We start from the raw sequence: 115,343 nt of genomic DNA on the forward strand, positions 1-115,343 counted from the left end.
ACCACCGTGTACTTTAGTTAATACTGCAGAGATAGCAGCTGTTAAAGTAGTTTTACCGTGATCAACGTGTCCGATAGTACCAACGTTTACATGCGGTTTTAAACGTTCAAATTTTGCTTTAGCCATTTTTCAATTACCTTAAAGTTTATTAAAAGCGCAGCCAAGATGACCGAGCTAGACTTTCACTAACTATAAGTGAGTGTCTTACGAGATTCCAAGAGATTCTGTTATTGCCGCAACTACATTCTTAGGAGCTTCACTGTATTGTAAAAACTCCATAGAATAAGAGGCGCGGCCCTGTGTTGCACTGCGTAATGCAGTAGCATAACCAAACATTTCAGACAGTGGTACTATTGCATTCACTATCTTAGAGCCAGCAGGACCTTCGTCCATGCCATCGATCATACCGCGACGACGATTTAAATCGCCAACGACATCACCCATGTTTTCTTCTGGCGTAGTTACTTCTACTTTCATCATAGGTTCTAGAAGTGTCGGCGTAGCTTTTAACGCCCCTTCTCTAAAGCCCATTGAAGCAGCAACTTTAAACGCCATTTCATTAGAGTCAACGTCATGAAAAGAGCCGTCATAAAGTGTTACTTTAACATCAAGCATAGGATAACCGGCTAATACGCCACTATCCATTTGCTCAAAACAGCCTTTTTCAATGGCGGGTATATATTCTTTAGGAACAGTACCGCCAACAATTTCGTTAACAAATTCGAAACCACCACCTTCTGGTAAGGGTTCCATTTTCAACCAGACGTGACCAAATTGGCCTTTACCACCTGATTGTCGAATAAATTTGCCTTCCACTTCCACCGTCGAACGAATGGTTTCGCGATAAGCGACTTGTGGTTTACCGACATTACATTCGACGCCAAACTCACGTTTCATGCGCTCAACAATAATGTCTAAGTGTAGCTCACCCATACCAGAAATGATCGTTTGACCGGTTTCATCATCTGTAGCCACTTTAAAAGAAGGGTCTTCAGCAGATAATTTACTTAAGGCTAGGGTTAACTTGTCTTGAGAAGCGATGGTTTTCGGCTCAACAGCTATTGAAATAACCGGATCAGGAAATTCCATTTTCTCAAGTGTTATCACGTGATTTGCATCGCACAAGGTTTCACCGGTAGTGACATCTTTTAAACCGATGGCTGCAGCGATATCGCCAGCACGGACTTCTTTAATTTCTTTGCGGTCATTGGCATGCATTTGCACCAAACGACCGAGACGTTCTTTCTTGCCTTTAATCGGATTAAAGACACTATCGCCAGTTTTTACGACCCCTGAATAAACACGGAAGAAGGTTAATGTTCCGACAAAAGGGTCTGTGGCAATTTTAAACGCTAACGCAGCAAATGGTGCGCTGTCATCAGCGGCACGCGTTGCGGGTGTTTCATTTTTGTCATCACTAATACCCGTGATAGCAGCAACTTCAGTTGGCGAAGGTAAATAGTCAATCACCGCGTCTAAAACCGCTTGTACACCTTTATTTTTAAAAGCTGAGCCACAAGTACAAAGAATGATTTCATTATTAAGGGTACGCTGTCGAAGTGCAGATTTGATTTCGTCTTCAGTCAAGTCACCATCTTCAAGGTATTTGTCCATGAGGTCGTCTGATACTTCAGCCGCTTCCGATATCATATTCTCACGCCATTCATCGGCAAGCTCTTGCATGTCGGCGGGTATTGCTGAATAGGTAAAGGTCATGCCGTGATCGTCTTCGCTCCAGTTGATCACTTTCATTTTAACAAGGTCGATAACACCTTTAAAGTCTTCTTCTGCACCAATAGGTAACTGGATAGGAACAGCGTTAGCACTTAACCGCGTTTTTAGTTGGCCAACAACGGATAGGAAATCTGCACCGGTACGGTCCATTTTGTTGACAAAAACTATCCGTGGAACGGCATACTTTTCCATTTGACGCCAAACAGTTTCTGTTTGTGGCTGAACACCAGAAGAGGCGCATAAAACTAATACAGCACCATCGAGGACACGCAAAGAGCGTTCTACTTCAATAGTAAAGTCAACGTGACCGGGAGTATCGATAATATTAATGCGGTGATCAACAAATTGACCATCCATGCCCTTCCAGAAACAAGTCGTCGCTGCTGAGGTAATGGTTATACCACGCTCTTGCTCTTGTTCCATCCAATCCATGGTCGCGGCGCCATCGTGCACTTCACCAATTCTGTGAGAAAGACCCGTGTAAAACAAAACACGTTCTGTGGTTGTCGTTTTGCCAGCATCTACGTGTGCACAGATACCAATGTTACGGTAGTGCTCAATAGGGGTGATACGTGCCAAAATGAAATCCTCTAATTCTTAGTCACTAATAATTAGTACTATTAAATAAATATTCGCCTAAGCGGTGAGTACTTGTTTAATACTACTGTTTAATAACTTTCTGAACTTGCACAAAGCATCAGTCCGTAAAAGTTAGTATGGCTAGCAAGAGAAACTCTTGCTAGCCATGTACTTACCTTTGGCATATACCAAAGGTAAGTCATACATTCATTCAAAACAGCTAGCTTACCAGCGGTAGTGAGCGAACGCTTTGTTAGCATCAGCCATACGGTGAACGTCTTCACGTTTCTTAACCGCTGAACCTTTGCTGTCAGACGCATCTAACATTTCGTTAGCTAGGCGCTGAGCCATTGATTTTTCACCACGTTTACGAGCTGCTTCAACTAACCAACGCATGGCTAGAGCATTACGACGAACTGGACGAACTTCAACTGGAACTTGATAAGTAGAACCACCAACACGACGAGATTTAACTTCGACAGATGGGCGGATATTATCTAAAGCAGTTTCGAAAAGCTCTAAGTGAGTTTTCTCGCTGTTTTTTTCAGTTAAAATGTCTAATGCACCGTAAACAATTTTTTCTGCAGTAGATTTTTTACCATCAACCATAAGGATGTTGATGAATTTTGCTAAAAGTTCGTTATGGAACTTAGGATCTGGCAATATTTTACGTTGCCCTACGACGCGTCTTCTTGGCATCTTAATTCTCCGTAGTATTCAGGATTAATCCAAAATATATAAATTTAAAAATTTCTTATTTGGCCTTACTTAACGTTTTTTTCTCTTCCTATCGAGTAGGAGTTAGAGAGGAAAACTTAAGATTTAGGTCGTTTAGCACCGTATTTAGAACGGCCTTGTCTTCTGTCGCTTACACCTGAACAATCAAGCGCGCCACGAACGGTGTGATAACGCACACCTGGTAAATCTTTTACACGGCCACCGCGTATTAAAATAACGCTATGCTCTTGTAAATTATGTCCTTCACCACCGATGTATGAAGTTACTTCGAAGCCGTTAGTTAAACGAACACGAGCAACTTTACGAAGTGCTGAGTTAGGTTTTTTCGGTGTAGTTGTATACACACGAGTACATACGCCACGACGTTGTGGACAAGCTTGTAACGCTGGAACGTTACTTTTAGTTACTTGTCTTACACGTGGTTTACGTACTAATTGGTTAATAGTTGCCATTAAATAGCTCCCGATTAGTTAAACTTGTGCAAATTCCAATCAATGAGAAATTTACACCCTTATAAACGTGAAAATCCGCGACCTTAAATGCTATACATAAACAGTACAGGATATAGGGTCGCGGAATTCTATAGGTCAAGCTATGGCCTGTCAAGTAGGACAGGCCATTAACGCTATATTTTTTACTTAATCACTAGCATTTAGTGCGTCAGTTAATGCTTGTGCTGCATCGTCAGCTGAAACAGCGACTTCTTCAACAGCAGGCATTTTTGCTTGTAGCTTACGTTTAGCACGTTCTTGATGGTACGAATAACCTGTACCCGCTGGTATTAAACGACCAACGATAACGTTTTCTTTCAAGCCACGTAACTTATCTTTCTTACCTGCAACAGCAGCTTCAGTAAGTACACGTGTTGTTTCTTGGAAAGATGCCGCTGAAATAAACGATTCAGTTGCTAATGATGCTTTAGTAATACCCATCATTTGCATTTCGTATTCAGCAGGTTGCTTACCAGCAGATTCAAGCTCACGGTTTGAAATATTAACGCGTGCTACTTCTACTTGTTCGCCTTTCAAGAAATCACTATCACCCGCGTCTAAGATTTCACACTTGCGAATCATTTGACGAACGATAACTTCGATGTGCTTGTCGTTAATTTTTACACCTTGTAAACGATATACTTCTTGTACTTCGTTAACAATGTAATTAGCAACTGGCGCAACACCACGTAAACGCAAGATATCATGTGGAGATTCAGGACCATCGGCAATAACTTCACCTTTGATTACTGGCTCACCCTCATAGATATTCAAGAGACGCGTTTTAGGGATCATTTCTTCGTATACTTCACCGCTAGGCTGAGTGATCAATAAGCGTACTTTGCCCTTGGTTTCTTTACCGAAAGCAACAACACCTGTTTTCTCAGCAAGAATTGCAGGAAGTTTCGGCTTACGTGCTTCAAATAAATCAGCAACACGTGGTAAACCACCGGTTATATCACGAGTTTTTGAACTTGCTTGTGGTATACGAGCAAGTGCATCACCAATGTTTACATCCGCGCCATCTTCTAAGTTGACAATCGCATTACCCGGTAAGTAGTAAAGTGCTGGGATTTCAGTCCCGGCAATCATCACTTCTTCGCCGTTAGCATCAACAAGTTTCAATGCTGGGCGCATTTCTTTACCCGTTGCATTACGTTGACCTGCGTCAGTAACAATAATACTTGAAAGACCAGTAAGATCATCTGTTTGGCGAACCATAGTTACGCCGTCAGAAAGATCAACAAACTGAACTTTACCTGCCACTTCCGTAATAATAGGGTGAGTATGCGGGTCCCAGTTGGCGATAATTTCACCAGCAACAATTGAACCACCATCTTTCTTAGAAAGAACAGTACCGTAAGGCACTTTATAACGTTCTTTCTCACGACCTAGCTCATCAATTACCGTCATTTCAGAAGAACGTGAGGTAATAACAAGATGATCTTCAGAGTTAGTTACAAACTTAGCATTTTGAAGTTTCAAGGTACCGGTATTTTTAACTTGTACGTTGTTTTCAGCAGAGGCACGCGATGCAGCGCCACCAATGTGGAACGTACGCATGGTAAGCTGTGTACCAGGTTCACCGATTGATTGTGCTGCAACAACACCAATAGCTTCACCTTGGTTGATCATATGTCCACGGGCCAAATCACGGCCGTAACAATGAGCACAAATACCAAAATCTGTTTTACAGGTAATAATTGAACGTACTTTCATTTGATCAATTGAATTTTCTTCAATGAAATCACATAAAGCTTCGTCAATTAGGGTGTTACGAGGTAATAAAACTTCGTCAGTACCCGGCTTGATAACATCTTCAGCAACAACACGACCAAGCACACGTTCTCTTAATGGTTCAACAACATCACCACCTTCGATTAATGGTGTCATTTGTAGACCGTCGAAAGTACCACAATCATGTTCAGTCACAACCAAATCTTGTGCAACATCAACTAAACGACGAGTTAAGTAACCCGAGTTAGCTGTTTTAAGTGCAGTATCAGCAAGACCTTTACGCGCACCGTGAGTTGAGATGAAGTATTCAGATACGTTCAAACCTTCACGGAAGTTAGCTTTGATTGGCGTTTCGATGATAGAACCATCTGGTTTTGCCATCAAGCCACGCATACCCGCTAACTGACGGATCTGAGCAGCACTACCACGAGCACCCGAGTCAGCCATCATATAGATAGAGTTGAATGAATCTTGTTCTTCTGGCACGCCATCACGGTTAATAACAGTTTCTTTTGATAAATTGTCCATCATCGCTTTCGAGATTTTCTCGTTGGCAGATGACCAAATATCAATAACTTTGTTATATTTTTCGCCCTGTGTCACTAAACCTTGTTCGAATTGAGTTTGGATTTCAGCAACTTCTTCTTCCGACTCTTCGATAATAGTGTATTTAGCCGCAGGAATAACCATATCATCAATACCAACAGAACAACCCGCGATCATCGCGTAATGGAAACCTGTGTACATGATTTGGTCAGCAAAAATAACCGTTTCTTTCAAACCTAAATTACGGTAAGCGTGGTTAATTAATTTCGAAATTGGTTTTTTACCAAGCGGCTGATCGATTAGATCGTAAGGCATACCTTTTGGACAAACCTGCCACATAATGGCGCGACCTACCGTAGTATCACGTAAAGTCGTTTTAGGTACAGTAAAGTTACCTTCTTCGTCTTTAAAGTATTCAGTGATACGAATTTTTACACGGGCGTGAAGTTCTGCAACACCAGTGCGGTAAGCTTTTTCAGCTTCTTTGATGTCAGCAAAAGCCATGCCTTCGCCTAAACCGTTAACACGATCACGTGTTAAGTAGTACAAGCCTAAAACAACATCTTGTGATGGTACAATAATCGGCTCACCGTTTGCTGGTGATAACACGTTATTGGTAGACATCATTAAGGTACGAGCTTCCATTTGTGCTTCAATAGTTAACGGTACGTGTACCGCCATTTGGTCACCATCGAAATCGGCGTTGTATGCCGCACAAACTAGTGGATGCAAGTGAATTGCTTTACCTTCAATTAGTACAGGTTCAAACGCTTGGATACCCAATCTATGAAGTGTTGGTGCACGGTTAAGCATTACTGGATGTTCACGAATAACTTCGTCAAGTACATCCCAAACTTCAGCGCCTTCACGTTCAACTAATTTCTTAGCTGCTTTGATCGTAGTCGCTAAACCACGAGCTTCTAATTTTCCGTAAATAAATGGTTTGAATAATTCAAGTGCCATTTTTTTCGGTAAACCACACTGGTGTAAACGCAGTGTAGGACCAACAGTAATTACAGAACGACCAGAATAATCAACACGTTTACCCAATAGATTCTGACGGAAACGACCTTGCTTACCTTTAATCATATCGGCAAGAGATTTAAGAGGACGTTTGTTAGAACCAGTAATTGCGCGACCACGACGACCGTTATCAAGAAGTGCATCAACAGATTCTTGTAACATACGTTTTTCGTTACGAACAATAATGTCTGGTGCTACTAAGTCAAGAAGACGTTTTAAACGGTTGTTACGGTTAATAACACGACGATATAAATCGTTCAAATCAGATGTAGCGAAACGGCCACCATCCAAAGGTACTAACGGACGTAAATCCGGTGGTAAAATGGGTAGTACGTTCATGATCATCCACTCAGGCTTATTACCTGAAGCGGCGAATGCTTCCATTAATTTTAAACGCTTAGTGACTTTTTTGCGTTTAGTTTCACTACCAATTTCAGGAAGCTCTTCACGCATTTGCGCAACTTCGCCTTCTAAATCGATTTGTTGTAGTAAAGCTAAAACAGCTTCAGCACCCATAAGGGCGTCAAATTCATCACCATGCTCTTCTAAAGCATCAAGGTATTCTTCTTCGGTAAGAATTTGGCTTTTTTCTAATGTTGTCATACCAGGTTCGGTAACAACATAAGATTCAAAATATAGCACACGTTCGATATCACGAAGTGTCATATCAAGTAATAAACCAATACGCGATGGTAATGATTTTAAGAACCAGATATGGGCAACGGGGCTTGCTAATTCGATATGACCCATACGGTCACGACGAACTTTGGTTAATGTAACTTCAACGCCACATTTTTCACAAATAACACCACGATGCTTTAAACGCTTGTATTTGCCACAAAGACATTCGTAATCTTTTACTGGACCAAAAATACGCGCACAAAATAGTCCGTCACGTTCTGGTTTGAACGTACGGTAATTAATCGTTTCAGGTTTTTTTACTTCACCAAATGACCAAGAACGAATCTGATCTGGTGAGGCTAGTCCGATACGTATACCATCGAACTCTTCTGTTTGATTTTGTTGCTTAAGAAACTTAAGTAAATCTTTCACACTTCTTCTCCTGTCGGAGTTAAACCTTAAAGAGAAAGCAGTTGCCTGCTTTCTCCGTGTACTGACTCATCAATTTGATAGTCAGCATGCAGCTTTGGAAGCTAGTCCTGATCTAATTCGATGTTAATACCTAACGAACGAATTTCTTTCAACAATACGTTGAATGATTCAGGAATGCCTGGTTCCATTCTGTGATCACCGTCTACTAAGTTTTTATACATCTTAGTACGACCGTTAACATCATCAGATTTAACCGTTAACATTTCTTGTAGCGTATAAGCAGCACCATATGCTTCTAGTGCCCATACTTCCATCTCACCGAAACGTTGACCACCAAATTGCGCTTTACCGCCAAGAGGTTGTTGCGTTACTAATGAGTAGGAGCCAGTAGAACGTGCATGCATTTTGTCATCAACTAAATGGTTAAGTTTTAACATATACATGTAGCCAACCGTTACAGGACGTTCAAATTCACGACCAGTACGACCATCAGTTAAGATAAACTGACCACTTTCAGGCATATCTGCAAGTCTAAACATCTCTTTGATTTCTTTCTCTGCTGCACCATCAAATGCTGGTGTAGCAATAGGAAGACCGGCACGCAAGTTATTAGCTAAACGCATCACTTCATCATCAGAGAAGCTTGCGATGTCGACAACTTGACGAGATTCACCAACGTTATAAACTTCTTGAATGAAGTTACGTAGTTTATGAATTTCTTGTTGCGCTTCCAACATACGATTGATTTTTTCGCCAATACCACGACACGCCATACCTAGATGAGTTTCTAAGATCTGACCAATGTTCATTCGTGATGGTACACCTAACGGATTAAGTACCACATCAACCGGAACACCATATTGATCGTAAGGCATATCTTCTACTGGAACGACGTTTGAAATAACACCTTTGTTACCATGACGACCGGCCATTTTATCACCCGGTTGGATGTGGCGTTTTATCGCTAAGTAAACTTTGATGATTTTAAGAACACCAGGAGCTAAATCAGCACCTTGGGTGATCTTACGACGTTTAATTTCAAACTTCTTATCAAAGTCAGCTTTAATATTGTCGTATTGCTCTGCAATTTGTTCAAGTTCAGATTGTTGACCTTCGTCAGACAAGTTTTGAACTAACCAATTTGCACGAGACATACTATTAATGTCTGATTCGTTTAAGCCAGCAGATAAAAGAAGGTTTTTAGCACGAGCATAAATACCATCTTCTAAGATGCTAAATTCATCGCCTAAATCTTTCTTAACTTCTTTAAGTTGTAATTCTTCAATTTCAACAGCGCGCTTATCTTTTTCTACACCGTCACGGGTGAAGATTTGCACATCGATGATAGTACCTTTAACTGAGTTAGGTACACGTAAAGAGCTGTCTTTAACGTCAGCAGCTTTTTCACCGAAAATAGCACGTAATAATTTTTCTTCTGGTGTTAATTGTGTTTCACCTTTAGGAGTAACTTTACCCACTAAGATGTCGCCACCATTAACTTCAGCACCGATGTAAACAACACCCGCTTCATCTAGTTTAGATAAAGCTGATTCACCTACATTAGGAATATCAGAAGTAATTTCTTCACTGCCTAATTTAGTGTCTCGTGCTATACAGGTTAATTCTTGAATATGAACGGTAGTGAAACGATCTTCTGTAGCAACACGTTCAGATAACAACATTGAATCTTCGAAGTTGTAACCATTCCAAGGCATAAACGCTATACGCATGTTTTGACCTAGGGCTAATTCACCCATGTCCGTTGACGGACCATCAGCTAAAACATCACCACGTGTAACTGGTTCACCCATACGACACTGTGGACGTTGGTTGATACAAGTATTTTGGTTTGAACGCGTATATTTAGTTAAGTTGTAAATATCAATACCGGCTTCACCAGCATGCATTTCATCTTCATTAACTTTAACAACAATACGTGAAGCGTCAACATAGCTGACTACACCACCACGTTTAGCAACAGCAGTTACACCTGAATCAACAGCGACAACTTTTTCCATACCAGTACCAACTAACGGCTTATCAACGATAAGAGTTGGTACAGCTTGACGTTGCATATTTGAACCCATCAAGGCTCTGTTAGCATCATCGTGCTCAAGGAACGGAATTAAACTTGCTGCAACTGAAATAATCTGTTGTGGCGAAACGTCCATATATTGAACTTGTTCTGCCGAGATTAAAGTAAATTCATTTTTGTGACGACATTGTACTAAGCCGTCAACTAACTTACCTTCACTATCAACCGGAGCTGTAGTTTGGGCAATAACGAAGTTACCTTCTTCAATTGCTGATAAATAATCTATGTCATCAGTGACTAAGCCATCAACTACTTTACGATATGGAGTTTCTAAGAAACCGTAATCGTTAGTACGTGCATAACACGACAGTGAGTTGATCAAACCAATGTTTGGACCTTCCGGCGTTTCGATAGGACATACACGACCGTAATGGGTCGGGTGTACATCTCGAACTTCAAAACCAGCACGTTCACGCGTTAAACCACCTGGGCCTAATGCGGAGATACGACGTTTATGCGTCACTTCTGATAACGGGTTGTTTTGATCCATAAACTGTGACAATTGTGAAGAACCGAAAAATTCTTTCACCGCCGCAGAGATAGGTTTAGCGTTGATTAAATCTTGTGGCATGATCGCATCTAAGTCACCAAGACTTAAACGTTCACGTACCGCACGTTCAACACGTACTAGACCAACACGGAATTGGTTTTCAGCCATTTCGCCAACAGAGCGAATACGACGGTTACCTAAGTGATCGATATCATCAGTCTCGCCTTTACCGTCACGAATGGCGATTAAGGTTCTCATTACTGAGATAATGTCATCGTTAGATAAAATACCACTGCCAACATCGTCTGAATTGCCAACACGACGGTTGAATTTCATTCGACCTACGGTAGATAAGTCATAGCGTTCTGGAGCAAAAAACAAGTTAGTAAATAACGTTTCTGCTGCATCTTTTGTTGGTGGCTCGCCTGGGCGCATCATGCGGTAAATTTCAACTAAAGCTTCTAGCTTGTTTGAAGTACCATCGACACGAATGGTGTCAGACATGTATGAACCAACATCGAATTCATTCATGTATAAAGTAGAAAGAACTTTATGACCAGCTTGGCTAAGCTCTGCTAATAACTCTAACGTTATTTCAGCATTGGCTTCAGCAATAACTTCACCAGTAGACTCATCGATGTAAGCTTTAGATAACACTTTACCGACGATGTACTCAGCTGGGACTTCAAGCTTTTCAAGGTTTTCTTTCGACAATGAACGAATATGACGTGCAGTAATGCGACGACCTTGTTCTACTAATACATCACCATTTTTCAAGCAAATGTCAAACGTTGCCGTTTCACCGCGTAAGCGCTCAGGGATTAAATCCATGATCAGCTTATCGCCTTTGATTGAAAAGTCAGTGGTGTCATAGAACATGTCTAGAATTTCTTCAGTAGAATACTCTAAGGCACGTAAAATGATTGACGCCGGTAATTTACGACGACGGTCAATACGTACAAATAAATTATCTTTTGGATCAAATTCAAAATCTAACCAAGAACCACGGTAAGGAATAACGCGTGCGTTATATAATACTTTACCAGATGAGTGTGTTTTACCTTTATCATGATCGAAAAACACACCTGGAGAACGATGTAATTGCGAAACAATAACACGCTCAGTACCATTAATAACAAACGTACCGTTGTCTGTCATTAATGGGATTTCACCCATGTATACTTCTTGTTCTTTGATATCTTTAACTGTGCCTGCTGGCGCTTCTTTATCGTAAACTACTAAACGTAATTTTACGCGAAGCGGCGCAGAATAGGTTACACCGCGGATTTGACATTCTTTGACGTCAAATAACGGTTCGCCAAGTCTGTAGCTCACATATTGTAACTCTGAGCTACCAGAGTAAGCTTTAATTGGGAAAATAGAATGAAACGCAGCCTCTAGGCCTGTTTCACCTGTTGGATCAATATCAATAAACTTACGGAAAGATTCGAGTTGGATTGATAACAAGAATGGATAGTCCATTACTTGTATGCTTTTACCAAAGTCCTTGCGAATACGTTTCTTTTCGGAGTAAGAGTAAACCATGGGGTTCCTCAGCTTGCTGGTTATGGCCGATCTGCCTTTAAAATACCAATTGGACTAGACAACTTCAGTATAACTTCATACGTTGTGTTAGCTAATCCAATTGGTATCAGACAGGATATTGCAATGATACTTAATACATTTAGTATCAAATTATGCACTTTTTGGTTTAAAAAAAACCACTTTCTTTAGCGCAAAAAGGCCGGTGACTTTAAAGTCACCAGCCATTGCCTTTTCAGGCAAATAATCTGTTTAAAAACAGATTATTTGATCTCAACAGAAGCGCCAGCTTCTTCAAGAAGTGTCTTAAGCGCTTCAGCTTCAGCTTTGTCAACGCCTTCTTTAACAACACCAAGAGCTTCAACTAAGTCTTTAGCTTCTTTAAGGCCTAAACCTGTAGCGCCACGAACTGCTTTGATTACTGCAACTTTCTTCTCACCGAAGCTAGTCATAACAACGTTGAATTCGCTTTGCTCTTCAACAGCTTCAGCTGGTCCAGCAGCGGCAACAGCAGCTGATGCAGATACGCCAAATTTTTCTTCCATTGCTTCGATTAAAGCAACAACGTCCATTACTGACATGTCAGCAACTGCGTTTAGGATATCGTCTTTAGAAATAGACATTTTAAATTTCCTGTTTTTTAATAAACAGCCTTTGGCTGTTTGAAATAACTATAAATACAAAAAGTGCGAATTGTGCTCTGCATATGTTTAAGTAAGTGCAGAGGTAAACAATTCTTAAGCAGCTTCTTGTTCTTTCTGATCGCGTACTGCAGCAATCGTGCGGACTAATTTGCCTGCAGATGCTTCTTTCATTGCGCTCATTAAACGTGCAATCGCTTCGTCGTAAGTAGGTAGCTTAGCTAACACATTTACGTCTACTGAATTACCTTCAAATGCAGCTGCTTTTAAATCAAAGGCTTCGTTAGCTTTAGCGAAGGCTGTGAATAAACGTGCAGCAGCACCTGGGTGATCAGATGAAAAAGCAATTAATGAAGGTCCTTTGAATACGTCAGAAACACATTCAAATTGAGTACCTTTTACTGCACGACGTGCTAATGTGTTACGGACAACTTTCATCCATACACCACTTTCACGTGCTTGCTTACGCAATGCAGTAATTGCTTCCACTCCAACACCACGGGCATCCGCGATTACAACTGAGTGAGCGCCACTAGCAGCTTCTTGAACTTCAGCAACAATTGCCTTTTTGTCATCAAGATTGATAGCCATTGGCTTTAACTCCTGGTTCACCGGTCAAATAAACCGGTATTTACTATCCCTAAGCGATGCCCTTTTTCAAGGAAATTACTTAGGCCGTTTACGGCGAGGACCAGAATTAGGAAATACTGGGTAATCACCATCTACGTAGGAAAAATTAAGTTAAATCGGTAAATAATTACCAGCAAAAACACCTACGGTCTTTGACGGGGTTGTTCAAACTTTTAAAAGAATAAAACAACACCTACCAAAATTTTTAAGGGCGAAATTATAGTCTATAATTTAACCCTTGTAAAGCACCATAAATGGAGCTTTATTTAGAAACTGCTGTCAAACTAGCTTGGTTTACCGATACACCGGCGCCCATAGTAGTTGAGATAGAAAGTTTCTTAATGTACTGACCTTTAGCATTTGCTGGTTTAGCTTTCTTTAAAGCTTCCAATAAAAACTCTAGGTTTTCTTGTAATTTAGCATCGTCGAAATCAGCCTTACCAATAGTAGTATGGATGATACCGTTTTTATCATTGCGGTAACGGATTTGGCCCGATTTTGCATTGTTAATAGCGGTTACAACGTCTGGTGTTACAGTACCAACTTTAGGGTTAGGCATTAAACCACGTGGGCCTAAAATCTGACCTAGTTGACCAACAACACGCATAGCGTCTGGAGAAGCGATTACAACATCAAAGTTCATCTCGCCTTTTTTAACTAATTCAGCTAAATCTTCCATACCTACGATGTCAGCACCAGCTTCTTTCGCTTTCTCAGCGTTTGCGCCCTGTGTAAATACAGCAACACGAACATCACGGCCGGTACCATTTGGTAATACAGCTGCGCCACGTACGTTTTGGTCTGATTTACGAGCATCGATGCCAAGGTTTACAGCAACATCTACACTTTCACGAAAGTTAGCAGTAGCAAGTTCTTTTAATAAAGAAAGGGCTTCTGAAATATCATAATCTTTTAATACGTCTACTTTTTCACGGATTAGACGAGCGCGTTTCGTTAATTTAGTCATTGATTAATCCTCTACCACTAAACCCATTGAACGGGCAGAACCCGCAATGGTGCGCAATGCAGCTTCCATAGAACCAGCAGTTAAGTCAGCTTCTTTTGTCTTAACAATTTCTTCAAGTTGAGCTGTAGTAACAGTACCCACTTTTTCAGTGTTAGGACGGCCAGAACCGCTTTTGATGCCAGCTGCTTTTTTCAATAAGTAAGAAGCAGGTGGTGTTTTTGTTTCAAACGTAAAAGAACGATCGCTGTATACAGTAATAACTACTGGAACTGGCGCGCCTTTTTCTAAAGATTCTGTTTTTGCGTTGAACGCTTTACAAAATTCCATGATGTTCACGCCGTGTTGACCTAATGCAGGACCAACTGGCGGTGACGGGTTTGCTGCACCAGCAGCAACTTGTAGCTTGATTAGAGCTTGGACTTTCTTAGCCATTTTTCAATACCTTTAGTTTGGGTGTTAACGCTAAAATTTAATTCAGCTCCCCGGGGTTCAATTTAGCCTAATATTCTTTTAATTGACTAACGTCGCTCAAAAAAAATAGGCGGTGGATTATATATTAAAAAGGCTCTTTTACACAAGACTTTAATGAAATACTTATTTGACAGAATAAAATGAAAAGGTTGGCTTTTTATTCATATAAGAAAAAAGGCTAGAGATTTTCATCTTTAGCCTTTTTAGTATTCATATGTATTGCAGAGTTACTAGCCTTTTTCGACTTGTCCAAACTCTAAATCTACTGGCGTTGAACGACCAAAGATTAACACTGATACTTTAATACGGTTCTTATCGTAATCTAATTCTTCAACAACACCGTTAAAGTCAGCAAATGGGCCGTCAATAACACGAACCACTTCGCCGGGCTCGAACAATGTTTTAGGACGTGGCTTATCGGTATCTTCAAGTCTTTGTAAAATACGATCCGCTTCTTTTTGAGAGATAGGTGCTGGGCGATCACTGGTACCACCAATAAAACCTAGTACACGTGGCACACTTTTAACTAAATGCCATGCTTCAACGTCCATTTCCATCTGTACTAATACATAGCCTGGAAAGAATTTACGTGAACTCTTACGCTTTTGACCAGCACGCATTTCAACAACTTCTTCAGTAGGCACAAGAATTTGACCAAACTTTTCATGCAACCCTTGAATTTCGATATGCTCAACTAATGTTTTTTGCACACGGCCTTCATAGCCAGAAAAAGCTTGCACTACATACCAACGCAATTTTGGATTGGTGTTTACTACTTTTTCTTCGTTTTGTTCGTTCTCTTCAGGAGATAAAATTTCTTCAGTCATGATTACACCTTCAAACCTGTAATAAAGCCAACTACCCAGAATAGCGTAGAATCAAGTCCCCACATCACTAAAGACATAATAAAAGTAGCGAACAGTACGATACCGGTAGTTTGTATTGCTTCTTGGCGAGTTGGCCAAACAACTTTACGAATTTCAGTACGTGATTCTTTCGCAAATGCAACGGCATTGTAGCCTTTAACAGTTTGCATGGCGATTACACCAGCAATAACGATGCCGGCAACGGCTCCTATCGCACGGTATAACACGGATTCATCACCGTAAAAGTAATTGGCGAAAACGACTCCGGCTAAAATTAGGATGACTATCATCCATTTTAGCGAATCAAGAGATCCGTTTGGCTGGCTTTCTGTACTTGCATTCATAATATTGACCTGTAAATATTTGCCTATGGCATGTTAACTTCATCACTGAAGTTACTTCAAAAGTATTAAAAATACTTTATAAAATATGGCAGGGGTAGAGAGATTCGAACTCCCAACCGTCGGTTTTGGAGACCGCTGTTCTACCAATTGGAACTATACCCCTAGTTTACTTTTCATCTAAGATGAAGAGTTACACTTTTCTCTGGTGAATCTTAGTTTTTTTGGGAATTTAAAGAGACTCAAGAAGTGAGGCGCCATTATACTAATGATATTACTTTTCTCAAGTGATATTTTCTTTTGTCTGCTGTTTGTTGGCTTGAAGGTTCTTTTTCTTATTATCTAAGCGAATGACTAGTAAAATTCTGCCGATGCACGTTAATATATTACTAAATAATAAGTAGATATAAGGTTTAACAATGAAAGCAAGTGTAAAATGGATGGGTGAAGAATTATTTATGGGTACTTCGCAAAGTGGTCATACGATTATTTTAGACGCTAATGCCGGTGCGTCTGCGCCTAGCCCGCTTGAAAATGTACTGATTTCTTTAGGGGCTTGTTCTTCAGTAGATGTAGTCAGTATCCTTGATAAGTCTCGCCAAAACGTTAGTGGTTGCAAAGTTGACATTGAAGCCAAACGTGTTGATTCGGTGCCTAAGCTCTTCTCTGCGATACATTTACATTTTGTTATAACAGGTCAGGAAGTTTCAGCAAAACATGTTGAACGCGCCGTTAAACTTTCTGCCGACAAATACTGCTCAGTGGCATTGATGTTGAATAAAACAGTGCAGATCAGCCATGACTATGAAATTGTCGAAGACTAAATTTTGTATGTGCTGTAATGTATTTTACAGCACAATTTACTATAAATCGGTCATCCAATCTAATTGCTTATTAGCCCTATGCTTTTTTTCCATTAAATCCCTGATCAGTGGCGTTAAAAGCAATTCCATGGCAAGTCCCATTTTTCCACCCGGTACAACTAGGGTATTAATCCGTGACATGAAAGCACCATCAATCATCGATAAGTAGTAAGGAAAATCGACACCGGTTGCTTCTCGAAAACGTATCACGACAAAACTCTCGTCTAGACTTGGTATCGCTTTCGCGCTAAACGGGTTCGATGTATCTACCGTGGGTACACGTTGGAAGTTAATATGTGTCTTTGAAAATTGTGGCGTTATATAAGAGATATAATCCTCCATACTGCGCACAATACTAGCGGTCACCGCTTCTCTACTGTGGCCACGTTGATTCGTATCACGTATTATTTTTTGAATCCATTCTAGATTAACTATTGGTACCATACCAATTAGCAAGTCGACGTGTTTTGCAACGTCATTTTTTTCGGTGACAACGCCACCATGTAGCCCTTCATAAAAGAGTAAGTCAGTGCCCTCACCTAGTTTTTCCCATGGCGTAAACGTACCCGGCATTTGATTATAGGGAACGGCTTCATCAAAAGTGTGCAAGTAGCGACGCATTTGACCTTTACCAGTTTCGGAGTAAGTGCTGAAGAGTTTTTCCAAGGCATCAAAGTCATTAGCTTGATCACCAAAATAGCTGATGTTTCTTCTGTCTTCTCTAGCTTTACGCTTTTCAAGATCCATTTCTTGACGAGAGTAACGATGAAAACTGTCACCCTCAACGGTAGCAGGTGTTATGCCCAGTGAACGAAATATATGTGCAAACGACTCTATCGTTGTCGATGTACCTGCTCCTGACGATCCGGTGACAGCAATGATAGGGTTACGTGATGACATAATTAATTCTCTTAAGAGTGGGGTTAAATGTTATACGGAGAATTTAAAGGTTGGTCAAGTTTACTCAAGGGATCATTTTCATTTTTTTTAAAAACAAAAACGGAGCCGAAGCTCCGTTTTTAATATTAAAGCAAATTTAGCTAGGCTAAATTAAGCTTCAGCTGATTCTTCAACTTCTTCTACAGCAACATCTGATGCAGGACGGTCTACTAATTCAACATAAGCCATAGGCGCTTTATCACCAGTACGGAAACCACATTTTAAAATGCGAGTATATCCACCTGGACGTTCTTGGTAACGTGCACCAAGTTCGTTAAATAAAATACCTACTACTTCTTTATCTTGTGTACGAGCAAACGCTAAACGGCGATTTGCAACACTGTCGGTCTTGGCCAATGTAATCAGTGGCTCAACAACGCGACGTAGTTCTTTAGCTTTAGCTACAGTCGTTTTAATAACGCCGTGCTTAACTAGTGAACTTGCCATATTACGGAACATCGCTTGGCGATGACTGCTATTACGGTTTAACTGGCGACCGCTTTGACGATGGCGCATAAGTTAATCCTTCTCTCAAACTATTAAAAAACGATAAACGAATTAGTCGTTATCAGCGATGCTTTCAGGCGGCCAATTTTCAAGGCGCATACCTAAAGATAAACCACGAGACGCCAAAACGTCCTTGATTTCTGTTAAAGACTTCTTACCTAAATTAGGTGTTTTAAGAAGCTCAACTTCTGCACGCTGGACCAAATCGCCAATGTATTGAATTGCTTCTGCTTTTAAGCAGTTTGCTGAACGAACTGTTAATTCAAGATCATCAACTGGACGAAGCAAAATAGGGTCAAATAAAGGTTTCTCTTCTTTTGGCTCTACTTCTTTAATATCACGCAATTCTACAAACGCATCTAGCTGTTCAGCTAAAATTGTTGAAGCACGACGAATAGCTTCTTCTGGATCCAATGTACCATTGGTTTCCATATCAAGTACAAGTTTGTCTAAATCAGTACGCTGTTCTACTCGGGCAGAGTCAACATCGTAGGCAATTCTTACAACTGGACTGAACGAAGCATCAACTAACAAACGTCCGATTGCACGATCTTCATCCTCGGCATCGCGTCTCACTGAAGCAGGAACATAACCACGTCCCATTTCAATTTTGATGCGCATGCTGATAGAACCTTCACCTGTTAAATTACAGATTACATGATTAGGATTTGCGATTGTTACATCTCCGTCATGTTGGATATCAGCTGCCGTTACAGGGCCTTCACCGGATTTAGTTAAAGTAATAACAGCTTCGTTTTTACCTTCTAAACTTATAGCTAATCCCTTAAGGTTCAACAATATTTCGATGATGTCTTCTTGCACACCCTCTTTACTACTGTATTCGTGTAGAACGCCGTCAATCTCAACTTCAGTTACAGCACAACCTGGCATTGAAGATAGAAGAATGCGACGTAAAGCATTACCTAAAGTATGACCAAAACCACGCTCTAATGGCTCTAAAGTTACCTTAGCACGAGTCGCGCTAATGGTTTCAATACCAACCAATCGCGGTCTAAGGAATTCGGTTACAGAACCCTGCATATATTTCCTCTCTTAAGTGCTACTTTACTTAGAGTAAAGTTCAACAATTAACTGTTCATTAATTTCGGCAGACAAGTCAGAACGATCAGGAACACGTTTAAAAACGCCTTCAAGTTTCTTGTTATCTACTTCAACCCAGACTGGCTTCTCACGTTGCTCAGCTAATTCTAAAGCAGCGATGATACGCGCTTGAGTTTTAGATTTCTCACGAATAGAAACTGCATCTTCAGCTTTAACATTGAAAGATGGAATATTAACAACTACGCCGTTTACTACGATAGCTTTATGGCTAACTAGTTGACGAGCTTCAGCACGAGTGCTTGCATAGCCCATACGGTATACTACGTTATCAAGACGAATCTCTAAAAGTTGTAACAAGTTTTCACCTGTATTACCTTTCAAACGAGCCGCTTCTTTGTAGTAATTACGGAATTGCTTTTCTAGTACGCCATAAATACGACGAACTTTTTGTTTTTCACGAAGTTGAATACCGTAATCAGACAAACGACCGCGACGTGCGCCGTGCTGACCTGGTATTGTTTCGATTTTACATTTAGTGTCAATTGCTCTAACACCGCTTTTAAGGAACAAATCTGTTCCTTCGCGACGACTAAGCTTTAACTTAGGACCTAAATATCTAGCCATTTTCTTTCTCCAACTATCCTAAAAAAAGTACGATTAAACGCGACGTTTCTTAGGAGGACGACAACCATTATGAGGAATAGGCGTAACGTCAGTAATGTTGGTGATTTTAAAACCAGCAGCATTTAGGGCACGGATTGCAGACTCACGTCCTGGTCCAGGTCCTTTAACGAAAACTTCAATATTCTTCAAACCAAACTCTTTTGCAGCGGCGCCAGCGCGGTCTGCAGCTACCTGAGCAGCAAATGGGGTAGATTTACGTGAACCACGAAAACCTGAACCACCTGCAGTTGCCCAAGATAAAGCATTACCTTGACGATCTGTAAGAGTTACGATTGTGTTGTTGAAAGAGGCGTGGATATGAGCCATGCCATCAGCAACTTGTTTTTTAACGCGTTTACGCGTACGTACAGGTGTTTTAGCCATTGTCTAGTTCCTCTTACTTCTTAATTGGCTTACGAGGACCTTTACGGGTGCGCGCATTAGTTTTAGTGCGTTGACCACGTAATGGAAGACTGCGACGATGGCGTATGCCACGGTAACAACCTAAATCCATAAGACGTTTAATATTCATTGAAACTTCACGGCGTAAATCACCTTCTACGGTGTATTTATCCACTTCAGCACGTAGCAAATCTATTTTTGCTTCGTCTAATTCACTGATCTTCGTTGATTCTGCGATACCTGCTGCTGCACAAATTGCTTTTGCGCGAGTCGCTCCGATACCGAAAATCGCAGTAATGGCGATTACTGCATGCTTACGATCAGGGATGTTAATGCCAGCGATACGGGCCACTAACACATCTCCTATTTAAGGTTAAAATTATCAGGTTGGAAAGCCCGTTAGGATACCCAACCCGTCTTCTTTTCTGCAAATCGAAGCGGCATTATACAGAAATCTCTGCACAATGCTACTTCTAAAAGATATTGCTGTCAGCTTAGATGAATCTAAGCTTAACCTTGTCTTTGTTTGTGCTTTGGTTCTACACAAAGAATGCGTACTACGCCTTTGCGTTTAACCACTTTACAATTACGACAAATCTTTTTTACGGATGCACGTACTTTCATTTTATACTCCGTTTACCTATTGAGTTAAGTCTAACGACCTAACCTTTTAAGTTAGCTTTCTTAAGCACATTGTCATATTGATGAGACATCATATGCGTTTGTACTTGTGCCATAAAGTCCATAATAACCACTACTATAATAAGTAATGATGTACCACCGAAATAGAACTGAACGTCCCATGCGATGATCATGAACTGAGGTACCAAACAGATAAAGGTAATATACAACGCGCCCGCTAAGGTTAAGCGTGTCATCACTTTATCTATATATTTAGACGTTTGCTCGCCAGGACGAATCCCAGGAATAAACGCACCTGATTTTTTTAGGTTATCTGCTGTTTCACGCGGATTGAAAACAAGTGCCGTGTAAAAGAAACAGAAAAATATTATCGCTGCGGCAAGTAACATAACGTACAACGGCTGACCTGGAGAAATAGCAATAGATACTTCTTGTAAAAAGTCAGCAACTGCACCTTCACCTTGTCCAAACCAACTCGCTAGAGTGCCGGGGAACAAGATAATACTTGATGCGAAGATAGGTGGTATAACACCAGCCATATTAACTTTAAGCGGTAAATGCGTGCTTTGCGCTGCGAAAACCTTACGGCCTTGCTGGCGCTTCGCATAGTTAACAACAATTCGTCGTTGACCACGTTCAACAAATACTACAAAAAAGGTTACAGCGAATACTATGACACACATCAACAATAATACTAAAGGGTGCAATTCACCTTGACGCGCCATCTCTGCTGTTTGTGCAACAGCTGAAGGCATGCCAGCAACAATACCTGCAAAAATTAAGATAGATATACCGTTACCAATACCACGTTCTGTAATTTGTTCACCTAACCACATTAAAAACATGGTACCGGTTACTAAACTTACTACCGCAGCAAAGTAGAAACCAAAACCTGCGTCCATTACTAGACCCGGCATCATTCCTGGTAAACTTCTTGCAATTGCAATTGATTGTACTGTCGCTAGAACTAACGTGCCGTAGCGGGTGTATTGGCTAATTTTACGTCGTCCAGCTTCACCTTCTTTTTTCAGCTCTGCCATTGCGGGATGAACCACAGTAAGCAATTGCATGATAATAGAAGCTGAGATGTACGGCATAATACCAAGTGCCAATACAGAGGCTCGCTCAAGTGCACCACCAGAGAACATGTTAAACATTTCTACAATGGTGCCCTTTTGTTGTTCAAACAACTGAGCTAATACAGCGGCGTCAATACCAGGGATTGGCACAAATGATCCTAAACGGAACACAATAAGTGCGCCGAGTACAAACCATAATCTTTGCTTGAGCTCAGACATTCCGCCTGAGCCTTTACTACTTTGTGAAGTAGCCATTCCTGGTGTAGCCATGCTGTACTATTCCTCGATTTTTCCGCCAGCAGCTTCAATAGCTGCACGTGCGCCTTTAGTAACACCTAAACCACGAACCGTAATTGGACGGTTAATATCACCAGACAACATAATTTTCGCTGTTTTGATGTTACGTGTAATTAGGTTTGCATCTTTAAGAGCAAAGATATCGACAACATCACCTGTGATGTTGTTTAGTTCATGTAAACGTACTTCAGCGCGAACTAAAGATTTACGTGACGTGAAACCAAACTTAGGTAAACGTTGTTTCAATGGCATTTGACCACCTTCGAAACCTGGACGTACACTACCGCCAGAACGAGACTTCTGACCTTTGTGGCCACGTCCGCCTGTTTTACCAATGCCAGAACCAATACCACGCCCACAGCGTTTCTTAGCTTTGTTTGCACCTGGTGCAGGAGATAAAGTATTTAAATGCATAATTAATCCTCCACCTTAACCATATAAGATACTGTGTTAATCATACCGCGTACAGATGGAGTGTCTTCTAACTCTACTGTATGACGGATACGACGTAATCCAAGACCTCTTAATGTAGCTCTATGCTTCGGTAAACGACCGATAGAACTTTTCATTTGAGTTACTTTTACTGTTTTAGCCATGCTCAATTACCCCAGTATGTCTGCAACGGTTTTGCCACGCTTAGCTGCAACACCTGCCGGCGACTTCATATTCGCAAGAGCTGAAACAGTAGCACGAACTACGTTGATCGGGTTAGTAGAACCGTATGCTTTTGACAATACGTTCTGAACACCTGCAACTTCTAGTACTGCACGCATCGCGCCACCGGCGATGATACCTGTACCTTCAGAAGCTGGTTGCATGTAAACTTTAGAACCAGAGTGCTTGCCAATAATGACATGCTGAAGAGTTGTACCCTTCAAATCTACGGTTACTATGTTACGGCGTGCTTTTTCCATTGCTTTCTGGATTGCAGCAGGCACTTCACGTGCTTTACCGTATCCGAAACCAACGCGACCAGCACCATCACCAACTACTGTAAGTGCAGTGAAACTGAATATGCGACCACCTTTAACCACTTTTGAAACGCGGTTAACGGCGATTAGCTTTTCAGCCATATCACTTTGTTGTGAGTTTTCTTGATTATGATTAGCCATTATCAACTCCTAGAACTGCAGACCAGCTTCACGAGCTGCTTCTGCTAACGCTTTTACGCGACCATGATAACGGAAACCAGAGCGATCAAAAGCTATGCTAGTGATCCCTTTAGCTACTGCACGTTCAGCAATTGCTGTACCAACTGCAGTTGCTGCGGCAACGTTACCTGTTTTTTCTAACTGAGCACTGATTTCTTTGTCTAAAGTAGACGCAGATGCGATTACTTCAGAACCCGTTGGAGCGATCAATTGCGCGTAAATGTGGCGAGGAGTACGAAATACAACTAAACGATTCGCACCCAACTCGCTAATTTTTGCACGAGCGCGTTTAGCGCGGCGCAAACGAGATGTTTTCTTATCCATAGTATTATCCTACTTCTTCTTAGCTTCTTTACGGCGAACATGCTCGTCACTATAACGTATACCTTTACCTTTATAAGGCTCTGGCTTACGGTAAGAACGAATGTCTGCAGCAACTTGACCAACCAACTGTTTATCAGCACCTTTCAGTATGACTTCAGTTTGACTAGGAGTTTCAACAGTAATCCCATCAGGGATTGCGTGGTTAACTGGATGTGATAAACCTAAAGATAAGTTTAAAGACTTACCATTAGCTTTTGCACGATAACCAACACCGTTTAATAACAATGTTTTTACATAACCTGTACTTACACCTTCAACCATATTCTGGATTAAAGCACGTGTAGTACCGGCTTGAGCCCAAGCGCCTTTAACATCGGCAACGATATTAGTAATGATGCTATTTTCTTCTTGAGAAATAACAACGTCACTATGGATCGTGCGAGATAATTCGCCCATTGGACCTTTAACTATAATGTCTTGACCTGATAACGTAACAGTAACGCCAGCAGGAACAACGACAGGTGCTTTTGCAACACGAGACATATATTTCTCCTTACGCTACGAAACCGATGATTTCACCGCCGATACCCGCAGAGCGAGCAGCGCGATCAGTCATCAGACCTTTAGAAGTAGATACGATCGCAATACCCATACCTGCAAGAACTTTAGGAAGTTCATCACAGCTTTTGTATATGCGAAGACCAGGACGTGAAACACGCTTGATCGTTTCAATTACTTCTTTACCTTCAAAATATTTCAAAGTTACAGATAACTCAGGCTTAACTTCACCTGATACTGAAAACTCTGATACATAACCTTCTTCTTTAAGCAAGTTTGCAATAGCAACTTTAACTTTAGAAGATGGCATTGTAACTGCAACTTTTGCTGCAGATTGACCGTTGCGAATGCGTGTAAACATATCCGCGATAGGATCAGTCATCATAACAATTTACTCCCGTGAATTACCAACTAGCTTTCTTAAGACCTGGAACTTCACCACGCATCATTGCTTCACGCAATTTGATTCGGCTTAAACCGAATTTACGTAAGAAACCATGAGGACGACCAGTAATGTTACAACGGTTACGTTGACGACTACTTGATGAATCACGAGGTAAACTTTGAAGTTTCAATACAGCATCCCAACGATCTTCTTCAGAAGAATTATCGTTAGAGATGATTGCTTTTAATGCACTACGCTTTTCAGCGTACTGTGCTACTAATTTGGTTCTTTTAGCTTCACGAGCTTTCATTGACGTTTTAGCCATAACTCTACACCTTGTTCTTAAACGGGAAGCTAAAGGCAGACAACAATGCGTGTCCTTCTTCATTATTCTTCGCGCTAGTAGTGATAGTAATATCCATCCCACGAATTTTATCGATTTTATCGTAATCGATTTCAGGGAAGATTATTTGCTCACGTACGCCCATGCTGTAGTTACCACGGCCATCGAATGACTTAGGGTTTAAGCCACGGAAATCGCGGATACGAGGAATAGAGATCGAAATTAAACGCTCTAAAAATTCCCACATACGTTCGCCACGTAGAGTTACTTTTGTACCAATAGGATAACCTTCACGAATCTTAAAGCCCGCAACAGATTTGCGTGCTAAAGTCGTAACTGGTTTTTGTCCTGAGATTGCAGTAAGATCATTTGTGGCATGGTCTAATACTTTTTTATCAGCAATAGCTTCACCAACACCCATGTTAAGGGTGATCTTTTCAATCCGAGGGACTTGCATGACACTTTTGTATTCGAACTTCTTTTGAAGGTCGTCTACAACAGTATCTTTGTAAAAATCATGCAGTTTCGCCATCGTTTACTCCAATAATTAAACTAGTTCGTTGTTAGATTTGAAGAAACGAACTTTTTTGCCGTCTTCAATTCTAAAGCCTACACGATCTGCTTTACCCGTTTTAGGGTTAACAATCGCTACATTTGAAACTTGTAAAGACGCTTCTTTTTCAACAATCCCACCAGGCTGCTGTAACTGAGGTACAGGCTTAGTGTGTTTCTTGATCAAGTTTATGCCTTCTACAAATACTTTGCCGTTATCAACAAGAACTTTAGTGACTTTACCAGTCTTACCCTTGTCTTTGCCAGCTAGTACAATAACTTCATCATCACGACGAATCTTAGATGCCATTATCGTGACTCCTTATAGTACTTCAGGTGCAAGTGAAACGATTTTCATGAACTTTTCATTACGAAGTTCACGCGTCACTGGACCGAAAATACGAGTACCAATTGGTTGTAAGTTAGCATTTAACATTACAGCCGCGTTTTCATCAAAACGGATGGTTGAACCATCTGAACGACGAACACCTTTCTTAGTGCGCACAACTACCGCAGTCAGAACATCACCTTTTTTAACTTTGCCGCGAGGATTTGATTCCTTCACTGCAATTTTAATGATATCACCGATACGCGCGTAGCGACGGTGCGAACCACCAAGAACCTTTATACACTGTACACGTCGAGCGCCGCTGTTATCAGCTACGTTCAGTTGTGATTGCATTTGGATCATTGAGTTTTACTCCGCTATTTATCTAAATTAACTTAGATATAATTTAAGGCCAGAAATTTGACCCGTCACTGCCTTCTACTGCCCCCATAAAAACGTCAGACGAATTCGGAGGGCGCGAGATTATAACACCGCATAAATCAAAGTGATACCTTATTTAGCTAAAAAATAAACAATCGCTATTCATTCTACCTAGACAAATTGCCGGTAACACCCTTTTTATCTCGTCATTAAGCGATCAGTGGTAGTCAATATTTTAAGCAAAAAAAACCCTATCACAGTGTGATAGGGTTTTTATTTAACACGTTCGTTAAAACAAATTTACTAAAAGTAAATTATGCTTTAGTAATTACGTCAACTAAAGTCCAGTTTTTAGACTTTGAAATTGGTGCAACTTCACGAATTGTTACTACATCACCTTCGTTACATTGGTTTGTCTCATCATGCGCTTTCAACTTAGTTGAACGCGTAAGGTACTTACCATACATAGGGTGCTTAACACGACGTTCTATTAATACAGTGATAGACTTATTCATTTTATCACTGACAACACGACCTTGTAGTGTGCGGATTTTAGCTTCGCTCATTACTTACCTGCCTTTTCAGTTATGATAGTCTTTACACGTGCAATATTGCGACGTACCGTTCTTAGCAAATGAGTTTGTGCTAATTGTCCTGTGCTTGCTTGCATGCGATAGTTAAACTGTTCGCGCAATAATGCAAGCATTTCAGTATTTAGCTCTTCAATGCTTTTATCTTTTAATTCACTAGCTTTCATTACATCACCGTTCTAGTTACGAAAGATGTTTTGAACGGAAGTTTAGCCGCTGCTAAAGCAAATGCTTCGCGTGCGATTTCTTCCGATACACCTTCCATTTCATAAAGAACACGGCCAGGTAGAATTTGGCATACCCAATATTCCACTGAACCTTTACCTTTACCCATACGAACCTCAAGAGGCTTTTTAGTAATTGGCTTATCAGGGAATACACGTATCCAGATTTTACCTTGACGCTTTACGTGACGAGTCATTGCTCGACGTGCCGCTTCAATCTGACGCGCAGTCATACGACCACGTTCCATTGATTTTAAACCGAAAGTACCGAAGCTAACTGAGCTACCGACGTGTGCAAGACCACGGTTGCGCATTTTAAATTGCTTACGGAATTTAGTACGTTTTGGTTGTAACATTACTTAGCTCCTACTTAGGCTTGCGGTTGTTTTTTCTTTTAGGTTTAGCCGCTGGTACTTCTGCCTGTAGAGGCATGTTACCAATGATTTCACCTTTAAAGATCCACACTTTGATACCAATAACACCATAAGTTGTGTTACCGCGTGCAATAGCGTAATCGATGTCAGCACGTAAAGTGTGTAGTGGTACACGACCTTCACGATACCATTCAGCACGTGCAATATCTGCACCGCCTAAACGACCACTTACTTGTACTTTAATACCCTTTGCGCCTAGACGCATAGCATTTTGTACAGCACGTTTCATAGCGCGACGAAACATCACACGACGTTCTAATTGACTAGCAATGCTGTCGGCAACAAGCTGCGCATCCATTTCTGGCTTACGTACTTCAGCGATGTTGATTTGAGCAGGAACACCAGCAATTTTAGAAACAGCTAAGCGTAGTTTCTCAACATCTTCGCCTTTCTTACCGATAACAACACCCGGACGAGCCGTATGAATTGTTACGCGGATAGATTTAGCTGGACGCTCAATAACTACTTTTGATAATGATGCACGAACAAGCTTCTCTTTCAAATATTCGCGAACCAAATGGTCACCGCGTAAATTTTCAGCGAAGTCTTTGTTACTTGCAAACCACGTAGACGCGAAAGGTTTCGTGATACCTAAGCGAATACCGTTAGGATGAACTTTTTGACCCATACTAATATACTCCTAAGAATCAGACACGATCACAGTAATGTGACTTGTGCGCTTAATTATACGATCCGCGCGGCCTTTTGCACGAGGTCGAATACGTTTCATTGTCGGACCATCGTCAACTGTAATAGTTTTTACGATAAGTTCATCAATGTCTGCACCTTCGTTATGTTCAGCGTTAGCAATTGCAGAGTTAAGTACTTTTTTAACTAATTCAGCAGCTGACTTGTTGCTGAAAGTTAAAATTTCAAGTGCTTTCTCTACATGTAAGCCGCGGATTTGATCCACAACTAAACGTGCTTTCTGAGCAGAACCACGGGCAAATTTATGTATAGCGATAGCTTCCATTCAATTTCCCCTATTTCTTCGCTTTCTTATCAGCGATATGACCGCGATAAGTACGAGTTGGTGCAAATTCTCCTAATTTGTGACCGATCATTTCATCAGTTACAAATACAGGTACGTGTTGACGGCCATTATGGACAGCTATGGTCAATCCGATCATCGTTGGGATGATCATTGAACGACGGGACCAAGTCTTAATTGGCTTTTTATTCCCGCTTTCCAGAGCTTTCTCTACCTTCGTCAGCAAGTGTAGGTCTATAAATGGACCTTTCTTGAGAGAACGTGGCATGGTGAATCCTCTTTATTTACCCTTCATGTTGAACTTAACTTTACCGAAGTAAACCAAGTTCAAACAATCAGAGTATTAATTAAATGTACTATTTAGTACGACGACGCACGATAAATTTATCAGTACGTTTGTTTGAACGAGTCTTGTAACCCTTAGTTGGTACGCCCCAAGGGGATACCGGGTGACGACCGCCAGACGTTTTGCCTTCACCACCACCGTGTGGGTGATCAACTGGGTTCATGGCAACACCACGAACAGTTGGGCGAACACCGCGCCATCTTGAAGCACCAGCTTTACCCAAAGAGCGAAGCATGTGTTCAGAATTGCCGATTTCACCTAAAGTAGCACGACAGTCAGACTCAATTTTACGCATTTCGCCAGAGCGAAGACGTAAAGTGACATATGCACCGTCTTTAGCAACTAGTTGAGCGTAAGTACCAGCAGCACGTGCAATTTGAGCACCTTTACCTGGTTTAAGTTCGATTGCATGCACAACACTACCTAATGGTGTGTTGCGTAATGCCATTGTATTACCCGCTTTGATTGGAGCGTCAACACCTGACTGGATTGTATCTCCAGCGCTTAAGCCTTTAGGGGCTAAGATGTAACGACGTTCACCATCGGCATATAATACAAGTGCAATATTAGCAGAACGGTTTGGATCATATTCCAAACGTTCAACTTTTGCAGGGATGCCATCTTTATTACGTTTAAAATCGACCATGCGGTAATGTTGTTTGTGACCACCACCAATATGACGAACCGTAATACGACCGTTATTATTACGACCACCAGACTTAGACTTAGTGTCTAGTAATGGTGCGTAAGGCTTACCTTTATGCAACTCCGTGTTTACCACTTTAACTAAGTGGCGACGACCCGGAGAAGTAGGTTTACATTTAACTATAGCCATTTTCGTAAACTCCTATGATTCCGCGCCGACGAAGTCGATGTCGCTGCCTTCAGCAAGAGTAACGTATGCTTTTTTCCAGTCGCTTCTGCGACCAAAACGAGCACCAGTACGTTTCACTTTACCTTTAACATTTAATGTGCGAACACCGTCTACTGAAACTTCAAAAAGTTTCTCAACAGCAGCTTTGATTTCAGCTTTAGTAGCAGTAGTAACAACTTTGAAAACAACAGTGTTGTTTGCTTCAGAAGCCATAGTGCTTTTCTCAGAAATGTTCGGTGCTAAAAGCACTTTTAACAAACGTTCTTCGCTTATCATCCTAACATCTCCTCAAGTTGTTTAACTGCAGTAGCAGTCATCAAAACTTTTTCGAAACCAACCAAGCTAACTGGGTCAATACCGTCTACGTCACGAACGTCAACTTTGTACAAGTTGCGTGCTGATAAGAACAAGTTCTCATCAACTTCTGGAGTGATGATTAATACATCTTTTAACTCCAAGCCGTTTAGTTTAGCTACTAATTCTTTAGTTTTTGGTGTTTCAACAGTAAAGTTTTCTACCACTACTAAGCGATCTTGACGGATCAACTCAGATAAGATGCTTTTGATCGCACCACGGTACATTTTACGGTTTACTTTTTGGCTGTGGTCTTGAGGTTTAGCAGCGAATGTTACACCACCAGAACGCCAAATTGGACCACGGCTAGTACCAGCACGAGCACGGCCAGTACCTTTTTGACGCCAAGGTTTTGCACCACCGCCACTTACTTCTGAACGAGTCTTTTGAGCACGAGTACCTTGACGAGCGCCAGCTGCATATGCAACTACTACCTGATGTACTAATGCTTCGTTAAACTCAAGTCCAAAAGTTGCTTCAGAAACTTCAAGAGCACCTGCAGCGTCTTTTAATGATAATTCCATCACGAATCTCCTGGACTAAGCTTTAACAGCTGGTTTGATGATTACGTTACCGTTGATAGCACCCGGAACCGCACCTTTAATAAGGAGCAAGTTACGTTCTGCGTCAACGCGAACCAATTCAAGGTTTTGTGTAGTACAGCGCACAGAACCCATGTGACCAGACATTTTTTTGCCTTTGAAAACGCGACCTGGTGTTTGACACTGACCTAACGAACCGTTTGAACGGTGAGAGACAGAGTTACCATGAGTAGCATCTTGCATTGTAAAGTTCCAGCGTTTAATACCGCCTTGGAAGCCTTTACCTTTAGATGTACCGGTTACGTCTACTAATTTAGTGTCATTAAAAATTGAAACAGTGATATCACCGCCCAATTCAAAACCTTCGCCTTCATTTTCATTTAAGCGGAATTCCCACAGGCCACGGCCTGCTTGAACGCCAGCTTTAGCGAAATGCCCAGCTGCTGGTTTTGTAACACGGCTAGCCCTGCGGCTACCTGTTGTAACTTGAAGCGCCGAGTAACCGTCAGTTTCTAAAGTTTTCACTTGAGAAATACGGTTGGCTTCAACTTCTAGAACGGTTACAGGTGTTGAAACGCCATCTTCAGTGAAGATACGAGTCATGCCTACTTTACGTCCAACTAGACCAATAGTCATTGTTAAAACCCCTTAACCCAAGCTGATTTGAACGTCAACGCCAGCTGCAAGATCTAAACGCATTAATGCGTCTACAGTCTTCTCAGTTGGCTCTACGATATCAATCATACGTTTGTGAGTACGAATTTCGTACTGATCTCGCGCATCTTTGTTAACGTGTGGTGAAGTCAAGATAGTGAAACGTTCCTTGCGAGTAGGAAGTGGAATTGGACCACGAACCTGAGCGCCAGTACGTTTAGCAGTATCTACGATTTCAGCTGTTGATTGATCAATCAAACGATGATCGAACGCTTTCAAACGAATGCGAATTCTTTGATTTGACATTAAGACAAATCCCCATTTTAAAGAACAACAAAATACATCCCATCACCTTTTATATGTAAAAGGGGGGTGTATCGCTAATAACATTCAACTCCATATCGGAGCTGCTGTAAGCCTTAACCGTAAAGGCTAAGGTAAAAATCCGCACAAAGCGTGAGCGATGTGCGGATGCGTATTATACATAAGTGGTAATATTTATCAAGCTTAAATGTTTTTTATCATTAAAGCACCGTCATACTGGACATCAGCCTAAATTGTACCTGTCTCGCATTGCTGGGTTCTCAATGACTTTTCAACAAACAAAGGTTTGATTAGTTCAGTAGTGATAATTTCTGAAACAATATTTTTTGATTTTTCCTCTTCGATCCAAATTGAAATTTTATTATCCTCAAAGGAGCGATTCAATTTATAACTCAAGCCTGCATCTAAGCTGATATCAAATTTAACGAAGGCATTCTTTTCACTATTTCTCATGCCATTTTGATAAATTTGCGCTTTTACCCATAATTGATGATTGCCTGCTTGATACTGTCTGGGCAAATTCCATTCAATCGGCCTTTTATACAGACACATAAGATGGATATACTCAAATTGCTTACCCCTTTCTTTTTCAAAGTTAACAAAGCGAAATTTACCTTCATCAACATCGGCTTTGATTTGATAAGCGCTACATCCAGCAAGTATTAATGATAATGCGGTTATAATTGTAAATTTATTCATCAGTTGTCTCCGTTATTGACTGTTAATTGCTTATCTTTTTTTTAGTACACACTGCTAAGCCTATTTTCAGTTTAGTTTGAACTGTGTATACGGTCCAAAGCCTGTTGGGCTTGTCCAACAGAGCTCATATCTACTGATAAGTAGAAAGCAGGAAAATCTTTTTCCTGATATGCCGCAACAAGCTCACGTTGTTTGTTTTCTCTTAAAATAAGTAATGTATACACTTCGTCTGCTTTGAGCTTTGCTATGCCCGCTAAAAACTCTCTTGGCTTGTCATCAATAAAAGTGCTGTTGTTCAAAGCCAATATCTTATCGCCTACCAACAAACCTGCCCGACTTGCCATGCTATTACTACTAACTTGTTTAACTAACAAGGCATAACCTGCTTGATAGTCAGTCATTTTACCAATAAGACCATACTTGTTATCCAGTTTTTTCTCACGGTAAATATCAACAATACCTTCATTAATACCCCTGCCCTGATAATAAGATGTCACGGCTAACAACAATTGATCTAACTCAAACTGAAGTGTTCGAGTTAATGACCGATGATTAATTAAGGATTGTGCTGTTAATAACGGTGGTAAAATTGCGGGTAATACGACTTCGTCACAATCAAGATCAGTTGACTTGCCTGTTGACGTAATCTGATAGAATGACCTATTAGGCTCAGTAAACTGCTGTACTACCATTAATTTATATTGCTTAGCCTGTTCAATATTAAGGGTAACATTCAGTAATGGCCTTCCCGTGCTTGGCTCTAAAACAAAATCGCCTGTTGTTGTGCGGTTATTTCTGGAAGAACTGCTTTCAGTTGAGTCATTAAACCAACCGTTAATTGATCCTGTCCTGGCAAGCATTAAGCCTTTAATACCCGCTTCACCCACTCGGCTGCCGCCCGATATTCTTGGGGCAATATCATTGGTGCGACTATAGCGACTATTAATAGCACTAGACGGCCGAGGAGAAAATACCGCTTGAAAACGATGAACGCCTGGCGACAGGCTTAACCTTGCTGGAGCTGAATTTCCATAAAGTTCACTGAGTGACTGACCATTGTGGCTAATTATCTTATAGCCTTTTATCCCGGTAAAGTATCGATTTAACGATGCACAACGCTTATCATCGAATGAGTCGACACTGGCAATACCATTTATTTGATAGTGGCTTTCAGGCAATATTTTTGGCTGATAGTTGCCTTTTAATAGCAGTTCTTCATTATCTCGTCGAACGGTAATTTCTATAACCTCACCAATAGCTAAACGATTAACGTAGTGTTGAAACTTTTGATTGGGTGAAGCTTTTACCGTTAACTCGCTTTTATTATTTACTTTAACAATGACATCGCCACTGGCTAACTTTAAGGTATGGGCGACGGAGAATGGATGTACCGTTAATACTTTCATCGTATTATTGTTGCTATCATTACCTTGGTCAAATATCAGGCCAAACCCCCCCATTAATCTAAGCGGCACTATATTACTTGTTGCGACTGAACCCTTGATACTTGATGAATTTTCAAGCGCTAATTTTCCCATTAAATCATATAAACGTAACGTAAGATCACCGGGTAAAGACACCGAATTTATCATTTGGGTTGTTAATGGCTGATGCTTAGCAACTAACATGCTGCTATTGTCGAGTTGACATTTTTGCAGATTTTTTTCTAAGACGAATACCGTTGCATCCTGCTCATTTATCGGTAACAGTTGATAGTGAGTATCGGCAACCACTGTTATCAATAGCTGATGTTCAATAGCTTTTTTAATCAATGCCTGCTGTTTATTTACATCCTGGTCCTTTTGATAATTAAGATAATCGGCTGCGCGCCAAATCCTGACTTTTAAGCTATGTTGTCCTGGCGCGATAAATACTGCTTGGTAGCTATTATCTAGATAGGCGTTGTTATCAATCGCACTATTGTTATGTGACAACAGCTGATAGGTTATCGCCTGATTTTGTTGATTATTAGCGGTCAGCGCTAACGTTGCACATTCATTAGTGTGTGGCGTTGCGGCTAATAAGGGCTTTGATAAAAGCAGCACTAATAACACACCGCTATACTTATTAGTGAATAAGGTCTTAAATACTAAACTCATCATTACCTCCTTGTTGATACTCGAGCACTTGTTGCATTAATGCACTCCTGTGTTTTAATATCGCTACTTTAACTTTTAAAGATGGTTCGTTAAGCAGCTTAGCTTCGACTGCAGTGATTTCTTGCAATAGATAGTATGGGTTTACTTTTAGTTGGCTATATTCAGCGAGTTGTAATTCCATGCTTTGGTTTGTTTTTAATGCCATAACTAACTGTTGTTGTAATTGATAGTTATACCAACTCAAGCCTCCTATAAATAAAAATGACAGCGACGCAACCATAGCGAGTAACGGTTTTGTCTCTATAAAGATATTGGTGAATTTACCCTGCCGCCTTGTTCGATGAGTTGAAGCGGCTAAACGATGATTAATTTTCTGCCAATTGAGTACATCGGGTGTTTCTCGCGCTATTTCATCTGCCGACTGTTGCAGTGCAGTTATATCTTTACGGACCGAATCAAGGGTTAAATATAAATCAAGCTCACGCGTTTGCTCAGTTAAGTCATCACCATTTAGTTTACGAATCAACATATTTTTTTACCTCTGCATTGGCTCTTAACTTTTGTAAACAACGCGCAACGACAGATTTAGAATAATTTGACGTTTTACCGAGCACTTCCGCTATTTCACTATGTTTATATTGCTCTGCTATATATAGCCACATAATTAAGCACTCCATTTCGGACAAACGCTCGAACAAGTAAAGTAATAAATTGCGGTTCTCATAGTCGCTCTCAATACTATTTTTCATAGATACCGCTTCGGGTAAATGGTCAGTACCAATCGTTAAGCGTTTACTTTTTTTTAAAAAATTAAAGGTATTATTAAAGGCTATTCTTTTTAGCCAAGCAATAAATGGCACCTGTTGATGAAAAGCAGCTAAATTGTCAAAGGCATCTACAAAGGTATCTTGTAATAGATCGTTAGCATCATGGCGGTTTTTACAAATACTTAAGATGGCCGTAAAAATAATCGGCGATAACTGAAGGTAGCATTGCTTTAATGCGGCTTGCTCTCCGCGCTTCATGCTATCAACCAATGTGTCATTCCATTTCGTCAAAACTGATGCCTTTTTAGCTGTCTTAATAAGTATAACAATTGAGTCATATAAAAGGTCGCAATTATCTTTGCTAAGCTATCATTAAAAACAGCTATCACACCTTATCAAACAACCTAGTTAAGTATATGAGTGTCGACAACTCGCGATAATTCGTTAATTGATGCCATAAATTAACGCTAAAATACTATCAGAACACCCCAATTTTTTATCACTGTTATTAATTAATTTTCATTTTTTATTTTTGTTTGAACTTACTAATGGTATACTCGCGCGCAAATTTTCAACAATTCCGCTTTTTTAGTAGCGACTTAAATAGAGTAAAGTAATGGCAGATTTATCTAAATATAGAAATATTGGTATCTTCGCTCACGTTGATGCTGGTAAAACCACAACAACTGAACGTATCCTTAAATTAACCGGTCAGATCCATAAAACTGGTGAAGTACATGATGGTGAATCTACCACTGACTTCATGGAACAAGAAGCTGAGCGCGGTATTACCATCCAGTCTGCTGCGGTAAGCTGTTTTTGGAACGATCACCGTTTTAATGTCATCGATACTCCTGGTCACGTTGATTTCACCGTTGAAGTTTACCGTTCACTTAAAGTACTTGATGGTGGTATCGGTGTTTTCTGTGGTTCTGGTGGTGTTGAACCACAATCAGAAACTAACTGGCGTTACGCGAACGACTCAAAAGTTGCTCGTATTATCATGATTAACAAACTTGACCGTTTAGGCGCTGATTTCTACCGCGTTTGTACGCAAGTTAAAAACGTTCTAGGTGCTACGCCACTTATTATGACTTTACCTATTGGTGAAGAAGATGATTTTGTTGGTGTTGTTGATCTTCTTAGCGAAAAAGCTTACATCTGGGATGACACTGGTCTTCCAGAAAACTATGAAATTACTGATATTCCAGCTGACATGGTAGAAAAAGCTGCTGAATACCGTGTTAAGTTAATTGAAACAGCTTTAGAAGTTGACGAAGATATGTTGATGGAGTTCTTAGAAGGGGAAATGGTTCCTACTACAGAACAAATCAAAGCGTGTATCCGTACTGGTACTCGTGATATGACTTTCTTCCCAACTTACGGCGCATCTGCATTTAAAAACAAAGGTATTCAATTAATTCTTGATGCTGTTGTTGATTACTTGCCTTCACCTACTGATGTTAACCCTCAGCCACTTACTGATGAAGAAGGTGTGCCTAATGGTGAGTTTGCAATCGTTTCTGCAGATGAAACATTCAAAGCGTTAGCATTCAAAATCACTGATGACCGTTTTGGTACATTAACTTTCGTACGTATCTACTCAGGTACATTGAAGAAAGGCGATACGATTCTTAATGCTGCTACAGGAAAAACTGAGCGTGTTGGACGTATGTGTGAAATGCAAGCTGATGACCGTAACGAACTTAACTCAGCACAAGCTGGTGATATCATCGCGATTGTTGGTATGAAAGGTAATGTTCAGACAGGTCACACATTATGTGATCCTAAACACCCTATCGTCCTAGAAGCTATGGTCTTCCCTAAGCCGGTAATTTCAATCTCTGTAACACCAAAAGATAAAGGTTCAACTGAGAAAATGGGTCTTGCTATCGGTAAAATGGTTGCAGAAGATCCTACTTTTAAAGTTGAAACTGATATCGATTCAGGTGAAACAATTTTATCTGGTATGGGTGAGCTTCACTTAGATATCAAAGTAGATATTCTAAAGCGTACCTACGGTGTTGAATTAGAAGTTGGTAAGCCACAAGTTGCCTACCGTGAAACAATCACCACGGCAATTGAAGATTCTTACACACATAAGAAACAATCTGGTGGTTCTGGTCAGTTCGGTAAAATTGATTACCGTATCAAGCCCGGCGAACCTGGTTCTGGTTTCGTATTCAGCTCTGTTGTTGTTGGTGGTAATGTTCCTAAAGAATTCTTCCCGGCTATCGAGAAAGGCTTCAAAGGCATGATGGATACTGGTGTTCTTGCTGGTTTCCCTGTACTTGACGTTGAAATTGAATTATACGATGGTGGTTTCCATGCGGTCGATTCATCTGCTGTTGCATTTGAACTCGCTGCTCGTGGTGCTTTCCGTCAGTCAATTCCAAAAGCTGGTGCTCAGTTAATCGAACCTATCATGAAAGTTGATGTGTTTACGCCTGATGATCACGTTGGTGATGTTATTGGTGATTTAAACCGTCGTCGTGGCATGATCGGTGGTCAAGACGCGGGTGTTTCTGGTGTTCGTATTAAAGCTGACGTACCACTTTCAGAAATGTTCGGTTACATCGGAACGTTACGTACAATGACATCAGGTCGTGGTCAATTCTCAATGGAATTCTCTCACTACATGCCTTGTCCTAACAACGTAGCAGAAGTTGTTATCGCTGAAGTTAAAGCCGCTAAAGTAGCTAAAGATGCCGCTAGAAAATAGTAAGCATTAAAGTACAAAAATAAAAAAAGGACGCTTCGGCGTCCTTTTTTATTGTCTTAAAATCAAGCGTCATTCGTGGGTAACATTATCGAGCTTTATTTTTTAACATCATTTTCTATATCAGTTACTGCAATGACCGTTGCCCATGGGTCACCTATTTCCTCGGCTTCTTTTGGTAAAGCTGTTTTCGTTGACGTGGCGACCGCGGCATTTATTTCAACCATTTCCGCTACCGATAAGTCTCGCCATTGTCCGGGTCGTAAATCACCAAGCTCGACACTCATAATACGCGAACGTTTAAGTTGTAAAACTTCGTAATCTAAATATTCACACATCCGACGAATTTGACGATTTAAGCCTTGGGTGAGGATAATACGAAAAACAAATTTCCCCTCTACTTTCACAAGACAAGGTTTCGTTATCGTACCCAGTATAGGCACTCCTTTTGACATTCGTTGGATAAAGCGCTCGCTGATAGGTTTATCAACGGTAACAATATATTCTTTGTCGTGGGCATTTTCAGCGCGCAAAATTTTATTGACGATATCACCATCGCTGGTCAGGAAGATTAAACCTTCTGAAGGCTTGTCTAAGCGCCCTATCGGAAAGATTCTCTGTTGATGACCAATAGCATCAATAATATTACCTCTGACATGTAACTCGGTCGTACAGGTAATGCCCACTGGCTTGTTATAGGCAATATAAACCCGGTCTGATTTATTCGCAGGCATAGCACCAATTTGCTTTCCATCAACAAAAACCACATCACCCGCTTGTACTTTAGTACCTAACTCAGGGGTTTTACCATTGATGGTAACTCGACTTTCTTCAATCAACTTATCAGCAGCTCGACGCGAGCAATAACCTGATTCACTGATAAATTTATTGAGTCTTTTTTCTTGATCGCTCACGAGATATTCCAAAGTTATGCAAAGTAGTGAACCGTTATTTTACCTGAACTTAACAGACAGTGAAAAAGCTTTATGGTTATTTAGCTTTATTCGACAGTTTTTGATTAATATTTACTGAAAAGAGCGCTTCTGGCTTTTAATAACAGGGTAATATTTAGGGTGGCGTTTTTATGGCTAATAAAGAAAGCGCTAGCAACCTAATTAAATTTAGCAGGCTTTAACGTTATTTCCCCTTGTTCCATAACTTTTGGTTGATATTGATGGTGAAAAATTCTCCTGGCTGCCAACAGCGAGGAAGTAGGTCTAGTTGTTTTCGTTCATGAGAGTTTGACACTAACAGCTCTAATATTTCATGAAGGCGCTCTTTTGTGATAGTAGAAAAACTTTTAGCTGTTTTAGTAAAATATAAATTAGCGGATTTTTTAATCGCGATCACTTGTCCATAACTTATAAAAGCTAAGTTTCTTGTCGCTGTTCGGCAAATAGGCTGATCAGCATGATCAGGGTAAAGCTGGCTAACGATGGCATATTCATAGCGATCGTTAATATCTTGATCATACGGGATATAGGTTACACCATAACCCTGAGGAAAATGCCCGGTGATCTTTGTCAGTGCATTAACAACCCTTTGACTACAAGCGCCACGCTCTGCGTTTTGATTCAAGACCTGATAAACTTTTGGTAACAATTTGTAGTTATAGCTGTCTTTTGTCGACAAGATAATAGAACTATAAATTTGTGGTACTTTTAGTAGGTTACCAATGCCTTCCTTTGGATTAACCGCACTTTTTAATAAATGCTTAATAAATAATAATTTTTTATGCTCAAGATCATTGTGCTTATCGCGGTCTTTTTTTGAGTTGCCGATATACATAGCAGCACCAATACCATCAATAAGGTATTTCACTGTTTCTCGGTAATTAATTTGTAAGAGTGCCTTTCGTTCTTCAATAGGTAAAGTTCGGTGGGGGTTTTGTTGATAATCTACACCATACAAAATAGCTAAAGATGCTGGGTGGTTATTGCCGATATCTTGCAATAGCGCCGCCATAACCAGTGGCACTTTGATATTCTCAACAAAGGCTTGATAGACCTCGGGGTTATCTTCAGCCAAACTTTGATATTGTTCTGCGTTAGTATCCGCCAAAGCATCCTTAATATAAGGCTCAACAATATGTTTATCCATGCATAGTCGGTCGAGTAAACGTAAGCACAACACGCTTTTATAAAGCGGTTTATGCTGCTCGTTGGTTAAAGCAATTTTACGTCCTTGGGTAGGACTCACTAATTGTATAGTGCCTAAAAGCTGAGCAGATTTGCGATTACTTTCTTCAAAGCAATCGCCCTCAGACAATTTGATGATCTCTTCACAAATGTTATATAAATGGTGATGGCGGTCATTGCGTTCAAAGCGTAGCTCATTGTGATAATTACGTTGTTCACGCTGTAGTCTTAGGAGTAACTTTTTAGCTTTATCTGTGGCTGTTTGTGCACTTATTTTTTCAATATTTTTCTTTAGTTCATCTAGCTTGTGCTGAATAAAAGGTTGTTTTTCGTAGTATTCAACCGCACGTTCAAGTACGGAATCGTTTAATTGGCTGCGACCATAAATTCTTGTTAGCAGGCTTTTGACTTGGCTGGTAAAATAGGTATCAGTATAGGTTTTAATTTCCATTTAAATACAACATGGTGTGTGCTCTAAGTAGCTAAATTTTTTATTATCTAAATGCTAGTTAATATTGCGATAACAGACAAGTATTTATTGCTCTCGTTTTAGAAAAAACACAAGCTACAGGTTTAGTTATCGTCACTTAGCCCACGCCAAATCCTTGTTGAGTGGGGATCATTTTAGCTAAGTTATATTAATTTAAGCCTTTGATTTTAACTTGATGTTTTTTACCGGCAAGTTGCTGACAAATAGTCACCAAATCTGCGTGTAAGCCACCTGCTGTCACATCACGGCCAGCGCCTGGACCGCGAATAATAAGGGGGTTATCTTGATACCAATGGCTCTTTATTAGAAAGATATTATCGCCCGGCGTCAAAGATGCAAAGGGATCATTCTTGGCAAGCGCGGCAAGGTAAACCTTCGCGCTCAATTGACCTTTTTCGTTAACCACGAATTTTGCAATATAACGAATACACGCTTGCTTTGCCGATGCTACAGCGAGTTGTTCAGCAAAGTAATTATCTAAGTCTGCTGACTTTGCTAAAAATTCTGTGGTTGATAATGCTTGTAAGGATTCTGGTACTAAATTTTCGCACTCAATATCATCAAGTGACAATTCAAAGCCCGCCATGCGCGCTAATATCAGTAATTTTCGTTGTACGTCTCGTCCTGATAGATCTTCTCGAGGATCGGGTTCAGTAATACCTTGTGACAACGCATTCAATAACAAGGTTGAAAACGGGACACTACCGTCGTAGGTTTCAAATAACCAAGAAAGCGTACCTGAAAAAATTCCTGATATTTCCGTTATTTTGTCACCACTTTTAAGTAAATCGTTAATGGCAAAATTAATAGGCAAACCAGCGCCAACGGTGGTACTTCCTAGCCATACGCTTTTATTTTCAGCCGCGGTTAACACTAATTCATTATAACGATGGGTACTCGCAGAAGCCGCCCATTTATTAGCACCAATAACATGAATGCCTTCTTTAAAGAACTCATTGTATAAATCACTAAAATGTTCGCTAGGAGTAATATCAACAACAATTAATTCATCATAAGGGTGATTCGTTAACCACGACATTAATAAGGTATTATCACAAGGCTTAGCATCTCGCTCGTAGAGCGACATCGCTTGGTTAACATCGATACCATCGGTATTAAGCAGTGCTTTTTTAGAGGTCACTAACCCAACTAAATGAACATTCTCGAGCACAGAGATTCGATTAAGTTGTGCCGGTAGCAAGGCTAAAAATCGTTGACCTATATTGCCAAGCCCTGAAACAACAACACCTATGTGTCGAGCATCTTTGGTCATATCATAGTGAATATTATTAAGTAACTCTCCGGTACAACTCTGCTGAAGAACCGCAATAATACTATGCTCACTTAATGAGTTCACCACATGCAGTACATGAGTATGTTTAAGCGCCCGTTTAAAACGCGCTTGAATATTACCTTGATTAACCACACTATGGCCAACAATCGCTATAATCGACACCGGTGTGAATGACACTTGCGTATCATGACTTGCCAGCCATTGACTGACCAACTTTTGTTGGGCTTGGTGAATGACAATAAAGCCCTGTTGAATATCACTGCATATCGCCGAAAACTCATTGCTGGCTTGTTCGCCAAATGAACCGGCTAAACTGGTCGATTTTACCAGTAACAAATCATTGAGCGAGGTAACCGACAACTCCTGTTTGGCAATTTGACCAAATTTGCCTATCTCTGTACCTGATATTTCAGGGTCAAAGCTACTTGCTACATGGAGATGTGTGCTGTGATTAGTGAGCGGTTGTAATGTTTTCGCATGCAGAACCGGGTTACCTAAGCGCCCCAACTCTTTCGCGACACCATTAGGTAAACGGTGTAATTTACGGGCAAGGGGCACAATGCGAGGGTCGGCACTATAAATACCATCGACATCAGTCCACAACGTAACATTCAACGCGCCCGACAGCGATGCAATAATGGTTGCTGAATAATCACTGCCATTACGCCCTAAAGTACAGGTTTCACCTTGAGCGTTTTTAGTGATATAGCCAGTAATAACCGCCAACTTTCCTTTTTGTAAATTTTGCTGAAATTTTTGACTACTTTGCTGGTTGTCGACCGCACAGTCTTTATCATTATTAATAACCAAAAAATCACGCGCATCAATAGCATAGCTTGGACAAACTTTTTCACTCAACACCGCTGATAATAAGCGCGCCGACCACAGTTCACCAAAGGCCAGCATATCAGCATGGTATTGGCTTGGCTGCTCAGTTAACCAAGCCGTTAATTGCCTTATATCCTCAGCCAAAACGTCAATGAGGCGTGCTGCACTGCTAGGGTTCAATAACTCACCAATTAATGCACTTTGTGACTTTTCTAAGGTCTCGATAGCCAATAAGAGACCATCACTTTTTTCAATCGCGAGATTATAAACAGTAAATAAGTCATCCGTAGTATTTCCATTGGCCGAAACAACAACTAAATCATTTAACTGGCAATTTTGACGAATAATATCTACAACCCGTTCAATACACTGAGTGGTTGCTAGGCTGCTACCACCAAATTTATGTACATGAATGGCATGTTTTGCTAGTTGATTCTTCCCTGATGATAATTGTTCTACTGAATTTGACTGTGTCATGATTAACTCATTAATGCTTCTACTAAAAATAGTCTACAACTTTAAATTTGGCTTGCCAACAAAGCTTGCTCTAAGTCATTGATAATATCACTAACATCCTCAATGCCAACAGAAATTCTGATTAAAGATTGAGTGATACCTGCTGCTATTTGTGCTTCGATTTCCATGCCAGCATGGGTCATCGTTGATGGGTGACTAATTAAACTTTCGACGCCACCTAATGATTGTGCCAAGGTAAAAAGTGATAAGTTGTCAAACAACACTTTAACCGCTTCAACCCCCCCTTTTATTTCAAAACTCATCATAGCGCCAAAATCTTTTTGCTGGCGCTTAGCAATTTCGTGACCTGGGTGGTCGATTAAACCTGGAAAATATACCGCGTTTATTGCCGCATGATTTTGTAAATATTTTGCGACAGCATTAGCATTTTCTTGATGCTGCTTCATCCGCAATGGTAAGGTTTTTAAACCGCGTAAAGCCAGATAGCTGTCGAAAGGTGAACCTGTAATACCAATACAGTTCGCCCACCACGCTAGCTCTTCACCCAGCTCTTTTTCTTTGGTCACTAACACCCCGCCGACAACATCACTATGACCATTAATATATTTAGTTGTCGAGTGAAAAACAATATCAGCGCCTAATAATAGCGGTTGCTGTAAAAGCGGTGAAAGAAAAGTATTATCGACCGCCACTAAAGCCCCAACAGCATGACTTGCTTGAGTGACCTTTTTTATATCAACTAACCGTAATAATGGGTTACTGGGTGATTCAACCAGTACTAATTTTGGCTTTTGCTGAAGCGCTTGCGCTAAAGCTTGCTCATCATTTTGATCAACAACAAGCACAGTAAATAGGCCACGTTTTGCTAAGTGGGTAAATAAACGATAACTTCCCCCATAACAATCATGTGGAATAATAACAGTATCTTTGCTCGTTAATAATTGACAGATTAAATGCACTGCTGCCATGCCCGTGCTGGTAACAATGCCAACAGCACCCTGTTCTAGATCAGCGATAGCTTGGGCAAAGGTGCTGCGAGTAGGATTGCCTGTTCTTGAATAATCGAATTGGCGCTTATTCTTGAAGCCTTTTAAAGCATAAGTACTCGATAAATGAATGGCAGGAACAACTGCACCGTGATGTTCATCACTATTAATGCCGGCTCTAACAGCTAAGGTTGCTGGTTTTTTGCTTGTCATTTTTTGCTCCAATCGGGCAGTAAAATCAAATGGATGTTTGGACGTCTATAACTCTAAACGCTTTACTTTTGTCGGTCAAGAACTTTAGACTTCTAAACTTCTACACATTCGTTATTGACTCAACGCCAACAACCAGTAAAATCTAACTTATAAAATGTAATTTAGCTAAACAAAGGTAATTAGATGGCAAAATGGAATGGCGATTATATAAAACCATACGCCGAACATGGTAAAAAAAGTGAGCAAGTTAAAAAAATCACGGTATCAATCCCGTTGCGGGTACTAAAAGTATTAACTGATGAACGCACTCGTCGACAAGTTAATAACCTTCGCCATGCAACAAACAGTGAATTGTTATGTGAAGCTTTTCTGCATGCTTTTACCGGACAGCCTCTTCCTGATGATGGCGATTTAACAAAAGACAATACAGAGGTGCTACCTAAGAGTGTGCGTGACGCATTAATAGCAAAAGGTATTACCGACTTCAGTCAGTTTGAAATTGAAGACGAGTAGTTATTCTTGGTTATATTCTTACTTAAAAAGACGCTCTGGCGTCTTTTTTTATGCCAATACGATAAGCATCTACAATAGCCAGTAGCCAGCAAATGAGGAGCGTATAGGTAAGTGTGTTCACTAATACGGGGTCAAGAATTATGGGGTTTTTTGACATTTCAGCGCTCAGTGCTTGGCTGTTAAGCGCAACTTCACCTGATTTTACTTTATCAATAAGTGGCTGATATTGAGTCATCACTTCTTTAAGATACCAATATACCGTCACAGAAAAAATTAAAATAAACAACATAGCACGTCGGTAGGCGTGATAAACCAGTTGGCCAATGCCCGGGTAAACAAGTGCTGAGAGTAAAACGGCTTTTGTTGATGTTTTCATTGTTATTCGTCCTACTCAATATTGTCACTCCTTGTCATCGGTGACAGGGCCTACAAGGATGTAGGTAATAATGGTTTGTCTAAAACATAAGGCGTACAAGACGAACTAATTCAGCGAAGGTATTGATGCCTTGGAGCTGACATCACCATTCGTCCTGAATATCGTCACTCTTTGCCATCCATGGCACCGTGACATACCATTCGTCCTGAATATCGTCACTCTTTGCCATCCATGGCACCGTGACATACCATTCGTCCTGAATATAAAAAGGAGAGTCGCGCTCTCCTTTTACAACATTGTTAATCAGTGCTACTGATTATGCCATATAGTTTTCAGGTAATGCTAAGGCCGCCACTCCAGACTCAACCGCCGCTTTAGCAACGGCAAGTGCTACTCGGCCACACAAGCGAGGATCCATCGGCTTAGGAATAATATATTCTTTACCGAAGGTCAAACTTTCCTCACCACTAGCGTCTAGTACTTCTTGTAAAACAGGTTCCTTAGCTAATTCACGAATGGCATGAACAGCGGCAATTTTCATCTCATCGTTAATAGTTCTAGCGCGAACATCTAAAGCGCCACGAAAAATAAAAGGAAAACATAAGACATTATTGACTTGGTTAGGGTAATCAGAGCGACCTGTAGCAATAATAAGATCATCACGAACAGCAAGTGCTAATGAAGGCTTAATTTCCGGATCAGGGTTTGAACAAGCAAAGATAATTGGATTCGGCGCCATCAATTTTACATGCTCAGCAGAAAGCAAATTGGGACCAGAAACACCAACAAATACATCTGCGCCATCGATAACATCTTCAAGGGTACGTTTATCGGTATTATTAGCAAACATACGCTTATATTCATTAAGATCATCACGTCGGGTATGAATCACACCTTTAGTATCAAGCATGTAGATTCTTTCGCGCTGAGCGCCACATTTGATTAATAGTTCCATACATGCAATCGCTGCTGCGCCTGCGCCAAGACAAATAATGTTGGCGTCTTTAATATTCTTACCTTGGATTTCCAAGGCATTGATCATCCCGGCAGCGGTAACAATAGCTGTACCGTGTTGGTCATCGTGAAATACCGGTATTTTACAACGTTCAATAAGTGCTTTTTCGATAGCAAAACACTCTGGGGCTTTAATATCTTCTAAGTTAATTCCACCAAAACTGTCAGCAATATTTGCTACCGTATTAACGAATTCTTCAACTGTTTTATGTTTTACTTCGATATCGAATGAATTGATACCCGCAAAGCGCTTAAATAATAATGCTTTACCTTCCATTACCGGCTTAGCCGCCATACCACCTAGATTGCCTAAACCTAAAATAGCGGTACCATTGGTAATAACAGCAACAGTGTTACCTTTGCCAGTATATTTGTAAACGTCATCTGGATTTGCTGCAATGGCGCGAACTGGTTCAGCAACACCTGGGCTATAGGCGAGTGCTAAGTCAAGGCTAGTTTCAGCGGCCGTGGTTAATTCAACACTTATTTTTCCAGGTGTTGGGAATTGATGGTAATCAAGTGCTTGTTGGCGAAAATCAGTCATGATGAATCCTATGCGTTAGGTAAATTAATTGTATTTTATATGCCATTTTTCGCGTTTTATTTTTTTTATATACAGCATCGTTATGTATAGTCGTTATCAATCAAGGTGCAGCCCGCAGAGTGCACTATCAGTGTAACGGCTATATACTATTGTAATCTTACATTTTGTTCCAACGTTATTCTTATATAAAAAAGTGCTAGAAGCTATAACAAACATACCCTTAGCCCTTTTGTATTGCACATCATAAAACTAAATATTCGCTATATAGCTTAATCTATTCATCTCATTTGTCAGTGCCTTTTATAAACTTCACTGACTTGGTAAGTTTAGTTGGCCACTTTTCTTTTTTTCAATGCACAGTAAGGAACTTACCGGTAAATTTATGCTGTTAATGCTAAATTTTCATCGATGTCACCACTAGGACTTTTTGAATTAATTAATTTGCTTTGCATTTATATTCAATAACAGTCATTTAAATCATTTATTTTTGATAAAAAAAACCACCTAAGAGGTGGTTTAATCAGTGTTATTTTAGAAAAAAGTATTCGCTATAATTACTCAGCAAACGGATTTACTAAAATAATGGTTTCATTACGATCTGGACCTGTTGAAATAATATCAACCGGTACACCTGTTAATTCTTCAATACGCTTAATATAAGCGATCGCATTAGCAGGTAAAGCGTCACGAGAAGTTGCGCCAACAGTAACTTCAGACCAACCAGGCATTTCTTCATAAACAGGGGTAATTCTGTCATAACCTTCAGCAGCTGTAGGCGGTACAGTAATAATATCGCCAGCTTCAGTGCGGTAACCTGTACATATTTTAAGGGTTTTTAAACCATCTAAAACATCAAGTTTAGTTAAACAAAAGCCTGTTACGCTGTTAACTTGAATGGCACGGTGCATAGCAACCGCGTCAAACCAACCACAGCGACGTTCACGTCCAGTAGTCGCGCCAAATTCATGGCCTACAGTACCTAAATGTTCACCGACTTCGTCATCTAATTCTGTCGGGAAAGGACCAGAGCCAACACGTGTCGTGTATGCTTTAGTAATACCTAAAATATAATCTAAATGGCGAGGTCCAAAACCACAACCGGTAGCAACGCCACCTGCAGTAGTGTTTGAAGAAGTTACATAAGGGTAAGTACCGTGATCAATATCAAGTAAAGTACCTTGTGCACCTTCAAACATAATTGACTCACCGTTTTTACGGGCTTGATCAAGAATTTCAGCTACATCAGCAACCATTTTAAGGATAACGTCACGAACTGATAAAGCATCAGCAAGCACAGTTTCATAACAAACCGGTGCAACTTTGTAGTAATGCTCTAAAGAGAAATTATGGTAATCAACAATTTCTTTTAATTTAATCGCAAATGACTCTGCACAAACTAAATCGCCAACACGTAAACCACGACGAGCAACTTTGTCTTCGTAAGCTGGACCAATACCACGTCCTGTCGTACCAATAGGCTTATTACCACGAGCGATTTCGCGCGCAGCATCTAGAGCATTATGATAAGGAAGAATTAACGGACAAGCGTCACTAATAAGTAAACGTTCACGTACAGGAACGCCTTTGGCTTCTAACATTGCGATTTCTGTCATCAAGGCTTTCGGGCATAAAACTACACCGTTACCGATTAAACATTTCACATTGTCACGTAATACGCCCGATGGAATTAAATGAAGTACGGTTTTTTCACCGTCTATTACCAAAGTATGACCTGCATTATGGCCTCCTTGATAACGTACTACGTACTTAGCTTTATCTGTGAGTAAATCAACAATCTTACCCTTACCTTCGTCACCCCATTGGGTGCCTAGAACTACGACGTTTTTGCCCATGTTTTCAATTTCGATAAAAAATTAGGCGGGGATTTTATCAAAAATCAAATAGTAGTCCAAGTAATAAATGATGATTTTTAATGCAATTTTAAAATATTCAATTAACTAAAGGGGTTATGAAAAACTTTTATCACATTCTTTAGTCTAATAACTGAGTAACCATAAAATAAATGTGCCTACTACGAGTAAGCTAATGCCAATATTACGAATGGATAAGCTTGATTGTTGCGCTAATTTTTTGACAGTATCACGCCACTTGTTGGGAAAAAGTGCAGGCATTAGCCCCTCAATAATCAGTACCAAAGCGAATGCCGTTATCAGTGTTTCTATCATGTTATATCTCCTCAATCACATCTATATTTAACTAGCAGATACGAAAAAGCCATGACAAGTCATGGCTTTTTTATCAAAAAATTGTTGCGCTAACGTTTCCATAGTGTCGCGCCACTTATTTGGGAAAAGTGCAGGAATGAGTCCATCAGTAATCAGTACCAAAGCGAATGCCGTTATCAGTGTTTCTATCATGTTGTATCTCCTCAATCACATCTATATTTAACTAGCAGATACGAAAAAGCCATGACAAGTCATGGCTTTTTTATCAAAAAGTAGTTTACTTTTTAATTTTAGCGCCTTCTTTTAAGTAGTTAAAGAAATCACTGTCGGGTTTAACCACCAAGATATCACTTTTACTACTAAAACTTTTTTCATACGCTTCAAGACTACGGTAAAAACTGAAAAACTCAGGATCTTGTCCGTATGAATCAGCATAAACTTTAGCGGCTAATGCATCGCCTTCACCACGCATTTCTTGTGCTTCTTTTTGTGCCGTCGCTAACATGACGGTTACCTTAGCATCTATCGTAGCACGGATAATTTCCGCTTGCTCTTGACCTTTAGAACGATGCTCTTTTGCTACGGCTGTACGCTCTGCTCGCATACGGTCGTAGATAGATGCACTGACTTCAGCGGGTAAATTAATCGCTTTAATACGTACATCAATAACTTCGATACCTAAGTCTTCACGACTACTTGAGGCACTTGCTAGCGCCTTAGCCATAATGCCGTCACGGTCACCAGAAACAATTTCTTTAATGGTTCGCGTACCAAACTCAGTACGTAAGCCATTATTTACTTTTTGCTTCAATAACGCGCGAGCATTCTCTACTGAACCAGAGGTACGTAAGTAGAATGTTGAAAAGTCAACAATACGCCACTTAACAAATGAGTCGACCATTAAATCTTTTTTCTCAGATGTTACAAAACGATCAGGTGCTTCATCAAGTGTTTGAATACGAGCATCAAGTCTGCGAACGTTGTTAATAAATGGTATTTTAAAGTGCAAGCCAGGTTCATAAACAATCATTTCACCTGAATTAGCATCACGTTTAATTTTTGTAAACTGAAAAACGATACCACGTTGTCCTTCAAAAACAATGAAAACAGAAGAGACGGTTAATACTGAGAATAATACAATTAGGGCAATAATAAAGTTTTTCATTGCTTAATTTCTCCCTTCGTTAAATCTGTCTGCGCGACCTGATAAATCAGGCGCAGTACTTTGGGTATTAATCGATTGATTGGCTCGAGATTGACTCTCAGGCAAAGTACGTTGACCCGAAGACTGATTTTGCATCATTTTATCTAATGGTAAATACATCATGTTATTACCACCTTCAACGTCAACCATAACCTTACTGGTATTCGCGTAAACACTTTCCATTGTTGATAAATACATACGCTGGCGAGTAACCTCTGGAGCAGCAAGGTATTCTGGAAGTAATTTGTTGAATTTAGCAACTTCACCTTCGGCATCTAATACCGTTTGTTGTTTATAGGCGATGGCTTCTTGTTCCATACGTTTCACTCGGCCACGTGCTCTTGGTTCAATACCACGGGCATAGGCTTCTGCTTCACGTAAAAAACGTACTTCATCTTCTTGTGCTGAAATAGCATCATCAAAAGCATCTTTGACTTCTTCAGGAGGACGAGCATCTTTAAAGTTGACATCGACAACAATTAAACCAAGATTATACGGGGCAATAATGTCATCTAACTCTTTCCAGACATCTTGACGCACTTTCTCACGGCCACTTGTTAAAATATCATCCATTCTAGAGTCACCAATAACGAAGCGTAAAGCACTGTCTAGTGACTGGCTTAAACTGTCGTCGGCATTAGTAACACTGAAAATATAATCACGGGCATCAACAACACGATACTGTATCTGCATTTCAACACGTACTACGTTCTCATCTTTGGTTAACATAAAACCAGAGGCAGGTAAGTCGCGGGTTGTTTGCATATCTACTGGAATAATACGTTCGGCAAATGTCCATTTCCAGCGTAAACCTGGTTCAACTGTGCCATCATATTGCCCAAAGCGTAATACGATGCCTTTCTCAGCTTCTTTAATGGTATAGAAACCACTAAATGCATAGACAAGAATACCCACAATTAGCGCAATAGCGATACCAACATTCGATGCGCCTTTCTTGCTACCACCTTTTGATGATTTTCCGCCAAAAATACCGCCAAACTTATTACCAATATCTTTTAGTAAATCGTCTAAATCTGGTGGGCCTTGATTCTTATCATCTTTCTTTTTCCAGGGGTCTTTATCATTGTTCCCCGGTTCATTCCACGCCATGGTCTTCTCCACTAACTATAAATTTAAATAAGTGCTAAAACTACTATTTACCCATTACGGTAATATATCAGTCTGTTTACGTTCAATAAAGCCTTCAATATCAGCTTCACTCAGTTTAATTAACCTATCCCACTCTCTTGCAGGCAATTTAATTTTTAATAAACAATTTCCATCTTCGTCATACCGTTCATCAACAATAGAATTTAATTGATAAAACACACCACGCAACTTACCTTCACTAGGAGGTAAGCATAAGTTATGCTTGACTATTTTCTTGCCGAGTCGTTCAGCTAGCGCTTGAAAAAGTAATTCAATCCCTATGCCTTTTTGTGCAGATAACCATACTCGTATAGGTAAACCTGTATCGTCTCTATCGATGCGTGGCTGAATATCTTCCAAAGCATCTATTTTGTTACAAATTAATAATTGCGGTACATCGCCCGCTTCGATCTCTTTTAAAACTGTTTCAACTTGTTCAATATTTTCAGTTCGTCTATCATCTGAGATATCAATGACATGCAGTAATAACTCAGCTTCACGAGTTTCAGTCAATGTTGCTTTAAAAGCGGCAACTAAATCATGAGGTAAATGGCGAATAAAGCCAACGGTGTCGGCTAAAATTGCCCGACCAACATCCTCAATTTCAATTTTTCGTAATGTAGGATCTAAGGTTGCAAATAATTGATCGGCTGCGTAAACATCTGCCTGGGTAATAATGTTAAACAGCGTCGATTTACCGGCATTGGTATAACCCACTAAAGAAATAGTCGGTATTTCCGCACGTGTTCTTGCTCTTCTGCCTTGTTGGCGTTGTTTTTCAACACGCTCTAAGCGTTTACGAATATTTACCATACGGTCACGAAGTAAGCGACGATCAGTTTCTAACTGAGTTTCACCGGGACCCCGAAGGCCGATGCCACCTTTTTGTCTTTCAAGATGCGTCCACCCGCGGATAAGACGGGTACTCATATGTCGTAATTGGGCAAGTTCTACTTGCATCTTACCTTCATGAGTTCGTGCGCGCTGGGCAAAAATATCTAAGATCAGTGTCGTTCGGTCAACAACGCGACACTCACATAAAGCTTCAATATTTTTTTCTTGCGAAGGAGAAAGGGCATGGTTGAAAAGTACCACATTGGCTTGGTGTAACTTTACCGCCTCGGCAACTTCTTCAGCTTTACCAGTACCAACAAAGAATTTAGTATGGGGTGTTGTACGTTTACCTGTGATAATAGCAAGCGCGTTAACGCCCGCAGAGCTGACAAGCATTTCAAATTCTTGTAAGTCTTCGCGCGCATTTTCATCAGGGAAATCAAGGTGAACAAGAATAGCTTGTTCACCTGCTTCATAACGATCAAACAATTGAGTATTACCTATAAACTAAATAGTTAAACCAAAAAAAAATTTGGACATTTATATTTGGCCTACAACCAAACTCAACGAAATCATTAATCTTGCTGTTCCTGACTGTAATCACCGGTTTGTGGTGCTGGCATCGTAGAAACTGCCCGTGAAGGAACAACAGTAGAAATGGCGTGTTTATAAACCATTTGGCTTACTGTATTTTTAAGTAAGATAACAAATTGATCAAATGACTCTACTTGTCCTTGTAGTTTAATGCCATTAACTAAATATATTGCTACCGGAATGCGATCACGTCGTAAAGCATTCAAAAATGGGTCTTGTAAAGATTGCCCCTTTGCCATTATTTGGCCCCTTTTTTGTTATTTTTGATAAATGTATGTAAGAGTTTTTTCTCTAGAAAACTAGTTACTTACTATGCAACTGTTTTTATTATACATCAAGGTTTAAAGTTTGCTTACAGAAGACATAATTAGTTTCAAATTATTTTCATCTTCCATATGCAACCATTGTAAATCTGGCCAATTTCTCAACCAAGTTAACTGTCTTTTAGCTAGCTGTCGCGTCGCACAAATGCCTTTGAAGACCATTTCATCATGGTCGACTTCATCATTTAAATATTCCCACATCTGTCGATAACCAACACAACGGATCGCGGGTAAGTTTTCATGCAAATCGTCACGTTGCTTTAACTTAACAACTTCTGCTTCAAAATTTTGTTCAATCATCTGTTCAAACCTAAGCGCAATACGAGCATGTAAATCTTTGCGTTCTTTGGGTGAGATAGCAAATTGTAAAACATCACCGCTAAGTCGTTCACCTTTAACTTTCGTTAAATCGGTCATGCTTTTGCCTGTTAGACGATAAACCTCTAATGCCCGCATCAATCGTTGCGGATCATTTTTGTGAATACGCTCGGCAGAAACAGGGTCTACACTAGCAAGTTGCTGATGAATATTTTCCCAGCCAAATTCTTTAGCTTCAGCTTCAATACCTTGACGAATTTTAACATCGGCCGCCGGCAGAGGTGAAATACCATCAATCAGGCTTTTAAAATACATCATAGTACCGCCAACCAATAAAGGTATGCGGTTATTTGCCCGAATTTTCTCAATTTCTAATAATGCATCACGACAAAAATCAGCAGCTGAGTAACTTTCACTAGCATCAATCAAATTAATTAATCGATGTGGATATTTGACTAATTCGTCTGCTGTTGGTTTTGCAGTGCCAATATCCATATCCCGATAAACAAGCGCAGAATCAACGCTGATAATATCGCATGGCAAGGCATCATGTAATGCCATTGCTAACGCTGTTTTACCCGATGCAGTAGGCCCCATCAAACAAATGACTGGCGGTAATTTACGGGTTTTACTGTCAATATTGTTTATTGGTAAAGCGTCGGGCATCAATTTAAGTAGCATTCGTTAACGTTGTTATTGATGATGTGAGGTCTATCAATACCGAATTCAAGCGTAGTTGCTGTTCAAAGGTTGAATTTAATTGTTGTTGACTCAAGCGGAGTAGGTTTTTAGCCTGTTGGTTATCATAAGAATCAGCAGATAATAAACTTGCAAAGGCTTGTTGCCAATCACTATTTGTTAATTCCTGCCCATCTTTTAAACACAAAAGCGTTAAGAGGTTATTGACACTCAAATTTACATCTTTATTTCTTAACAAGGCGGGGAACTCGCGCACTTGTATACTGTTCTTTGTTAAGACCGTGGCGACAATACCCATTTTTTTCAATGCATCAGTCTGCGCTTCAACAAAAGCAACTTGTGCTTGCGTTAACGAGATCTTAATCGGCAATAGTAACGGCTGACTAACAAAGTTATGTTGCCATCTATTTTTTACTTCGAGGAATTTAACCGCTTGTTCTATTTTATTTAATGCTAATAAACGCAGTTCATTGTGCAAGGTTATTACCGCATATTTTTCATCTATAACGTTGGCCAGCACCAAACTCTCGTTCTCATCAGCCTGATGTATTGAGACAGCGGCACTTTCTACATGCAAAGTTTCGCCAGACAAAGGCGTCATCAAGGTTTGATAAGCTTGCGCAGCATTTCTGCTCACTTGATTATTACTGTGCGTATAAGATGAATGATTGTTTTGACTACTTTGTTTGCTACCTTGATAGGGTTCGCTTTGCACATCGCTAACTTTAGTCAATGGTTTAATATAATCACGCGTTGCTTGATGCGGATTTTCAGGCGATTCAAGCTGATTGTCTTGTTTATAATTTACCGCACTGCTTTCAGGTTGAAGTGGTAAAGTAGCCGATGGCTGATTTTCTAATTCAGGTAACAAGCCAAGGTTAGCATTTTCACTTAACGCGTTATGACAAACCGAATAAATGAAATCATGAATATAGCGCCCTTGATGAAAACGCACTTCATGTTTTGCCGGGTGAACATTAACATCAACTTCACGGACATCAAGCACCAGAAACAGTACAAAAGCCGGGTAAGTATCTGCTGGCAACAAATTACTATAAGCTTGACGAATAGCATGATTAATTAACTTATCTCGCATCATACGACCATTAACGTAACTGAAAGATAAGTCATTTTGATTACGGGCAAAGCTCGGTAGCCCAACCCAACCTGATAATTGTAAGTCGCCATGCTGGCAGTCAATTTCCAGTGAATGTTCAATAAACTTTTGACCACAAATTTGCGCTACCCGTTTTGCATATAAGCTTTTATTATTGACTGATTTAAAATGCTTAATCACTTTCTGGTTATGCGACAAAATAAAACTAACATCAAAGCGCGCCAAAGCGATACGCTTAATGACCTCTTCAATATGAGTGAACTCTGTTTTCTCGGTGCGCAGGAATTTTCGTCTCGCGGGGGTATTAAAAAACAAGTCAACAACATCAATGGTTGTGCCATTAGGATGTGCAGCAGGTTGTAATGCTACCGCCATATCTCGCCCTTCGGCAATAGCTTGCCAGGCTGATTCTTGCTCAGCAGGTTTTGACGTTAATGTTAAGCGAGCAACCGAACTGATACTTGCCAGTGCTTCACCACGAAATCCTAGACTACAAATACCTTCTAAGTCATTGAGGTCTTTAATTTTACTGGTCGCATGACGACTTAACGCTAACGTTAGTTCATCTTTAACAATACCCGAGCCATTATCACTAATACGGATACGTTTAGCGCCACCTTTTTCAATATCTATTTTAATAGTGGTTGCGCCAGCATCTAAGCTATTTTCAACTAACTCTTTCACTACTGATGATGGGCGTTCTACTACTTCACCGGCAGCGATTTGGTTGGCAAGGCGGGCCGGAAGGATTTCTATGGTCATAAATTTTGATCTATTAACTATTTATAATAAATTAATCGGCGCGAGGTATGGTTAATGTTTGACCTATACGAACGATATTTGAGGTTAAATTGTTTGCCATTTTTAATTGTCGTATTGAAACACTATAGCGCTGTGCGACCACAGACAAAGATTCACCACGAGTAATTTTATGCTGTCGTGTTTCAATAGAGGCATAATAACTGCCCATCGGCGGTTGAATCATAAAATGATCTTTAATACCTTTAAAAATACCTTTAGCGAGCTTGCGCTGATGAGCACTAGAGTTTAAATTCTGCTCTTCTCTATGGTTAGAAATAAACCCTGTTTCTACCAAAATAGAGGGAATATCTGAAGACTTTAACACACCAAAATTACCATGTTGTGGCACTTTTTTGTGCATTTTAGTAATTTTTTTCAGTTGTTTAAGTACACTACTCGCCATACTAATGCTAACACCCTGCGAATGCTCTTTATTCATGTCTGCTAAGGTTTTTGCCAAATTGTCATCGCGGGTATTTTTGATAACACCGCCGCCACCGCCTAAGAGCTCGGAGTTGTTCGAGCGGTTACGTAGCCATTTCGCCATTTCTGATTCAACCCGTTTATGCGAGACAATCCAAACTGAGGCACCGTTAGGTTGTGGTGTTCTAAAGGCATCAGCATGAATTGACACTAAAAAATCAACTTGGTTTTTTCTAGCTATTTCGCTACGTCGACCGACCGAGACATAATAGTCCCCATCGCGCACCATGACCGCTTTCATGCCTTTTTCATTATTAATATAAGTAGCAAGTTTTTTAGCAATCGCTAACGTGACACGTTTTTCATAGCTGCCTTTACCGCCTATAGAACCAGGGTCCTCACCACCGTGACCAGCGTCAATGGCAATAAGAATATCTCGATGATCATTTTTTGGGGTATGGTCACCTTGGCTGATTTTTTCTTCATCGAATAAGTCTATCACTAAACGATCACCATATTGCCCTGCTGGTGCAAGCGGAAAAACAGCCAAAGAATAATTATCTGCTAATTCTAATACTAAGCGTGTTGTTCCTTTCACACGGGACTTACTGGTGCGGATCAGTTTTATGCGTTTATCCTTTTTAAGGATATTCTTAAAGGAGACATGATTCTTACTGTTATTAAAATCAATCACTAAACGCTGAGGATTCTTTAAACTGAAATACTTATAATCAGGCTGTTCACTGAGGTCAAAAACAATACGGGTATTTTCCGGGGCTGGCCAGACACGAACACCATCGATGCTATTACCCTGCGCTTCAAAGAAAACACTAGCGATTAATAACACCGCTAATAATAACCATCGAATATTCATTTACTGCTGCCCCTTCCTTTCGCGTCTATTAAAGCACATTAACTAAGCGCATTTATTACGAGCTCACCCAAAGCGGTTTTTGCTTGTATATTGATGGTTCTTTGTTCGTCACTATACGCTAAGTCGATACGCAAATCAGGTGCCTTGATCATACCTAGTCCCTTTTCTGGCCACTCGATAAAGCAACAACAGTTATCTGCAAAATAATCTCGAATGCCCATATACTCCAATTCTTCAGGATCTGACAAACGATATAAATCAAAATGATAGACTAACCAGTCATGCAATTCGTAAGGTTCAACTAAGGTATAGGTTGGACTTTTTACATGGCCAATATGCCCCATACCTTGCACAAAACCTCGAGTTAAGGTGGTTTTTCCCGCACCTAAGTCACCGTATAAATAAACAACAATGCCCTGTTTAAGTTGTGTTTTTACTATATCAGCCAGTTTTTTACCCATGGCGATAGTGGCAGATTCATCGGCTAATAAGCCCTGTTTGTTGCTCAGTATTTCTTTCATTGATTTTATTCTAAAGTTTCTTATTAATAAATTGGCGGTAACGGACAATAAGTCATTTGCTAGCATAGCAATTTTACCGGGCTTTTGTGCAACAAAATTATCCGTAATTAACAGTGTCCATTAAACACTAGCGGCTGTTTACTTTTAACGTGATAAACTTTACTCATCAAGTAACTTTCAATAACAGAATTTAAGCGACTTACTTCGCGCAAAAAGCGCTTTGTGATAAACTGATGAACAACCGTTTTTCTTTACTATTTTTATCTGGCCTGTGCCTGATCTGCCTGCGACAACGATGTAACTATGACAACTTCACCAATCGATTATCAAGCATTAGCCGAAAACATTAAGCGTTGGGGTCTAGCATTAGGCTTTTCTCAAGTTGGCTTTAGCGATATTGATTTATCGAGTCATGAAGACGCGTTAACGCAGTGGTTAGAAAATAATTATCACGGCGAAATGGATTACATGCACAAGCATGGTTTAATGCGAGCACGTGCCCAAGAGCTTGTTGAAGGAACAACGCGAGTGATCAGCGTACGCATGGATTATTTACCCCCCGAAGCAAAATTTGCCCGTACCCTCAAAAAGAAAGATCATGCCTATATCAGCCGCTATGCCTTGGGCCGTGACTATCATAAATTAATGCGTAAACGTCTTAAACAATTGGGTGATAAAATTAGCGAGTACTGTGAAAGCTTTAACTTTCGCCCATTTGTTGACTCCGCGCCTATTTTAGAACGCCCTTTGGCCGAAAAGGCTGGTTTAGGTTGGGTCGGTAAACATTCGCTATTAATTAACAAAAGTGCCGGTTCATGGTTTTTTCTGGGTGAGCTATTGGTTGATATTCCGTTACCGACCTCGGAGAAAACAGCCAATGAATGCGGCAGTTGTGTCTCTTGTATTAAAATTTGCCCAACCCAAGCGATAGTAGCACCCTATGTCGTAGATGCTCGTCGTTGCATATCCTATTTAACCATTGAATTACGTGACGCCATTCCAGAAGAGTTTAGGCCGTTAATTGGTAATAGAATTTATGGCTGTGATGATTGCCAGTTAATTTGCCCATGGAATAAATTTGCTAACATCAGTCACGAAGGCGACTTCTCCCCTCGTCAGAATCTTGATAACGTTGAATTATTAACGGTATTTAGCTGGGATGAAGCGACTTTTCTCAGTAAAACAGCAGGTTCTCCAATTCGCCGTATTGGTTTTAATAGCTGGCAACGTAATATTTCCGTTGCAATAGGTAATGCGCCTTATAGTGCAGAAAATATTGACGCGTTAAATGATAAGCTCACGACCGCAGAGCCTATGGTTGCTGAGCATATTCATTGGGCATTACATCAACAAGACAATAAGCGAATCGCTGCAGAGCAGCATAGTGACTTCCCAATAAAAAACCAACGTTTAACCGAGCGCTTAATTCGCAGTGTTGAAAAAGGCTTACCCCGAGACGCTTAATTAGCTAAGCTTGCTGCCACTTTATTTTCAGCTGTTCAATAGCCTCTAGACCAGCATCCTTAACTTTTGCAGACAAGAGCACAACAAGGGCTTCATCGCCAAATTTCTGATGATTTTCATCAAACTCATTACTTTCCTTAATCACGATCAATATTTTTAACAAACGCATGGTTAATTTAATATTATGTGGTGTTAATCGAAGGGCTTGCTGAATAGCTTTAAGTGCGGGTTGCAAACGATTTTTTTCGAAATGTTCAATCGCCATATCGTTTAGTTGTTTCGGTGAAAAATTAATTTCAGCACGCTCAATACTTTCTTGTTCAATATATTTATTAATAACTTGGCTCGTTAACGAGTCACCTAAAACTTGATTACTAATAATATCTAACATTTTCACCGCTTCTTCGCGCATACCCAATTCGTGAAAAACTTTCACTTTATCCAAGTTGTCTTCAATTTGTGGTGATGCGATAAAATTCACATGATTTTCAATAAGTTTAGTAGCCTTGCCTTTCTGTTCACGAACGATATATAGCCGTGCTTTTATCACTAACAACTGCTGTTTAAACTCATTTGCATCGCTATAATCATTTTGAAGTTGTTTAATATATTTATCAGTTTGCTGCAAAACTTTAAATGAACGCTCGTCGGTAATAGCCGCCGCTAAGTCAATGCCAGAGCGAATAACATTTAAAAGCAATTCAGGTGAATCATGAATAGAGTTTTTTGCTTGCTGGGCGATATTACGTGTCGCGATATATTGTCCTTCGTGGTCATGATTAAGCCGTGCTAAATCCCATGACTTTTTATTACGTTCAATATTGCGTGGCGACAACGCTGTTGCTTTTTTTATCTCATCGTAAGCTCTTTCATATTGCTCGTGCTCAATATAATATTGCGCCAGCATGTCATGAGCACCAAACCGGGTAGCAGGCTTGTTGATCAGTTTTTCAATCAATTCATTAATCTCGTTAATACGCCCCTGCTTTAGCAAAGACTTTACATAGCCTAAATAGACCCAAGCGTAGGTATACGTTTTCAGTAAGCTTTTAAAAAAAGATTCTGCTGTTTCAAATTCAAAAAGGCTTAAGTAAGCTTCCCCTTTCATCCGCAAAATATTGGGATGATACTTATGCAAACTTTCATTCAATAAATGACGGTCAGCAAAATATATAACTTTTGAAAAACTCTTAGTGTCAGTCGCTCGATACATATTGAATAATTGTTTTTTTGTTTGTAACGTGTGTATCAAACGTTGTTGTACTGTTTTAGGGGCGAGTGGTTTCACCCAAAAGTCATCAGGCTGTAATTCGACTATCGAGTTAACCAGAGATTCATTCGTTTCAGTACTGAGAAAGATCAGTACCGTGGTTTTATTAACATGACCTCTGAACTTTAATTCTTCGAGTAAATGAAAGCCGTCTTTATCACTATTGACATTAAATGAGCAAATAATTATATGAAAGCGCGTTGTTTCACATAATCTTATGCCGTAATAAGCACTCTCTGCACATTTTACGTGATTAATGCCAAGATCATATAATCCCCTTTTCAAGGTGTCATGAACTAAGCGGTTATCGTCTATTATCAACACGGTAAGTTGTGAAAAGTCGTCTAATTCACTTTGTTCAGTAATTTCCATTTAACTTTTACCTTGACTGTGCTTTTCTTGAACGGCTATTCGGCGTTGTCGACAATTCTTAATCACCGTCACTTTTTCATTATTTTTATAGCTTGTCCACGCCAAAATCTCATCAATATGGCGGAAACAGCCAAGGCAAACATCATCGCCATTTAAGCAACAGTTTCGAATACAAGGGCTAGCAACATCGATATTTTTTTCAGTGTTAAAACTCATTTATCTAGGATCCGGTAACTCATTTCATATTGCCTCAGCAAACTCATTTAGCCGTTGTTGCTGTTCGCTTAATTGACTGAATAACGCCATAACTTGTAGATGTTCAATGGTCGTATTTGGCTTAAGCTCAAACAATAATTGTTGGCTAATATCAATAAAATTTTCAGCGGCTAATATTTTACTGGGTTTAAATAAGCTATTCGTTAAACTAATCGCTAATGGGTAATTATGCACCGCTAGTGCCGTCGATAATTTTTTCATCGCGTCATCAATATCAGCAAGGTAGTCATCAAGCATTAACATTGCCAATTCTGCAGAGCCCTGATTTTTTGCATAGTGTTCGAGATTAAAAGGCTCAGTTATATCTTTTTTCGCGGCGGGTGTTAAGTCTAACGTCGATAATACTTTATCAAGCTTTTCAGTTGTGTTTAGCAGTTCAGCATCAATATTATTATACGCTTTAGTCTGATTACTTTGTGCTTTTACTTTATTAATAGCAACCACTTTAGTGGGTTTTGCTTTTAACCAAGGCTGTAAAAGTATCACTAAAGCATCAATGTCATGCAAGGCGGGTATAATTGAAACACGCCATTTTTCTGCCAACCTTGGTGTGTCATCATTGGAGAAAGTGCTTTTATTAAAAGTAAAAATATCACGGCGTACCCCTTTGCCTGCTGACATTTGAATAAAAGGAGATTGTTCAAATTCGGTAAATAACAACAAATATCTTCCTGAGCTCCAAAGTTTAGTCATAGCTTTAGGCTGACAGACAACTTTTACCTGTAGTCCTAACCATCGTAAGATACGCAGTAAGGTTAAATGTCTGCTTGGGTTTTCTACCGCAAAGAGCACTTCAACTTGACTGACTAAATACTGATGTTTATTAAACATACTGGAACTAAGTTGACTATTGGTCGTTTTTTCTGTCGTTATAAAATCGGCTAAGCTTTGCTGTAACGCTATTATTTGTAGTGGGTTTTCTGTTTGTTCGAACAAGCCATGTCGCGCTAAATGCGAGTTAAAATATGGCTGCATAACAAACAGTTTTGGCTGAATATCTTTCGCTAAACTTGATATATGTTGCTGTATTTTTTCAAGCGATTTTAGATAAAAATCGCTGCCTAAGATAACAATATCAATTCTTTCATCGGTTAGCTGTGCCGTACTCAGTTGTTTAATCATCAGCTCAGGGTTGGCTAAGGTAGCGATTATGCCATTAGCTGAAGTAACGGCTTTTTCTGTGATATTACAAATATTGTTATCACTAGATAACAACAATATATTGGTTTGCTTTAAATCAATTCTTTTTACAGATATATCTTGTGCTGCATCAGCAAAGCCAATGGGTAAAGTAAAGGAGAACTGGTAACCCTTTTCTTGTAATTGCACATTTTTATCGGTGACATTAAGGGAATCAAGCAGTAAGCTTAGGTAATCAAGCGTATCGTTTGCATGTATTTTTGCTGACTCAGCACAGTCAATCAATAACAAACGTTCGACCTCTTCGGGTAGTTTCGCTATTGCTTTTTTGCTGGTCACAGAAAAATCAAAACGCACAATTTGCTGCCCTTCATTTTTATCAATAACACCGACACCAATGTGCAAATTAGCTTTAAATAAATCAACGAGCAATAATCGGCATATACCATTTAACAGTCGATGAAATAAACGTACATCGACTTTTGCGGCAGTTAACAATTGCGGGTCTTGTTGATAATAAATTTTATTACGCTGCAAATGAGCATCGGCAATGATATTGAGTAATGCCGCGTCTATTTCATTGTGCAAAGCAACATCACTGAGTGTCATCGGTTTCACCGCAGACAAAAACTCACTACGCATTTTATGTTGTCGACACCAATCAAAAATACGCGTCAGTTGTCGATAAACTTGTACCGAGGTAACGCCAGCACCGATAGACAAACTTTGGCTTTGCAGCATACTGCGCACCACCATATTTGTTAACTTGTTGTTGTTTTCGCTCGCTTGTAATTGTCGCTGTAAAGCCTGCTCATTATCGGTCAATGCTAGTTGCTGTAGAGAATTTTTTAATTTTTTAATTTCTTCATTCTGTTGTTCTACATTGCCATTAGTGATTTGCTGCTCGGCAAGCTGTTGCTGATATTCTTGCTCACTGTGCTCAGGATTAATCATTGTTTCAAGCGCTGTTTTAAGCTGCTCGGCAATTTCTCTATTTTCCCTTGAATTTAAAAATTCAGGGCGGAGTTTTTCATCACTATTTTTCGCGCTGCTTTCAATAAACTGTCTAAATAAGTGCACACTTTCTTGACCATATTCTTTTATTTTTCTTTTGGTTTTAACTATCATCGCCAGCAAGAGTAAAAATAACAATAAAATAAAAGCAAGCAGCGCTAATTGTAAATTTTGATTGTTAACACTAACGTTTTGTTTTGCTAAAAAGTCCTTTATGTTAGCAGGCACCCAAGCAATTAATAATAATTTTTTATCTGCAGATAAGGACTCCAGCGGTATAGATTCAAGCACTAACTGCTGTAATTTTTGTTGTTGTTGCTCAATAAATTCAACATATAAACGAGACAAACGTAAATGACTACGCCACTTGGCTACTGCATTTTGTTGTGAAAATAATAACTGCTCTAAAGTATTAAGTTGTAATGTTAATAAAGAGCCTTGTTGGCTAACCGTACTTTCTTCGGGAAGAAAAGTGGTTAAGACTTGCTTTAGTTCCGTACTAACATCGTCAAAATCTATAATAGAAGACTGTAAATTTAATTGTTGAAAGGCTAATAAGGCACGGATAATGGTCTGTTGTAATTGTTGTAAGCTACTCAACTCAGTTATTTGTCTTACATAAGCTTTAGCGCGGGTTGCGGTCACTTTATCGGTGTATTTATCTGAATTTATTTGTTCTAACAAGAGATTTTTTTGTCGCTGTTTTTCTTTAATTTCAACCGTTAATTGATCATTAATTAACTGTAATTGAATGAGGGTACTTTGCTTGAGTTGAGTGTTTCTATGATGATTTTCACTGAGTTTATCAATAATACCTGAAAATTCTTTATGGCCGACATACATTAAATCAAGTTGGGCTTTATTATTTTTTACCAGTAAAGATATGTTATTGATTTGCTGTTGAGCCTGTTCGTAGTCAGCTGATAAATTTTCAGCATCAGTACGTTTGGCTAAGTTTTCTAATGCTAGATAGGTGGTTAAAATTTGTTGTTGTTGTTTGTTTTTGTTCGCTAATAACGGCAACTCGTGCTCTGCTAACGAGGTCACTTGATTATCACGAAGAACTAACAGTGTTGTTAAGGCGCTAAAGAGAAAAAATGAAAGAAAAACAATCCCAAAAAATCGTCCTGATAATTGCTGAAAAAAGTAACGAGTAGCGTCCATATTGATCAATACCTTCAACGGTAAATTTAGTTAAAAATACAGTGTAAGGAATTGTCACTAAGAATCAACGGTTTTTAATGGTGAGGTAAGCAAACCACTTTAAACATAATGCCGCTCACGACTCACTAATACCAGACGGATCAACTAGTTAGAAAGGCTTCGCATAAATACCTTGGTTTTATCAAACTTAACGTCGCTTGGTTACCCAAGCCCATTCCATTTCACAAACAATAGGCTGTTGATCTGTTTCATCGCTAATGTCGACACTAACCATCAAACTGCCTTTATCTGTATTTTCTATCTGCTCAATGTCCGCAGCACTTAACACGGCAACCGCAGACAAATTGCCTTGCATTCGTCTTTGAAAGTGAAACGTCATACTTTTCAATAGCGGTACACAAGTGTCGGGGACATTCATTCCAAAAACGATACCTGTTGCCGACTCTGCTAATAATGCCGCAGCAATAGCATGAATACCGCCAATATGGTTTTGTACTTTCTTTTTGTTTGCTAACGATAATACCGCTTTGGTATGAGAAACAGAAACCAGCTTTATTGATGAAGTACCAGCATATTTTACTGTCGAACAGAAAATTTTAGTCAGTAAAAAAGATCGGGTAAAGCGTGGCATTCTATTAACTTTACTGATTATTTTTCCAAATTTGTTCGCCATAATTTATCTGCCTGTCATTAATTTTAATTAAGTGTCGCCCAAACTGGTCTGACCTTCAAGTTTTTTTACCAAGAGGCAAGCTTATAGTGAGTGTCCGCATAAAAACTGGTGAGTGTCCGCATAAAAAAAGCGCCCTAAGCGCTTTTATTTAGACATTATTGCTGAGCTTTATAATTTAAAGAAGTGCTCTTGGTAGACTTTCAGTTCAGCAATTGACTCTAAAATATCATCAAGCGCTAAATGAGCGCCGGTTTTTACTACTTTATCTAAAACTTCCGGTTTCCAGCGACGCGCTAATTCTTTAACCGTACTGACATCTAAATTTCGGTAATGGAAATAGTCTTCAAAGTCAGGCATGTATTTATTAATAAAACGTCTGTCCTGGCCTATGCTGTTACCACACATAGGTGATTTACCTTTTGGCACAAACTGTTCAACAAATTTTAGCGTCGCCTCGGTGGCGTCAGCTAACGTGCTGACACTTTCACGGCAACGTGTCGTTAAGCCAGATTGACCATGGTGTTCAATACACCACTGGCTCATATTGTCTAACACCTCATCACTTTGGTGAATAGCAAAAACCGGTCCTTGCGCTAAAATATTTAACTGACTGTCTGTGACTATGCTGGCAATCTCTAAAATCACATCTGTATCGGGTTCTAAGCCCGTCATCTCTAAATCTAACCAAATTAAATTTGTCTCGTTACCTGTCATGCTGCTTCCTTAAAAATGCCAACTGTTTTACTAATACCAATATCATTAAATACCACTCACCGTGTGGGTAACATACGCCAAGGCAGCGCTGCTATTAATCACAATAGCTTACTATTACGCTGTTGAGTGCCTTGTTTTACTTTATTTTCTTTGCCACAGTAAGACTACAAACTCAGTGAAACTGATATTACTATTACAAGTATATTAGATGAATGGTGATTTAGTCAGTATAATACGTGACAATGAACTGTGATTAAAACTTTTTGTCGCATTACCCTTTTAAAAGACGAGTGAAACTCCATAATTATCATGATAAAACTCCATGTCTAAGCTAAAAAAACTGACCAAAGGTCAGACAAGGCGCATTAAAGATAATCAAGCTAAAAAACTGCGTAATAAACCTGAGCAAGTGCAATGGCAAGATACTGAGTTGGGAGAGCCTGAAAACGGCACGATCCTCAGCCGCTTTGGTCAGCATGCCGATGTTGAAGCGGAAAATGGTGATTGCATTCGCTGTAACATTCGCCGTGGTGTCAAATCTTTAGTCTGTGGCGATAAAGTTTTATGGCGCAGGGGTAAAGAAACACAACACAGTATTTCAGGGGTCATAGAGGCTGTTCATGAGCGCGCTTCGGTATTAAGTCGACCTGATGTTTATGACGGTGTAAAACCCATCGCGGCAAATATCACGCAAATATTAATTGTCTCTTCGGTTTTGCCTGCCTTTAACCCTGATATTATCGACCGATATTTAGTGGCCGCAGAGCAAACGGGAATCACCCCTGTTATTTTACTTAATAAAACCGATTTGCTTGATGAAGCCAGTAAAGCTGAAATTGAACAACATCTCGATATCTATCGTGAGATTGGTTATCAGGTGATCTATGTCAGTAATGAATCTCAACACGGCATAGAAGAACTAAAGAAACAACTGAGTGAACATACCAGTATCTTTGTTGGCCAGTCTGGTGTGGGTAAGTCAACACTTACTAACACCTTGATGCCTGAACTGGGTTTAATGACAAAAATAGTCTCTGAAAATTCGGGGTTAGGTCAACACACCACAACGGTTGCCCGCTTGTACCATTTTAAACAAGGTGGCGATTTAATTGATTCACCCGGTATTCGAGAGTTTGGCTTATGGCATTTAACTCCAGCAGAAGTTTATGGTGGTTTTATTGAATTTGAAGATTACTTAGGTGGTTGCCGGTTTAGAGATTGCAAACACCAAAATGATCCTGGTTGTGCATTAATTGCCGCCGGTGAAGAAATGAAAATACATCCAAAACGTTTAGCGAGTTTTCAACGAATTTTAGCCAGTTTAGGCGATAATAAATTAACCTCTCGTTTTAACGACTAAATTAATATTAATAATATAAAGGAAATTCAGTGCTTTTAAATAAATTAAAGATCACCCTTCAATATCTTATGCCTAAACATTTAATTTCGCGTTTAGCTGGAAAATTTGCCGCGGCCCAATGTGGCCGAGTAACCACGAAAGCGATTGAAGCATTTATCAAGCATTACGGCATTAATATGTCAGAAGCAAAGCTTAAAAATGCCGAAGACTTTACAACCTTCAACGATTTCTTTACCCGCGAACTAGAAGATGGCGCACGCCCGATAAATAACGATGAAGCAACACTGTGCTATCCTGTTGACGGTGCTATTAGTCAGCAAGGCGATATTACAGACGGACGATTAATCCAAGCAAAAGGCTTTGATTATTCACTGGAAACTTTACTAGGTGGTTCATATAACACCGCAAAGCCCTTTCAAGGCGGAAAGTTTTCTTGTATTTACTTAGCACCAAAAGATTATCACCGCATTCATATGCCGATGGCAGCAACATTACGCGAAATGATTTTTGTACCCGGTGATCTGTTTTCTGTTAATCCGTTAACCGCTAATAACGTGCCTAACTTATTTTCTCGTAATGAACGTGTTGTTGCTATTTTTGATACTAACTCTGGCCCCTTGGCGATGGTACTTGTTGGCGCAACCATAGTTGCCAGTATAGAAACAACTTGGGCTGGCACCATTACCTCGCCAAGAAAAAAAGGAATTTTCAGAGAAAGTTACCCTGCTGACGGCGCTGATGCGATCACTTTTGAAAAAGGTGATGAAATGGGACGCTTCAAACTTGGCTCTACGGTAGTGTCAACGTTTGCTCCTGGTATGATCGAGTTTACTGTTGATGCACATGCTGGCACAGTTACCCGTTTAGGTGAACTCTACGCCAATATTGTTAACGCCGACTAGCGATATAAAATTAATTGCTTATCAAGGAGCCAATAGTGAATTTTCTAAAAGTACGCTATTGGCTTTTAAACAAGCCTGCAGTAAGTCAAGGCTATAGGGCTTGACGCTCAGTACTATCATCAGTCATCAGAGCCATTTTTTTGTTTATCATGCCTTTGCCACTAATAACACTGGGTAACATTTTCTGTTGATGATTTTCTCAGACCGAACTTTTCGCGATTAGCCACAAAATCAGTCAATCATTTGCTAGCGCAAGCGCTAACAATAATTACTGGTCGATATTTGCTTAATATTACGCTAAGAGTTGCTGCCATTGTTACTAACTACCCCGCTCGTACTATGTTAAACCTTGAAAAAATCATAAATAAATTAAATTAAAAAACCTTTGTTATCATGGCTATATTTTAAAATAAAGCCACTAACAACAAAAGGTGTTGCTCATTTTATCAACACAAGATACGATTGCGTTCGTATATAACTTATAATTATTCATAGTATTAAGGATTTTAGATGGCTCGAGATAATACAAATATCAAGCCTACAGAAGCAGAGTTAACTTTGCTTAATGTTCTCTGGAAAGTCGGTCCAGCGACAGTTCGTCAGGTACATGATGTTGTTAGTAAAACGCAAAAAACAGGTTACACCACTGTTTTGAAGATTTTACAAATTATGCATGAGAAAACCTTGGTCATTCGAGACGAAAGTAATCGTGCCCATGTCTATGCACCATCAAATAGTGAAATATTTACACAATCTTCATTATTAAAAGATTTAGCTTCAAAGGCTTTTGGTGGCTCAACGTCAAAATTAGTGATGCGAGCTTTAGATGAATCAACCAGTAAAGAAGAAATTGCTGATATTCGCCAGTTACTTAATGAGCTAGAAAAGTAAAAGCTGCTACACTTGTTTATAGTACAATTTAAAGCGTACTAAAACATGGAAGGATAATGTCAGATTAATTTAATGAGTAGTCCATTTTTATACAATTTATCGTTAACCCTTATCCATTTTATTTGGCAAGGGATTTTCGTTGCGCTTGCGCTAAAGTTGGCATTAACATTTACTTCTTATAAAAAACCACAATGGCGTTATGCAATGGCGTCATTGGCTATGGTGGCTAATTTATTACTGCCTTTTTTCACTTTCTATATTATCTCTCAAGCTGACTTTCAACAATTTGGTCCTCTATTAAATAACAGCATGTTGTTGGACGACATTATTAACAATGACGCCCAAAATACCGCCGTTTGGTATTCCAATACAGTAGAATTTTTACCTTACTTGTCATTAACATGGGTAACAATAAGCTTTGCCTTAGCGGTAAAACTGTTCATCGAATTATATAACGTTAACCAATTACCGAAAATAGGTACCTCGCCAGCAAATGCTGAACTTGAAGCCAGATTTCAGCAGTTAGTTCAGCAAGTAAAATTAACCTGCTCACCACGACTATTAATTTCACTGAAAAATGATGTACCGATGGCAATAGGTTGGTTAAAGCCGATAGTACTTGTTCCGGTTACTATGCTGACCGGTTTAACCCCAGCACAACTGGATATGTTGATATTGCATGAACTGGCACATATTCGTCGTCATGACTATTTAGTCAACTTCATTCAGACCTTGGTGGAAATCTTTTTATTTTTCCATCCTGCTGTCCGTTGGGTGTCTAAGCAAATGCGCAATGAACGTGAATATTGTAGTGATGATATAGCGGTGCAACATTGTGGTAACCCTGTAGCGTATGCACACACACTAGCAGATACCGCTTCAATATGTGATAGCCATCGCCATCATTCTATTCCCGCCATGGCAATGGCAGCATCTGGTGGTGATTTAAAGCAGCGGGTTTTGCGTTTAATTGACCACGACCAGCACTGTTCAACAGCGACTCACTCGGGGAAATGGTTAGCGTCTATCGTCATTATTTTCTCAATTATTGCAGTTGGTAGTAAAAAATATATTCAAATTCCTAGCTTAGATATAGGTACAGATACCATTCCTTTATATCGCAGCACTGATGATGGCTTCAAAACATACAGTGATAGCGATGATACAATCGCGTTACCTTCTTTGGCGCAGCAATTATTACATCAAAGTAATGAAAATACCGCCTTAGAAAATAAATTACCCGCGAAGATGCTGTCCCCCTTTCTCCCGGACAATACCGATAAAAACGCAGTAAATGTCGAGCAAGAAATCACACAAGGCTACCTTGCTAGCGGAGGCGTTGCTAAAAGTACTGGCTTGAGAATCAACCACCAAGAAAAGAATACAGTTGAGACTCTAGCGACAGCCATAAACAATAAAATAGTTGTGCTTAAAAAGACCACGACTGAACCAGTGAATAACTTCGCTAAATCTTTGGTCAGCAAAACAAATCAAGCAGATCTGTCCAATACTCAAGTAAACGTTGAAAAATCATTGGCACAATTGGCACTAAGTCAAGCGATCACTATGGGAAAATCACCGGCTGAATTAGCCTTTGAGCGCACCGACTCAACAAAAAGTGCCTCACTATTAAAGAATCCATATGCCGCACAAATAGCTAATTTAACCAATGATCCCTTGTCAATAAATTCGCACTTAGCGATGCCAACCGCTCGCCGTTCAAAGAGCATAGAACAAGTATTTTCCTCGACAAGCAAATCGACAATTAACTTAATGCCAGCGCGCGCACCCGCACAATTATTGACATCGACCTACCCAAAATATCCTTCCAACGCTAAGCGAAAAGGTATTGAAACCGATGTAGAAGTTACCTTCACCATAGACAAGAATGGCTATGTGCGTGATATTCAATATGATGGGGAAGGCAGAGTAAGCTATTTCCGTAACACTATTCGTTCATCATTAGAAAAATGGCGTTTCACCCCAGCTAGTTATAATGACCAACCGGTAGAAAGCACCATGTCTAAAATATTTTCTTTCAGTATTGCTAAAGAGTAAGATTATTCAGCAAGATGCATTCTGCGTCGTTCATGCTTTTGATGCGACTGCATTTTTTCTTTTTGTGCCTCGGTTAATATCATTATAAAACTGTGTTTTTTCTTTGCTTTAATTAAAGCTATTTGTGCAAAGCTCTCTTGGTATTGACCTTGTAAATCAATAAACGCTTGTTCATTAAAATGCTCTGCCATCATTAAAGCTTTACGTTGTTGATGAAAACCTTGCATGCTCTCCTGCAATACTACGCGACTTTCTTTTGCCTGTTGATTTATCACTTTTACTTGCTCACGCTGCTCGTCAGTAAGCGCTAAATGCTTCGCCATCTTTTTAACTTTAGCTTTCATACCAGGCTTTGATTTTTGCTGGTGGTGACCGGCATTCTTGGCATCTTGGCGGTCATGGTCAACGCCAACACCATTATTGCTCGCCAAAGCCGCGGTACTTGCTAAGGATAGGCTTAATACTGCACCGGCTAATAACACTGATAGTTTACTTTTCATAAGATTTACCTCTGGGTTAAATAAATAATAATATCGATTCATTCTTGCAAGTGAGGTAACTATAAACCTTGCAATGCAAAGAAACGCAAGCCAGTGTAAAGTTTTTGTAAAGGCAGCAACAAAGTCAGTTTTCTCATAGCAGTTAAGTTAATATTAAGATAAGCCAAATACCGCCACTAACAAAAGATAACAACAACTCATGAGCAAACAGAAAATATTAATCATCGATGACGACAGAGAACTCACTGAGTTATTAACTGAGTATCTATCGTATGAAGGATTTGAATTAGAAGCTTGCCATGATGGTGTGAGTGGCCTGGCACGTGCTTATGATGAATCATTTTCACTGATATTACTTGACGTTATGATGCCAAAACTTAACGGTTTTGAAGTATTAAAAGCCTTAGGTGGCCAACATAAAACCCCCATTTTAATGTTAACGGCTAAAGGTGATAACGACGACAGAATATTAGGCTTAGAGCTTGGCGCCGATGATTATTTAGCAAAACCTTTTCAGCATCGAGAGTTACTGGCACGCATTAAAGCAATTTTACGGCGTATTAACATCGTCAAATCCAATGAAAGTACCGTCAGTCATCAGCAAATTAATGAGGTTAGGCTTGAACATAACACTCGCCAAGCTTTTTGCCATCAGCAACTCGTTGAATTAACCGGTACCGAGTTTCAAATATTGGCTTTACTGATGAATAATGCCAGTCAAATCGTCAGTAAAAACCAAATATCAGAACAAGTTTTAAAACGAAAACTCAGCGCTTTTGATCGCAGTATCGATATGCATATCAGTAATATTCGCCGTAAGTTACTCGCGTTTTCTGCTAGCGATAAATTAAAAACTATCCGTGGTGCTGGTTATATTTTCCTCACTGGAGAAAATACAGGGATTAATGGCTAATGCTCAATAAAATTAGACAATCGTTTTCCTCGCTTGGCTTTAAGATATTTTTATGGTTTTGGCTGTTCGCTTTAAGCTCTATTGTTGCGACACGATTTATCTCAGCGCAGTTAGCCCAGAACAGTATTGTTTTACCTGCGCACCATGGCGATCAACAAAAATTGAACCGTATTGCTAATCGAATTGAACGAAAAAACATTTCCGCCGATGAGCTTTTGCAATATCGAGGAAAATCACCTAATGAAGCTATTATTATAAGAAATATTGACAGTGGTCAGTTCACCACTGCTAGCAGCCATTTTGTCAAAGATTTAGTGAGCTACCTTGAAAAAAACCGCTTTTCAGCCATTACTAGTATTCAGTTTCCGAAATCCCGTATTACCGGCCCTAAAAATATCACCTTAGATAATGAACCCGTCGAGCTATACTTAGCTGTTAAAGGTAAATCTCGACATTTCAATTCCTTTATTATGCAACTGCCCAATTGGTTGAAACTCGCCATCCCCATTGCAGTCAGTGCTTTATTAGCTTGGTTACTAGCGAGAACATTAATTAAACCAATATTAGCCATCAGACGTGCGGCAACCGATATTGGTAACGGCATGCTTGATGCCCGTATCGAACATGCCAATAAAAGAAAAGACGAACTTGGCTCACTTGCCACCAGCTTTAATACCATGGCTGACAAGTTGTCACTGAACTTGACCGCTAATCAGCGGTTACTAGCCGATGTATCCCATGAACTTCGTTCACCGATGACTCGCTTGCAACTTGCGGTTGGTCTAGCTCAGCAAGCGATCAATAAACCTGAGCTGCAGAAAAAGCATCTCGCGCGCTGTGAACTAGAAGTCAGTCGTTTAAATGAAATGATAAGCGATGTCCTTTCTCTTTCTCGGTTAGAAAACACCTTTCAAAAAATTAATTTACAAACCGTTCATCTCGACGAATTATTAGCCGATATCTGTCAAGACTGTCAGTACCTTGCTGACGAAAAGCATATCTTAATTACCATGAAGCACTTTTTTGCACTCAAACTTCCTGGAGATCAAAATTTATTAAGCAGCGCTTTTAGTAATGTCATTATTAACGCAATAAAATATAGCCCAAAACATAGTGAGGTCGTCATCTCTATGCATCGACTTATACACAATCAGCAAGACAGCATTAAAATTATTATCAGTGATAGCGGTGATGGGGTTCCTCAAAGTACCATTGAAAAACTTTTTCAGCCGTTTTATCGGGTTGATGAAGCCCGAGATAGAGACAGCGGTGGCACGGGCTTGGGCTTAGCCATAGCGCAGCAAGCAGTATTAGCACATAATGGAGAAATTAGTGCTCAAAACAAAGACTCGGCTGGTTTATCAGTAACCATTACTTTGCCAATAAGCACAACCGCGACATAAAAAACTGCTGAGCATAAGGTGAATTTTCACCGCTAATATCATGCTTACCTTAGGATTGAACAAGATGGCTTTAGCGAAAATCACAAGTAATGAGTATGGCAAAGAAGGCGAGCTCACGGCTCGCTTATCAACAGAAATAAAACTGTTTTGGCAACAAGGTAATTTCTCATTTTTTAGTGGTGTCGATAAAATAAGAATCAATTATGCGACTTTTATTCATCCTCAACATCAAGAAGACCTTGTTCTCGTTTCTGGCAGGTCTGAAAGTTATCTCAAGTATCAAGAACTCGCCTTCGATTTATATTGCCAAGGCTATAATGTTTTTATCGTCGATCATCGTGGCCAAGGTTTGTCAGAGCGATTATTGAGTGATGGTCAAAGAGGCTATGTAAAAAAATTCGATGACTACGCCGAGGATCTAAAAAGATTTATTGATGACGTTGTTATAGCGACTGGTACAAATAGCGCCAACAACACAACCGCGAAAAAACCACATTTGTTAGCACACTCAATGGGCGGGGCAATTGCTGTGCGCATGATGCAGTTATATCCACTGTCAGCAAAGTCGGCGGTATTAACCTCGCCGATGATTGCGGTTAACAATGGCAATATTGCTAACTGGCTCGCCAAAGGTATTATTTATTTGGCCGATTTACTCGACGCTTGTTTGAGTACTGAAGCTAATTATTTTATCGGACAAAAATCATTTAACCACACACCTTTTACAGAAAATGAGCTTAGTCAATCGTCGATCCGCTACCAAGTTTTTGTTGAACTTTATCAAAAAAATAAAGAAATTCAATTGGGTGGAGTCACCACTCATTGGCTAAAGGAAGCGCTTGTCGCTAAGAAAAATATTTTTGCCAATTTAGCTAAAATGACGACACCTATTTTAGTGATGCAGTCAGGTAAGGACACTATTGTTTGTAATAAAGCACAAGATGCTTTTTGTCAGCAATTACACCAATATCATCGACAGTCTTGCCCTGAAGGAAAGCCTTTCACTGTCGACAATGCGCTGCACGAGCTTATGTTTGAGCAAGACCAGTACCGCAGACCCGCCTTAATAAAAGCACTGGCGTGGTTTAATACACATGCAACTTAATATTATTTTTTTTGTGAGTCTTGGTCTTCATTAACCGTTTTAGTTGCTACCACTGAAGTGGGATCATGATGAATAAACACTTCACAAGGCGAGAATTTCGCTTCAATCTCTTCTTCTATCGCTTCACCAATACCGTGCGCTTCAAGTAAAGACAGCCGGTCATCGAGCTCTAAATGAAATTGAATAAAGCGCTGCGGGCCTGATTGTCGAGTTCTCAGGTCATGAACACCTAAGGTAGAATCATGAGCAAGCACAATAGCAGTAATTTGAGTCTGCTCTTCTTCACTAAGCTCATGATCCATTAAGTTATGCACACTTAAGTAAATAATTTTTAAAGCGCCACTCAGCAGTAATACCCCAACAAGACAAGTAAATATCCCATCGGCATATAGCGAGTAGCCACTGCTTAAAATCAACGCCGCTAATACGCCAAGATTTAATAATAAATCTGACTGATAATGCAAAGCATCAGCACTAATGGCAACAGAACGGGTTTTGGCAATCACAAAACGTTGCAACACCACTAATAACAGTGTCATTACGATAGCTATAATGGTCACCACTATGCCTATTTCTGTTTTAACAACCAATTTGGGGTGAATAATTCGGTCAAAGCCATGAAAGATCAATAACAAGGCAGAACCGGTCACAAAAGCGGCTTGTACTAAGCCCGCCAAACTCTCGGCTTTACCGTGACCAAATTTATGTTTTTCATCGGCGGGTGCCAAAGCATAATGAAGAATAACCACATTCATCAATGAAGCAAATAAATCCAACATAGAGTCGGTGGCCGAAGCCAGCATTGAACTGGCATCAGTGGCAACCCAAGCATATAACTTCAAGACAAAAAGCAATAATGCGGTTGCTGTAGCGGCGAAAGCAGCCACTCTTACCCAAAAACTGTAGTCATTTTTTTTTGATAAAACGTCATTCATATTCTTTACTTTTCCAAGCACACCATTAGAGTGCTAATTTGTACAATATAGTCATTCGTTTGGTATAATAGCTTATCATCTTCGAATTTAAGTACATTTTATGTTAGACGTCGTTTTGTTTCAGCCACAAATTCCACCAAATACCGGTAATATTATCCGCCTTTGCGCGAATACAGGCTTTAGATTACACCTTATTGAACCTTTTGGCTTTGACCTAGACGATAAAAAGCTTCGCCGAGCAGGTTTAGATTACCATGAGTTTGCCGCAATTAAGCGCCATAAAGATTATCAAGCCTTTATTGAAAGTGAACAACCTGAGCGAGTTTTAGCCGTAACCACTAAAACAACCAATTACTACGGTGATGTAGCATTTAAAAAAGGGGACTATTTACTTTTTGGCTCAGAGACCAATGGTTTGCCAGAAGAAGTAAGACAGCAAATACCCGATGAAGATAAAATTCGTATTCCTATGCTAAAAGACAGTCGGAGTATGAATTTATCGAATGCCACCGCAGTGCTTATTTTTGAAGCTTGGCGACAAATGGGCTTTGAAGGCTCAGTTTAAGTTCAAGGTAGTGAACATAAACTGAACCAAACAACGTGTAAAATTATTCGACAGTACGGTCGCGGGAAAGTAAATCAGCAGCAGCTAACCTTGCTGATTTTCCACAATAAAGTACCTGATAGACTTGCTCAACTATCGGCATTTCTACGCCCATACGTTGCGCTAACATATAAACTTCTTTGGTATTACGATAACCTTCGACGACTTGGCCAATATCAGCCATCGCTTTTTCAACATCAACGCCGCTGCCAAGTGCTAAGCCGAATCGACGGTTGCGTGATTGATTATCAGTACAGGTTAGGACTAAGTCACCTAATCCAGCCATACCCATAAAAGTACTTGGCTCGGCATTAAGCGCACAACCCAAACGTGTCATTTCAACCAAGCCACGGGTAATTAACGCGGTACGAGCATTAGCGCCAAAGCCAATACCGTCGGCCATTCCTGCACCTATAGCGATAACATTTTTAACCGCACCACCGAGTTGTACACCAATAAAGTCTTTATTTGCATAAACCCGAAAAGTTTTGCCACAATGTAATAGATCAGAAATTTCAGTGACAAAGTCATCATCGGTTGACGATAATGAAATAGCCGTTGGTAAGCCAGCAGCCATTTCTTTTGCAAAGGTGGGTCCAGAAAGCACGGCCAATGAGATCTTATCACCAAGAATATCACGAGCAACATCTTGCAGTAAGCGACCTGTTTTATGATCTAAACCTTTAGTTGCCCAAGCTATTTTAGCCTTTGGCAATAAGTAAGGTTTAATTTGACTGAGCATTTCGCCAAAGGCATGGCTGGGTACGACCACCAAAATATTTTCACTCGCTTGAACAGCACTCTCAAGATCGTGAGTCGTTGTCAGTGAGGGCGGAAATTCACTACCCGGTAAATATTTCTCATTCGAGTGAGACGCTTGCATTTGCGCAATATGTTGAGGATCTCGTCCCCATAATACGGTTTTGTGACCATTTCTAGCGAGACAAATAGCAAGGGCAGAGCCATAAGACCCTGCCCCCAAAACCGTGATTTTTGCCGTTAATTTCGACATATCATCACTTCCATTTTATTGTTACTACTAGCCGATTTTAAAAAACAAAAACCGTTAATTAGTGAGTTTCACTGCTCGCAGGCATTTGTTCAGTTTTTGCTTGTGCGGCACGTTGCTGAACATATGAAGCAAATAGCGCTTCAAAGTTCACCGGTGCTAAATTAATTTGTGGAAATGAACCACGACTCACTAAATTTGCCACTGACTCACGTGCGTATGGGAATAAAGTTGTTGGACAGAAGGCGCCAATAGTATGAGCAAGTTGTGCTTCAGGTAAGTTACCAATAGAAAAGATACCGGCTTGTTGGACTTCAGCTAAAAAGGCTGTTTGCCCTTCAACAGTAGCAGTAACCGTTACTGAAAGAACAACTTCATAAGTATTTTCAGCCAATTTATTTGATTTAGTATCTAAATCTAATTGAATTTCAGGCTTCCAATCTTTTTGAAAAATAGCAGGAGAATTTGGCGTTTCAAAAGAAATATCTTTTGTATAAATACGTTGAATAGCAAATTGTGGTGCGGTTTGTTCAGTCGCGGCTTCTGGTGCATCCGCGTTATTAGTGCTCTCATCTGACATAGTGTACTTCCTATTGTATTTATTATTTTATTTAATGATGACTTTTAATCTTTTGCTAAAAGTTCATCTAATTTATTTGCGGCGTGAAGTGCGAATAATTCATCGCAACCCCCGACATAATGATCACCAATAAAGATTTGTGGTACGGTTACACCGCCACTGCGCTTGATCATGGCATTGCGTAATTCTGTATTGTTGTCGATTTTAATTTCATTAAAACTTACTTGTTTTTCTTCGAGTAAAGCTTTTGCTCGCATACAATAAAAACAGGTTACTTTAGTATAAATATCAACTGTCATATCAAACCTTTATTAGTTATTAACTATTATTTTTTAACCAGAGGTAAACCGGCATTGACCCAAGAATTCATACCACCCTTCAACAGGCTTACTTTAGTAAAGCCCGCTTTAAGCAATTGATTAGCAACAGGGGTAGCGGTAATTCCTGCGGTGCATACAACTATGATGGGTTTATCTTTATAGTTTTCAAGGGTAGAAAAATCATTATTTGATACTTTCTCTTTCACTAAATTCTTTGAATCTATGATACGACTCGCTTTAAATTCTTTTTCAGTACGTATATCAACTACTACGCCTTCTTCACGGTTTACTAAAAAAGTAAGTTCCTGTGTAGAGATCTGCTTAATAGGAGACATTTGAATACGAATAGTCGTCACAATAATAAGGACGACAATAGCTGCCCAAGCAGCACTTAACACTGGATGATCACCAGCAAAAATAATTAATTGATCCATAAAAATAATAAATATTGGTTGAATAAAAAGTTGACGATAGTATACAGAATTACTAAGCAAACCCAAAAAGAACTTTACGTGATAAGCAATTAAATCAATGAAAAGTTTTTTTTTGTTGATACAACCGACTGATAACGAATAAAAGTACACATTTCATTTGAAATGTTTTGTCTAATAGCACACAAGCAATTATTGATTTGCCTTGGTATACTGGCGAATAATTAGCTAATTTCACCGTTATGGAAACTAAAATGCCAAATAAAAAACCTACCGTATTACTGATTTTAGATGGTTGGGGATACCGAGAATCTACAGAATCTAATGCTATTTTTCATGCAAGAACGCCGGTACTCGACGATTTAAATGCGCGCTATCCACATATGTTAATTGGCACTTCAGGCATGGCAGTAGGTTTACCTGACGGACAAATGGGCAACTCAGAAGTGGGGCACGTTAATTTAGGCGCTGGTCGTATTGTTTATCAAGACTTTACCCGTATTACTAAATCGATAAAAGATAAAGACTTTTACGACAACAAAGCCCTTAATAATGCGGTTGACCAAGCCGTTAACAATGATAAAGCGATACATATTTTTGGCTTATTATCGCCAGGTGGCGTTCATAGTCATGAAGATCATATCTTTTCAATGCTCGAGCTCGCTAAAGAAAAAGGTGCTGATAAAATTTACTTACACGCCTTTCTAGATGGCCGTGATACACCGCCACGTAGCGCAGAAGCTTCATTGATTAAAGCACAAGAAAAATTCCAGCAGCTGGGCTGTGGCCAGATAGCTTCGGTCATTGGTCGTTATTATGCCATGGACCGAGACCAACGTTGGGACCGTGTCGAATTAGCTTATAACTTAATGGTTAGTGGCGAAGCACAATATCAATATTCAAGCGCAACAGACGCATTAGCCGCGGCTTATGCCCGTGATGAAAATGACGAGTTTGTCGCCGCTTCAGCGATTTTAGACGAAAACAATCAAGTCATTGAAATTAATGATGGCGACTCATTAATTTTTATGAATTTTCGTGCAGACAGAGCCCGTCAATTTACTCGCTGCTTTACAGAACAAGACTTTAACGGCTTCACACGTAAAAAAGTACCGGCCATCGCTGACTTTGTTATGCTGACAGAATATGCTGGTGACATAAAAGCCAATATCGCTTTTCCTAAAGTGGCACTTGAGAACGTGCTGGGCGAATGGTTAGAGAAAAATAACAAAACGCAATTACGCATTTCAGAAACCGAAAAATATGCGCACGTTACTTTCTTCTTTAGTGGCGGTAAAGAAAGTGAGTTTATCGGCGAACAGCGTATTTTAGTGCCTTCACCACAAGTTGCCACCTATGACTTACAACCAGAAATGAATTCAGCGTTACTCACTGATAAATTAGTCGCCGCCATTGAAAGCGGTGAACACGACTTTATTGTTTGTAATTACCCAAATGGTGATATGGTTGGCCATACTGGAAAGTTTGATGCTGCCGTAGCCGCTTGTGAAGCGGTTGATAGCAGTGTTGGTCGTGTTGTTGCCGCCTTAGAAAAAGTAGGCGGTGAATGTTTAATTACCGCCGACCATGGCAATGCTGAACAAATGGTTGATAACAATTCGGGACAAGCACACACCGCGCATACCTGTGAACCTGTGCCGTTAATTTATATTGGTCGACCTGCTCAACCTGCAGAAAATGGCGCATTAAGTGATATTGCGCCAACGATATTGCAGCTAATGGATATAGAGCAACCCGAGCAGATGACCGGTAGCTCCTTAATGAAGTTTATTTAAGAAAATTATTATTAACATGAAAATCGCCGTGAAAAAAATATTCTTATTTGCATCAGTATTCAGCCTTAGCTGCGTATTGATGTCGGTGAACGCCACTGCCCAGTCGTCTGATAATAGTGACACGGCTAATAAAACCAACCAAGCATTGTCTAAGGTTCAGCAGCAAATAGTTGCGCAAGAAAAATCGATTAAACAAACGAGTAATAAACGTTCATCATTAGAAAATAAATTAAGATCTGACGACATTTCAATTGCTAAAATTGTAAAGGCGATGATTAAAACCCAAGATGATTTTCAAGATACTCAGCAAACCTTAAAAGCTCTCGCACAAGAAAAAACAACCTTAACCCACAAAAAAAAACAACAAGAAAAAGTATTAGCCCAACAATTAAGAGCCGCCTATACATCGGGACATCACGACTATATTAAATTATTACTTAACCAGCAAAGCCCTGCTAGCGTAGAACGTACCGTTACCTATTATAAATATTTGAACGATGCTCGCATCAAAGAAATTGACCAATTTCAGATTGTCTTAAGTGATTTACTCGCGGTCACTACCCAACACCAAGAACAAGCTAAAAAATTAAATCGTATACAACAACAACAAATCGAACAGAAAGTCGTATTTCAACACACTAAGCAAGAACGAAAAAACACCATTCGCGCATTAAATAAAGCGTTACTCGGTAGTAAGCAGCTCTTAGCTCAATTGGTGGCAGAAGAACAAAATTTAGTGGTGGCCTTACAGCGAATCGCGGCGTTAGCACAGCAAAGTGCTGAATTGGTTGGTCTCAAAAAACTAAAAAGAAAACTTTCTTGGCCAGTTAAAGGGAAGATTAGCCACAGTTTTGGCTCTCGTAAACAAGGTTATTTAAAATGGAAAGGTATTTTAGTAGCCGCTCCTGTTGGTAAACAAGTTAAAGCCATTCACAACGGCACAGTATTATTTTCAGATTGGTTAAAAGGTTATGGTTTAGTGACAGTGTTAGATCATGGCGCCGGCTATATGAGCTTATACGGCTATAACCAAGCGTTATTAAAGTCAGTAGGAGACCGGGTAGAAACCGGTGAACCCATAGCGCTTGTTGGGCAAAGTGGTGGCCAAAGTCAATCCGGTTTATATTTCGAAATACGCAGCGATGGTCAAGCAGTAAACCCTAAAGCTTGGTTTAAATAACAGTCAAAATAATAGTCAATCACCTTTATTTATTTCGAAATACGCAGCGATGGTCAAGCAGTAAACCCTAAAGCTTGGTTTAAATAACAGTCAAAATAACAGTCAAAATAATAGTCAATCACCTTTATTTATTTCGAAATACGCAGCGATGGTCAAGCAGTAAACCCTAAAGCTTGGTTTAAATAACAGTCAAAATAATAGTCAATCACCTTTATTTATTTCGAAATACGCAGCGATGGTCAAGCAGTTAATCCTAAAGCTTGGTTTAAATAACAGTCAAAATAACAGTCAAAATAACAGTCAATCACCTTTATTTATTTCGAAATACGTAGCGATGGTTAAGCAGTTAACCCTGAAGCTTGGTTTAAATAAGTAGAAAAATTTAACTTCTCCTCGATTTAAACTTTTTCTACTGATAATCTCAGTCAATAGTTATACTTTTCAAATTAAGAGTTCTTTTGCCTTTATTCCCGCTATTAGTTATTTTATTAACGTTACTGAGCATATCGCCTTCAGCAATCGCTAAAAACGCACAAGTCGCCATTATTATTGACGACATTGGTTATCGAAAAAGTGATGCTGGCGTACTAACGTTACCCGGCGCTATTACCTTCGCTATACTCCCTCATACTCCTTATGGTAAAAGACTGGCTCAACAAGGCTATAATAAAAATAACGAAATTATTTTACATATTCCCATGGAAGCAGAAAATGGTAAAAAGTTAGGTCCTGGCGCATTAACCGTCACAATGAATGAAGAGTCGATCCGTCATCAGTTAGCGCTTGCTTTTGCTGAAATACCCTTTGCTGTTGGTATGAATAATCATATGGGGAGCAAGCTAACAAAACTTTATAATCCGATGATGTGGACGATGCGCTTTTTAAAAGAGCGAGATTTAATTTTTGTCGACAGTGTAACCACCAACAAAACCAAAGCAGAACGTATCGCCCTTCAGATAGGCGTACCAACAACCCACCGACAAATATTTTTAGATAATCAATTAACCAGTGACTATATTGATCAACAATTTATGCAACTGATTGAGCATGCCCAGCAATATAAATCAGTAGTGGCTATTGCGCACCCTCACCCTGAAACGATCGCGGCACTCAATCGCTTAATCCCCTTACTCGCCGCCCTTGATATTGACCTGGTGTCGGTTTCAGCCTTAATTGACTCGCCCAAAAACCTGCAAGACCTTAGCGTAATCACTGAAGACTAGAGACTGAAAACTGAAAAGTTAGCCATTAGCGCTTAGATAATCAATTTTATGTTTTTTCAATAAGGCTAATAAATATTTAACCGGAATCGCGTATGTTATACCGCTAGGGTTAGTGATCACCGCCTCTTTTGACTCTTGCACAAAGACCTTATTAATAATACCAATCACGTCTCCTGAATCAACATCATATAAAGCGCTGCCACTATTGCCAGGGTAAGCGGTAGCATCAAGTTGATAGACTAAATAAGGATTACGCAACATTTTCAACATCTTAATACTGATTTGCTGAGCATTATCTACCGGAATTATCGTTGGGGTAATACTGGCAATAATACCGCGGTGGGTCACGGGATATAAGCCTAAAATAGCGCCAATAGGAAAGCCCGTAAAAGCAACATAGCTGCCCTCTCGACTAAACTCTTTATTGGCAAGTTGCATCGCCGGTAATGGTGCACCATGAATTTTTAGCACGGCGATATCGTGTAACTGTGAACTAGCAACAATATCAGCGGTACGCACTTTCGCCGCTTTTCCTGAACCAGTAAACACCGCCATTTGTTGGAGGATATTCTCATCAAGTTCTTTGGGTAAAACATGAAAGTTGGTAACCACATAACGACCATTACCAATAACAAAACCACTACCGTTCAAGCTATTTTGCTGGCGACCCGATGGCGTATGAACACCAATACCTACTACCGCCGGTTTAATTTTCTCAACAGTATCGGCTAAATCGGCCAGCACTGAGTTCGTATATAAAATTAAATAAGCAGTTAATATTATTTTCAAATAACGCATCTTAAACCCTCCATTCATTAGAAATTTTATTTCTTGTCAATAAGTTTACTGCGTTTTACTCGCAAAAACAGCTATGATTACTCATAATTAAAATAATTATAACAATATGTTATATCCCTGCGGGCAGGTATCTATTTTAAGGTCGTTCAACACTATGACAAAAAAAACAGTAGTTCCCATATTTGCAGGAGGCGGGACACGGTTACCTGCACACGTTGGAATTTTACATGCATTACAAGCCTTTGATATCGACTTTAACCACTTAGTCGGTGTGTCAGGTGGTAGTATCGTTAGTAGCTTATTTGCTGCTGGTTTAAGTCCTGCTGAAATTAAAGATATAGCCTTAAATACCAACTATAACCAGTTTCGAGAGTTTTCATTATTAAAATTAATTCGCAACGGCGGTTTAAGTTCCGGTGACCGTTTTGAGCAATGGATGGATGGGCTACTCGGTGGAAAAACATTTGCCGAGCTTGATTATAATTTACATATTGTTGCAACGGATGTAGCTAAAGGTACACCCGTTATTTTCAACAAGGAACAAACCCCTGATGTAAAAGTGTCACTAGCAGTGCGATTCTCGATGTCCATTCCCTTAATCTTTAGTTTCAAGACTTTTGGCGATCATGTCATGGTTGACGGCAGTATTTTATCTGAAGACGCCCTTCATCGTGACTGGGCAAAAGACGGTACACCGGTGTTATGTTTTCGCCTTAAAGGCGAGCATGAGAATAATGAAATTAACATCAAGGGGTTTTTTCCCATTTATAAGTACGTGACCCTACTTATTCGTACCTTTATGACCACCATTTCACGCGAGTATATCAATGAAGCTTTCTGGCATAACACCGTAGTAGTCAATATTGGTAACTACTCTGCCGTTGACTTTTCTATGACAACAGAGCAAAAACAAAGCTTGTTTGATATTGGTTTCAAAACAGCACAAGAAGTATTACCGATAAAACTAGGAAAAAATTAAATTTTTTTATCAGTTAATAGTAATATTTATCCAATATTAGGTTATATTAATAGTATCTATCGTGACGAAATTACCCTTGTCACGAAATAAGATGATGACAAATGGATGAGAAGATGAGTCTTAGCAAATTAATATTAAATTCCCCCATCATTGGCGATGTCGCAAAAAAAGTGGCGTCGTTTAAGGTCAATCATGATGCCGGAAATATTGCAGAGCATTTTACCAAGTTTCTCAAACCACAGTACGCTTCTACTGACAACCTACGTAAAGAAGTCTTTAAAATTCGCCACAATGTTTATTGTGAAGAATTGGCCTTCGAAAATCAAAAAGATGATGGCATGGAAATGGATGGTTTTGATTCACATTCGATCTTTGCTTTAATTCAACACAAACCAACCAATAATTACACCAGTTGTGTACGTATAGTGCGCTCAAGCAGTGATGATGAATTATTACCGATTGAAAAATTTTGTTATGACGCAATTCAAGACAAAAACTACGATCCTAAAAAATTCAAACGTGAAGAGATTGGTGAAATTTCTCGCTTAGCAGTGAAAGCTGATTTTAGACGCCGTAAATCAGATCGCTTTAAAGGCTCGGCAATCGGTGCTATCAGCGAAAATTCTTACTCAGAATCAGAACTGCGTTGCTTCCCATTTATTGCGATTGGTTTATATATGGTTGCTGGCACCTTAGCTATCGATACCGGTATAAAACACGCCTATGTGATGATGGAGCCACGTTTAGCCCGTAGTATGAAGTTTGTTGGCATTAAATTTGTACAAATTGGTGAGCCCATTGAATATCATGGTTTGCGCGCCCCTTATTATATTAATGCCGAAATCTTTTTAGATAACTTAACCAGTGGCTTTAAAAGCCTATATAAAGAAATACAAAAAGATATTCGTAGTCAGTTTTAAACTCTCCTAATAAATCAGCCACCTTGTGACTGATTTATTTTATTACAACACCTGCTGCCAGTTATAACATCACTGTTTTAGCTTAAACTTATTCAGATAGTTGACGCTTTTTCTCTTGTTGCGCGGCAGTTCCACCCGTTACCCCTATTAGTAAGCGTTGAGCTTCTTTGTTGTTTTTATTGGCTAACAATGTTTCAGCAAAGTTTAAAGTAATATCAATATCTTTACCTTCAGACAACTTATAAGCCTCTTTAGCTTTGACTAACGCCTCGACAGTTTCACCCGATTTCAGCAAAACTTGCGCATAAGTATCAACTACATTGGGTATCTCGGCATTAAGTGCATAAGCTTTTTTTGCATACTTTAGCGCTTGAATAAACTGACCTTGATCCATATAAAGCCAAGACAAGTTATTCAATACCACGATGTTTTCTGGCAAAACTTCAATCAGTCTTTCATACTCTGCGATAGCCTTATCTTGATGCTCAGCTAAATACATGTTCGCGAGACTTAGGCTAACTCTGGGATGAATTTTCTTTTCTACGTTCTCCTTATTAGCAAAATTTTCCAATAACGCAATAGCTTCCGCTTTTTGATTATTCCCTTCTAAAGCAAAAGCTAGATAGGTGGCATTATTGCTATTAGGTTGAGCTTGGTATTGTTGTGTTAACTTAGGCACAGCATCAGCAAAATTTCTTTCAAGGAGAAAAATTCTTCCCGAGATCCCAGCAATTAAATCTTCATTAATAGTGAATTTATCTAATGTTTCAAATAAAGCTTTAGCATCAGACGTGCGATTGTTATCCAATAATATCTTCATTTTAACTAAATGTAGCATCAGATTATTTGGATGTTTTTCATCAGCTTTCTCTAAAACTCTTAACGCTCGGTCTGGCGATCTTTTATTTGTCCAATAATTTATCAACAAAAAAGAAGACTCTATATGATAGGGGTTAGTCTTTTGCCATTGCTCTAGAATCGAATAAGCATCTTTACCATCTGGATTTTTAGCATTAATACCTAGCACTAATTGCCAGTAACGCTTAGGAGTTCTAACATCTATTTTGTAATCGTTTAAGAGAGCATTGGCTTGTTTAAATTGCTCTAGATATACCAGCGCCTCAGCTAATAGAATGCCATACTTGATATCATCTTTATTATTTTCTTGGGCCTGCATTAATACTTTTAAGCCAGCATCATTTTTATGAAAATCAAAATACTGAGTCAATATTTGTATATTATCGGGGTGCACTTTTACTGCTTTTTCCGTTAATAATATCGCTTGCTTAGTATCTTTTTGGTAATTGGCTAGCTGCACCATTTGAGTTAACGCATAAGCATTATCAGGTTCAAGCTGTAAGCTTTTTTCTAATGCGGCCTGACCTTTTATTAAATCTTTATTGGCAAAGTAAATAGCGGCTTGAAGATTATGACCTCCCGCTTTTTCAGGGTATTCTTTCAACCACTTATTAGCAATTCTAGTTGCTCGCGGTAAGTTTCCTGACTTAATTGAACTAAAAGCCAGTAAAAGTTCCGCTGAGGCTAATTCGGGATTTTTTTGTAAGGCTAATTCTAATTTATCGATACCTGATGGATCATTCATCATCAGCTTCAACATACCTACCCTTGCGGTTTCTTCAGCACTCATATCAGTTGACGTTGAAACATAGCTCGCCATTTTCTGTGCTTGTTCATATGCGCCAACTTCAAGCAATTCATAACTTAGCGTTGCTAAAAACTGAACATCCTCTTTGTTTTTAGAATCATAGCCATTTAATGTTTCACTTATATCGTCAATTAAGCCTAACTGTAATTGACTGACTGCCAACATTCTTCTAGCTGGGTGATCGTCTGCAATGTAAGGCATTAACTCTTTTAAATAATTAACACTTTGTTCGTAGTTCTTTAAATAAAAGGCACTTGCCCCCGCGACCAATTTCAAACTAAAGGTATTAAAACCAGAGCTTAATGATTGATTAGCAAAGCGACTTGCTGCTTGATAGTCTTTATCTTCAAAACGTGCATTGGCTTTAATGTATTGTAAAAAAGGCTGTGTTGGCACTTTAGCTAGCAAAGTGTCGGCAATGGCCTCAGCCTCTTTAAATTGACCATTTTTCAATAATGCATCGGCAATAAATAACTGTACCTTGCCAGAATTAGGTTGCAGCTCTTGGTATTTTTGAAAGCTATTGACCGCTAAAGCATAATTTTTTTCAACCGATGCAGCTTGACCTTGCAGCATAAGTGCATCGGCATTATTTGCATCTGTTGTTAAAATTCGCTCAACGAGTGTAAGTGTTAGTGTGGTATTTTGTTTTGAAAACTCTAAATAGGCACTTGCCAGTAAACTATAAGCGTCAGAGCCAAAAAGAGAAGTAGCCGTATCAACAGTAGCTTCGGCAAGGTCATTATCACCTGTTCGCAATGCTGCCATTGTTTTATACGCAAGATATTGAGTGCTTGGCTGGTGTAAGGTCTTAACTTGTTTAGCGAGCGCTAAAACATCACCATCTGATTCCGTTAATATATATGCTCGAGCTAACAGAGGCAGCACCTTATCGCCAGCATACTTTAATTTATTGGCACGCTCTAATTCCTTGGCTGCATTTTCAGCATCGCCGTTACTTAAATAAAGACGCCCCAATAAAAACCGGGCATGGGCATTATCATCCGCTATTTTTAGCGCATTTTTTAGCGAGATAATGGCCGCATTATTTTGTTTTTCAACGATTGCTTGTTCGGCCTTGGCGATATAACTTTGCGCTGACTCATTATCAGAACAGGCGGACAGCACAAACAACATACTTGTACCTATGACTAACTTTAAAAGATTCATTTAAATTTCCTGTTTAGAATTATTTAGCTGCAAATTATTAGTATTCTATTATAGATACATCATACTATTATCATAGATATCATTTATCAACTGTCAATCTTTCCCATAAAAACAAGACATAAGCCTTAATCATAACCATACAATTCAATAACATTAATTATGTGATTTATTTTTCAAGGTAAAGTGCTATAAGCATTTTTTCAAACTGAACAATGTTCCTTCAAGTCTAATCTTAATACTCTTCTATCCTATATCAATTAACTTCTGCTATGCTTAAACACACTACATCATTGAATTTGTTATAAATCATATATAATACATAGGCACTGAAAGTCATGGACACTCTATTTGAAAAGCTCAAAAATATATTATCTCCGAACGCTATTATTCTATCAACGCCAGAGCAAACAGCGCCATATTTACGAGGGACAGAGGGAATCAACCGTGACATCACTGCGGTAGTCAAAGTTGCCTTAATTGAAGATATACCGGCAATACTTAAGCTTGCCAATTCTTCTGCTATTGAAAACCAAAATCAATTTTCAGTTCATCCAATATGCTCAGGAAGAAATTGGGGCTATGGTACAGGCTTACCTCCTACAGATATATTGCCTGTCGTTATTATTGATTTATCCATGCTAAAAAGAATATGCCTGATACCAGAACTAGATCTGGTAACGATTGAGCCTGGAGTGACTCAACAAGACCTCTATGATTATCTGCAAAAAAACAATGCTAATTATATGGTTCCTACCACAGGAGCAGGACCAGATTGTGCAATTTTAAGTAATGCTATTGAGCGTGGCTATGGGATAACCCCAAATACCCAACATTTTGATGCTGTTACTTCATTAAAAGGTTACTGGGCATCGGGAGAGCTATTTCAATCTGCTATTAGCGACTTAGATAAAAGCACAAACCCTGATGGTACTAGTCGTGATTTAGTCGATAAAACCTTTAAATATAGTCCTGGCCCTTACATCGATGGCTTATTCACACAATCAAGTTTAGGTATAGTTACAGAAATCACTATCAGACTCGCGCAAAAGCGAGCAGCGTTTAAGTCATTCTTTATTAAGGTTTACAATGATGATTTGTTAACAGATATTGTGCCATTAATACAAACAGCGCTCCGTAATTATGAAGGTATTGTTGGATCTATAAACCTGATGGATAAACGCAGAATATTATCGATGTTTGCGGAAAACCCCAATGGTACTGACCAGCACCAAGTTATGTCATTAAAACAAATTGATAATATTGCTAAACAACAAGATACTCCTTGCTGGACAATTGTTGGCACAATATACGGCACAACCGCTGTTGTGAATGTTGTGGCTAAAGAAATAAAAAACCTTTTCAAGCAAATAAAATGTAAATTTATATTTTCCGATAGCTCTATTATAAAGTTAGGTAACTTAGCGGTTAATAACACACCCCGTTTTCTTTTTAATTTGAGTCCTAAATTAGTGGGCGTAAAAAAACAATTAGATTCGTTTAATTTAGGAGAAGAAATAATGTTGGGTAAACCCAACCGGGTAGCCTTGAAGCTTGCTTACTGGAGAAATCCTAATTTACCAAGTTTCAATAATGAACCTGATCATGTCTTCTCAATTGCGAAGGATAAATGTGGCTTACTTTGGTATGCACCACTCATCCCAATGATACCGTCAGAGATGAAACGGTATGTTAATTTTATCCGTAAAACATGCCCTAAATACAACATAGAGCCTTTTATAACCTTTACTAATTTACGCCATGACTGTATCGACAGTACGATACCGATAGTTTTCGACAGCTCAAACCCTACTGCAGTCAAAGATGCTCAGGATTGCTTAAAAGAACTTGTTTTAGAGGGGATGAATCAAGGATGGGTGCCTTACCGTTTGAATATAGATCAGCAGCAATGGTTACTTGATAAAGATAAATCGTTTTGGAAAGCAGTACAGTTATTAAAAAATAGCTTTGATCCAAATAATATTCTTAGCCCTGGTCGCTACAATCCCAAATAGCTAGTACTACATAAAAGAAAAGAATAAAATAAAATAAGAACAAACTTACTATCAAAAAAGCAAAAGGCCTCCAAACGGAGGCCTTTTAATTTATTACGTGGTTATCTTAGTAATTAAGATTGCTTGCGACGTGCTGCAGCTGCAAAACCTAATAAACCTAAACCAAAGATAGCAATAGAAGTTGGCTCTGGAACAGCAAAACCAGAAGCTGTACCTGTACCGCCAACAGAATAAGTATCATAAACATCGTTCTGTTTAGCAAATTCACCTGACAAACCAAAGCCAATCATATCTACAAAGGTACTTAAGCTAGGAATGTTACGGATATCATCTGCAAGTAAAAAAGAGTCAGCAGCCAAGCCACCTGTAACGTCTAAGCCAAAAGATGAATCAGCTCGATTCAAACCAGCAACACTTGGATCAGCTGCTCCGGCAACAACACCAAAGTCAACTTCTGTAAACGACAATTCTAACCATGATTGACCATTCAAAGCATTAGTATTATCACCAATATTAAGACCTAAATCTAAATCAGGGGTATTATCAAGGTAAATACTCATCGTAGCGCCAGCCAAATCAAGGCCAGGAGAGATACTTTGCGCTGCTGGAGAACCTATCGACGCATAATAACCTGATGCTTCAAAGTCAGCTTCAGATCCACCTGGGTTGATAAAAGTACTATATGTTGAATATCCATCAGTATAAGCTGGGTTAGCAACAGGCACTAATGTTAAACCTAAACCTTCGAATGTAAAGGTCATTTCACAGCCATTACATTGAAATGACCCTGTAGCAGAATCTGTATTTAATTCACCGTAACCAGTAAGGTCGTAATCAGTGCGACCGTTAGCATCAGTTGCTGGTGCACCGCCTGAAAACATAGTTGTTAAGCTAGTCGCATTATTACTGCTGTCTTCCCACCACTGTACAAAATCAAATGAAGTTGAGAATGTGCCTTTCTTGTGATCAGCATCAATATCTGTTAATTCGTTAAATGTTACGCCACCAGGTAGAGAAACTGTTCCTGCTGTAGCTAAACTTGCTGTAGCTAACAATGTTGCAGCTACCATTCCTTTATACATGTTTTTCATATCAATACCTTATGTGTTTCGTGATTAATTACATTTAAAGTTATACTTAATGGTGTTAATGCAATTCCCTTGCCAGATTATTAAGTGACTGTTTTAATGTAATTTAAAGAGAAAACATTATCGATGATATTTACCATTGTAAAAAAACCTGACATCTTATTTGTTAATAGTTGCTAATAAAACTTTAGCTTCTTCAGTTCTATCCATTTTAATTAAACAATTTGCCATATGCATTATTATACCTCTATCGTTTGGAGCAAGCGCATTCGCCTGTTTATAATATTTAAGCGCTTGAGAATAGTCTTGCTGCATATACTTAATAAAACCTAGAGTATCTATTACTTGTGGGTTTTCAGGCGCTAATTCAAATGCTTTGTCTGCATGTTTAATGGCTAACGCTATATCATTTGTATTGACTGCAGCAAAAGCTAAATTATTATGAATTAAAAAGTTATCAGGTAATTGCTTTATCAGTATTAAATATTGTTCTTTTGCCAAAGCAAGATTAGTCGACATATATATTTGTGCTAAGTTTGCTCTTACATCAATATTATCGCCTTTCTCAAGAAACTTATTAAGTGTTGCAATAGCACCTTCAATATTAAGATTTCCGGCATAAGCCATAGCTAACATTAAGACATTCTTTTTCATATTTTCTAGTTTTACTAATTCTTCCAAATAAATAATAGCCACATTAAATTTTTGTTGTGCCAAAGCAATTTGTCCACCTAAACGGGTATATGTAATGGGTTGATTGCTATCTTTTATGTTATAGCTATTAAATTTATTTTCAGCGAGCTGAATTTGATTGGTAAATAAAAGGTAATTTACTTCTAATAATTCTAATATTATATTTGATTTAACTTCATTCAACCCTCGTTGAATAACCTCAAGTGCTTTTTGGTATTTTCTCTGCATTTCAAGTGACAAGGCATACTTTGTAATAGCTTGAATATCAGCACTGTTTTTAACTATTGCCATGCTATAAGCTTTTTCTGCTGCCTCAATATTTTGGGCATCTAAATATAGATCTCCAATCAAAATGTAATGACGGCTACTTTCTTTGTTATCTACCGAATCTAATATATCAACCGCTTTTGTATGCTCTTTTATGGCAGCATAAGATTTTGCCAAAGCAGTTGATAGTTCAATTGATTTATCAGTACGCCATTGACTCAAAAGATAATCTTGTATTTCCAAGTCCTTATCCGTGGATAAGGTAACCAAACCACTTAAAGCCCCACCATGTTTACTATTAATAGCAATAATTTGCTTCAATAATGCTAGCGCTTCAACATTATTATTTTGCTTTTGCAACAGTTGAGATAATCGAAAACGTGATGATATATTCTTAGGATACTCACTAGCTATTTCTTTAAGTTCAAATTCAGCTAAAGCATAGTTTTGTCTCCTTATATTAACCTCTGCTAATGCGACTTTAAGGTTGGGTTCACTAGGGTTATCTTGTATCCAAGTTGCAAGTAATTTTTCAGCTTCATCCAATCTGTTTTTTGAAATCAATGAAACCACTAAAACAATTTTTGATTCTATATTTTCTGAGTTTAAATCAACTGCTTTTTGTAAATCTTTTAAACCTTCTGAATCTGCTAAAGATAATTTAAGGAGCCCCAGCTGTGTAAGCTTATCAATACTCGTTATTTTTGAACTATCGATATTTTGCAATACTTTTTTTGCTTCTGATTGATTACCTTGCTGCGCTATAGCTTTACTGGCAGCAGTTAACATCTGTATATCAAAGTCACTAATATCACTGTCGGCTGAATATTCATTGGTTATATCATTTAAATAACCGAGTTTAAGACGCGTAATGGCCAATAGTTTTTTACCAATCCCCCCATCCTTCAACTTATCATCTAAGATAATCAAATAACGATATGCTTGCTCTATATTGTTTAACTTAAAGGAGCTTATACCACCTATAAGAGTGGCTAATGACCTTTCAGGATCCATTTGCATTGATTTACGTGCATAATTTTCTGCTGATTGAAAATCGTTATCATAAAAACGAGTAATTGCTTTTAACTCATTCAAAATAGGAAGGTTTGAATATAAATTTAATAGGAAGTCAATTTCAACCTCAGCTTCAGCGAATTTTTCAGCCTCTACCAATGCCGACGCTTTAAAAATTTTCACATGGTGTGCTAGCGGGTGTAAATTTAAATAATCGTCGTATATTGACGCCGCGTCTAATACGTCACCATTTGCTCTTAATAGATGTGCTTTTAATAATATCGCTTCACTGAGGGTATTATCAACTTTTAGCAGCTCTTCAACCGCAGAGATTGCCTCATCTGATGAAGTACTAGACTTTAACCACAACATACCTAATTTTGAATATAGACTGTCTTCACTTAATTCACTTGCTTGTGTGATATAGGACTCAGCTTTTTTTATTTCACTGTTTTGAATATACATTATACCAATATATATATTTACAATAATTTGCTGTTCTTCGTCTAGATCATTAATACCTAATAATTGTTTGAGTTCATCTTCTTTATTTAATAATAAATACGTTCTAGATAACTCACGAATAATTTTTTTTGGTTCTAGCCCCTTAGTCAAAGCTTTTTTAAATTCACTTTCTGCAGATAATACATCGCCTACTTTCAAATAAGCTGATCCTAACAGAGCCCTAATTTCAGCATTGTCTGGTGCTAATCTAAGCGCATTTTTCAACTCCAAAATAGCTGCTTTATTTTGATTCTTAACCGTTAATTTTTCAGCTGATGTAATGTATTCTGCAGATGTATTCTTATCACTGCAAGCTGTAATACCCATGACACATATTGATGCAACGATAATCGCTCTTTTTAATTTTAGATTGTTTTTCATTATTATCCCTAATTATTAAGTGTTTGATACACGCTTATATTTTACTTAGGCAAATACCTATTTCACTGATTTTAATATCCCACAGCTATCGATAATTGACTGTTGAAATTTAAGCTATTTGTTACAATCATAGCCATTAATCATAACCTTAATATAACTATAACTATTCATCATTAACTTTTGAAAAAGACGAGTTAAGCCCCCCTGACTTGGTGTTTTCAAATAAAAGCATCCATAAGATAAAATGCAACTACCTAATACGTGACAAGCTTCACTTACAAAGATAAGCTTAAAACAGCGATGCTATTTAAAGCATAATTAAAACTATAGGCCGTTAATTAAATTTGTGAATATCACCATTAACCATTTTTGGGTCGATATTAGTTACTTTTACTTCAGTAAATTCACTTGATTCATAAGTTTTAAATATTAGCCTACCTTTATTCATAAAAGAGCACTAGGCTAGAAAGATAGGAATCGTTGTATTAATTGCTTATACATCCCCAAAAAATACCTATTCGATTTAATGATTAATTTCATTAGCTGTAAGAACAATATTCTTATTGCTCCATATCTTTTTTTGTCAGATCTTTAACGATCACATCGAGTATATACTTAGCAACATGACCGTCACCAAAAGGATTTTCCCAAGAGTAGTCATCCCTACTAAGCCATTGCTTCGCTGCTTTAACCGCTTTAACTGCATCGCGACCAACCAGTTCGCTAGCACCAACCTCAACAGCTTCTGGTCGTTCGGTATTTTCTCGTAAGGTAAGGCTCGGTATACCTAATAAACAAGCTTCCTCTTGAATACCACCAGAGTCAGTTAAAATTAATTTTGCGTGCTTTTGTAATTGAATAAAATCTAGATAACCAACCGGTGCAATTAATTGTAAATAGTCAGGTAGTTCGATATTGAATTCTTTTAGTTTCGACTGAGTTCTAGGGTGAATAGGCCAAACAATAGTACCGGTATAATTTTTATGCATCTCATCCAATAAATGCAGCAACTCCATAAGGTTTGACGAAACATCTACGTTTGACGCGCGATGGGCCGTGACTAGAAAGTATTCACCTGCGGTTAAATTTAAATGAGTTAATATCTTACTTTTTTGCGCAGAAATTTCGAGATGCTGAAAAAGAGAGTCAGAAACAGTATTACCAACAGTGTGTATTTTATTGTTAGCGATGCCTTCGCCCTTAAGAATTTTTTCTTGATTGGGACCAACCGCAAATAAATATTCACTGATATGGTCAGTCATTATTCGGTTCGTTTCTTCAGGCATGCTGCGGTCATAACTTCTCAAGCCTGCTTCAATATGCCCAACTTTAATATTTAACTTTGAGGCGGCTAAAGCTCCGGCCAGAACAGTATTAGTATCGCCTTGCACTAAAACAACATCAGGTTTTTCTTCTAATAAAATAGGCTCCATTTTTATTAGAAAATTACCAGTTTGGTTCCCATGCAGCCCCGAGCCAACTCCCAAATTATAATGGGGAGCAGGGAGATGTAGTTCTTCAAAAAAAATACTATCCATTTCTTTTGAATAATGTTGATTTGAATGAATGATAAAAAAGGGGATATTTCGCTTTTGGCATTCCCTTATCACAGGTGCCATTTTAATAATTTCAGGACGAGTACCAACAATAATGCCTATTTTCACTTTTGAATCCTTACTTTTTTATATTAATTGAGGGGGATTTTTCTATACCATATTTAGCCATGTATGCTTTAACCATTTGCTTCATGTCATATTTTTCACTAACCAAACTAAAAGCATTACTGACTTTTTCAAGCCTACATTCATCATTAATTCTTACTTCATTCAGCTTATTTGCTAACGTTTTACAGTTCTTTGACTCGACAAACCAAGCTTGTTTTTCTGATATAAATTTGGAGATACCACCAACATTAGTACATACCACAGGTGTCTTATTCGCCATAGCCTCAAGGATAGTCATTGGCATAGCTTCATAAACAGACGAGAGTACAAATATGTCAGAATCTTTAAGAATAGTTGTTATATCATTTCTAAAGCCGAGTAGATAAATTGAATCATTCATATTCAGTAAGCTAATTTGTGATGACAACTCATCATACAATGGTCCATCACCAACAATATTTAAAATGCAATGTTCAAAACCGTCAAGGGTATTAACTGCCTGGGCAAAAGCATCTATTAATAGCTTTTGGTTTTTTACTTTGTCTAATCGACCAACGGTTACAAATGTTTTAGGCGAAGAGGAGGAATGTTCAATTTCTGCAGGAACGGCGACACCATTAAAAAGCAAAGATAACTTATTGCGATTAACCTTAATCTCTTTTGAAATCCATTGAAATAAATCATATGAAACCACAACATATTCTGTAATAAAATTGGCAATAAATTTTCTAAAAAAATTATGAAGTTTATTTTTACCGGCAGGGTCATCTCCACCACGGCCATGATCACTATGAACACGAGTAGGAACACCTGCGAGCTTTGCTACCATGTGATATTCAATGGTGCCAAAATTATAGGTATTAATAGCTTGGGGCTTTAGTTTTTTCAACAAAGAAAAAAGCTGAAAATGGCTTTTAACATCATTACCTGATTTTTTATCAAGCACAAACACTTTAATTTTTTTATCTACTTGCTCTAACATACTCGTATCGTCGGTTAAAGATATAAGTATGTGCTCGACATCATATTCAGTTGAATGATTAATTAAATTGGCGATAACTTTTTCAAGCCCACCACAACCAAAGCTATAAACCAAATGTACAATGCTATTCGTTACTTTCAACAGTAATCCCTCAGATTTATGCTTTACATTCAAATTAACTAACAACACAATAAAAGAAAGCTATAGAACAATGCAATTTTAACTTTATGTATATTATCGTAATAGGTAGTCAAATTGAACTTAAAAAACCACCAAATATCGACAATCAGCCAAGGTACTGTCCAAGTTAACGTTGAACAAATTTCCAGCAAAAATTTCAACGCACTTGAAGAACAATGGTTACAACTTGAGCATAGTGCAAACACCTCGTTTTTTTTAAGTTGGAAATGGATTGGCTGTTGGTTAAAAACTATAGCTGATGATCAAAAGATATATTTAGTTAAAGCGCAAAAAAACGACATTATTGTTGGCTTAGGGGTATTTATAGAACAGAACATTGTTCGACATAACTTAATACTGAGTAAACAATGGCTTTTACACAGAACAGGCAAAGAAGAAAAAGACCAGATTTGGATTGAAAACAATGGTTTTTTATTAAGCGAAGCAGATAAAGAGAAAACCCATGATACTATCTGGCATTACTTACTAAAGCATCACAACAATGTTGACGAATTTATTGTTTATGTAGCGAAAAAAAATTCTTTTGTTAATTTAAACATTACTAATAAAAAATATAGCAGAATAAATCAACAGCCCGAATTTGGTTATAGAATACCTTTGACAGGTTTATCTTCTTTAAAAGAATATTTATCAAAAACATCTAAAAATACCCGACAACAATTTAATCGCAGCCTTAAACACTTGGCAATACAAGGGGAATTAGAGTTCGCCGTTATTGAAAAACCTCAAGAACAAAGAGAAGTTATTGATAACACTAAGCACTGGCATACAAATAAATGGCGCAATACGTTAACGCCAAGCGGATTCGAAAATAAAGAATTTTGTAAGTTTCATAACAGTTTATTAAAAAGTACCCATCCTACTGCCACTACATTAATGGCAGCGATCAGCCTGAATAAGCAGCTAATGGGCAGTATTTATTGTTTGTCAGATAAAAAAAATGTTTATTTTTATTTAAGCTGTATTAAGCCGATAACCGATAATAAGATTAAATTGGGTTTAATAATGCATGTATTAATGGTTGAGTGGTTAATATTACAAGGTGATAAGTATAATGAGTACGACTTTCTTGCTGGTGACGCTAGGTATAAACGCTCTTTATCCCCAATTAAAGATGAGTACTTAAAATTAATAATACAAAAAAACAGTCTGAAATTTAAAATCGAAAACAGCCTTAAAAAAATATACACCACTTTTACTACTTAACAACGGCAAAACCTTTAAAGTGGTGCATTAATTCTAAATTGCTCAAATAATAACTGGGTTCAATTAAGGTAAATTCTTAACCAAAAATGGCCCCAAAGTATTCGCAATCGGTAAAGGTAATTTTTTCCACATTTTAATCGCTAAATCAAACTTGGCATTAGTGGGAGATAAATTAGGCAGTTCGCCACCTTCTGGTACCCAGTGATACCAGTAACATTGCTGAGGCTCAGACTTCCATTGTTTTTTAAAGCGATAAGTTCCCTCATCGATAGTTGAACGGCCAAAATCAAACTCGTGACAACCGGCTTCAATGGCATGCGACAATATCTGCCAATACAAATACATATTCACTGAAATTCTATTAGCGTAACTTAAGGTACTCGCCCAAGGAATTTCCATTCGACCTTTATAGGTAATTAAAAAACCAGACGACACCGGTTTACCCTGCCAGTACACAACACAAATAGTACAATGCTCAGCAAACACTTCTAAGATATTTTTAAAGAAAGTCTTTCCATAAACAGGTGTACCTAAGTCTCGCATGTTTTCACAAAACACTTGATAAAAGTCGTCAAGTAACTCAGTTTTACCTATTTTATGACTAACACCTTCTTTTATTGGCCGCTTAATTTGAGATCTTCTTTTTGAACCTATTAATTTACCTAATGCTTCTGCTGTTTCGGGTAATTGTAAAATCATATTAACTTTGGTTGTTGATACGGGTAACAAATTTTCAGTACGTTCAACTTGTTCTCTATATTGAATATAACTGACTTGAAAAGATGTCGCCTGATCTTCCAAATGCTCATTTAATTGTTTCGCAACATCAGCATTATCGGCCAACACTCCACCATAATTTAAAAAAGGCATCGACACTATAAAGTTGCCAAATAATTTACTGTTCAAATTTACACTAGGCAAAATACCACAAATAGCGCCTTCATCATTAAGTGCATAATAATATAAACACTTATGCTGAAAAGTATCTTCTATTATGTACTTCCATTTAGATAAATGATAAATAGAGACTAATGGATGTGAATTAACATATTCATCCCATGATGTAGAGCTACTACTGTTTAATATCTCTATTTTATATTTTGTAATCATGTTTAATTAATTCTCTGAATTTCCCAGTACTTCAATTAATGCAAGAGTACCTTGAACTTGATCCAGTGTAGGTAAAAATGGATAAGCTTTAAGGCCTGCTTTTTCTCTCGAAATATACCATTTATTATTTTTTATAAATTTATTAGGATTATTAAAATCACCAATGAAAATATTGTTTTTATTTATAAATTCATCTAATAAACGATAAGCCATATAAACATTACTTTTTTCTCTATCAAAGAAAATTAAATTATTCGTGATTTCAACGCGATTGACATCAAAAACCCTTTCTGCTTTTTTTTCTAAACCATACGCAAGTAGCTGACTATTAGATGAATTATTGCCTTGCTGCAATATACTATTTCGAATAATTAACTCACCGTATTTGGCCATATCAACAGCCCTACTATCTACACTATCCATTGTTGCTATTATTGAATTTTCTATCAAGACTTTTTTAGATCGCGATTTTATACTAGATCCTTGTTTTTTTGTGTTTAGGAACTTTGAATAACGAATATTCAATTCATCAGCCTTAATATATACACCATGAGAATATCCCCGGCGGCTACCTAATCGCTCAAATATCGAGAATTCAATGTTCACGTAACCAGGTACCGTACTCGTCATAATACCAGATTCACTATCGTGGACATATAAATCACGTACGGTTAAGTTCTCTCCTTCAAATCGAATACATGCGCCATTACCAGCTCTTACACTGATATTTATGCATTCTATTGACTCAACAAGTATATTTTTACCCGTGAGAACCAACGCAGCCTTATTATCGATAGCTGCATTATCAAAAACAACTCCCTTTTCACCGATAATTTCAACATTGTTGGCTTTTATATATAGCCCTTTTGTATAAATACCCGCTTTAAGGAATACTTGGCTACCATCTTTAATCGCTGATTTTGCGTCTTGTAGTGAAAAAAACTCTTTACCATCAACAAAAACATGTTCGGCAAATAAATTAAATTGAACAAAAAAAAGCATAAAACACAAATATTTCATCATACATCCTTACCAGAAATTAACATCGCCCTTCAAAACCGTGATACATTCAACTTTGATATAAACAATTTTAAAGGCAATTATAACCTTACCATGCTTAATTTCTTACTCACAGCAATTTATAAACTAGCAAAAATTAAGCGAGGTGAATATCCTTTAAGTATTCTTTATTATCATCATGTATTGCAAATTAATTCGCTCTATCATCCTGATGACATTACCGCCGATGCTTTTGATCGACAAATTGGATTTCTCAAAAAACATTTTAATATTTTAATGCTAGATGAAGCGATAAATTTATTAAAGAAGAACAAACTACCTTCAAAAGCATTGGTCATTACATTCGATGATGGCTATTTAGATAACGCAGAGATAGCTGCCCCTCTTCTAAAAAAGCATAACTGCCCAGCAACTTTTTTTGTTTCAACTCAAGGCGTTGAGGACGGTTATCTATGGAATGATGCCATTGAACAAGCTATAGCTCAAACTACCGTTAATCAAGTTTCGTCTAATATCATGCACGAAGCACTATCGCTTACTTCGCAGCCAGAGAAATTACACGCACACAATAAATTAATTAATTTTTTGAAATTCCTCTCAAATGATCAACGTGCGATAAAAATAACCCATTTATTGTCAGAGTTAGAAATTAACCAGACTTCACTTTCAAGAACGATGATGAATAACCTTGAATTAAAAGCATTACATCAGCAAGGTTTTGAAATAGCTGCACATACCCATTCTCATACTATCCTTACAACAGAAACAAATGACGATGCTAAAAATGAATTAATAAAAAATAAAACAAAATTAGAAAAAATTGTCGGCGACAAAATACGCTATCTCGCTTATCCAAACGGATTATTCCAAAGAGACTTTAACGATCAGCATTGTCAAATTGCACAGGAATTAGGATTTAAAGCCGCATTTTCAACAAACGACGGCGGCGTAACTCGCTCAATGAATAGTTTTAAAATGCCTAGATTTATGCCTTACAGAAAACAATTACCCTTATTTGCATTATCAATCGCTAAAATTGCAGGTGAACATGTCTAAAAAAGTATTAATGGTGGCATTTGATTATCCACCGAGTAGATCCGTTGCTGGTCAACGAACATTAAGAATGACCCAATACTTACCTGAATTCGGCTGGGAACCCTTAATATTAACTGCTAAAACAGAAGCTTATGATGGTTTAGATAATTCGCAAATAATCCCTAGCCATATGAAAAATAATATATATAGAACAATGGCTTTAGATGTTGACCGTCATTTATCAATAAAAGGTAAACATTTCAATTGGATGAAAGTTATTGACCGTTGGTCTACTTGGATCCCTACAGCTATTTATCGTGGTTTAGAAATTATCAAACAAGAAAAACCAGATGTTATTTGGTCGACCTATCCCACAATGAGTGCACATATTATTGCCAATGTTCTTGCTAAAAAAACAGGGATTCCATTAATTGTTGATTACCAAGATCCCCTTGGCTATATTCATAAAAAAAACGTGCCCTCGTTTAAAAAGAAAATAAGCTTAAAAGTAGATAAGGCCGTATTAAATAGATGCCGTCATGCCATCTTTGCAACCGACGAAGCTAAACAAGCCTATATTGACTATCATCAGATGGAAAACAAAGATAAATTTCATTGCATAGAGAATGGTTATGATGAAAGTAACTTTGATCTCATTAATTCTTTATCGGAAAATATAAAATCACCATTTTCTGCAAATAAGTTTAGCTTATATTACAGCGGTGTTTTATACCCTGATGGAAGAGATCCTACACCTACTTTTTATGCAATCGCTAAATTAATACATGACAAAGTGATTACGAGTAGTAATTTTGAATTAGTATTTCAAGGCTCTGGTGATGGCTTATTGTACAAAGAAGTTCTTGAGCATCTTAAAATTCACCATTTAGTTACATTTTTGGCATCTGTTCCATTTGTTGACTCATTAAAAAACATGATGGATGCTACAGCATTGTTATTAATACAAGATGATGTGTTTAATCTGCAAGTTCCAGGTAAACTATTTGAATATATCAGAGCCAAAAAGCCAGTATTAGTTGCAGCTCCATTAACAAGCGCTACAGGTCAAGTTGCTGATAAATCAAATTGTGGCACTATTGCTCACAGTAAAGATGAAATATATCATGCACTAAAAACTTGGTTATCAATCTCTCCGAAAATAGAGAGCGATAAAGACATAACCATTTATTCTCGTTATGAAAAAGCTAAGCAACTAAGCCTAATTTTAGATAAAACAATTAATTAATATTATGACTGAATCAACTAACTTATTTAGAAAACTATATAGAAATACACTCCCACTGCTATTGCAGCAAAAAATAGATGTTTATCGCGGTGAGTCACAAGTGTTTAGACCCTGTTTTCAAGAGACTAAGTCTATTTTTATTCATATTCCTAAAGCGGCAGGAACCAGTATTGCTAGAGCGATATACGGTATGAATGTTGGCCATCGCAAAGCGGTAGACTATAAAAAAGTATCAACACATGAATATAATAAATACTACACATATTCATTTGTACGTAACCCCTGGGATAGAGTCGTTTCAGCTTATAACTTCGCTAAACAAGGTGGCACATCTTATGTGCAACCCATTCCAAATCCTGTTTATCAGTCAGATCTCTTTAATGATTTTGAGACTTTTATTACTCAATGGCTACCTAGCGCAGATTTGACTAAAGAAGACGTCGTTTTTGCTCCCCAGCATTGGTATGTTTATGATGTAAATATGCAATGTCTGGTTGATTATATTGGCAGAATAGAGATGCTTGCAGATGATCTAAAAGTGCTTGAAAAGAAATTAGGGATTGAAATAATAATTGATCAATTAAACAAATCGTCTAGAAGTAGTAGTTATAGAGATTATTTTAATGATGACACTAAAAAAATTGTCGCTGATATTTACAAAAAAGACATTGAACTATTTCAATATGAGTTTTAAAAATTTGAAACTACTTTTTCCTAGGATACAGCCCTAATTTATATATTTTACTTAAGTTTTCAATTTCATATTTTTCTTTAAATTCATTAATGAGGTTACTTTGCAATGTTAATGAACAGTCTACATATTGTTTTATGCCACTTATTTCATATTGGCATTTATTAACTGTCAGTTTGTTAAACCAACCACTAATAATCGCTTGTTGTCTAATATCAATTAAAAAATCATAAAATTGGGGTTGTTCTAATTTTATATATTGTTCACGATCACCAGAATATAACAAAGGAAAGTTACTTGGATGAATGTAATCATCTTTTGTTAAAAACAATATACTTGATAAACCTTTAGAGTAAACTTTGCTTTTCACAATAATACGTTCTTTTTTGTAATTTATACATTCTAAACTAGCAGTATGATTATTAAAAACATGAGGGAAATTTAATGTTTCTTGAATAAAATGATAATAAGTAAAAGCGCCTGTGCCTATACGTATCATTTTACCTTGAAGGTTTAACATTTTATCAAAAGGACTATTAGGACCGCAGGGAGATAACGTACTTTCGTGGTCTCGAATAATTTCATCTGCATGAAAACCATTTGCACAAACAGAATGCGTTGGATGGATACTTCTTAATGTACGGGGATATTTTCTAAAAATTTCCGTTAAATATCCTGATTTTGATGGGGTATTGCAAACGTCAAAAACTTCATTTTTCGCAACATAATCTTCCATGTTCCCCGCAGTGCTAAATGATGGCATGACTAAAGTGCCTTTTTCTCCTATAATTTCTAGAAAAACGTCTATTACACCGTGTGCTCCAATTGAAACATGACCCATTGCACTGAATGAAGATTGTAGAAAGATAATATCACCTTGCTTCACACCTAAATTAATTAAAGATTTTTTTAATTTCTTTCTATTCAATCGTCTAGATATCATATCAATATAATATTCAGAACGGTGCTTAAACATTAACTTCAACACTCGCTTTAAAAGCTTCATTAGGTTTTTACCATCATCATATCAAAGTTATTATTTTCAACATTTACACAAGTGTACAAAAGTGTATTTTTTGGTAGCTCACCTAATGGTAAAAAAACGTAACCGTAACGTGAAACACCTGTAATGTTTGATTTTAAGTAAGGGTTATAAAGCATCTCAGTAAAAACTAGATCCGAGCCACTACGCCATATTGTAACAGCAGCATCCGATTCTTGTTTTCTTTGTGGTTCGAAATTAACACCAAAAAAAATATTATAACAATTTTGACTGATCGCCATATGATATGTTGGGTTTTTGAAACTTCCTATCTTGCTTCTTTCCTTTCGTTCAAAATCCCACTGATAGGTATAATTGATATCAGTTTTCAATGCATCTTGCCCTGCATCCATCCCCCATACTAAGTTTTTCTTTAATGGTACTAAAGATACTGCTCGCCAACTTTGGTCGCCACCACAAAAAAGCTTAACTTCTCTAAAGCAATCATCCGTATAATAAAAAGCGCACTCACTATTATCATCACCCGTAGTGACCCACAGTCTGTTTCTAAAATTATCGTAATGAACACCATGTATATGCTGAACAGTACCCTTTTTAAATGTATGGCAAATAGATAATTTCAGGCCATTGTCTTCTATTTTATAAATATTAATGTCCTGCTTATTAGAACAAATATAATCGCCAAAATAGACATCACCTGTATCAGGATAAACTGCAAAACCATTTTTTAGTGGAAAAGAGTTCAATATGCTTGAATCAACAGGCTCAGCATATTGGTTGTGTATTGCTGGGTCGAAACGATACAACTTATCGTACAAAATTAAAATAACACCTGAAGGCAATTCAACAGCGTGATTAATACCGAATTTTTTACTTACAAAGGTTCGGTATAGCCAACTTCTTGCGATGCGGTTTTTAATCTTGTCTTTGAAGCTATTTGATTTTGGAGGTAATTCGCAAATTTTTTTAAATTTCTTGGTGTTATAAAAAAATTTATATATAAAATTATCATGAGAACATATGCAATAATCAGGAGTCGAATATTGAGGAATAAACTTACTTTTTATTTTTATAGTTTTCATAGGGTTGGATTATTTCCATTTAGACATAAAAAGAACTTTCATCAGTGTATCTAAAAGTTTTCTGAGTTTTTGAAAATGCATATCTTGATTTTTCAGTTAATTCATCAAATAAAAGTGTAAGGTTTATAATTAAACTTATTCAAATAAACGTAAAAATCAGTATATTTTGATTCATTATATAAGTGTCTGTAAAACTTCTTTTGCACACCAATCCCAAGTGTACTTATTAAAGTTAGTCGCTTGCTGCTTTCTATTATGGGGTTGTTCTAGTAACCGAATTAACTTTGTTGATATCATTTGTTGATCTTCATTTGCAACACAGTACCCAAGATATTTCTCACTAGCCATAATTTCAGGCACACTGCCAACATTAGTAGCTACAGCAGGTAAACCACAAGCTAAAGCCTCAGTAAGTACATTAGGGCTACCTTCGCCTCGGCTCGCTAAACAAAACACATCTGCGGCGTTATACCAAGTAATCAGTTGACTGTTATCGACAGCACCAACAAAAACAACATTCTTCTGTAATTTATGTTGTTCAATAAATTGGTTCAACTCTTTGCGGTAGTCTCCTTCAGGACCTTGGGCGCCTAAAATATAAAACTTAGTGTTTTCTAAACCTTGTGTTGTTATAACTTGTTCTAACCCTTTAATCACCAAGTCAAAACCTTTACGGTGAATAAGCGCACCAACACCTAAGATAATTTTTTCATTCTGTGATAGAGCGAGCTTTTCTCGGCACTCACTTTGCTCAAGGTAATAGAATTTATCAGTATCAACACCATTTCTGATAACCACAGTTCTTTCAGCAGTATTTGACAGTTCATCGGCTTTACGTGCCATCTCCTCACTAAGCGAAATCACTTTATTTGCCTTCTTGAGATAATAAGCAACAATGTATTTTCTTAAGCCAGAGTCTTGCAGATGAAATGCTTCCATTCCACGTAGAGTGACATGAAAAGGCTTATTAATTTTTTTAGAAAGCCAATTTCCGCAAGGCAAATCTGGAAAAGTCCAATGTAAATCAATTAAATCAAAATCATAACCAATTTCATCAAGTACTTTTTGAACTGCTCGACGATAAGTTAACATCTCTAGCGATTTAAGATGCCCAGGGATAGAAAAAAAACCAGGGTGATAAACACTAATACCGTTGATAACTTCTAATTGAGGTATATTGTGAAGATGAGTAAACTTACTTATTTTTCGGTGTAATGGAGAATCTGCAATAGGGTTAATAACCGTAATATCAGCATACTTGCTCATCGCTTTTAAACGATTCAAAACAAATATGCCATGATTAGGCTGATTACAGTTTGGAAATAAATAACTAATAGCTATGATTTTTTTCTTTGGCTGAATACTCATTAGTCTGTATTATCCCGTAACCACTCTTCAAGAACAACTAACTGCCATAATGTTTTATGATGATCAAATTTGTCATTGTTGTGCTCTTCAATAAGTTGCTCTATACGAGACTTCTTAAAAAACTGCAATAATTTTGTTTCGTCAGATAATAATAAGTTCTCAGCATATGCTCTTAATTCATTTTGAAACATCAATTTTAATGGCGTTGGAAAGCCCATTTTTTTACGATAAATAATGTCGTTAGGCAGAATACCTTCCATCATTTTCTTTAACGGATATTTGCCTTCCCCTTTCTTAATTTTATGCTTACTTGGTATTGTCGCAGCAAACTCTACTAAACGATAATCTAAAAATGGTACACGTAGTTCAAGTGAGGCCGCCATACTCATACGATCAGCTTTTATTAGCAAGTCGTCAACCAACCAAGTTTTTGTATCAAAATAAAGCATTTTGCTTAAAGTATCTTCACTTCTGGCTTTATCAAAAAGACTTTTAGTATAATGGCGACTCGACACTTGATTTTCTAATTCTATCTCTGCTTTAAATTCTGCCTTGTACAGTGCTTCTTTTTCGTGATCAGGATAAGTAGACATACCTTTATAACGCTGTTCTATAGGTAGTGTTGCCATGGTTAGATATTTAGAAACCTTATGGCTTTTACCAAACACTTTATTCGCAATGCATGCAAAGAAATTACTCCCTGTTTGGCCAACAACTGCACGATATTTATCTAATACATTCATATACTGATACAAATCGTAGCCCGCAAAAATTTCGTCTGAGCCTTCGCCAGACAAGGCTACGGTTACTTTTTCTTTTGCTAATTTAGCGACAAAAAATAAAGAGATCGCGGCAGCTTCGGTAACAGGCTCATCCATTAAAGCAATATATTCAGGTATAAATTTTTTAAACTGCGCAGGCGTTATTTTAATTTCATGATGGTCTGTTTTAAATTTATCAGCAATTATTTGTGCATAGGATGTTTCGTCAAACCCTTTGCCAAAGTCATAACCTATCGAAAATGTTTTTAGGGGTTCTTTAACTTTGTCAGCTAATAAACCAACGACTGCGCTAGAGTCAATACCACCACTAAGAAAAATACCAAGAGGAACATCGCTGCGCAAACGTAGGTCAATAGCGCTTTCTAATAATTTTTTACTGCCATCAACATAATAGTCAAAACCTTTATCCTGACTATTACTGTTGTTGAATTTCAGATCCCAATATTGGGTAATCGTTAATTTGTGTTTTTTCGAATCATCACATTTAAGTACAGCATAATGACCAGGCATCAGGCGTTTAATACCTTGATGTAATGTGTTTTCACCAGGAATATAGCCGAAACTCATATAACTATCGATTAACTGAACATTGAGCGCAGGATTTTTATCTAAGCCTTTTAAAATAGCTTTAGTTTCGGAAGCAAAAATAAACTCATCGTCGTTTTGCATGTAATAGAGAGGCTTTATACCTAAACGATCTCGTGCGAGAAACAACTCTTTTTTATTACCGTCCCAAATAGCAATGGCAAACATACCATTAAAGTGCATTAAGCAATCAACGCCATATTCTATATAAGCCTTTAATACGACTTCAGTATCAGAGCCTGTTTCGAAAGTGTAACCTTTAGTCTCTAATACTGCGCGAATTTCAAGATAATTATAAACTTCCCCATTATAAGAAATAACACAATTATGAGCAGCTTCTTCTCTCGGTTGACGACCTGCAGGAGTTGGATCAAGAATACTTAACCGTAGATGTGCAAGTCCTATTTTTTTTTCGCTATCAAACCAAAGACCATTACTGTCTGGGCCTCTATATGGCATAGTGTCGCGCATAGCTTCAAAGGCTAGGTACTCGATAGGTTGATTAACATTAATTTGACCAAGAATACCACACATTAAAAAGCTACCTGTTACAATAATGAAGTTTAAAAAACCAATGGTAACTATTTAATACTCCTTGATAAAGGAATATTTTATCTATTTCCCTTTCAGAATTTTGTCTCTTCAACCTGATTGGTTACTTTAGTTTTTAAACGCTACTTTCTGGTGTTTTTCAAGACAGTTGTCGTCTAATATTGTTAAGTAGCTTCTTTGTATTATTCTAGTAAATAACGCGTATTTTATTGGGAGTAGAAAAGCCGGGGCATAATGTCTCTGGTATCAGGATTATTATCGTCTCAGTAAATTTATAAATAGCTATAAATTAGCGCTAGTGGCTGCAACTGAAGTGGTTAAGTCATCAGAAGAGCTCAGTTCAATAAAAAATGATGATATTCATACCAAAAAAGTACTTCAACATCTAAATCATTTTACTCTACCTATTGTTTCATACTATATTGACGCCTACAAAATAATGAGTAAAGGATCCGAAAAATGAGTTCAGTGTTTAATAACGTACATGGCTTTTATTTTTTACATATACCAAAAACGGCTGGTCGTGCTGTTGAGGACGTATTAAAGCAGTTGAACGGATCACTGATATTAGATGTTTCTTCAGAAGAAAAAAAAAGAGGCATATTTAATAGCCCTTTTTATGCTGAACAGTCATATACTGAGCTTCGCCCTATCAAAAATATATTACATAATAAGCCCCAAAATACTTTACATGATTGGATGAAACTCTATAAGTTTTGCTTCGTTAGGAACCCATACGATAGAGCATATTCTGCCTACAAATATTGTATGAGAACAGCAAAAAACAAAAAACGCCAACCCTTTGGAGATCTCACTCCTGAAAATATAAGCTTCAGGGAATTTATTCGTTTACCCAAACATTTTAATTATGAAATTCACAATCACTTTCATATCACCCAAACTGAGTACATGATGGGATATAACACTGATATAGATTACGTTGGAAAACTTGAAACTATCGAAAAAGATTTGCATTACATTGCCGAAAAAATTGGTGTGAATTTCCCCCCCTTAAAGAAAAAAAATGTAACTGAAGACATTAAGAACAAATCTTCTATGGGTAATGAAGACAAATTGTTGATAGAAAAGTTATTCAAAGCGGATTTTGTTAATTTTGATTATGAGTTAACTTCACTTAAGTAAGATTACTTTAGGTCATAAATATATAAATACTTATTTTGTAGTAGCCACCGAATTTGCTACTTATTTAGGGGTAATCCATACACTTCGAATTAGATGACACTGGCTATTTGCTTTTCAACAAGACCTTTCCAGTCATCAATTTCTTTACGGTTCATGAGTTGTCCCTCGAATTAATGAGAAAAAACTATAAAGTTAAAGATTAACTAAATAAATGTGCTCTTGGCCAGGCGTTCACCGTGGATTTAACAGATTGAGCATAATTAATTTAAGATTGCTTACTTTTATATTTATTACGTTAATTAGCAATGAAGTAGTTAGTCTAACGACTAACAATGATTGAAAGTATGATTAAGATAAACTAAAAATTCTTTATTGGGATAAAACTGGCTTTGCTCTTTGGTACAAACGTTTGGAAAAACAAAAATTCAAATGGCCAACTGAGCTGATTATTATCTGGATATGACGTACTTGACCATGAGCAATTACACTATTAATCAATGATCTAAAAAGGCCTTTTTCTCAGTCAACGATCGTGTACGTAAGTCCTTATGCTCTTTACGCTACAAAGGTGATTGGTCTTGTTTTAATTGCTAAACTGGGTTGATAAAAATTGATATTAACTCACTAATGACCCAGAGCAACTCAAGAAAATTCTTTTTGAGTTGCAGCAAGCATTAAAATAATCACCGAACAAACCATCCAAAGTAATCAGTTTATTGAACGCTATGAAATAGCCAAACGTAAACAGCTTGGTAAAAACTCAGAGCAACTCCCCGGTGCGGGTGACACCTTCAATGAAGCCGAAGAAATCATCGATGAGGCTGATAAAACGTTATTAGCCGAGACTGATAATAACAAAAGCGTTTCCATTAAAAGCATACCGAAGCGCAAGCCGCTACCCAAAACGTTACCTCGTAAAGTGGTGACGATTGATTTATCACTTACCGAGTAAGTGTGTGATTGTTGTCAAGGCTCGCTGCATAAAATGGGCGAAACCCGTAGTGAGAAACTCGAATTTGTGCCTGCGCATATCAAAGTGGTAGAAACAGTTCGGCCCAAAAATGCCTGTAAGCAGTGCGGGAAAACGGGAACAGGCAATCAGGTGAAGATTGCCCCTATGCCTGCCACACCTATTCCAAAAGGTATTGCGACGTCGAGCTTGCTGAGTCAAATCATCAGCGCGAAATATCAATACGGATTACCCCTGTACCGACAAGAAAAGATGTTCAATGAGTACGGTATTGAGCTGAGTCGAAAAACCATGTCTGATTGGGTCATTCTGTGTAGTGAGCTGCTTACCCCACTGTATGTTGAATTAAAAACCAAGTTGCTTAGTAAGCCTGTGATACATGCTGATGAGACTCCCTTAAAAGTCATCAAAGCCGAGAGAGCCAGTAGCTACATGTGGGTATATTGTTGCGGTAGCGATACCGAACAAAGCCAGGACATGAAAAATATTGTTTTATAGATTATCACAACTCGCGTGCAGCGATTTGTGTGGTTGATTATCTTGATGGCTATGAGGGTTACCTGCAAGTTGATGGTTATGCGGCGTATGGAAAAACTGAGGCCATATTGGCTGGCTGTATGGCGCATGCGCGTCGCAAATTCATTGATGCTCAAACAGGCCAAGGAAAAAACAAAACCGGCAAAGCTGATGTCGCTTTAAACCTAATAGGTAAACTCTACGGCATTGAAGCAAGCTTGAAAGGAAAAACGGCCGAAGAAAAATATCGAGAGAGGCAAGATAAATCCAAAGTCATCATTGATAAGCTTCATGGTTGGGTTATCGACAATAGAGGTAAAGTACCACCGAAGACCAAATTGGGAGAAGCGATGACTTATTGGTGTAATCAAGCGCATAAGCTCACCACCTACTTAAAAGATGGTCGTATAAAGATTAATAATAATCGTGTTGAGCGAGCAGTAAAACCGTTTGTTATTGGCCAAAAGAACTGGTTATTCTCCAATACGCCTCGGGGTGCAACGTCTAGTGCAATCCTCTATAACATTATTGAAAGTGCAAGAGCCAATGGCTTACTGGTCGACAACTATTTACAAACCTGTTTAGAGGAGCTTGCTAAGAAGCCGGAAACCCTTACTCATCTGCTGCCTTGGAACTTCAAGCAAAGCTAGACGCATTTCTCCAGACGCTTAAAGCTTATATAGGATTAACTCCTTTGCAGTATTCATCTGGTGGAAAAGTGAAGATGGGCTCAATAGGGAAGTATGTAAAGAATAACACGCTAAGAAGTCAGTTAATTGTTGGGGCAATGGCAGCTGTCAGTCACGCAGTTAGAAGAAAGGCGGTAACGAGAAAAGATATTTGGATACAAGCTTTAGTTGAGCGTAAAGGTAAAAAAATGTGCTGCCGTTGCGTTAGCCAATAAAACCGTGAGAACAGCATTTTCTATGCTCACACAAGGCACAGAGTAGTACAAAGCGGAATATCTCCCCGCTTAAAAAAGTTTAACGATAAAATGCATAATTAAAGATAAAAATCAGCGTATTAAATCAGTTTGTAACATAGAGCTTCAAGAGCTCGTTGAGTAGATTTGAAAATACGTCCACGAAAATATCATAGAGCCAGAGTTAGCTACTCAATTTAGAGCTCGTACATAAGTTCGCATTTAATTTTTTAAAAATAATTTTTATTGTTGACACGGGGGAGTCCACATAAGTTGCAATTAACGGTTAATCAAAATTAAATTTACTCATTATTTCATTATATTTGTCTTGACCCATAAAATATTTCGCAGAATATTTTGAACCTAATATTGAAATGTGCGCACCATCTAAACTGTACGGCACAGTCATTCCATTTACGTCAAATGTATTTTTTGTTTCATAAAGTAATGATCTATCAATAAAATAAACATTTACGTACTTTTCAGATAATTTTTTCAAAAGCAAATTAGCCTTAGTCATTAAAATATCATTACCAACCATTGTATTAATATCAAATGAATCACCCAAATATATGCTTTCATAAAACTCCTTTAATGGGTTTTTCTGATATCTATAAGGTGCTGCCATAATAAAAACATTTATGCCAAGTTTTGCTGACTTATCGATTACCTGTTCGATATCTTTAAAAAAACCTTTACCTAGAACACTATCCCAAGATCCAGCAAGTATTATATTTTTATACTTATGTATATTGTCTTTTAAATATTTCCGGTTCATTAAACATTGTTTATATGCTGCATGAGTTTTAGATGGTACAAAGTTGTCAGTGAAAGAGGCATTACACCAGCTTGTAACTATAGATTGAAATGATGCATTGTTAGCTTTAAATACGTCATCAAAAAAAGGGTCATAATGTCCTGCGTAAGAGTCTCCAAATAACAAAGTGTTTGAAGTCTTTCCTTGGATGCCTAAATAGCAATTAGCTCCTATTTTTTCATCTGCAATAGTATCATCACCAAAATAATAAAAGCAGTAACCATTACCTCTAAGAGGCATTAATAATTCTTTTTTGATCACTTTGAACTCAGAATTAACATCAAACCTAGTATCTATACCTTGTAAAATATAAGTAAAAAAACCCAGTAACCCTATAATTAAAGACATATATATAGGTTTACATTTTAAGTAAGAAAATTCATCGTTGAAATTATTTCTAAATTTTATGTTTTCAATGTATTTGTTACTCAAAAAGCCTAGTAATAAAGATAATGCAATACCAATATAAATAAATACTTCATTTAATGAGAAGTAATAAATAGCTACAACAAGAGGCCAATGCCATAGATAAATAGAGTAAGACCAAGAGCCTAATTTCTGGAATATGACATTATTTGTAATAAGACTATCTTTTCGTTGTGCTTGTATGACAAGGAACGTACCTAAAACAGGAAATATTGCCAGATAACCAGGCCAAGGAGTACCTTTTGATATTAATAAATAAGAACTCATAATAAATATTAAACCAACTCTTTCTACTAGTTTTTTTCTTTTATCTTGTAACGTAAAAGGATAAAGATAAGCAACACCACCAAACATCATTTCCCACGCTCGTGTTGGTAATAGATAGTACGATGCATCAGGCCATTTATATGTAGCTATAATGCAAAAAATAAACCCTATTGCTGTTCCAAACAAAATAGTAGCTTTCATTGTTTTTATAGAAATAAATTTTTGCATAGCAAAAAGCACTAATGGATAGATTATATAGAATTGCCATTCAGCAGATAATGACCAAGTATGTAATAACCATTTTTCTTTTGATGTAACGTCAAAGTAACCGGAATCTTGCCAAGATATAATATTAGATAGAAAAACCATACTACTGCCAGCGTGTTTTCCTAATATTTTATAATCTAGCGGTGTAAGGTAAAACCATCCAAATATAAGCAATACCAGACAGAGTGCAGCTAAAGCTGGGATAATCCTATTTGCTCGAGCCACATAAAATTTCAGAAGAGAAAAGTTTTCTTGCTCTATCCCTCCAAATATTATCCGAGTCATCAAGAAACCCGAAATAACAAAAAATACATCAACTCCTGCAAAGCCACCCGGCATCCAAGACGCATTGAAATGAAACAGCACAACCGCTATGACTGCAATAGCTCTTAAGCCATTAATATCTTTTCTAAATTGCATAAATGCGCTTAATCTCAATAAGCCAAATACTTGGGATTATAGCTGCAATATAATGAAATAGGATAAAATAATAAGTTATAATAGAATATCACGGCGAAAGCATGATATTTGTATTGCTTCTTCCAACGTGCTGCCCTTGAAGAACAAGCGCCTTCCATATCTTTAATTTGTTTGTAAATGTAATTTTTTTCCTCCATTAATTTGTGTATTCAAGTTTCTGTACATGGCTGTTTTCTGTTTTCTGTTTTCTGTTTTCTGTTTTCTAGTCATTTTGATATCTTAGGTTTTACTTATTTTAAGCTATAAACCTCTAAAGTTTCATTAGG

Annotated in this window: 110 protein-coding genes, 1 tRNA gene and 2 pseudogenes; 26 read left to right on the top strand and 87 right to left on the bottom strand. The window is 38.4% G+C overall.

Annotated features, from left to right (window positions below; genetic code table 11):
- From ESZ26_RS12010 to ESZ26_RS12070, 13 genes are all read right to left on the bottom strand, one after another.
- Positions 1-126, bottom strand: a 126-nt coding sequence (locus ESZ26_RS12010) for a GTP-binding protein (RefSeq protein WP_244947087.1), incomplete at its 3' end; no start/stop codon positions are given.
- Between the two features lie 78 nt (positions 127-204).
- The gene (fusA, locus tag ESZ26_RS12015) at positions 205-2,313 is read right to left on the bottom strand and encodes an elongation factor G (protein ID WP_146799758.1); all 2,109 of its coding nucleotides are present in this window, start codon (positions 2,311-2,313) and stop codon (positions 205-207) included.
- 225 nt (positions 2,314-2,538) lie between these two features.
- A complete protein-coding gene (gene rpsG / locus ESZ26_RS12020; RefSeq protein WP_070375045.1) occupies positions 2,539-3,012 on the bottom strand; it encodes a 30S ribosomal protein S7 in 474 nt (157 codons plus the stop codon).
- Between the two features lie 116 nt (positions 3,013-3,128).
- A complete protein-coding gene (rpsL, locus tag ESZ26_RS12025) occupies positions 3,129-3,503 on the bottom strand; it encodes a 30S ribosomal protein S12 (protein ID WP_011045492.1) in 375 nt (124 codons plus the stop codon).
- 186 nt (positions 3,504-3,689) lie between these two features.
- A complete protein-coding gene (gene rpoC / locus ESZ26_RS12030) occupies positions 3,690-7,901 on the bottom strand; it encodes a DNA-directed RNA polymerase subunit beta' (protein ID WP_146799759.1) in 4,212 nt (1,403 codons plus the stop codon).
- 101 nt (positions 7,902-8,002) lie between these two features.
- Positions 8,003-12,031: a DNA-directed RNA polymerase subunit beta gene (gene rpoB / locus ESZ26_RS12035; RefSeq protein ID WP_070375047.1), complete on the bottom strand. Its 4,029-nt coding sequence runs from the start codon at positions 12,029-12,031 to the stop codon at positions 8,003-8,005.
- A gap of 260 nt (positions 12,032-12,291) precedes the next feature.
- Positions 12,292-12,651 (bottom strand): 50S ribosomal protein L7/L12, encoded by a 360-nt coding sequence (rplL, locus tag ESZ26_RS12040; RefSeq protein WP_070375048.1) that lies wholly within the window; start codon positions 12,649-12,651, stop codon positions 12,292-12,294.
- A 114-nt stretch (positions 12,652-12,765) separates the two neighbouring features.
- Positions 12,766-13,260 (bottom strand): 50S ribosomal protein L10, encoded by a 495-nt coding sequence (rplJ, locus tag ESZ26_RS12045; protein WP_070375049.1) that lies wholly within the window; start codon positions 13,258-13,260, stop codon positions 12,766-12,768.
- A 301-nt stretch (positions 13,261-13,561) separates the two neighbouring features.
- On the bottom strand, positions 13,562-14,266 hold the full coding sequence (gene rplA, locus ESZ26_RS12050; protein ID WP_146799760.1) for a 50S ribosomal protein L1: 705 nt from the start codon (positions 14,264-14,266) through the stop codon (positions 13,562-13,564).
- A 3-nt stretch (positions 14,267-14,269) separates the two neighbouring features.
- A complete protein-coding gene (rplK, locus tag ESZ26_RS12055) occupies positions 14,270-14,698 on the bottom strand; it encodes a 50S ribosomal protein L11 (protein ID WP_146799761.1) in 429 nt (142 codons plus the stop codon).
- A gap of 269 nt (positions 14,699-14,967) precedes the next feature.
- On the bottom strand, positions 14,968-15,564 hold the full coding sequence (nusG, locus tag ESZ26_RS12060; RefSeq protein ID WP_211361227.1) for a transcription termination/antitermination protein NusG: 597 nt from the start codon (positions 15,562-15,564) through the stop codon (positions 14,968-14,970).
- Positions 15,565-15,566: 2 nt separating this feature from the next.
- Complete coding sequence (gene secE, locus ESZ26_RS12065) at positions 15,567-15,947, bottom strand: preprotein translocase subunit SecE (protein WP_146799762.1); 381 nt, start codon at positions 15,945-15,947, stop codon at positions 15,567-15,569.
- Between the two features lie 86 nt (positions 15,948-16,033).
- Positions 16,034-16,110, bottom strand: a tRNA-Trp gene (locus ESZ26_RS12070).
- 253 nt (positions 16,111-16,363) lie between these two features.
- Between ESZ26_RS12070 and ESZ26_RS12075 the strand changes: the two genes are divergently transcribed.
- The gene (locus ESZ26_RS12075) at positions 16,364-16,768 is read left to right on the top strand and encodes an OsmC family protein (RefSeq protein ID WP_146799763.1); all 405 of its coding nucleotides are present in this window, start codon (positions 16,364-16,366) and stop codon (positions 16,766-16,768) included.
- 39 nt (positions 16,769-16,807) lie between these two features.
- On the opposite strand, the gene ESZ26_RS12080 is transcribed toward ESZ26_RS12075, so the two are convergent.
- The 33 genes from ESZ26_RS12080 to ESZ26_RS12240 form a co-directional block, all read right to left on the bottom strand.
- Complete coding sequence (locus ESZ26_RS12080; protein ID WP_146799764.1) at positions 16,808-17,707, bottom strand: phosphoribulokinase; 900 nt, start codon at positions 17,705-17,707, stop codon at positions 16,808-16,810.
- A 150-nt stretch (positions 17,708-17,857) separates the two neighbouring features.
- Positions 17,858-18,262 (bottom strand): 50S ribosomal protein L17, encoded by a 405-nt coding sequence (rplQ, locus tag ESZ26_RS12085; protein WP_146799765.1) that lies wholly within the window; start codon positions 18,260-18,262, stop codon positions 17,858-17,860.
- A 42-nt stretch (positions 18,263-18,304) separates the two neighbouring features.
- Positions 18,305-19,294, bottom strand: coding sequence for a DNA-directed RNA polymerase subunit alpha (locus ESZ26_RS12090; protein ID WP_070375056.1), 990 nt, complete (start codon positions 19,292-19,294; stop codon positions 18,305-18,307).
- Positions 19,295-19,318: 24 nt separating this feature from the next.
- On the bottom strand, positions 19,319-19,939 hold the full coding sequence (gene rpsD, locus ESZ26_RS12095) for a 30S ribosomal protein S4 (RefSeq protein WP_070375057.1): 621 nt from the start codon (positions 19,937-19,939) through the stop codon (positions 19,319-19,321).
- A gap of 33 nt (positions 19,940-19,972) precedes the next feature.
- The gene (rpsK, locus tag ESZ26_RS12100) at positions 19,973-20,362 is read right to left on the bottom strand and encodes a 30S ribosomal protein S11 (RefSeq protein WP_070375058.1); all 390 of its coding nucleotides are present in this window, start codon (positions 20,360-20,362) and stop codon (positions 19,973-19,975) included.
- Positions 20,363-20,375: 13 nt separating this feature from the next.
- Positions 20,376-20,732 carry a 30S ribosomal protein S13 gene (gene rpsM / locus ESZ26_RS12105; protein WP_070375059.1) on the bottom strand — a complete coding sequence of 119 codons (357 nt, stop codon included), beginning with the start codon at positions 20,730-20,732 and terminating at the stop codon, positions 20,376-20,378.
- A 158-nt stretch (positions 20,733-20,890) separates the two neighbouring features.
- The gene (gene rpmJ, locus ESZ26_RS12110) at positions 20,891-21,004 is read right to left on the bottom strand and encodes a 50S ribosomal protein L36 (protein WP_083277954.1); all 114 of its coding nucleotides are present in this window, start codon (positions 21,002-21,004) and stop codon (positions 20,891-20,893) included.
- Between the two features lie 38 nt (positions 21,005-21,042).
- Complete coding sequence (gene secY / locus ESZ26_RS12115) at positions 21,043-22,371, bottom strand: preprotein translocase subunit SecY (RefSeq protein ID WP_146799766.1); 1,329 nt, start codon at positions 22,369-22,371, stop codon at positions 21,043-21,045.
- Positions 22,372-22,377: 6 nt separating this feature from the next.
- Entirely contained in the window at positions 22,378-22,812 is a 435-nt protein-coding gene (gene rplO, locus ESZ26_RS12120; protein ID WP_146799767.1) for a 50S ribosomal protein L15, read from the bottom strand.
- A 2-nt stretch (positions 22,813-22,814) separates the two neighbouring features.
- The gene (gene rpmD, locus ESZ26_RS12125; RefSeq protein ID WP_070375062.1) at positions 22,815-22,994 is read right to left on the bottom strand and encodes a 50S ribosomal protein L30; all 180 of its coding nucleotides are present in this window, start codon (positions 22,992-22,994) and stop codon (positions 22,815-22,817) included.
- A 6-nt stretch (positions 22,995-23,000) separates the two neighbouring features.
- A complete protein-coding gene (gene rpsE, locus ESZ26_RS12130; RefSeq protein WP_070375063.1) occupies positions 23,001-23,510 on the bottom strand; it encodes a 30S ribosomal protein S5 in 510 nt (169 codons plus the stop codon).
- A gap of 9 nt (positions 23,511-23,519) precedes the next feature.
- Positions 23,520-23,873 (bottom strand): 50S ribosomal protein L18, encoded by a 354-nt coding sequence (rplR, locus tag ESZ26_RS12135; protein ID WP_146799768.1) that lies wholly within the window; start codon positions 23,871-23,873, stop codon positions 23,520-23,522.
- A gap of 9 nt (positions 23,874-23,882) precedes the next feature.
- Positions 23,883-24,416, bottom strand: coding sequence for a 50S ribosomal protein L6 (rplF, locus tag ESZ26_RS12140; protein WP_146799769.1), 534 nt, complete (start codon positions 24,414-24,416; stop codon positions 23,883-23,885).
- A gap of 10 nt (positions 24,417-24,426) precedes the next feature.
- Complete coding sequence (gene rpsH, locus ESZ26_RS12145) at positions 24,427-24,816, bottom strand: 30S ribosomal protein S8 (protein ID WP_146799770.1); 390 nt, start codon at positions 24,814-24,816, stop codon at positions 24,427-24,429.
- A 19-nt stretch (positions 24,817-24,835) separates the two neighbouring features.
- Complete coding sequence (gene rpsN / locus ESZ26_RS12150; RefSeq protein ID WP_070375066.1) at positions 24,836-25,141, bottom strand: 30S ribosomal protein S14; 306 nt, start codon at positions 25,139-25,141, stop codon at positions 24,836-24,838.
- A 4-nt stretch (positions 25,142-25,145) separates the two neighbouring features.
- Complete coding sequence (gene rplE, locus ESZ26_RS12155; protein ID WP_146799771.1) at positions 25,146-25,691, bottom strand: 50S ribosomal protein L5; 546 nt, start codon at positions 25,689-25,691, stop codon at positions 25,146-25,148.
- Positions 25,692-25,706: 15 nt separating this feature from the next.
- Entirely contained in the window at positions 25,707-26,021 is a 315-nt protein-coding gene (rplX, locus tag ESZ26_RS12160; RefSeq protein ID WP_146799772.1) for a 50S ribosomal protein L24, read from the bottom strand.
- 12 nt (positions 26,022-26,033) lie between these two features.
- Positions 26,034-26,402, bottom strand: coding sequence for a 50S ribosomal protein L14 (gene rplN, locus ESZ26_RS12165; protein WP_070375069.1), 369 nt, complete (start codon positions 26,400-26,402; stop codon positions 26,034-26,036).
- 332 nt (positions 26,403-26,734) lie between these two features.
- Positions 26,735-26,986, bottom strand: a complete 252-nt coding sequence (gene rpsQ / locus ESZ26_RS12170; protein ID WP_146799773.1) for a 30S ribosomal protein S17 — start codon at positions 26,984-26,986, stop codon at positions 26,735-26,737.
- On the bottom strand, positions 26,986-27,177 hold the full coding sequence (gene rpmC / locus ESZ26_RS12175) for a 50S ribosomal protein L29 (RefSeq protein WP_070375071.1): 192 nt from the start codon (positions 27,175-27,177) through the stop codon (positions 26,986-26,988). The genes rpsQ and rpmC overlap by 1 nt, the downstream gene beginning before the upstream one ends.
- Positions 27,177-27,590 (bottom strand): 50S ribosomal protein L16, encoded by a 414-nt coding sequence (gene rplP / locus ESZ26_RS12180; protein WP_070375072.1) that lies wholly within the window; start codon positions 27,588-27,590, stop codon positions 27,177-27,179. Before rplP ends, rpmC begins: the two co-directional genes overlap by 1 nt.
- Positions 27,591-27,600: 10 nt before the next feature.
- Complete coding sequence (gene rpsC, locus ESZ26_RS12185) at positions 27,601-28,296, bottom strand: 30S ribosomal protein S3 (RefSeq protein WP_070375073.1); 696 nt, start codon at positions 28,294-28,296, stop codon at positions 27,601-27,603.
- Positions 28,297-28,308: 12 nt separating this feature from the next.
- Complete coding sequence (rplV, locus tag ESZ26_RS12190) at positions 28,309-28,641, bottom strand: 50S ribosomal protein L22 (RefSeq protein ID WP_070375074.1); 333 nt, start codon at positions 28,639-28,641, stop codon at positions 28,309-28,311.
- Between the two features lie 10 nt (positions 28,642-28,651).
- Entirely contained in the window at positions 28,652-28,927 is a 276-nt protein-coding gene (rpsS, locus tag ESZ26_RS12195; RefSeq protein WP_070375075.1) for a 30S ribosomal protein S19, read from the bottom strand.
- 88 nt (positions 28,928-29,015) lie between these two features.
- Positions 29,016-29,840, bottom strand: a complete 825-nt coding sequence (rplB, locus tag ESZ26_RS12200; RefSeq protein WP_146799774.1) for a 50S ribosomal protein L2 — start codon at positions 29,838-29,840, stop codon at positions 29,016-29,018.
- A gap of 12 nt (positions 29,841-29,852) precedes the next feature.
- Positions 29,853-30,155 carry a 50S ribosomal protein L23 gene (gene rplW / locus ESZ26_RS12205; protein WP_070375077.1) on the bottom strand — a complete coding sequence of 101 codons (303 nt, stop codon included), beginning with the start codon at positions 30,153-30,155 and terminating at the stop codon, positions 29,853-29,855.
- Entirely contained in the window at positions 30,152-30,757 is a 606-nt protein-coding gene (rplD, locus tag ESZ26_RS12210) for a 50S ribosomal protein L4 (protein ID WP_146799775.1), read from the bottom strand. Before rplD ends, rplW begins: the two co-directional genes overlap by 4 nt.
- Positions 30,758-30,772: 15 nt before the next feature.
- Positions 30,773-31,411, bottom strand: coding sequence for a 50S ribosomal protein L3 (gene rplC / locus ESZ26_RS12215; RefSeq protein WP_146799776.1), 639 nt, complete (start codon positions 31,409-31,411; stop codon positions 30,773-30,775).
- A 12-nt stretch (positions 31,412-31,423) separates the two neighbouring features.
- Entirely contained in the window at positions 31,424-31,735 is a 312-nt protein-coding gene (gene rpsJ, locus ESZ26_RS12220; protein ID WP_070375080.1) for a 30S ribosomal protein S10, read from the bottom strand.
- Positions 31,736-31,981: 246 nt separating this feature from the next.
- Positions 31,982-32,452 (bottom strand): hypothetical protein, encoded by a 471-nt coding sequence (locus ESZ26_RS12225; protein ID WP_146799777.1) that lies wholly within the window; start codon positions 32,450-32,452, stop codon positions 31,982-31,984.
- Positions 32,453-32,523: 71 nt separating this feature from the next.
- On the bottom strand, positions 32,524-34,551 hold the full coding sequence (locus tag ESZ26_RS12230; protein ID WP_146799778.1) for a PDZ domain-containing protein: 2,028 nt from the start codon (positions 34,549-34,551) through the stop codon (positions 32,524-32,526).
- A complete protein-coding gene (locus tag ESZ26_RS12235; protein WP_146799779.1) occupies positions 34,535-35,080 on the bottom strand; it encodes a hypothetical protein in 546 nt (181 codons plus the stop codon). Before ESZ26_RS12235 ends, ESZ26_RS12230 begins: the two co-directional genes overlap by 17 nt.
- The gene (locus ESZ26_RS12240; protein WP_146799780.1) at positions 35,067-35,609 is read right to left on the bottom strand and encodes an RNA polymerase sigma factor; all 543 of its coding nucleotides are present in this window, start codon (positions 35,607-35,609) and stop codon (positions 35,067-35,069) included. Before ESZ26_RS12240 ends, ESZ26_RS12235 begins: the two co-directional genes overlap by 14 nt.
- A 325-nt stretch (positions 35,610-35,934) precedes the next feature.
- On the opposite strand from ESZ26_RS12240, the gene fusA (ESZ26_RS12245) reads away from it, so the two are divergent.
- Positions 35,935-38,040 carry an elongation factor G gene (gene fusA, locus ESZ26_RS12245; protein ID WP_146799781.1) on the top strand — a complete coding sequence of 702 codons (2,106 nt, stop codon included), beginning with the start codon at positions 35,935-35,937 and terminating at the stop codon, positions 38,038-38,040.
- 95 nt (positions 38,041-38,135) lie between these two features.
- On the opposite strand, the gene rluF is transcribed toward fusA (ESZ26_RS12245), so the two are convergent.
- From rluF to metB, 4 genes are all read right to left on the bottom strand, one after another.
- Positions 38,136-38,951 carry a 23S rRNA pseudouridine(2604) synthase RluF gene (gene rluF, locus ESZ26_RS12250; RefSeq protein ID WP_146799782.1) on the bottom strand — a complete coding sequence of 272 codons (816 nt, stop codon included), beginning with the start codon at positions 38,949-38,951 and terminating at the stop codon, positions 38,136-38,138.
- 223 nt (positions 38,952-39,174) lie between these two features.
- Positions 39,175-40,626: a hypothetical protein gene (locus ESZ26_RS12255; RefSeq protein WP_146799783.1), complete on the bottom strand. Its 1,452-nt coding sequence runs from the start codon at positions 40,624-40,626 to the stop codon at positions 39,175-39,177.
- 187 nt (positions 40,627-40,813) lie between these two features.
- A complete protein-coding gene (gene metL / locus ESZ26_RS12260; RefSeq protein ID WP_146799784.1) occupies positions 40,814-43,264 on the bottom strand; it encodes a bifunctional aspartate kinase/homoserine dehydrogenase II in 2,451 nt (816 codons plus the stop codon).
- 41 nt (positions 43,265-43,305) lie between these two features.
- Positions 43,306-44,463 carry a cystathionine gamma-synthase gene (metB, locus tag ESZ26_RS12265; protein ID WP_146799785.1) on the bottom strand — a complete coding sequence of 386 codons (1,158 nt, stop codon included), beginning with the start codon at positions 44,461-44,463 and terminating at the stop codon, positions 43,306-43,308.
- Positions 44,464-44,646: 183 nt separating this feature from the next.
- Here metB and metJ point away from each other — a divergent pair, with 183 nt between their 5' ends.
- The gene (gene metJ, locus ESZ26_RS12270) at positions 44,647-44,976 is read left to right on the top strand and encodes a met regulon transcriptional regulator MetJ (protein ID WP_146799786.1); all 330 of its coding nucleotides are present in this window, start codon (positions 44,647-44,649) and stop codon (positions 44,974-44,976) included.
- Between the two features lie 22 nt (positions 44,977-44,998).
- Here metJ and ESZ26_RS12275 read toward each other — a convergent pair whose 3' ends face one another.
- From ESZ26_RS12275 to tsaE, 13 genes are all read right to left on the bottom strand, one after another.
- Positions 44,999-45,352, bottom strand: coding sequence for a hypothetical protein (locus ESZ26_RS12275; protein WP_146799787.1), 354 nt, complete (start codon positions 45,350-45,352; stop codon positions 44,999-45,001).
- A gap of 316 nt (positions 45,353-45,668) precedes the next feature.
- Positions 45,669-46,910 carry a malic enzyme-like NAD(P)-binding protein gene (locus ESZ26_RS12280; RefSeq protein WP_146799788.1) on the bottom strand — a complete coding sequence of 414 codons (1,242 nt, stop codon included), beginning with the start codon at positions 46,908-46,910 and terminating at the stop codon, positions 45,669-45,671.
- Positions 46,911-47,464: 554 nt separating this feature from the next.
- Positions 47,465-48,763 (bottom strand): adenylosuccinate synthase, encoded by a 1,299-nt coding sequence (locus tag ESZ26_RS12285; protein WP_146799789.1) that lies wholly within the window; start codon positions 48,761-48,763, stop codon positions 47,465-47,467.
- A gap of 144 nt (positions 48,764-48,907) precedes the next feature.
- Complete coding sequence (locus tag ESZ26_RS12290; RefSeq protein WP_146799790.1) at positions 48,908-49,096, bottom strand: DUF2065 domain-containing protein; 189 nt, start codon at positions 49,094-49,096, stop codon at positions 48,908-48,910.
- Positions 49,097-49,123: 27 nt separating this feature from the next.
- Positions 49,124-49,288: a DUF2065 domain-containing protein gene (locus ESZ26_RS12295; protein WP_146799791.1), complete on the bottom strand. Its 165-nt coding sequence runs from the start codon at positions 49,286-49,288 to the stop codon at positions 49,124-49,126.
- An 85-nt stretch (positions 49,289-49,373) separates the two neighbouring features.
- Positions 49,374-50,261: a protease modulator HflC gene (gene hflC / locus ESZ26_RS12300; RefSeq protein ID WP_070375093.1), complete on the bottom strand. Its 888-nt coding sequence runs from the start codon at positions 50,259-50,261 to the stop codon at positions 49,374-49,376.
- Positions 50,262-50,264: 3 nt separating this feature from the next.
- Positions 50,265-51,410, bottom strand: a complete 1,146-nt coding sequence (gene hflK / locus ESZ26_RS12305) for an FtsH protease activity modulator HflK (protein ID WP_146799792.1) — start codon at positions 51,408-51,410, stop codon at positions 50,265-50,267.
- Positions 51,411-51,464: 54 nt separating this feature from the next.
- On the bottom strand, positions 51,465-52,772 hold the full coding sequence (hflX, locus tag ESZ26_RS12310; protein WP_146799793.1) for a ribosome rescue GTPase HflX: 1,308 nt from the start codon (positions 52,770-52,772) through the stop codon (positions 51,465-51,467).
- Positions 52,773-52,858: 86 nt separating this feature from the next.
- A complete protein-coding gene (hfq, locus tag ESZ26_RS12315; protein ID WP_070375096.1) occupies positions 52,859-53,116 on the bottom strand; it encodes an RNA chaperone Hfq in 258 nt (85 codons plus the stop codon).
- Between the two features lie 102 nt (positions 53,117-53,218).
- Complete coding sequence (miaA, locus tag ESZ26_RS12320; RefSeq protein ID WP_146799840.1) at positions 53,219-54,184, bottom strand: tRNA (adenosine(37)-N6)-dimethylallyltransferase MiaA; 966 nt, start codon at positions 54,182-54,184, stop codon at positions 53,219-53,221.
- A 4-nt stretch (positions 54,185-54,188) separates the two neighbouring features.
- Positions 54,189-56,096, bottom strand: a complete 1,908-nt coding sequence (mutL, locus tag ESZ26_RS12325; RefSeq protein ID WP_146799794.1) for a DNA mismatch repair endonuclease MutL — start codon at positions 56,094-56,096, stop codon at positions 54,189-54,191.
- Positions 56,097-56,127: 31 nt separating this feature from the next.
- The gene (locus ESZ26_RS12330; protein WP_146799795.1) at positions 56,128-57,432 is read right to left on the bottom strand and encodes an N-acetylmuramoyl-L-alanine amidase; all 1,305 of its coding nucleotides are present in this window, start codon (positions 57,430-57,432) and stop codon (positions 56,128-56,130) included.
- A 38-nt stretch (positions 57,433-57,470) separates the two neighbouring features.
- Positions 57,471-57,953 carry a tRNA (adenosine(37)-N6)-threonylcarbamoyltransferase complex ATPase subunit type 1 TsaE gene (gene tsaE, locus ESZ26_RS12335; protein ID WP_146799841.1) on the bottom strand — a complete coding sequence of 161 codons (483 nt, stop codon included), beginning with the start codon at positions 57,951-57,953 and terminating at the stop codon, positions 57,471-57,473.
- 303 nt (positions 57,954-58,256) lie between these two features.
- Between tsaE and queG the strand changes: the two genes are divergently transcribed.
- Complete coding sequence (gene queG, locus ESZ26_RS12340; RefSeq protein WP_146799796.1) at positions 58,257-59,417, top strand: tRNA epoxyqueuosine(34) reductase QueG; 1,161 nt, start codon at positions 58,257-58,259, stop codon at positions 59,415-59,417.
- Between the two features lie 4 nt (positions 59,418-59,421).
- On the opposite strand, the gene ESZ26_RS12345 is transcribed toward queG, so the two are convergent.
- The 5 genes from ESZ26_RS12345 to orn form a co-directional block, all read right to left on the bottom strand.
- Positions 59,422-61,059 carry a response regulator gene (locus tag ESZ26_RS12345; RefSeq protein WP_146799797.1) on the bottom strand — a complete coding sequence of 546 codons (1,638 nt, stop codon included), beginning with the start codon at positions 61,057-61,059 and terminating at the stop codon, positions 59,422-59,424.
- Complete coding sequence (locus ESZ26_RS12350) at positions 61,060-61,275, bottom strand: DUF1289 domain-containing protein (protein ID WP_146799798.1); 216 nt, start codon at positions 61,273-61,275, stop codon at positions 61,060-61,062.
- A gap of 24 nt (positions 61,276-61,299) precedes the next feature.
- Entirely contained in the window at positions 61,300-64,653 is a 3,354-nt protein-coding gene (locus tag ESZ26_RS12355; RefSeq protein ID WP_146799799.1) for a hypothetical protein, read from the bottom strand.
- Positions 64,654-64,840: 187 nt separating this feature from the next.
- Entirely contained in the window at positions 64,841-65,326 is a 486-nt protein-coding gene (locus ESZ26_RS12360; protein WP_146799800.1) for a DUF4442 domain-containing protein, read from the bottom strand.
- Positions 65,327-65,494: 168 nt separating this feature from the next.
- Positions 65,495-66,040, bottom strand: coding sequence for an oligoribonuclease (gene orn / locus ESZ26_RS12365; protein WP_146799801.1), 546 nt, complete (start codon positions 66,038-66,040; stop codon positions 65,495-65,497).
- A gap of 322 nt (positions 66,041-66,362) precedes the next feature.
- Here orn and rsgA point away from each other — a divergent pair, with 322 nt between their 5' ends.
- The 4 genes from rsgA to ESZ26_RS12385 all read left to right on the top strand — a co-directional run bounded on the left by rsgA (position 66,363) and on the right by ESZ26_RS12385 (position 71,251).
- Positions 66,363-67,400: a small ribosomal subunit biogenesis GTPase RsgA gene (rsgA, locus tag ESZ26_RS12370; protein WP_146799802.1), complete on the top strand. Its 1,038-nt coding sequence runs from the start codon at positions 66,363-66,365 to the stop codon at positions 67,398-67,400.
- Between the two features lie 29 nt (positions 67,401-67,429).
- Positions 67,430-68,302, top strand: a complete 873-nt coding sequence (asd, locus tag ESZ26_RS12375) for an archaetidylserine decarboxylase (RefSeq protein ID WP_223271610.1) — start codon at positions 67,430-67,432, stop codon at positions 68,300-68,302.
- A 510-nt stretch (positions 68,303-68,812) separates the two neighbouring features.
- A complete protein-coding gene (locus ESZ26_RS12380) occupies positions 68,813-69,193 on the top strand; it encodes a BlaI/MecI/CopY family transcriptional regulator (protein ID WP_146799803.1) in 381 nt (126 codons plus the stop codon).
- Positions 69,194-69,265: 72 nt separating this feature from the next.
- Entirely contained in the window at positions 69,266-71,251 is a 1,986-nt protein-coding gene (locus tag ESZ26_RS12385) for a M56 family metallopeptidase (protein ID WP_146799804.1), read from the top strand.
- A 2-nt stretch (positions 71,252-71,253) separates the two neighbouring features.
- Here the strand turns inward: ESZ26_RS12385 and ESZ26_RS12390 are convergent, their stop codons facing one another.
- Positions 71,254-71,751 (bottom strand): Spy/CpxP family protein refolding chaperone, encoded by a 498-nt coding sequence (locus ESZ26_RS12390; protein ID WP_170246372.1) that lies wholly within the window; start codon positions 71,749-71,751, stop codon positions 71,254-71,256.
- Positions 71,752-71,950: 199 nt separating this feature from the next.
- Here ESZ26_RS12390 and ESZ26_RS12395 point away from each other — a divergent pair, with 199 nt between their 5' ends.
- From ESZ26_RS12395 to ESZ26_RS12405, 3 genes are all read left to right on the top strand, one after another.
- Positions 71,951-72,664 (top strand): response regulator, encoded by a 714-nt coding sequence (locus tag ESZ26_RS12395; protein ID WP_146799806.1) that lies wholly within the window; start codon positions 71,951-71,953, stop codon positions 72,662-72,664.
- On the top strand, positions 72,664-74,067 hold the full coding sequence (locus tag ESZ26_RS12400) for an ATP-binding protein (protein ID WP_146799807.1): 1,404 nt from the start codon (positions 72,664-72,666) through the stop codon (positions 74,065-74,067). Before ESZ26_RS12395 ends, ESZ26_RS12400 begins: the two co-directional genes overlap by 1 nt.
- A gap of 64 nt (positions 74,068-74,131) precedes the next feature.
- On the top strand, positions 74,132-75,172 hold the full coding sequence (locus tag ESZ26_RS12405) for an alpha/beta fold hydrolase (protein WP_146799808.1): 1,041 nt from the start codon (positions 74,132-74,134) through the stop codon (positions 75,170-75,172).
- A gap of 2 nt (positions 75,173-75,174) precedes the next feature.
- Here ESZ26_RS12405 and ESZ26_RS12410 read toward each other — a convergent pair whose 3' ends face one another.
- The gene (locus ESZ26_RS12410) at positions 75,175-76,107 is read right to left on the bottom strand and encodes a cation diffusion facilitator family transporter (protein WP_146799809.1); all 933 of its coding nucleotides are present in this window, start codon (positions 76,105-76,107) and stop codon (positions 75,175-75,177) included.
- Between the two features lie 100 nt (positions 76,108-76,207).
- Here ESZ26_RS12410 and trmL point away from each other — a divergent pair, with 100 nt between their 5' ends.
- Positions 76,208-76,672 carry a tRNA (uridine(34)/cytosine(34)/5-carboxymethylaminomethyluridine(34)-2'-O)-methyltransferase TrmL gene (gene trmL, locus ESZ26_RS12415; RefSeq protein WP_146799810.1) on the top strand — a complete coding sequence of 155 codons (465 nt, stop codon included), beginning with the start codon at positions 76,208-76,210 and terminating at the stop codon, positions 76,670-76,672.
- A 43-nt stretch (positions 76,673-76,715) separates the two neighbouring features.
- Here the strand turns inward: trmL and gpsA are convergent, their stop codons facing one another.
- From gpsA to ESZ26_RS12435, 4 genes are read right to left on the bottom strand one after another with little or no spacing between them, the layout of a single operon-like run.
- The gene (gene gpsA / locus ESZ26_RS12420) at positions 76,716-77,723 is read right to left on the bottom strand and encodes an NAD(P)H-dependent glycerol-3-phosphate dehydrogenase (protein WP_146799811.1); all 1,008 of its coding nucleotides are present in this window, start codon (positions 77,721-77,723) and stop codon (positions 76,716-76,718) included.
- 58 nt (positions 77,724-77,781) lie between these two features.
- The gene (secB, locus tag ESZ26_RS12425; RefSeq protein ID WP_146799812.1) at positions 77,782-78,300 is read right to left on the bottom strand and encodes a protein-export chaperone SecB; all 519 of its coding nucleotides are present in this window, start codon (positions 78,298-78,300) and stop codon (positions 77,782-77,784) included.
- A 44-nt stretch (positions 78,301-78,344) separates the two neighbouring features.
- Entirely contained in the window at positions 78,345-78,599 is a 255-nt protein-coding gene (gene grxC, locus ESZ26_RS12430; protein WP_070375115.1) for a glutaredoxin 3, read from the bottom strand.
- Positions 78,600-78,625: 26 nt separating this feature from the next.
- A complete protein-coding gene (locus ESZ26_RS12435) occupies positions 78,626-79,054 on the bottom strand; it encodes a rhodanese-like domain-containing protein (protein ID WP_146799813.1) in 429 nt (142 codons plus the stop codon).
- Between the two features lie 251 nt (positions 79,055-79,305).
- On the opposite strand from ESZ26_RS12435, the gene gpmI reads away from it, so the two are divergent.
- The 3 genes from gpmI to ESZ26_RS12450 all read left to right on the top strand — a co-directional run bounded on the left by gpmI (position 79,306) and on the right by ESZ26_RS12450 (position 83,250).
- Positions 79,306-80,847: a 2,3-bisphosphoglycerate-independent phosphoglycerate mutase gene (gene gpmI, locus ESZ26_RS12440; RefSeq protein ID WP_146799814.1), complete on the top strand. Its 1,542-nt coding sequence runs from the start codon at positions 79,306-79,308 to the stop codon at positions 80,845-80,847.
- Positions 80,848-80,875: 28 nt separating this feature from the next.
- Entirely contained in the window at positions 80,876-82,027 is a 1,152-nt protein-coding gene (locus tag ESZ26_RS12445; RefSeq protein WP_170246373.1) for a murein hydrolase activator EnvC family protein, read from the top strand.
- A 458-nt stretch (positions 82,028-82,485) separates the two neighbouring features.
- Positions 82,486-83,250 (top strand): divergent polysaccharide deacetylase family protein, encoded by a 765-nt coding sequence (locus ESZ26_RS12450; RefSeq protein WP_146799816.1) that lies wholly within the window; start codon positions 82,486-82,488, stop codon positions 83,248-83,250.
- A gap of 18 nt (positions 83,251-83,268) precedes the next feature.
- Here the strand turns inward: ESZ26_RS12450 and ESZ26_RS12455 are convergent, their stop codons facing one another.
- On the bottom strand, positions 83,269-84,048 hold the full coding sequence (locus ESZ26_RS12455) for a S1 family peptidase (protein ID WP_146799817.1): 780 nt from the start codon (positions 84,046-84,048) through the stop codon (positions 83,269-83,271).
- A gap of 154 nt (positions 84,049-84,202) precedes the next feature.
- Between ESZ26_RS12455 and ESZ26_RS12460 the strand changes: the two genes are divergently transcribed.
- Positions 84,203-85,027: a patatin-like phospholipase family protein gene (locus tag ESZ26_RS12460; protein WP_146799818.1), complete on the top strand. Its 825-nt coding sequence runs from the start codon at positions 84,203-84,205 to the stop codon at positions 85,025-85,027.
- 113 nt (positions 85,028-85,140) lie between these two features.
- Positions 85,141-85,947 (top strand): PEP-CTERM/exosortase system-associated acyltransferase, encoded by an 807-nt coding sequence (locus tag ESZ26_RS12465; RefSeq protein WP_146799819.1) that lies wholly within the window; start codon positions 85,141-85,143, stop codon positions 85,945-85,947.
- A gap of 88 nt (positions 85,948-86,035) precedes the next feature.
- Here ESZ26_RS12465 and prsT (ESZ26_RS12470) read toward each other — a convergent pair whose 3' ends face one another.
- Positions 86,036-88,783, bottom strand: coding sequence for an XrtA/PEP-CTERM system TPR-repeat protein PrsT (prsT, locus tag ESZ26_RS12470; protein WP_146799820.1), 2,748 nt, complete (start codon positions 88,781-88,783; stop codon positions 86,036-86,038).
- A gap of 335 nt (positions 88,784-89,118) precedes the next feature.
- Here prsT (ESZ26_RS12470) and ESZ26_RS12475 point away from each other — a divergent pair, with 335 nt between their 5' ends.
- Positions 89,119-90,795, top strand: a complete 1,677-nt coding sequence (locus tag ESZ26_RS12475) for an FAD-binding oxidoreductase (protein WP_146799821.1) — start codon at positions 89,119-89,121, stop codon at positions 90,793-90,795.
- 113 nt (positions 90,796-90,908) lie between these two features.
- Here ESZ26_RS12475 and ESZ26_RS12480 read toward each other — a convergent pair whose 3' ends face one another.
- The 4 genes from ESZ26_RS12480 to ESZ26_RS12495 all read right to left on the bottom strand — a co-directional run bounded on the left by ESZ26_RS12480 (position 90,909) and on the right by ESZ26_RS12495 (position 97,529).
- Entirely contained in the window at positions 90,909-91,886 is a 978-nt protein-coding gene (locus tag ESZ26_RS12480; RefSeq protein ID WP_146799822.1) for a PEP-CTERM sorting domain-containing protein, read from the bottom strand.
- Between the two features lie 156 nt (positions 91,887-92,042).
- Positions 92,043-94,742: an XrtA/PEP-CTERM system TPR-repeat protein PrsT gene (gene prsT / locus ESZ26_RS12485; protein ID WP_146799823.1), complete on the bottom strand. Its 2,700-nt coding sequence runs from the start codon at positions 94,740-94,742 to the stop codon at positions 92,043-92,045.
- 560 nt (positions 94,743-95,302) lie between these two features.
- Positions 95,303-96,406, bottom strand: a complete 1,104-nt coding sequence (gene wecB, locus ESZ26_RS12490) for a non-hydrolyzing UDP-N-acetylglucosamine 2-epimerase (protein ID WP_146799824.1) — start codon at positions 96,404-96,406, stop codon at positions 95,303-95,305.
- Positions 96,407-96,416: 10 nt separating this feature from the next.
- On the bottom strand, positions 96,417-97,529 hold the full coding sequence (locus tag ESZ26_RS12495) for a glycosyltransferase (protein WP_223271609.1): 1,113 nt from the start codon (positions 97,527-97,529) through the stop codon (positions 96,417-96,419).
- A gap of 114 nt (positions 97,530-97,643) precedes the next feature.
- Here ESZ26_RS12495 and ESZ26_RS12500 point away from each other — a divergent pair, with 114 nt between their 5' ends.
- A complete protein-coding gene (locus ESZ26_RS12500) occupies positions 97,644-98,795 on the top strand; it encodes a GNAT family N-acetyltransferase (protein ID WP_146799825.1) in 1,152 nt (383 codons plus the stop codon).
- A 63-nt stretch (positions 98,796-98,858) separates the two neighbouring features.
- On the opposite strand, the gene ESZ26_RS12505 is transcribed toward ESZ26_RS12500, so the two are convergent.
- Both ESZ26_RS12505 and ESZ26_RS12510 read right to left on the bottom strand, forming a co-directional pair.
- Positions 98,859-99,905: a FemAB family XrtA/PEP-CTERM system-associated protein gene (locus ESZ26_RS12505; protein ID WP_146799826.1), complete on the bottom strand. Its 1,047-nt coding sequence runs from the start codon at positions 99,903-99,905 to the stop codon at positions 98,859-98,861.
- Positions 99,906-99,911: 6 nt separating this feature from the next.
- Complete coding sequence (locus tag ESZ26_RS12510; protein WP_146799827.1) at positions 99,912-100,925, bottom strand: hypothetical protein; 1,014 nt, start codon at positions 100,923-100,925, stop codon at positions 99,912-99,914.
- On the opposite strand from ESZ26_RS12510, the gene ESZ26_RS12515 reads away from it, so the two are divergent.
- Genes ESZ26_RS12515 through ESZ26_RS12525 form a run of 3 tightly spaced genes read left to right on the top strand, consistent with a single transcriptional unit; the run spans position 100,890 to position 103,900 of the window.
- Positions 100,890-101,981, top strand: a complete 1,092-nt coding sequence (locus ESZ26_RS12515) for a polysaccharide deacetylase family protein (protein ID WP_146799828.1) — start codon at positions 100,890-100,892, stop codon at positions 101,979-101,981. The two genes, ESZ26_RS12510 and ESZ26_RS12515, sit on opposite strands and share 36 nt — an antisense overlap.
- Complete coding sequence (locus ESZ26_RS12520; RefSeq protein WP_146799829.1) at positions 101,974-103,206, top strand: glycosyltransferase; 1,233 nt, start codon at positions 101,974-101,976, stop codon at positions 103,204-103,206. Before ESZ26_RS12515 ends, ESZ26_RS12520 begins: the two co-directional genes overlap by 8 nt.
- A 4-nt stretch (positions 103,207-103,210) precedes the next feature.
- A complete protein-coding gene (locus tag ESZ26_RS12525) occupies positions 103,211-103,900 on the top strand; it encodes a sulfotransferase family 2 domain-containing protein (RefSeq protein WP_146799830.1) in 690 nt (229 codons plus the stop codon).
- Positions 103,901-103,910: 10 nt separating this feature from the next.
- On the opposite strand, the gene ESZ26_RS12530 is transcribed toward ESZ26_RS12525, so the two are convergent.
- The 4 genes from ESZ26_RS12530 to asnB all read right to left on the bottom strand — a co-directional run bounded on the left by ESZ26_RS12530 (position 103,911) and on the right by asnB (position 109,251).
- Complete coding sequence (locus ESZ26_RS12530) at positions 103,911-104,903, bottom strand: AAC(3) family N-acetyltransferase (protein ID WP_146799831.1); 993 nt, start codon at positions 104,901-104,903, stop codon at positions 103,911-103,913.
- Entirely contained in the window at positions 104,903-105,982 is a 1,080-nt protein-coding gene (locus ESZ26_RS12535; RefSeq protein WP_146799832.1) for a hypothetical protein, read from the bottom strand. Before ESZ26_RS12535 ends, ESZ26_RS12530 begins: the two co-directional genes overlap by 1 nt.
- A 174-nt stretch (positions 105,983-106,156) precedes the next feature.
- On the bottom strand, positions 106,157-107,350 hold the full coding sequence (locus tag ESZ26_RS12540) for a glycosyltransferase (RefSeq protein WP_146799833.1): 1,194 nt from the start codon (positions 107,348-107,350) through the stop codon (positions 106,157-106,159).
- Entirely contained in the window at positions 107,350-109,251 is a 1,902-nt protein-coding gene (asnB, locus tag ESZ26_RS12545; protein ID WP_146799834.1) for an asparagine synthase (glutamine-hydrolyzing), read from the bottom strand. The genes ESZ26_RS12540 and asnB overlap by 1 nt, the downstream gene beginning before the upstream one ends.
- 477 nt (positions 109,252-109,728) lie before the next feature.
- Here asnB and ESZ26_RS12550 point away from each other — a divergent pair, with 477 nt between their 5' ends.
- The 4 genes and pseudogenes from ESZ26_RS12550 to ESZ26_RS12565 all read left to right on the top strand — a co-directional run.
- Positions 109,729-110,412, top strand: coding sequence for a sulfotransferase family 2 domain-containing protein (locus ESZ26_RS12550; RefSeq protein ID WP_146799835.1), 684 nt, complete (start codon positions 109,729-109,731; stop codon positions 110,410-110,412).
- A gap of 364 nt (positions 110,413-110,776) precedes the next feature.
- Positions 110,777-110,875, top strand: a complete 99-nt coding sequence (tnpB, locus tag ESZ26_RS19645; RefSeq protein ID WP_146799844.1) for an IS66 family insertion sequence element accessory protein TnpB — start codon at positions 110,777-110,779, stop codon at positions 110,873-110,875.
- Between the two features lie 210 nt (positions 110,876-111,085).
- A pseudogene (tnpC, locus tag ESZ26_RS12560) lies at positions 111,086-112,548 on the top strand (IS66 family transposase).
- Positions 112,549-112,571: 23 nt separating this feature from the next.
- Positions 112,572-112,848: pseudogene (locus ESZ26_RS12565) on the top strand (transposase); the annotation flags it as partial.
- Positions 112,849-113,106: 258 nt separating this feature from the next.
- On the opposite strand, the gene ESZ26_RS12570 reads toward ESZ26_RS12565, so the two are convergent.
- Positions 113,107-115,017, bottom strand: coding sequence for an acyltransferase family protein (locus tag ESZ26_RS12570; protein ID WP_146799836.1), 1,911 nt, complete (start codon positions 115,015-115,017; stop codon positions 113,107-113,109).
- Positions 115,018-115,343 lie beyond the last annotated feature (326 nt).

Source organism: Colwellia hornerae (genome assembly GCF_007954355.1).
GTDB classification, from domain to species: Bacteria; Pseudomonadota; Gammaproteobacteria; order Enterobacterales; family Alteromonadaceae; genus Colwellia_A; species Colwellia_A hornerae.

Bases quoted from the DNA above. Each gene is read 5' to 3' on its own strand.
- rpsG (WP_070375045.1), bottom strand. From the start codon at position 3,012: ATGCCAAGAAGACGCGTCGTAGGGCAACGTAAAATATTGCCAGATCCT.
- rpsL (WP_011045492.1), bottom strand. From the start codon at position 3,503: ATGGCAACTATTAACCAATTAGTACGTAAACCACGTGTAAGACAAGTA.
- rpoB (WP_070375047.1), bottom strand. From the start codon at position 12,031: ATGGTTTACTCTTACTCCGAAAAGAAACGTATTCGCAAGGACTTTGGT.
- rplL (WP_070375048.1), bottom strand. From the start codon at position 12,651: ATGTCTATTTCTAAAGACGATATCCTAAACGCAGTTGCTGACATGTCA.
- rplJ (WP_070375049.1), bottom strand. From the start codon at position 13,260: ATGGCTATCAATCTTGATGACAAAAAGGCAATTGTTGCTGAAGTTCAA.
- rplA (WP_146799760.1), bottom strand. From the start codon at position 14,266: ATGACTAAATTAACGAAACGCGCTCGTCTAATCCGTGAAAAAGTAGAC.
- rplK (WP_146799761.1), bottom strand. From the start codon at position 14,698: ATGGCTAAGAAAGTCCAAGCTCTAATCAAGCTACAAGTTGCTGCTGGT.
- nusG (WP_211361227.1), bottom strand. From the start codon at position 15,564: ATGACTGAAGAAATTTTATCTCCTGAAGAGAACGAACAAAACGAAGAA.
- secE (WP_146799762.1), bottom strand. From the start codon at position 15,947: ATGAATGCAAGTACAGAAAGCCAGCCAAACGGATCTCTTGATTCGCTA.
- ESZ26_RS12075 (WP_146799763.1), top strand. From the start codon at position 16,364: ATGAAAGCAAGTGTAAAATGGATGGGTGAAGAATTATTTATGGGTACT.
- ESZ26_RS12080 (WP_146799764.1), bottom strand. From the start codon at position 17,707: ATGTCATCACGTAACCCTATCATTGCTGTCACCGGATCGTCAGGAGCA.
- rplQ (WP_146799765.1), bottom strand. From the start codon at position 18,262: ATGCGCCATCGTCAAAGCGGTCGCCAGTTAAACCGTAATAGCAGTCAT.
- ESZ26_RS12090 (WP_070375056.1), bottom strand. From the start codon at position 19,294: ATGCAGGGTTCTGTAACCGAATTCCTTAGACCGCGATTGGTTGGTATT.
- rpsD (WP_070375057.1), bottom strand. From the start codon at position 19,939: ATGGCTAGATATTTAGGTCCTAAGTTAAAGCTTAGTCGTCGCGAAGGA.
- rpsK (WP_070375058.1), bottom strand. From the start codon at position 20,362: ATGGCTAAAACACCTGTACGTACGCGTAAACGCGTTAAAAAACAAGTT.
- rpmJ (WP_083277954.1), bottom strand. From the start codon at position 21,004: ATGAAAGTACGTGCATCCGTAAAAAAGATTTGTCGTAATTGTAAAGTG.
- secY (WP_146799766.1), bottom strand. From the start codon at position 22,371: ATGGCTACACCAGGAATGGCTACTTCACAAAGTAGTAAAGGCTCAGGC.
- rplO (WP_146799767.1), bottom strand. From the start codon at position 22,812: ATGCATTTAAATACTTTATCTCCTGCACCAGGTGCAAACAAAGCTAAG.
- rpmD (WP_070375062.1), bottom strand. From the start codon at position 22,994: ATGGCTAAAACAGTAAAAGTAACTCAAATGAAAAGTTCTATCGGTCGT.
- rpsE (WP_070375063.1), bottom strand. From the start codon at position 23,510: ATGGCTAATCATAATCAAGAAAACTCACAACAAAGTGATATGGCTGAA.
- rplR (WP_146799768.1), bottom strand. From the start codon at position 23,873: ATGGATAAGAAAACATCTCGTTTGCGCCGCGCTAAACGCGCTCGTGCA.
- rplF (WP_146799769.1), bottom strand. From the start codon at position 24,416: ATGTCTCGTGTTGCAAAAGCACCTGTCGTTGTTCCTGCTGGCGTTACT.
- rpsH (WP_146799770.1), bottom strand. From the start codon at position 24,816: ATGATGACTGATCCTATCGCGGATATGTTTACACGCATTCGCAACGGT.
- rpsN (WP_070375066.1), bottom strand. From the start codon at position 25,141: ATGGCTAAAACGTCAATGAAAGCTCGTGAAGCTAAAAGAACCAAATTA.
- rplE (WP_146799771.1), bottom strand. From the start codon at position 25,691: ATGGCGAAACTGCATGATTTTTACAAAGATACTGTTGTAGACGACCTT.
- rplX (WP_146799772.1), bottom strand. From the start codon at position 26,021: ATGGCATCTAAGATTCGTCGTGATGATGAAGTTATTGTACTAGCTGGC.
- rplN (WP_070375069.1), bottom strand. From the start codon at position 26,402: ATGATCCAAATGCAATCACAACTGAACGTAGCTGATAACAGCGGCGCT.
- rpsQ (WP_146799773.1), bottom strand. From the start codon at position 26,986: ATGAGCGAAGCTAAAATCCGCACACTACAAGGTCGTGTTGTCAGTGAT.
- rpmC (WP_070375071.1), bottom strand. From the start codon at position 27,177: ATGAAAGCTAGTGAATTAAAAGATAAAAGCATTGAAGAGCTAAATACT.
- rplP (WP_070375072.1), bottom strand. From the start codon at position 27,590: ATGTTACAACCAAAACGTACTAAATTCCGTAAGCAATTTAAAATGCGC.
- rpsC (WP_070375073.1), bottom strand. From the start codon at position 28,296: ATGGGTCAAAAAGTTCATCCTAACGGTATTCGCTTAGGTATCACGAAA.
- rplV (WP_070375074.1), bottom strand. From the start codon at position 28,641: ATGGAAGCTATCGCTATACATAAATTTGCCCGTGGTTCTGCTCAGAAA.
- rpsS (WP_070375075.1), bottom strand. From the start codon at position 28,927: ATGCCACGTTCTCTCAAGAAAGGTCCATTTATAGACCTACACTTGCTG.
- rplB (WP_146799774.1), bottom strand. From the start codon at position 29,840: ATGGCTATAGTTAAATGTAAACCTACTTCTCCGGGTCGTCGCCACTTA.
- rplW (WP_070375077.1), bottom strand. From the start codon at position 30,155: ATGATAAGCGAAGAACGTTTGTTAAAAGTGCTTTTAGCACCGAACATT.
- rplD (WP_146799775.1), bottom strand. From the start codon at position 30,757: ATGGAATTATCATTAAAAGACGCTGCAGGTGCTCTTGAAGTTTCTGAA.
- rplC (WP_146799776.1), bottom strand. From the start codon at position 31,411: ATGACTATTGGTCTAGTTGGACGTAAAGTAGGCATGACTCGTATCTTC.
- rpsJ (WP_070375080.1), bottom strand. From the start codon at position 31,735: ATGTCAAATCAAAGAATTCGCATTCGTTTGAAAGCGTTCGATCATCGT.
- ESZ26_RS12225 (WP_146799777.1), bottom strand. From the start codon at position 32,452: ATGAATAAATTTACAATTATAACCGCATTATCATTAATACTTGCTGGA.
- ESZ26_RS12230 (WP_146799778.1), bottom strand. From the start codon at position 34,551: ATGAGTTTAGTATTTAAGACCTTATTCACTAATAAGTATAGCGGTGTG.
- ESZ26_RS12235 (WP_146799779.1), bottom strand. From the start codon at position 35,080: ATGTTGATTCGTAAACTAAATGGTGATGACTTAACTGAGCAAACGCGT.
- fusA (WP_146799781.1), top strand. From the start codon at position 35,935: ATGGCAGATTTATCTAAATATAGAAATATTGGTATCTTCGCTCACGTT.
- ESZ26_RS12255 (WP_146799783.1), bottom strand. From the start codon at position 40,626: ATGGAAATTAAAACCTATACTGATACCTATTTTACCAGCCAAGTCAAA.
- metL (WP_146799784.1), bottom strand. From the start codon at position 43,264: ATGACACAGTCAAATTCAGTAGAACAATTATCATCAGGGAAGAATCAA.
- metB (WP_146799785.1), bottom strand. From the start codon at position 44,463: ATGACAAGCAAAAAACCAGCAACCTTAGCTGTTAGAGCCGGCATTAAT.
- metJ (WP_146799786.1), top strand. From the start codon at position 44,647: ATGGCAAAATGGAATGGCGATTATATAAAACCATACGCCGAACATGGT.
- ESZ26_RS12275 (WP_146799787.1), bottom strand. From the start codon at position 45,352: ATGAAAACATCAACAAAAGCCGTTTTACTCTCAGCACTTGTTTACCCG.
- ESZ26_RS12280 (WP_146799788.1), bottom strand. From the start codon at position 46,910: ATGACTGATTTTCGCCAACAAGCACTTGATTACCATCAATTCCCAACA.
- ESZ26_RS12285 (WP_146799789.1), bottom strand. From the start codon at position 48,763: ATGGGCAAAAACGTCGTAGTTCTAGGCACCCAATGGGGTGACGAAGGT.
- ESZ26_RS12290 (WP_146799790.1), bottom strand. From the start codon at position 49,096: ATGATAGAAACACTGATAACGGCATTCGCTTTGGTACTGATTATTGAG.
- ESZ26_RS12295 (WP_146799791.1), bottom strand. From the start codon at position 49,288: ATGATAGAAACACTGATAACGGCATTCGCTTTGGTACTGATTACTGAT.
- hflC (WP_070375093.1), bottom strand. From the start codon at position 50,261: ATGAAAAACTTTATTATTGCCCTAATTGTATTATTCTCAGTATTAACC.
- hflK (WP_146799792.1), bottom strand. From the start codon at position 51,410: ATGGCGTGGAATGAACCGGGGAACAATGATAAAGACCCCTGGAAAAAG.
- hfq (WP_070375096.1), bottom strand. From the start codon at position 53,116: ATGGCAAAGGGGCAATCTTTACAAGACCCATTTTTGAATGCTTTACGA.
- miaA (WP_146799840.1), bottom strand. From the start codon at position 54,184: ATGCCCGACGCTTTACCAATAAACAATATTGACAGTAAAACCCGTAAA.
- mutL (WP_146799794.1), bottom strand. From the start codon at position 56,096: ATGACCATAGAAATCCTTCCGGCCCGCCTTGCCAACCAAATCGCTGCC.
- ESZ26_RS12330 (WP_146799795.1), bottom strand. From the start codon at position 57,432: ATGAATATTCGATGGTTATTATTAGCGGTGTTATTAATCGCTAGTGTT.
- tsaE (WP_146799841.1), bottom strand. From the start codon at position 57,953: ATGAAAGAAATACTGAGCAACAAACAGGGCTTATTAGCCGATGAATCT.
- queG (WP_146799796.1), top strand. From the start codon at position 58,257: ATGACAACTTCACCAATCGATTATCAAGCATTAGCCGAAAACATTAAG.
- ESZ26_RS12345 (WP_146799797.1), bottom strand. From the start codon at position 61,059: ATGGAAATTACTGAACAAAGTGAATTAGACGACTTTTCACAACTTACC.
- ESZ26_RS12350 (WP_146799798.1), bottom strand. From the start codon at position 61,275: ATGAGTTTTAACACTGAAAAAAATATCGATGTTGCTAGCCCTTGTATT.
- ESZ26_RS12355 (WP_146799799.1), bottom strand. From the start codon at position 64,653: ATGGACGCTACTCGTTACTTTTTTCAGCAATTATCAGGACGATTTTTT.
- ESZ26_RS12360 (WP_146799800.1), bottom strand. From the start codon at position 65,326: ATGGCGAACAAATTTGGAAAAATAATCAGTAAAGTTAATAGAATGCCA.
- orn (WP_146799801.1), bottom strand. From the start codon at position 66,040: ATGACAGGTAACGAGACAAATTTAATTTGGTTAGATTTAGAGATGACG.
- rsgA (WP_146799802.1), top strand. From the start codon at position 66,363: ATGTCTAAGCTAAAAAAACTGACCAAAGGTCAGACAAGGCGCATTAAA.
- ESZ26_RS12380 (WP_146799803.1), top strand. From the start codon at position 68,813: ATGGCTCGAGATAATACAAATATCAAGCCTACAGAAGCAGAGTTAACT.
- ESZ26_RS12385 (WP_146799804.1), top strand. From the start codon at position 69,266: ATGAGTAGTCCATTTTTATACAATTTATCGTTAACCCTTATCCATTTT.
- ESZ26_RS12390 (WP_170246372.1), bottom strand. From the start codon at position 71,751: ATGAAAAGTAAACTATCAGTGTTATTAGCCGGTGCAGTATTAAGCCTA.
- ESZ26_RS12395 (WP_146799806.1), top strand. From the start codon at position 71,951: ATGAGCAAACAGAAAATATTAATCATCGATGACGACAGAGAACTCACT.
- ESZ26_RS12400 (WP_146799807.1), top strand. From the start codon at position 72,664: ATGCTCAATAAAATTAGACAATCGTTTTCCTCGCTTGGCTTTAAGATA.
- ESZ26_RS12405 (WP_146799808.1), top strand. From the start codon at position 74,132: ATGGCTTTAGCGAAAATCACAAGTAATGAGTATGGCAAAGAAGGCGAG.
- ESZ26_RS12410 (WP_146799809.1), bottom strand. From the start codon at position 76,107: ATGAATGACGTTTTATCAAAAAAAAATGACTACAGTTTTTGGGTAAGA.
- trmL (WP_146799810.1), top strand. From the start codon at position 76,208: ATGTTAGACGTCGTTTTGTTTCAGCCACAAATTCCACCAAATACCGGT.
- gpsA (WP_146799811.1), bottom strand. From the start codon at position 77,723: ATGTCGAAATTAACGGCAAAAATCACGGTTTTGGGGGCAGGGTCTTAT.
- secB (WP_146799812.1), bottom strand. From the start codon at position 78,300: ATGTCAGATGAGAGCACTAATAACGCGGATGCACCAGAAGCCGCGACT.
- grxC (WP_070375115.1), bottom strand. From the start codon at position 78,599: ATGACAGTTGATATTTATACTAAAGTAACCTGTTTTTATTGTATGCGA.
- ESZ26_RS12435 (WP_146799813.1), bottom strand. From the start codon at position 79,054: ATGGATCAATTAATTATTTTTGCTGGTGATCATCCAGTGTTAAGTGCT.
- gpmI (WP_146799814.1), top strand. From the start codon at position 79,306: ATGCCAAATAAAAAACCTACCGTATTACTGATTTTAGATGGTTGGGGA.
- ESZ26_RS12455 (WP_146799817.1), bottom strand. From the start codon at position 84,048: ATGCGTTATTTGAAAATAATATTAACTGCTTATTTAATTTTATATACG.
- ESZ26_RS12460 (WP_146799818.1), top strand. From the start codon at position 84,203: ATGACAAAAAAAACAGTAGTTCCCATATTTGCAGGAGGCGGGACACGG.
- ESZ26_RS12465 (WP_146799819.1), top strand. From the start codon at position 85,141: ATGAGTCTTAGCAAATTAATATTAAATTCCCCCATCATTGGCGATGTC.
- prsT (WP_146799820.1), bottom strand. From the start codon at position 88,783: ATGAATCTTTTAAAGTTAGTCATAGGTACAAGTATGTTGTTTGTGCTG.
- ESZ26_RS12475 (WP_146799821.1), top strand. From the start codon at position 89,119: ATGGACACTCTATTTGAAAAGCTCAAAAATATATTATCTCCGAACGCT.
- ESZ26_RS12480 (WP_146799822.1), bottom strand. From the start codon at position 91,886: ATGAAAAACATGTATAAAGGAATGGTAGCTGCAACATTGTTAGCTACA.
- prsT (WP_146799823.1), bottom strand. From the start codon at position 94,742: ATGAAAAACAATCTAAAATTAAAAAGAGCGATTATCGTTGCATCAATA.
- ESZ26_RS12505 (WP_146799826.1), bottom strand. From the start codon at position 99,905: ATGATTACAAAATATAAAATAGAGATATTAAACAGTAGTAGCTCTACA.
- ESZ26_RS12510 (WP_146799827.1), bottom strand. From the start codon at position 100,925: ATGAAATATTTGTGTTTTATGCTTTTTTTTGTTCAATTTAATTTATTT.
- ESZ26_RS12520 (WP_146799829.1), top strand. From the start codon at position 101,974: ATGTCTAAAAAAGTATTAATGGTGGCATTTGATTATCCACCGAGTAGA.
- ESZ26_RS12525 (WP_146799830.1), top strand. From the start codon at position 103,211: ATGACTGAATCAACTAACTTATTTAGAAAACTATATAGAAATACACTC.
- ESZ26_RS12530 (WP_146799831.1), bottom strand. From the start codon at position 104,903: ATGAAGCTTTTAAAGCGAGTGTTGAAGTTAATGTTTAAGCACCGTTCT.
- ESZ26_RS12535 (WP_146799832.1), bottom strand. From the start codon at position 105,982: ATGAAAACTATAAAAATAAAAAGTAAGTTTATTCCTCAATATTCGACT.
- ESZ26_RS12540 (WP_146799833.1), bottom strand. From the start codon at position 107,350: ATGAGTATTCAGCCAAAGAAAAAAATCATAGCTATTAGTTATTTATTT.
- asnB (WP_146799834.1), bottom strand. From the start codon at position 109,251: ATGTGTGGTATTCTTGGTCAAATTAATGTTAATCAACCTATCGAGTAC.
- ESZ26_RS12550 (WP_146799835.1), top strand. From the start codon at position 109,729: ATGAGTTCAGTGTTTAATAACGTACATGGCTTTTATTTTTTACATATA.
- ESZ26_RS12570 (WP_146799836.1), bottom strand. From the start codon at position 115,017: ATGCAATTTAGAAAAGATATTAATGGCTTAAGAGCTATTGCAGTCATA.